104 protein-coding genes and 1 tRNA gene (1 of these 105 running past the window's edge) are annotated in these 113,391 nt (G+C 64.6%); 54 read left to right on the forward strand and 51 right to left on the reverse strand.

What is annotated here, in order from left to right; translation table 11 throughout:
- Positions 1-32: 32 nt before the first annotated feature.
- From IVA93_RS01340 to IVA93_RS01355, 4 genes are all read right to left on the reverse strand, one after another.
- On the reverse strand, positions 33-3,182 hold the full coding sequence (locus IVA93_RS01340; RefSeq protein WP_018456596.1) for an efflux RND transporter permease subunit: 3,150 nt from the start codon (positions 3,180-3,182) through the stop codon (positions 33-35).
- Positions 3,182-4,111: an RND family efflux transporter gene (locus tag IVA93_RS01345; protein WP_018456595.1), complete on the reverse strand. Its 930-nt coding sequence runs from the start codon at positions 4,109-4,111 to the stop codon at positions 3,182-3,184. Before IVA93_RS01345 ends, IVA93_RS01340 begins: the two co-directional genes overlap by 1 nt.
- Positions 4,112-4,269: 158 nt before the next feature.
- Positions 4,270-4,941 carry an OmpA family protein gene (locus IVA93_RS01350; RefSeq protein WP_026233202.1) on the reverse strand — a complete coding sequence of 224 codons (672 nt, stop codon included), beginning with the start codon at positions 4,939-4,941 and terminating at the stop codon, positions 4,270-4,272.
- A 145-nt stretch (positions 4,942-5,086) separates the two neighbouring features.
- On the reverse strand, positions 5,087-6,598 hold the full coding sequence (locus tag IVA93_RS01355; protein WP_018456593.1) for a caspase family protein: 1,512 nt from the start codon (positions 6,596-6,598) through the stop codon (positions 5,087-5,089).
- Between the two features lie 382 nt (positions 6,599-6,980).
- On the opposite strand from IVA93_RS01355, the gene IVA93_RS01360 reads away from it, so the two are divergent.
- A complete protein-coding gene (locus IVA93_RS01360) occupies positions 6,981-7,787 on the forward strand; it encodes an N-acyl homoserine lactonase family protein (protein ID WP_018456592.1) in 807 nt (268 codons plus the stop codon).
- Here the strand turns inward: IVA93_RS01360 and IVA93_RS01365 are convergent, their stop codons facing one another.
- On the reverse strand, positions 7,788-8,330 hold the full coding sequence (locus IVA93_RS01365; RefSeq protein ID WP_018456591.1) for a MarR family winged helix-turn-helix transcriptional regulator: 543 nt from the start codon (positions 8,328-8,330) through the stop codon (positions 7,788-7,790).
- A gap of 109 nt (positions 8,331-8,439) precedes the next feature.
- Here IVA93_RS01365 and IVA93_RS01370 point away from each other — a divergent pair, with 109 nt between their 5' ends.
- The 5 genes from IVA93_RS01370 to fahA all read left to right on the forward strand — a co-directional run bounded on the left by IVA93_RS01370 (position 8,440) and on the right by fahA (position 14,095).
- A complete protein-coding gene (locus IVA93_RS01370; RefSeq protein WP_018456590.1) occupies positions 8,440-10,080 on the forward strand; it encodes an FAD-dependent oxidoreductase in 1,641 nt (546 codons plus the stop codon).
- 13 nt (positions 10,081-10,093) lie between these two features.
- Positions 10,094-10,318 (forward strand): DUF2783 domain-containing protein, encoded by a 225-nt coding sequence (locus IVA93_RS01375; RefSeq protein WP_018456589.1) that lies wholly within the window; start codon positions 10,094-10,096, stop codon positions 10,316-10,318.
- Between the two features lie 25 nt (positions 10,319-10,343).
- Positions 10,344-11,306, forward strand: a complete 963-nt coding sequence (locus IVA93_RS01380; protein ID WP_018456588.1) for an MBL fold metallo-hydrolase — start codon at positions 10,344-10,346, stop codon at positions 11,304-11,306.
- Positions 11,303-12,649 carry a homogentisate 1,2-dioxygenase gene (hmgA, locus tag IVA93_RS01385; RefSeq protein ID WP_018456587.1) on the forward strand — a complete coding sequence of 449 codons (1,347 nt, stop codon included), beginning with the start codon at positions 11,303-11,305 and terminating at the stop codon, positions 12,647-12,649. The genes IVA93_RS01380 and hmgA overlap by 4 nt, the downstream gene beginning before the upstream one ends.
- A gap of 174 nt (positions 12,650-12,823) precedes the next feature.
- Entirely contained in the window at positions 12,824-14,095 is a 1,272-nt protein-coding gene (fahA, locus tag IVA93_RS01390; protein WP_026233201.1) for a fumarylacetoacetase, read from the forward strand.
- A 133-nt stretch (positions 14,096-14,228) separates the two neighbouring features.
- On the opposite strand, the gene IVA93_RS01395 is transcribed toward fahA, so the two are convergent.
- Positions 14,229-14,540 carry a DUF1272 domain-containing protein gene (locus IVA93_RS01395; RefSeq protein ID WP_018456585.1) on the reverse strand — a complete coding sequence of 104 codons (312 nt, stop codon included), beginning with the start codon at positions 14,538-14,540 and terminating at the stop codon, positions 14,229-14,231.
- 74 nt (positions 14,541-14,614) lie between these two features.
- The gene (locus IVA93_RS01400; protein ID WP_018456584.1) at positions 14,615-15,094 is read right to left on the reverse strand and encodes an Lrp/AsnC family transcriptional regulator; all 480 of its coding nucleotides are present in this window, start codon (positions 15,092-15,094) and stop codon (positions 14,615-14,617) included.
- 121 nt (positions 15,095-15,215) lie between these two features.
- Between IVA93_RS01400 and hppD the strand changes: the two genes are divergently transcribed.
- Positions 15,216-16,331: a 4-hydroxyphenylpyruvate dioxygenase gene (gene hppD, locus IVA93_RS01405; protein WP_018456583.1), complete on the forward strand. Its 1,116-nt coding sequence runs from the start codon at positions 15,216-15,218 to the stop codon at positions 16,329-16,331.
- A gap of 205 nt (positions 16,332-16,536) precedes the next feature.
- Here hppD and IVA93_RS01410 read toward each other — a convergent pair whose 3' ends face one another.
- From IVA93_RS01410 to IVA93_RS01425, 4 genes are all read right to left on the reverse strand, one after another.
- Positions 16,537-17,649 carry a CaiB/BaiF CoA transferase family protein gene (locus IVA93_RS01410; RefSeq protein WP_026233200.1) on the reverse strand — a complete coding sequence of 371 codons (1,113 nt, stop codon included), beginning with the start codon at positions 17,647-17,649 and terminating at the stop codon, positions 16,537-16,539.
- Positions 17,650-17,858: 209 nt separating this feature from the next.
- Positions 17,859-18,659: an FAD binding domain-containing protein gene (locus IVA93_RS01415; protein WP_018456581.1), complete on the reverse strand. Its 801-nt coding sequence runs from the start codon at positions 18,657-18,659 to the stop codon at positions 17,859-17,861.
- A gap of 13 nt (positions 18,660-18,672) precedes the next feature.
- The gene (locus IVA93_RS01420; RefSeq protein WP_018456580.1) at positions 18,673-21,015 is read right to left on the reverse strand and encodes a xanthine dehydrogenase family protein molybdopterin-binding subunit; all 2,343 of its coding nucleotides are present in this window, start codon (positions 21,013-21,015) and stop codon (positions 18,673-18,675) included.
- 84 nt (positions 21,016-21,099) lie between these two features.
- The gene (locus tag IVA93_RS01425) at positions 21,100-21,585 is read right to left on the reverse strand and encodes a (2Fe-2S)-binding protein (protein ID WP_026233199.1); all 486 of its coding nucleotides are present in this window, start codon (positions 21,583-21,585) and stop codon (positions 21,100-21,102) included.
- Between the two features lie 356 nt (positions 21,586-21,941).
- Between IVA93_RS01425 and IVA93_RS01430 the strand changes: the two genes are divergently transcribed.
- Both IVA93_RS01430 and IVA93_RS01435 read left to right on the forward strand, forming a co-directional pair.
- Complete coding sequence (locus IVA93_RS01430; protein ID WP_247338801.1) at positions 21,942-23,981, forward strand: methyl-accepting chemotaxis protein; 2,040 nt, start codon at positions 21,942-21,944, stop codon at positions 23,979-23,981.
- A 195-nt stretch (positions 23,982-24,176) separates the two neighbouring features.
- Complete coding sequence (locus tag IVA93_RS01435; protein ID WP_247789633.1) at positions 24,177-26,210, forward strand: methyl-accepting chemotaxis protein; 2,034 nt, start codon at positions 24,177-24,179, stop codon at positions 26,208-26,210.
- 177 nt (positions 26,211-26,387) lie between these two features.
- Here IVA93_RS01435 and IVA93_RS01440 read toward each other — a convergent pair whose 3' ends face one another.
- The gene (locus tag IVA93_RS01440) at positions 26,388-26,726 is read right to left on the reverse strand and encodes a DUF3175 domain-containing protein (RefSeq protein ID WP_018452857.1); all 339 of its coding nucleotides are present in this window, start codon (positions 26,724-26,726) and stop codon (positions 26,388-26,390) included.
- A gap of 182 nt (positions 26,727-26,908) precedes the next feature.
- Between IVA93_RS01440 and IVA93_RS01445 the strand changes: the two genes are divergently transcribed.
- The 3 genes from IVA93_RS01445 (at position 26,909) to IVA93_RS01455 (ending at position 30,923) form a co-directional block, all read left to right on the forward strand.
- Positions 26,909-28,396: an MFS transporter gene (locus IVA93_RS01445; protein ID WP_026232409.1), complete on the forward strand. Its 1,488-nt coding sequence runs from the start codon at positions 26,909-26,911 to the stop codon at positions 28,394-28,396.
- 3 nt (positions 28,397-28,399) lie between these two features.
- Positions 28,400-29,221 carry a trehalose-phosphatase gene (gene otsB, locus IVA93_RS01450; RefSeq protein WP_018452859.1) on the forward strand — a complete coding sequence of 274 codons (822 nt, stop codon included), beginning with the start codon at positions 28,400-28,402 and terminating at the stop codon, positions 29,219-29,221.
- 238 nt (positions 29,222-29,459) lie between these two features.
- Positions 29,460-30,923, forward strand: coding sequence for a trehalose-6-phosphate synthase (locus IVA93_RS01455; protein WP_018452860.1), 1,464 nt, complete (start codon positions 29,460-29,462; stop codon positions 30,921-30,923).
- A gap of 51 nt (positions 30,924-30,974) precedes the next feature.
- Here the strand turns inward: IVA93_RS01455 and IVA93_RS01460 are convergent, their stop codons facing one another.
- Entirely contained in the window at positions 30,975-31,316 is a 342-nt protein-coding gene (locus IVA93_RS01460) for a hypothetical protein (protein ID WP_018452861.1), read from the reverse strand.
- A gap of 196 nt (positions 31,317-31,512) precedes the next feature.
- On the opposite strand from IVA93_RS01460, the gene IVA93_RS01465 reads away from it, so the two are divergent.
- The 6 genes from IVA93_RS01465 to recQ all read left to right on the forward strand — a co-directional run bounded on the left by IVA93_RS01465 (position 31,513) and on the right by recQ (position 38,963).
- A tRNA-Ser gene (locus tag IVA93_RS01465) sits at positions 31,513-31,602 on the forward strand.
- A 257-nt stretch (positions 31,603-31,859) separates the two neighbouring features.
- A complete protein-coding gene (locus IVA93_RS01470) occupies positions 31,860-33,434 on the forward strand; it encodes an amidase family protein (RefSeq protein ID WP_018452862.1) in 1,575 nt (524 codons plus the stop codon).
- A 379-nt stretch (positions 33,435-33,813) separates the two neighbouring features.
- Positions 33,814-35,115: an O-acetylhomoserine aminocarboxypropyltransferase/cysteine synthase family protein gene (locus tag IVA93_RS01475; protein ID WP_085348411.1), complete on the forward strand. Its 1,302-nt coding sequence runs from the start codon at positions 33,814-33,816 to the stop codon at positions 35,113-35,115.
- A gap of 12 nt (positions 35,116-35,127) precedes the next feature.
- Entirely contained in the window at positions 35,128-36,129 is a 1,002-nt protein-coding gene (gene metA, locus IVA93_RS01480) for a homoserine O-succinyltransferase MetA (RefSeq protein ID WP_018452864.1), read from the forward strand.
- Between the two features lie 103 nt (positions 36,130-36,232).
- Positions 36,233-36,976 carry a polysaccharide deacetylase family protein gene (locus IVA93_RS01485; RefSeq protein WP_026232410.1) on the forward strand — a complete coding sequence of 248 codons (744 nt, stop codon included), beginning with the start codon at positions 36,233-36,235 and terminating at the stop codon, positions 36,974-36,976.
- A 121-nt stretch (positions 36,977-37,097) separates the two neighbouring features.
- Complete coding sequence (recQ, locus tag IVA93_RS01490) at positions 37,098-38,963, forward strand: DNA helicase RecQ (protein WP_018452866.1); 1,866 nt, start codon at positions 37,098-37,100, stop codon at positions 38,961-38,963.
- A gap of 202 nt (positions 38,964-39,165) precedes the next feature.
- Here the strand turns inward: recQ and IVA93_RS01495 are convergent, their stop codons facing one another.
- The gene (locus IVA93_RS01495) at positions 39,166-40,179 is read right to left on the reverse strand and encodes a 1-aminocyclopropane-1-carboxylate deaminase (protein WP_018452867.1); all 1,014 of its coding nucleotides are present in this window, start codon (positions 40,177-40,179) and stop codon (positions 39,166-39,168) included.
- A gap of 163 nt (positions 40,180-40,342) precedes the next feature.
- Here IVA93_RS01495 and IVA93_RS01500 point away from each other — a divergent pair, with 163 nt between their 5' ends.
- Positions 40,343-40,807, forward strand: a complete 465-nt coding sequence (locus IVA93_RS01500) for an Lrp/AsnC family transcriptional regulator (RefSeq protein ID WP_026232411.1) — start codon at positions 40,343-40,345, stop codon at positions 40,805-40,807.
- A gap of 6 nt (positions 40,808-40,813) precedes the next feature.
- Here IVA93_RS01500 and IVA93_RS01505 read toward each other — a convergent pair whose 3' ends face one another.
- Genes IVA93_RS01505 through IVA93_RS01515 form a run of 3 tightly spaced genes read right to left on the reverse strand, consistent with a single transcriptional unit; the run spans position 40,814 to position 44,578 of the window.
- Positions 40,814-42,118: a citrate-proton symporter gene (locus tag IVA93_RS01505; RefSeq protein ID WP_026232412.1), complete on the reverse strand. Its 1,305-nt coding sequence runs from the start codon at positions 42,116-42,118 to the stop codon at positions 40,814-40,816.
- A 25-nt stretch (positions 42,119-42,143) separates the two neighbouring features.
- Entirely contained in the window at positions 42,144-43,601 is a 1,458-nt protein-coding gene (locus tag IVA93_RS01510) for an NAD(P)-binding domain-containing protein (RefSeq protein WP_018452870.1), read from the reverse strand.
- Complete coding sequence (locus tag IVA93_RS01515) at positions 43,598-44,578, reverse strand: LysR family transcriptional regulator (protein ID WP_018452871.1); 981 nt, start codon at positions 44,576-44,578, stop codon at positions 43,598-43,600. Before IVA93_RS01515 ends, IVA93_RS01510 begins: the two co-directional genes overlap by 4 nt.
- An 86-nt stretch (positions 44,579-44,664) precedes the next feature.
- Between IVA93_RS01515 and IVA93_RS01520 the strand changes: the two genes are divergently transcribed.
- The 5 genes from IVA93_RS01520 (at position 44,665) to IVA93_RS01540 (ending at position 47,914) form a co-directional block, all read left to right on the forward strand.
- Complete coding sequence (locus IVA93_RS01520; RefSeq protein WP_039798756.1) at positions 44,665-45,822, forward strand: PLP-dependent cysteine synthase family protein; 1,158 nt, start codon at positions 44,665-44,667, stop codon at positions 45,820-45,822.
- Positions 45,819-46,307 (forward strand): CMD domain-containing protein, encoded by a 489-nt coding sequence (locus IVA93_RS01525; protein ID WP_018452873.1) that lies wholly within the window; start codon positions 45,819-45,821, stop codon positions 46,305-46,307. The genes IVA93_RS01520 and IVA93_RS01525 overlap by 4 nt, the downstream gene beginning before the upstream one ends.
- Positions 46,307-46,894: a peroxidase-related enzyme gene (locus IVA93_RS01530; protein WP_018452874.1), complete on the forward strand. Its 588-nt coding sequence runs from the start codon at positions 46,307-46,309 to the stop codon at positions 46,892-46,894. The genes IVA93_RS01525 and IVA93_RS01530 overlap by 1 nt, the downstream gene beginning before the upstream one ends.
- Before the next feature lie 102 nt (positions 46,895-46,996).
- Positions 46,997-47,557 (forward strand): carboxymuconolactone decarboxylase family protein, encoded by a 561-nt coding sequence (locus tag IVA93_RS01535; protein ID WP_018452875.1) that lies wholly within the window; start codon positions 46,997-46,999, stop codon positions 47,555-47,557.
- A 111-nt stretch (positions 47,558-47,668) separates the two neighbouring features.
- The gene (locus IVA93_RS01540; protein WP_018452876.1) at positions 47,669-47,914 is read left to right on the forward strand and encodes a hypothetical protein; all 246 of its coding nucleotides are present in this window, start codon (positions 47,669-47,671) and stop codon (positions 47,912-47,914) included.
- 48 nt (positions 47,915-47,962) lie between these two features.
- Here IVA93_RS01540 and IVA93_RS01545 read toward each other — a convergent pair whose 3' ends face one another.
- Positions 47,963-48,898, reverse strand: coding sequence for an alpha/beta hydrolase (locus tag IVA93_RS01545; protein ID WP_018452877.1), 936 nt, complete (start codon positions 48,896-48,898; stop codon positions 47,963-47,965).
- A gap of 117 nt (positions 48,899-49,015) precedes the next feature.
- On the opposite strand from IVA93_RS01545, the gene IVA93_RS01550 reads away from it, so the two are divergent.
- The gene (locus tag IVA93_RS01550) at positions 49,016-49,903 is read left to right on the forward strand and encodes a branched-chain amino acid aminotransferase (RefSeq protein WP_018452878.1); all 888 of its coding nucleotides are present in this window, start codon (positions 49,016-49,018) and stop codon (positions 49,901-49,903) included.
- A 69-nt stretch (positions 49,904-49,972) separates the two neighbouring features.
- Here IVA93_RS01550 and phaR read toward each other — a convergent pair whose 3' ends face one another.
- Positions 49,973-50,569: a polyhydroxyalkanoate synthesis repressor PhaR gene (gene phaR / locus IVA93_RS01555; RefSeq protein ID WP_018452879.1), complete on the reverse strand. Its 597-nt coding sequence runs from the start codon at positions 50,567-50,569 to the stop codon at positions 49,973-49,975.
- Between the two features lie 303 nt (positions 50,570-50,872).
- Between phaR and IVA93_RS01560 the strand changes: the two genes are divergently transcribed.
- From IVA93_RS01560 to yddG, 3 genes are all read left to right on the forward strand, one after another.
- Positions 50,873-52,051 (forward strand): acetyl-CoA C-acetyltransferase, encoded by a 1,179-nt coding sequence (locus IVA93_RS01560; RefSeq protein WP_247789635.1) that lies wholly within the window; start codon positions 50,873-50,875, stop codon positions 52,049-52,051.
- Between the two features lie 240 nt (positions 52,052-52,291).
- Positions 52,292-53,017: an acetoacetyl-CoA reductase gene (gene phbB / locus IVA93_RS01565; RefSeq protein WP_018452881.1), complete on the forward strand. Its 726-nt coding sequence runs from the start codon at positions 52,292-52,294 to the stop codon at positions 53,015-53,017.
- Positions 53,018-53,144: 127 nt separating this feature from the next.
- Positions 53,145-54,014, forward strand: a complete 870-nt coding sequence (yddG, locus tag IVA93_RS01570; protein ID WP_018452882.1) for an aromatic amino acid exporter YddG — start codon at positions 53,145-53,147, stop codon at positions 54,012-54,014.
- A gap of 34 nt (positions 54,015-54,048) precedes the next feature.
- On the opposite strand, the gene IVA93_RS01575 is transcribed toward yddG, so the two are convergent.
- Together IVA93_RS01575 and gloB are read right to left on the reverse strand one after the other, a co-directional pair.
- Entirely contained in the window at positions 54,049-54,471 is a 423-nt protein-coding gene (locus IVA93_RS01575) for a cupin domain-containing protein (RefSeq protein WP_018452883.1), read from the reverse strand.
- 23 nt (positions 54,472-54,494) lie between these two features.
- A complete protein-coding gene (gene gloB / locus IVA93_RS01580) occupies positions 54,495-55,262 on the reverse strand; it encodes a hydroxyacylglutathione hydrolase (protein WP_018452884.1) in 768 nt (255 codons plus the stop codon).
- 109 nt (positions 55,263-55,371) lie between these two features.
- On the opposite strand from gloB, the gene IVA93_RS01585 reads away from it, so the two are divergent.
- Positions 55,372-56,118 (forward strand): class I SAM-dependent methyltransferase, encoded by a 747-nt coding sequence (locus IVA93_RS01585; RefSeq protein ID WP_007599158.1) that lies wholly within the window; start codon positions 55,372-55,374, stop codon positions 56,116-56,118.
- 71 nt (positions 56,119-56,189) lie between these two features.
- Here IVA93_RS01585 and IVA93_RS01590 read toward each other — a convergent pair whose 3' ends face one another.
- Positions 56,190-56,984 (reverse strand): DUF4167 domain-containing protein, encoded by a 795-nt coding sequence (locus IVA93_RS01590; RefSeq protein WP_018452885.1) that lies wholly within the window; start codon positions 56,982-56,984, stop codon positions 56,190-56,192.
- 462 nt (positions 56,985-57,446) lie between these two features.
- Positions 57,447-58,343, reverse strand: coding sequence for a peptide chain release factor N(5)-glutamine methyltransferase (prmC, locus tag IVA93_RS01595; protein WP_018452886.1), 897 nt, complete (start codon positions 58,341-58,343; stop codon positions 57,447-57,449).
- Between the two features lie 89 nt (positions 58,344-58,432).
- On the opposite strand from prmC, the gene IVA93_RS01600 reads away from it, so the two are divergent.
- Positions 58,433-58,852 (forward strand): HIT family protein, encoded by a 420-nt coding sequence (locus IVA93_RS01600; RefSeq protein WP_018452887.1) that lies wholly within the window; start codon positions 58,433-58,435, stop codon positions 58,850-58,852.
- Here the strand turns inward: IVA93_RS01600 and IVA93_RS01605 are convergent.
- From IVA93_RS01605 to IVA93_RS01620, 4 genes are all read right to left on the reverse strand, one after another.
- Positions 58,849-59,547, reverse strand: coding sequence for an ABC transporter ATP-binding protein (locus IVA93_RS01605; RefSeq protein WP_018452888.1), 699 nt, complete (start codon positions 59,545-59,547; stop codon positions 58,849-58,851). The two genes, IVA93_RS01600 and IVA93_RS01605, sit on opposite strands and share 4 nt — an antisense overlap.
- Complete coding sequence (locus IVA93_RS01610; RefSeq protein WP_247789637.1) at positions 59,544-61,391, reverse strand: branched-chain amino acid ABC transporter ATP-binding protein/permease; 1,848 nt, start codon at positions 61,389-61,391, stop codon at positions 59,544-59,546. The genes IVA93_RS01605 and IVA93_RS01610 overlap by 4 nt, the downstream gene beginning before the upstream one ends.
- Before the next feature lie 11 nt (positions 61,392-61,402).
- Complete coding sequence (locus tag IVA93_RS01615; protein ID WP_018452890.1) at positions 61,403-62,278, reverse strand: branched-chain amino acid ABC transporter permease; 876 nt, start codon at positions 62,276-62,278, stop codon at positions 61,403-61,405.
- 99 nt (positions 62,279-62,377) lie between these two features.
- Positions 62,378-63,712 (reverse strand): substrate-binding protein, encoded by a 1,335-nt coding sequence (locus IVA93_RS01620; protein WP_018452891.1) that lies wholly within the window; start codon positions 63,710-63,712, stop codon positions 62,378-62,380.
- Between the two features lie 251 nt (positions 63,713-63,963).
- Here IVA93_RS01620 and IVA93_RS01625 point away from each other — a divergent pair, with 251 nt between their 5' ends.
- Complete coding sequence (locus IVA93_RS01625; RefSeq protein ID WP_018452892.1) at positions 63,964-64,578, forward strand: hypothetical protein; 615 nt, start codon at positions 63,964-63,966, stop codon at positions 64,576-64,578.
- A gap of 112 nt (positions 64,579-64,690) precedes the next feature.
- Entirely contained in the window at positions 64,691-65,161 is a 471-nt protein-coding gene (locus tag IVA93_RS01630) for a MarR family winged helix-turn-helix transcriptional regulator (protein ID WP_026232413.1), read from the forward strand.
- A gap of 33 nt (positions 65,162-65,194) precedes the next feature.
- Here the strand turns inward: IVA93_RS01630 and prfA are convergent, their stop codons facing one another.
- From prfA to IVA93_RS01645, 3 genes are all read right to left on the reverse strand, one after another.
- Positions 65,195-66,280: a peptide chain release factor 1 gene (gene prfA / locus IVA93_RS01635; RefSeq protein WP_247789639.1), complete on the reverse strand. Its 1,086-nt coding sequence runs from the start codon at positions 66,278-66,280 to the stop codon at positions 65,195-65,197.
- A 56-nt stretch (positions 66,281-66,336) separates the two neighbouring features.
- Positions 66,337-68,604 carry a phosphoenolpyruvate--protein phosphotransferase gene (gene ptsP / locus IVA93_RS01640; protein WP_026232414.1) on the reverse strand — a complete coding sequence of 756 codons (2,268 nt, stop codon included), beginning with the start codon at positions 68,602-68,604 and terminating at the stop codon, positions 66,337-66,339.
- 269 nt (positions 68,605-68,873) lie between these two features.
- On the reverse strand, positions 68,874-70,130 hold the full coding sequence (locus IVA93_RS01645) for an aspartate kinase (protein ID WP_247789641.1): 1,257 nt from the start codon (positions 70,128-70,130) through the stop codon (positions 68,874-68,876).
- A 150-nt stretch (positions 70,131-70,280) separates the two neighbouring features.
- Between IVA93_RS01645 and IVA93_RS01650 the strand changes: the two genes are divergently transcribed.
- From IVA93_RS01650 to IVA93_RS01660, 3 genes are all read left to right on the forward strand, one after another.
- Positions 70,281-70,748 (forward strand): PH domain-containing protein, encoded by a 468-nt coding sequence (locus IVA93_RS01650; RefSeq protein ID WP_018452897.1) that lies wholly within the window; start codon positions 70,281-70,283, stop codon positions 70,746-70,748.
- Between the two features lie 14 nt (positions 70,749-70,762).
- Positions 70,763-71,536, forward strand: coding sequence for a bifunctional 2-polyprenyl-6-hydroxyphenol methylase/3-demethylubiquinol 3-O-methyltransferase UbiG (gene ubiG / locus IVA93_RS01655; protein WP_018452898.1), 774 nt, complete (start codon positions 70,763-70,765; stop codon positions 71,534-71,536).
- Between the two features lie 252 nt (positions 71,537-71,788).
- Positions 71,789-72,688, forward strand: coding sequence for an EamA family transporter (locus tag IVA93_RS01660; protein WP_018452899.1), 900 nt, complete (start codon positions 71,789-71,791; stop codon positions 72,686-72,688).
- Here IVA93_RS01660 and IVA93_RS01665 read toward each other — a convergent pair.
- The 5 genes from IVA93_RS01665 to IVA93_RS01685 all read right to left on the reverse strand — a co-directional run bounded on the left by IVA93_RS01665 (position 72,685) and on the right by IVA93_RS01685 (position 75,542).
- Complete coding sequence (locus tag IVA93_RS01665) at positions 72,685-73,170, reverse strand: DUF1178 family protein (protein ID WP_018452900.1); 486 nt, start codon at positions 73,168-73,170, stop codon at positions 72,685-72,687. The two genes, IVA93_RS01660 and IVA93_RS01665, sit on opposite strands and share 4 nt — an antisense overlap.
- Positions 73,167-74,045, reverse strand: a complete 879-nt coding sequence (locus tag IVA93_RS01670) for a carbon-nitrogen hydrolase family protein (RefSeq protein WP_018452901.1) — start codon at positions 74,043-74,045, stop codon at positions 73,167-73,169. Before IVA93_RS01670 ends, IVA93_RS01665 begins: the two co-directional genes overlap by 4 nt.
- Positions 74,042-74,317 (reverse strand): glutaredoxin 3, encoded by a 276-nt coding sequence (gene grxC, locus IVA93_RS01675; protein WP_018452902.1) that lies wholly within the window; start codon positions 74,315-74,317, stop codon positions 74,042-74,044. Before grxC ends, IVA93_RS01670 begins: the two co-directional genes overlap by 4 nt.
- Positions 74,318-74,364: 47 nt before the next feature.
- On the reverse strand, positions 74,365-75,162 hold the full coding sequence (locus IVA93_RS01680) for a ComF family protein (protein ID WP_026232415.1): 798 nt from the start codon (positions 75,160-75,162) through the stop codon (positions 74,365-74,367).
- A gap of 65 nt (positions 75,163-75,227) precedes the next feature.
- Positions 75,228-75,542 (reverse strand): NIPSNAP family protein, encoded by a 315-nt coding sequence (locus IVA93_RS01685; RefSeq protein ID WP_007599187.1) that lies wholly within the window; start codon positions 75,540-75,542, stop codon positions 75,228-75,230.
- A gap of 116 nt (positions 75,543-75,658) precedes the next feature.
- On the opposite strand from IVA93_RS01685, the gene IVA93_RS01690 reads away from it, so the two are divergent.
- Entirely contained in the window at positions 75,659-76,528 is an 870-nt protein-coding gene (locus IVA93_RS01690; protein ID WP_247541834.1) for a methyltransferase domain-containing protein, read from the forward strand.
- A 158-nt stretch (positions 76,529-76,686) separates the two neighbouring features.
- Here the strand turns inward: IVA93_RS01690 and IVA93_RS01695 are convergent, their stop codons facing one another.
- The 6 genes from IVA93_RS01695 to IVA93_RS01720 form a co-directional block, all read right to left on the reverse strand.
- A complete protein-coding gene (locus IVA93_RS01695; protein WP_018452905.1) occupies positions 76,687-77,097 on the reverse strand; it encodes a (deoxy)nucleoside triphosphate pyrophosphohydrolase in 411 nt (136 codons plus the stop codon).
- Positions 77,098-77,153: 56 nt separating this feature from the next.
- On the reverse strand, positions 77,154-77,705 hold the full coding sequence (locus IVA93_RS01700; protein ID WP_018452906.1) for a TadE/TadG family type IV pilus assembly protein: 552 nt from the start codon (positions 77,703-77,705) through the stop codon (positions 77,154-77,156).
- On the reverse strand, positions 77,702-78,262 hold the full coding sequence (locus tag IVA93_RS01705) for a TadE/TadG family type IV pilus assembly protein (RefSeq protein ID WP_018452907.1): 561 nt from the start codon (positions 78,260-78,262) through the stop codon (positions 77,702-77,704). Before IVA93_RS01705 ends, IVA93_RS01700 begins: the two co-directional genes overlap by 4 nt.
- A gap of 11 nt (positions 78,263-78,273) precedes the next feature.
- Positions 78,274-79,836: a TadE/TadG family type IV pilus assembly protein gene (locus IVA93_RS01710; protein ID WP_245288362.1), complete on the reverse strand. Its 1,563-nt coding sequence runs from the start codon at positions 79,834-79,836 to the stop codon at positions 78,274-78,276.
- 296 nt (positions 79,837-80,132) lie between these two features.
- Positions 80,133-81,374, reverse strand: coding sequence for a bifunctional glutamate N-acetyltransferase/amino-acid acetyltransferase ArgJ (gene argJ / locus IVA93_RS01715; RefSeq protein ID WP_026232418.1), 1,242 nt, complete (start codon positions 81,372-81,374; stop codon positions 80,133-80,135).
- 102 nt (positions 81,375-81,476) lie between these two features.
- A complete protein-coding gene (locus IVA93_RS01720) occupies positions 81,477-82,409 on the reverse strand; it encodes a peptidylprolyl isomerase (RefSeq protein ID WP_018452911.1) in 933 nt (310 codons plus the stop codon).
- 361 nt (positions 82,410-82,770) lie between these two features.
- Here IVA93_RS01720 and secA point away from each other — a divergent pair, with 361 nt between their 5' ends.
- Entirely contained in the window at positions 82,771-85,611 is a 2,841-nt protein-coding gene (secA, locus tag IVA93_RS01725; RefSeq protein ID WP_018452912.1) for a preprotein translocase subunit SecA, read from the forward strand.
- A gap of 220 nt (positions 85,612-85,831) precedes the next feature.
- On the opposite strand, the gene IVA93_RS01730 is transcribed toward secA, so the two are convergent.
- Positions 85,832-86,266 carry a MarR family winged helix-turn-helix transcriptional regulator gene (locus IVA93_RS01730; RefSeq protein WP_007599198.1) on the reverse strand — a complete coding sequence of 145 codons (435 nt, stop codon included), beginning with the start codon at positions 86,264-86,266 and terminating at the stop codon, positions 85,832-85,834.
- Between the two features lie 178 nt (positions 86,267-86,444).
- Here IVA93_RS01730 and IVA93_RS01735 point away from each other — a divergent pair, with 178 nt between their 5' ends.
- The 7 genes from IVA93_RS01735 to IVA93_RS01765 all read left to right on the forward strand — a co-directional run bounded on the left by IVA93_RS01735 (position 86,445) and on the right by IVA93_RS01765 (position 94,030).
- Positions 86,445-87,632 (forward strand): substrate-binding domain-containing protein, encoded by a 1,188-nt coding sequence (locus IVA93_RS01735; RefSeq protein ID WP_026232419.1) that lies wholly within the window; start codon positions 86,445-86,447, stop codon positions 87,630-87,632.
- Positions 87,633-87,805: 173 nt separating this feature from the next.
- Positions 87,806-89,320: an amidase gene (locus IVA93_RS01740; RefSeq protein ID WP_026232420.1), complete on the forward strand. Its 1,515-nt coding sequence runs from the start codon at positions 87,806-87,808 to the stop codon at positions 89,318-89,320.
- Between the two features lie 108 nt (positions 89,321-89,428).
- Positions 89,429-90,286, forward strand: a complete 858-nt coding sequence (locus IVA93_RS01745) for a branched-chain amino acid ABC transporter permease (RefSeq protein WP_018452915.1) — start codon at positions 89,429-89,431, stop codon at positions 90,284-90,286.
- Positions 90,287-90,290: 4 nt separating this feature from the next.
- On the forward strand, positions 90,291-91,508 hold the full coding sequence (locus tag IVA93_RS01750) for a substrate-binding protein (protein ID WP_018452916.1): 1,218 nt from the start codon (positions 90,291-90,293) through the stop codon (positions 91,506-91,508).
- Positions 91,509-91,514: 6 nt separating this feature from the next.
- Positions 91,515-92,621, forward strand: a complete 1,107-nt coding sequence (locus IVA93_RS01755; protein WP_018452917.1) for a branched-chain amino acid ABC transporter permease — start codon at positions 91,515-91,517, stop codon at positions 92,619-92,621.
- Positions 92,608-93,342, forward strand: a complete 735-nt coding sequence (locus IVA93_RS01760; protein ID WP_018452918.1) for an ABC transporter ATP-binding protein — start codon at positions 92,608-92,610, stop codon at positions 93,340-93,342. The genes IVA93_RS01755 and IVA93_RS01760 overlap by 14 nt, the downstream gene beginning before the upstream one ends.
- Positions 93,335-94,030 carry a branched-chain amino acid ABC transporter ATP-binding protein gene (locus IVA93_RS01765; RefSeq protein WP_026232421.1) on the forward strand — a complete coding sequence of 232 codons (696 nt, stop codon included), beginning with the start codon at positions 93,335-93,337 and terminating at the stop codon, positions 94,028-94,030. Before IVA93_RS01760 ends, IVA93_RS01765 begins: the two co-directional genes overlap by 8 nt.
- A 186-nt stretch (positions 94,031-94,216) precedes the next feature.
- Here the strand turns inward: IVA93_RS01765 and IVA93_RS01770 are convergent, their stop codons facing one another.
- The 4 genes from IVA93_RS01770 to IVA93_RS01785 all read right to left on the reverse strand — a co-directional run bounded on the left by IVA93_RS01770 (position 94,217) and on the right by IVA93_RS01785 (position 98,567).
- Positions 94,217-95,764: a L,D-transpeptidase family protein gene (locus tag IVA93_RS01770; RefSeq protein ID WP_231189755.1), complete on the reverse strand. Its 1,548-nt coding sequence runs from the start codon at positions 95,762-95,764 to the stop codon at positions 94,217-94,219.
- A 412-nt stretch (positions 95,765-96,176) separates the two neighbouring features.
- Positions 96,177-97,139, reverse strand: coding sequence for an acetyl-CoA carboxylase carboxyltransferase subunit alpha (locus IVA93_RS01775; RefSeq protein WP_007599220.1), 963 nt, complete (start codon positions 97,137-97,139; stop codon positions 96,177-96,179).
- Between the two features lie 281 nt (positions 97,140-97,420).
- Positions 97,421-98,404, reverse strand: a complete 984-nt coding sequence (gene xerD, locus IVA93_RS01780; RefSeq protein WP_018452921.1) for a site-specific tyrosine recombinase XerD — start codon at positions 98,402-98,404, stop codon at positions 97,421-97,423.
- A gap of 16 nt (positions 98,405-98,420) precedes the next feature.
- Entirely contained in the window at positions 98,421-98,567 is a 147-nt protein-coding gene (locus IVA93_RS01785) for a hypothetical protein (RefSeq protein WP_035669499.1), read from the reverse strand.
- Between the two features lie 184 nt (positions 98,568-98,751).
- Here IVA93_RS01785 and IVA93_RS01790 point away from each other — a divergent pair, with 184 nt between their 5' ends.
- The 3 genes from IVA93_RS01790 to IVA93_RS01800 all read left to right on the forward strand — a co-directional run bounded on the left by IVA93_RS01790 (position 98,752) and on the right by IVA93_RS01800 (position 101,915).
- A complete protein-coding gene (locus IVA93_RS01790) occupies positions 98,752-99,375 on the forward strand; it encodes a shikimate kinase (protein WP_018452923.1) in 624 nt (207 codons plus the stop codon).
- Positions 99,372-100,520, forward strand: coding sequence for a 3-dehydroquinate synthase (gene aroB, locus IVA93_RS01795; RefSeq protein WP_018452924.1), 1,149 nt, complete (start codon positions 99,372-99,374; stop codon positions 100,518-100,520). Before IVA93_RS01790 ends, aroB begins: the two co-directional genes overlap by 4 nt.
- A gap of 90 nt (positions 100,521-100,610) precedes the next feature.
- Positions 100,611-101,915: an HlyC/CorC family transporter gene (locus tag IVA93_RS01800; RefSeq protein ID WP_018452925.1), complete on the forward strand. Its 1,305-nt coding sequence runs from the start codon at positions 100,611-100,613 to the stop codon at positions 101,913-101,915.
- Between the two features lie 142 nt (positions 101,916-102,057).
- Here the strand turns inward: IVA93_RS01800 and IVA93_RS01805 are convergent, their stop codons facing one another.
- A complete protein-coding gene (locus IVA93_RS01805) occupies positions 102,058-102,333 on the reverse strand; it encodes a BolA family protein (RefSeq protein WP_026232423.1) in 276 nt (91 codons plus the stop codon).
- A gap of 152 nt (positions 102,334-102,485) precedes the next feature.
- On the opposite strand from IVA93_RS01805, the gene IVA93_RS01810 reads away from it, so the two are divergent.
- Positions 102,486-103,121 (forward strand): J domain-containing protein, encoded by a 636-nt coding sequence (locus tag IVA93_RS01810; RefSeq protein WP_018452927.1) that lies wholly within the window; start codon positions 102,486-102,488, stop codon positions 103,119-103,121.
- A 198-nt stretch (positions 103,122-103,319) separates the two neighbouring features.
- Here the strand turns inward: IVA93_RS01810 and IVA93_RS01815 are convergent, their stop codons facing one another.
- Complete coding sequence (locus tag IVA93_RS01815; protein WP_018452928.1) at positions 103,320-104,414, reverse strand: citrate synthase/methylcitrate synthase; 1,095 nt, start codon at positions 104,412-104,414, stop codon at positions 103,320-103,322.
- Between the two features lie 75 nt (positions 104,415-104,489).
- On the opposite strand from IVA93_RS01815, the gene IVA93_RS01820 reads away from it, so the two are divergent.
- Positions 104,490-105,710, forward strand: a complete 1,221-nt coding sequence (locus tag IVA93_RS01820) for a citrate/2-methylcitrate synthase (RefSeq protein ID WP_085358851.1) — start codon at positions 104,490-104,492, stop codon at positions 105,708-105,710.
- Positions 105,711-105,758: 48 nt separating this feature from the next.
- Here IVA93_RS01820 and IVA93_RS01825 read toward each other — a convergent pair whose 3' ends face one another.
- The 3 genes from IVA93_RS01825 to IVA93_RS01835 form a co-directional block, all read right to left on the reverse strand.
- Entirely contained in the window at positions 105,759-106,088 is a 330-nt protein-coding gene (locus IVA93_RS01825; protein WP_247789947.1) for a type II toxin-antitoxin system PemK/MazF family toxin, read from the reverse strand.
- Complete coding sequence (locus IVA93_RS01830; protein ID WP_143273843.1) at positions 106,075-106,287, reverse strand: antitoxin MazE-like protein; 213 nt, start codon at positions 106,285-106,287, stop codon at positions 106,075-106,077. Before IVA93_RS01830 ends, IVA93_RS01825 begins: the two co-directional genes overlap by 14 nt.
- A gap of 105 nt (positions 106,288-106,392) precedes the next feature.
- Positions 106,393-107,052 carry a DedA family protein gene (locus IVA93_RS01835; protein ID WP_018452932.1) on the reverse strand — a complete coding sequence of 220 codons (660 nt, stop codon included), beginning with the start codon at positions 107,050-107,052 and terminating at the stop codon, positions 106,393-106,395.
- Between the two features lie 309 nt (positions 107,053-107,361).
- On the opposite strand from IVA93_RS01835, the gene cobS reads away from it, so the two are divergent.
- The 5 genes from cobS to IVA93_RS01860 all read left to right on the forward strand — a co-directional run.
- A complete protein-coding gene (gene cobS, locus IVA93_RS01840) occupies positions 107,362-108,360 on the forward strand; it encodes a cobaltochelatase subunit CobS (protein WP_018452933.1) in 999 nt (332 codons plus the stop codon).
- 163 nt (positions 108,361-108,523) lie between these two features.
- The gene (gene cobT / locus IVA93_RS01845; protein ID WP_018452934.1) at positions 108,524-110,428 is read left to right on the forward strand and encodes a cobaltochelatase subunit CobT; all 1,905 of its coding nucleotides are present in this window, start codon (positions 108,524-108,526) and stop codon (positions 110,426-110,428) included.
- The gene (locus IVA93_RS01850; RefSeq protein ID WP_018452935.1) at positions 110,425-111,486 is read left to right on the forward strand and encodes an esterase-like activity of phytase family protein; all 1,062 of its coding nucleotides are present in this window, start codon (positions 110,425-110,427) and stop codon (positions 111,484-111,486) included. The genes cobT and IVA93_RS01850 overlap by 4 nt, the downstream gene beginning before the upstream one ends.
- A gap of 119 nt (positions 111,487-111,605) precedes the next feature.
- The gene (locus IVA93_RS01855) at positions 111,606-112,718 is read left to right on the forward strand and encodes an NADH:flavin oxidoreductase/NADH oxidase (protein ID WP_018452936.1); all 1,113 of its coding nucleotides are present in this window, start codon (positions 111,606-111,608) and stop codon (positions 112,716-112,718) included.
- A 282-nt stretch (positions 112,719-113,000) separates the two neighbouring features.
- Positions 113,001-113,391: the 5' portion of a hypothetical protein gene (locus IVA93_RS01860; RefSeq protein ID WP_026232425.1), read on the forward strand. It continues 20 nt past the right edge of the window; only the first 391 of its 411 coding nucleotides appear in the window; the start codon lies at positions 113,001-113,003; its stop codon lies off the right edge, out of view.

Below are 113,391 nucleotides of genomic sequence, written 5' to 3' on the forward strand. Positions count from 1 at the left end.
AACTGCCTCGTGTGCTTGACGCTGGTGCACATCTACTCCGCCGCAGGGTGCACGATGTTCTTCGGCCGCGGCCTCGCTTCGGCCGGCGCAGCTCCGTGATGACTTGCGCCCTCCGCATCTTCGCTGTGCACGACCAGCCGCTTGGCGAAGCGCCAGATCAGGGCGCCGAGATCGTCCATCACCATGAACATCGCGGGCACGAACACCAGCGACAGGATGGTCGAGAAGATCAGGCCACCGATCACCGCGAGCGCCATCGGCGAGCGGAACTCGCCGCCCGCGCCGACCGCGAGCGCGCTGGGCATCATGCCCGCGGCCATCGCGATCGTGGTCATCACGATCGGGCGAGCGCGTTTCATGCCTGCGTCGATCATGGCTTCTTCGCGCGGTGTGCCGGCGTGAATGGATTCGATGGCGAATTCCACCAGCATGATCGCGTTCTTGGTGACGATACCCATCAGCATCAGGATGCCGATCCACACCGGTGTCGTGAGCTGCTTGCCGGTGATCAGCAGGGCCGCGATCGCGCCGCCGATCGAGAGCGGCAGCGAGAACAGAATGGTGATCGGCTGCAGGAAGGTGCCGAACAGCAGCACCAGAACGGCGTAGACCATCATCAGGCCCGCCGTGATCGCGGTGGCAAAGCCTTCGGACAGTTCGTTCAGGCTTTCGGCGTCGCCGGAGGGGGAGACCTTCACGCCCTTCGGTCGGCTCTTCATGACCGGCAGATCGTAGATCTTCTTGGTGGCGTCGCCGAGCGCGGCGGAGCCGACGAGATCGGCCGCGACGGTCGCCTGTCGCTCGCGATCGTAACGGTTGATGCTGGTCGGACCCTGGTCGAGCTTGACGTCGGCGATGACGGACAGCGGCACGCCGCCCTTCTCGCCGTGCTCGCCGAGCGGCACGCGCAACTGTTCGAGCGTCTTCAGATTGCCGCGCGCGGCATCCTCGAGCTGCACTCGGATCGGCACCAGACGGTCGCCAACGTCGAACTTGGCAAGCGCGGGGCCGACGTCGCCGATGGTGGCGACGCGGATGGTCTGCGATAGGCTTTCGGTCGAGACGCCGAGCCGTGCGGCGAGATCGGCGCGCGGTTCGACGCGCAGCTCGGGCCGCTCCAGCGTGGTTTCCGAGATCACGTTGGAGATGGTGGGAATCCGCTTCATCTGCGTCGCGAGTTCGCTGGCGACGTTGTTGACGATGTTGGCGTCTGCGCCGGTCACGACCAGCGAGATGGCGCGCAGGCCGTTCTCGTCGAGGAACCAGAAGCGGATGTCTGGAATGTTCTCCAGCTCCTGGCTGATCGAGAATTCGAGCTCGCGCTGGGTGATGTCGCGGCTGTCCTTGGGCGTGTAATTGATGATCAAGGCGGCGCGCCGGACTTCCTGGGTCCCCGGTGGAACGCGGCCGCCGTCGACGAAGATGCTCTTCACCTCGGGCCGCTTGCGCAGGCGCGCCACGATGTCTTCGGTGACTTTTTCGGTGTAGGCGAGCTGCGTGCCCGGCGGCAGCTCGAGCGCAACCAACGAGCGCGAGCTGTCCTGCGCCGGCAGGAAACCCTGCGGCAGCAGCGTAATGCTCCAGATCGAGGCGGCGAAGACGCCGAAGCCGACCAGCACCGTAATGAAATAGTGCTTCACCGACCAGGCCACGAGCCTGTGATAGGACCGCAGCACGCGGCCGGGCGGCGGCTCTTGGTGATTGCTATGTTTGAGGAAGTAGGCGGCGAGCACCGGCGTGACGAAGCGCGCCGCGAGCAGCGAGAAGAACACCTGTACCGAGACGGTGATGCCGAACTGCTTGAAGAACTGTCCGGCGATGCCCGACATGAAGCTCGCGGGCGCGAAGATTGCGATGATCGTCAGCGAGATCGCGATCACCGCGAGGCCGATCTCGTCGGCGGCTTCCAGGGCGGCACGATAGGGCGACTTGCCCATGTTCATGTGCCTGACGATGTTCTCGATCTCGACGATGGCGTCGTCGACCAGAATACCCGTCGACAGCGTGATGGCGAGGAAGCTGACGAGGTTGAGCGAGAAGCCGAGCAGGTCCATCGCCCAGAATGCCGGGAAGATCGACAACGGCAGCGAGATCGCGGCGATGATGGTGGCGCGCAGGTCGCGCAGGAACAACAGCACGATGACGACGGCGAGGATGGCGCCTTCGAACAGGGTCGAGATCGCCGCGTGGTAATTGCCATTGGTATATTCGACCGAGGTGTCGATCACCTTCAGGTCGACGTCGGGATAAGTGGCCTTGAGCGTGTCGATGCGCTTCTGCACGGCCTCGGCGACCTTCACGTCGCTGGCACCCTTGGAGCGCTTGATGCCGAGCGCGACGATCGGCTCGCCGTTGAAGCGGGCGAAGGTACGGCGGTCTGCGATGGTGTCGGTGACGGTGCCGAGATCGTCGAGCCGGACCTCGCCGCCGCCGAACAGCGGAATCATGGTGCCGGCGAGATCGCTCAGCGTCTTGGCGCCGGCGAGGGTGCGGATCGCCTGGTCGTTCTTGCCGATCTCGGCGCGGCCGCCGGCGACGTCGACATTGGTGCCGCGCAGGCTCTGGCTGACGTTGACGGCCGTCAGCCCCATCGACTGCAGGCGGTCGGGATCGAGCGAGACCAGGATCTCGCGCTCGACACCGCCGATGCGCTCGACCTGGGCGACGCCGCGCACGCCTTGCAGCGCGCGCTTGACCACGTCGTCGACGAAATAGGAGAGCTGCTCCGGCGTCTTGCCGGGCGAGATCGCGGCATAGGTGACGATCGGCAGGCCGATGACATCGACGCGCTGGATCAGCGGCTCGGTGACGTTCTGCGGCAGGTTCGAGCGCACGCGCGTCACCGCGTCCTTGACGTCGTTGAGCGCGCGGTCGGTGTTGGTTTCCAGCGCGAACTGGATTGTCGTCACCGACAGGCCGTCGGTGATCTGCGAGGTGATGTGCCTGACCCCTTCGACACCGGAGACGGCGTCTTCAACCGTCTTGGTGACCTGGGATTCGAGCTCGGCGGGTGCCGCGCCGAACTGCGATACCGCGACCGAGATCACGGGAATGTCGGCCGAGGGTAGCCGCGTCACCGCGAGCTTGGTGAAGGACACCCAGCCGAGGATCAGGAGGATGATGGAAAATACGACCGACGGCAGCGGATTGCGGATCGACCATGCCGAGATATTGAGAGCCATCAGCGTACCCGCGTGCGATCGAGTTCATCAGCGAACATGGTCTTGATCTGGTCGCCGTCATGCAGCGAAGAGCCGGCGTCGGCGACGACGATCTCGCCGACATTGAGGCCTTCCAGGATTTCCGTCGCGCTGTCCGAAGACAGCCCGACCCGTACCTTGCGCGTCTCGACAATGTTGCTCTTGACGACCTGCACGGTGAGATGGTCGATCGCGGTCTTGGGAACCGCGACGCCGCAGCTTCGCTTGGCGTCGATCGAGGCGCGGGCGAACACGCCGACTTTCAGCGAGGGATTGTTGGTGACGCTGATGCGCACGCGGCCGAGCTGGGTGGCGCGATCGATTTCGGGCGCGACTAGCCTGACCCGCCCGATCAAATCGGGCGCGTCGTCGCGGCTGATGCGCACGGTCGCGCCGGAGCTGAGCTTGGCCATGTGCACCGCGGGCACCTGCGCGTCCAGTTCGATCTCGTTGTTGACGGCGATACGGAACATCGGGCCGGCCTGCGGCGAGGCCGGCGCGCCGACGATGGTGCGGACCTCGGTGACGAGGCCCGGCGCAGAGGCCTTCAGCGAGACCGGACCTTGCGGGCCGGGCCGCGGCGGCTGGCCCGGAATCTGGGGCGGTGCGGTCAGGCGCGCCAGCTCCTGATTGTCGGTGACGAGGGTGCCTTCGGTGACGAAGAGGTCGGTGACCCTGGATCCCTCCTGGTCGGCGACGACCACGGCTTCGCGGCGCGGCACGAAGAAGCCGGTCACCCGGACCAGGTCGGAGAAGCAGGCATTGGTCGACTTGGTCACGATGACCAGCGCCTCGCTCGGCGTTTCCTTGGGCTCGGCGCGGTGCCGGTGCTCGAACAGATAATAGCCGACGCCGAGCGCGACGACGAAGATCACCGTTCCGGCTGGCTTGAGATATTGGGAGAGGTTCATTGCCGGATCGTCCTGGCCTGGCTCACGGCCATCCGCGCGCGGCCCATGGAGAGCGTTTCCCTGAAATAAAGCAGCGTCCCGCAAGGCTGCGGGACGCGCGCTGGGAGCGAGACTTTACACCACATCACGACTTGTCACTTCAAAGGATTACGTCGTGGTCACTTCGATGCGGTAGTCTTGTTTTCCATGTTGACGACCTGCACGCGACGATTGACTTCCGCCATCGGCTGGGCCGGGTCCTTCAGCTTGCTCTTGCCGTAGCCGACCGTGACGAGGTCGGTCGCGGAGATGCTGTATTTGTCGACCAAATAGCGCTTGATCGAATCCGCGCGGCGCTCCGACAGATCCTGATTATAGCTCTCGCTTCCGGCGGCGTCAGTATGGCCGGCGACCACGAAGGTCGAGCCTTTCAGGTCGGGGCTGGTCAGCGCGCGGCCGAGCGCCTGGACCGAGGCAAGCGATTTGGCGCTGATATTGGCCGAGTTGTAGTCGAACGTGATTTCCAGATCGATGTTCGGCTTGTCCTTGGCCGCCGACGCGATTTCTTCACGCTCGGTCGACGACAGCGACCGTGTCGAGCGGCCGCGCACGGACTGGATCAGCTTGGTCTCCGTGGCACTCGGTGCGGGATCGGCCTGCGGAGCGATCGAGAGGCCGCGGGTCAGCGGCTTCTTCGGCGGCGGCGCCAGCGCGCGGACGATCTCGTCCTCGGTGACGTTCTTGCTGTTGCCGTCGTCGGCTGCGAATGCCAGCGGGATCGTCAGCGACAGCGCGGCGCCGACGGTGATGATGGACAGGATTGCGGTAAGTCCCTTTGCAGCCAATCTCATAGCCAGTCCCTCCTGCGCAGCCAGCTGGTGCGGTTCGAAAATCCTGCAATAAGCCTCCCGAAAGGACGGCCTGCGGCATCCGTTCGATTAGTCTTCGCCGGGCCGTCGCGGGTTCGAGGCACATCGGCCCCGATTCAAAAAAATATCAACGCACTCCGTAGCTTGCGAATTCCTGAACAATGTTCGGGTCCATCGCCTTGGCATTGGCGATGTCGAGCGCGCCCTCTTGGGCCGAGCCGTTGCGCTGCTTGGCGATCCCGCGTCCGAACAGCGAGGAGGTCAAGCGCGGATTGATCCTCAGGGCGGCCTCGAAATCGGCGATGGCGTTCTTGACCGCCCCCGATTTCAGATTGACGAGCCCCCGGCTGTCCAGCGCGTCGACGAAGTTCGGTCGCAGCCGCAGGGCCTCGTTGCAATCCTTCAGCGCGCCCTGGAGGTCGCCGACCACGGTGCGGGTCCAGCAGCGATTGTTCAGCGCCTCGACGTCCTTCGGGTTGATCCGGAGCGTCTCGTCAAAATCCTTGATGGCCAGGCTGTAGGCGCCCTTGCTGGCATAGACCTGACCGCGCCGGTAAAGCGCGTTCACGTCATCCGGATTGGCCGCGATCTTGGCGGTCAGCCCCTTGATGGTGGGGTCCTCGGCCAGGGCGGCCGCACTCGGCCCGCTCTCCATGGTCGGAGCGGTGGCGGGATCGGCCGGAATCACAGGCGGAGGCGGCGGCGGTGCCGGCGGCAAGGCAGCCTCGACCTGCGGCTTCGGTGACGGAGCGGGCGCAGCCACCGTCTCGGCCGGTTTCGGCGGCGGAGGCGGTGAAGGTGCGGGTGGAGTCGGCGGCGGGTTGTTGGCGACGACCGGCGGCGGGGGAGGCGCAGGTGGCGGCGTGGTGGTCGGGCGCGACCCGCCGGCCCCTGGAATGAAGGAGAAATCCTCGGCCAGCGACGAGGATATCCACGGCACCTGCTCGCCCCGGGAGGCGCGGGTGACGCCCATCTTGGTGCGGTTCAGCGTCTCCTCGGCCATCAGGTCGGGGACGCGGATTTCCTTGAGGAGTTCCTGGACGAACAGGCTGTGCTCGCCGCCGGCGTCCGAGACCACCGAGGCCAGTGCCGCCGAATACATCACCAGCGTGCCGTTCGGCGCGATGACGGGCGTGAGGCCGGCCGAGAAGCTGCGGAACCGGCGCTCGAACGGGTTGCGCCTGGAGGCATCGACCAGCGCGATCTTGACGCCGGCGCCGCGGGTGTTGAGCTCGCCGAGCACGGTTTCGAGGCTGATGCCGTCGCGCCGCACGTCGGATTCGGTCCAGATCTGCGCATCGATCGGCAGCAAATAGCTCTGCCGCGCGGACTGGATGCCGAAGCCGCTGAAGAACACCAGTGCCACCGACCCCGGCTTGATCTTGCCGTAGAGCTTGTCGAAGGCGCGGCGCATGCCGTCGCCGGTCAGGTTCTCACCGATCTCGACGGAAAAGCCGTCGCGCTTGAGCTCGTCGGCGACGTCGCGCGCGTCGTTGAGCGGTTCCTTCAGGGGAGCGTCGGCGTCCGGATATTTGGCATTGCCGATGACCAGCGCAAAGCGATCGCCGGCCGCAAGTGACGGAGCGGTCGGGATGAGCGACACGAGCAAGGATAGAACGAAAAGCAGGCGAATTTTCATAATTAGCGCGATCCAGCCAAAAAGGCGCCGTTTCCAGCTTGCGCCGCGGCGACCTTAACTTACGCAATGTGCATTATCAAACCGGGGGAGGGGGGCGTCAACCGCTTGCGGATTCGGCGCTATCGCGACAATTGACCGCGACGCATGGGCATGTTGCGGGGGAATAAACGGGCGGTCATGATTGCACGCGATGCATTCTGGTTGTCATGCTGGTTGTCATTGCGGCTGCAAATTAGGGCAGCCATGGCGACAACAATGTGATTGGTCTCACATTGCGGACGGGCCTCCTTCAACCTGCGGTGTTTGACCTTTGCGGTGGACGATGGCTTGGTGCGGTCGATCGCCCCTGAAGGTGCATCCACAAAAAGAGCAAGATCAAACTATGGGAAACGCCTCCGAAATCTACGCACTGCGCTACGCGACGATGTCGCCGCGCACGCCCCACATGAACTTCCTCGCGCCCGACCCGCATGACAGCGCGGCGCAGGATCTCGACTATTTCGTCTGGCTGATCCGCGGCAACGGCCGCGACATCCTGGTCGATACCGGCTTCAATGCCGAGGAAGCGTCCGCGCGGGCGCGCAAGCTGACGCTCAATCCGGTCGACGCGCTGGAGCGCTTTGGTGTCGCGGCAGCGAGCATTCGCGACATCATCGTGACGCATCTGCATTACGACCATGCCGGCAATCTCGACCGCTTCCCGAACGCCCGCTTCCATCTCCAGGAGCGCGAGATGGCCTACGCGACGGGGCGCTGCATGTGCAACGGACTGCTGCGACATCCGTTCTCGGTCGAGCACGTCACCCAGATGGTCCGCCATGTCTATGGCGAGCGCGTCAATTTCTATTCCGGCGACGGCGAGGTCGCGCCCGGCGTCACCTTGCACCGCGTCGGCGGCCATTCCGACGGCTTGCAGGTGGTCAGAGTCGAGACCGCGCGCGGACCGGTGGTGCTGGCGTCCGATGCCGCGCATTATTACGCCAATCTCCAGCGCAGAAGCCCATTCCCGATCGTCTACAATGTCGGCGACATGGCGGTTGGCTGGGAGACCATCGAGCGCCTCGCCGGCCATCCTGACCGGTTCATTCCCGGCCATGATCCGATCGTGACGGAGATCTATCCGCGCGCCAGCGACAAGGTCGATGTCTGGGCGCTGCATTTGCCGCCGTCGCGATCATTTGCGAAGTGATCAATACGCCTGCTTGGCGTCGGCCTCTTCGCTGGTCTGGATCAAATCGAGGCTCTGTTCGATCTTGCCGAGCAGCGTCGATAGCTGTTTGCGCTCCTGCGCGGTGAGGCAGGCGAGGATCTCGTCTTCCCGCCGCAGCAATTGCGGAAACAGCTCCTCGTAGAGCGTGCGGCCTTTCCTGGTCAGTCGCAGACGGAATTCGCGGCGGTCGGCTTCGTTCTCGACGCGCTCGATCAAACCCTGATGCAGCAACATGGTCACCGCGCGGCTGATCGTGGATTTGTGCGTGCGGGTGCATTGCGCGACGTACTGCGCGCTGCAGGCATCGTTGCGGAAGCCGAGCGTCGCGATCACGCGCCAGGCGGGGATGTCGAGGCCGTGACGCTCCTGATATTCGACGGCGAGTGCGGAACTCACCTCCGCGGCGAGCCGGTTGAGGCGGAACGGCACGAACCTGAACAGGTCGAGCCGTGTTTTTGGCCGCGGTGAAGCCTCATCGGCCTCGCGTGTCTTCAGCGCGATGTCGCTGGATGTCCTCGCCAAGGAGAGCGCTCCGAATTCCAGTTGACGGCCGGCCGGCTCCGGTCCAAAATAGTTGCGCGTGAGACTATTAGCAGATCAGGCCTCTCCTGACCAGAGCCGAGGTTAGCGCATGGCGAAGGCCAATACGCATCAGGCCAAAACCCAGTTCGGCTATCGCCGCCACCCCGATCAGGATCGTCCCGGCCAGAGCTCGGCCGAGCATCCCGTGGTGATCGTGGGCGCTGGCCCGGTCGGGCTGTCGCTTGCGATCGACCTTGCCCAACGCGGCCAGCGCGTCGTTCTTCTGGATGACGCCGACCGCATCGGAGAGGGCTCCCGCGCGATCTGCTTCTCGAAACGCTCGCTGGAATATTGGGACCGGCTCGGCGTCGGCGACCGCATGGTCGACAAGGGCGTGGTCTGGAGCGTCGGCCGCATCTTCCACGGCGAGCAGCAGCTCTACCAGTTCAATCTACTGCCGGAGGACGGTCACAAGCGGCCGGCCTTCATCAATCTCCAGCAATATTACGCCGAAGCCTATCTGGTCGACCGCATCAGCGAGCTGCCCGAGATCAATCTGCGCTGGCGCAACAAGGTGACGGCGCTGGAGAGCCGCAACGCTTCCGTCGCGCTGACGATCGAGACGCCGGAGGGCGCCTATCGCCTGCACGCGCAATATGTCGTCGCCTGCGACGGCGCGCGCTCGTCGCTGCGGCGGATGGTGGGCGCCGACTTCGCCGGACAGGTGTTCGAGGACCAGTTCCTGATCGCCGATGTCAAGATGACCGCGGAATTCCCGACCGAGCGCTGGTTCTGGTTCGATCCGCCGTTTCATGCGGGACGTTCGGCGCTGCTGCACCGACAGCCCGACGATGTCTGGCGCATCGACCTTCAGCTCAATCGCTATGCCGACCCCGTCGTCGAGAAGAAGCCCGAGAACGTGCGGCCGCGGATTGCGCGCATGCTCGGCCACGACAAGTTCGAGTTCGAGTGGATCTCGCTTTACAAATTCCAGTGCCGGCGGATGGATCGCTTCGTCCATGGCCGCGTGATCTTTGCAGGCGATTCCGCGCACCAGGTCTCGCCCTTCGGCGCGCGCGGCGCCAATTCGGGACTCGAGGACGCCGAGAATCTCTCCTGGAAGCTCGACCGCGTGCTGCGCGGCGCCTCACCCGCGAGCCTGCTCGAGAGCTATCACGTCGAGCGCAGTCTGGCGGCCGACGAGAACATCCGCGAATCCACCCGCTCGACCGATTTCATGGCGCCGAACTCGCATCAGGAAGCGCGGCTGCGCAAGGCGGTGCTGTCGCTGGCCAAGGAAACGGAATTCGGCAAGCGCATGGTCAATGGCGGGCGGCTCTCGGTGCCGTGCAGCTATGACTCGCCGCTGTCATCGCCGGATGCGGATGCGTGGCGCGGTGGCCCGCTCCCGGGTTGTTCGATGCTCGATGCTCCCGTTACGACGCGCGCGGGCGAGCAAGCCTATTTGACGGATGCATTCCGCAAGGGTGGAACAGACTTCACCTTGCTGTCGTTCGGCAACGGCGCGGCGATCGATGCGCCTGTTGGTGTGAAGGACATCTGCATCGGCGGTGAGGACGGGCTCGCAGATCCGGCAGGGCTCACTGCAAAGCGCTATGATGCGGAACCAGGCTCAGCCTACCTATTAAGGCCGGACGGTTACGTTGCGGCGCGCTTCCGCCACCCCACGCGCGCTGGCGTCGCGGCAGCGCTGTCACGGGCGCAGGGCTTGAATCAAGAATTTGCTTGAATTGAGGATTCGCATGCCGCTCTCCACCAGCTCCAACTTCGCGCGACCCGACGACGCCTTTCGCGCCATTGTGGAGGCGCATCGTGGCTTCACCGACGAGCAGAGCGCGGACTTCGACGCGGCGCTGGTGCTGATCCTCGCCAACCATATCGGCGATATCGTCGTGCTGCGGGAGGCGATTCTCCTCGCCAAGCGGCGCATGATCGACGGCCAGCAGCAGCAACAGCAACAACAATAGCCCCAAAGACTTGAAGGATGAATTGATGGCGAAGAACTTCGCATCCACCGGCGACCTCTCCGAGAAGAAGATCACCTTCTCCGAGATTGGCACCGATCTCTACGCCTTCACCGCGGAGGGCGATCCGAACACCGCGATCATCGTCGGCGACGACGGCTGCCTGGTGTTCGACGCGCAATCGACGCCGGCGATGGCCAACAAGGTGATCGAGCGCGTCCGTGCCGTCACCGACAAACCGATCAAATATGTCGTGCTGTCGCATTATCACGCCGTGCGCGTGCTCGGCGCCTCCGCCTACAAGGCGCAGGGCATCGTCGCCTCGCAGGAGACCTATCGCCTCATCGAGGAGCGTGGCCAGCAGGATTGGGATTCCGAGTACGGCCGCTTCCCGCGCCTGTTTCAGGACGCATCGAGCATACCCGGCCTGACCTGGCCGACGCTGACCTTCGAAGGCGAGATGTCGATCTATCTCGGCAAGCGCGAGGTACGCCTGATGCAGCTTGGCGCCGGCCATACCTCGGGCGACATCGTCGCCTGGGTGCCGGATGCCGAGGTGATGTTCTCCGGTGACCTGATCGAATACCACTCGGCCTGCTATTGTGGCGACGCACACCTGCGCGAATGGCCGCTGACGCTGAACGAGATCCGCAACTTCAATCCCAAGGCGATCGCGCCGGGCCGCGGCGATGCGTTGAAGGGTGTCGCCACGGTGCGCGAAGCCATCGCGATGACGCGCGACTTCGTCACCTCGCTCTACGGCGCCGCCGAAATCTCGGTCGCCAAGGGCCGCACGCTGAAGGAATCGATGGCCGCGACGCGCGAGGTCATGGATCCGAAATTTTCGAGCTTCGCCATCTACGAGCACTGTCTGCCGTTCAACGTATCTCGCGCCTATGACGAGGCGTCGGGGATCGACGACCCCGTGATCTGGACCGACAAGCGCGACCAGGAGATGTGGGCCGCCCTGCAAGGAGGAGGATCATCATGAACATCAACACCTCGCCCGATCAGATCATTCGCAGCACGGCCCAGGTCACGCCGGGCTACATGTCCGGCTTCGGCAACAGTTTCGAGACCGAAGCGCTGCCGGGCGCGCTGCCGATCGGACGCAACTCGCCGCAGCGCTGTGCCTACGGCCTCTATGCCGAGCAGCTCTCCGGCTCGCCCTTCACGGCGCCGCGCGGCAGCAACGAGCGCTCATGGCTCTATCGCATTCGCCCGTCGGTGAAACACTCGGGTCGTTTCGAGAAGGTCGACGGCGGCCTGTGGCGTTCGGCACCGTGCCACGAAAACGACCTGCCGATCGCGCAATTGCGCTGGGATCCGGCGCCGATCCCGAAGGAGGACATGACCTTCCTTCAGGGCGTGCAGACCATGACCACCGCCGGTGACGTCAACACCCAGGCCGGCATGGCCGCCCACGTCTATCTCATCACCAAATCGATGGTGGACCAGCACTTCTACAATGCCGACGGCGAGCTGATGTTCGTGCTGCAGCAGGGCAATCTTCGCATCGTCACGGAGTTCGGCCGCATCGACGCCGAGCCCGGCGAGATCGTGGTGATCCCGCGCGGCGTCAAGTTCCGGGTGGAGATTCCGAGCGGACCGGCGCGTGGCTATCTCTGCGAAAACTACGGCGGCGCCTTCACGCTGCCGGAGCGCGGACCGATCGGCGCCAACTGCCTCGCCAATGCCCGCGACTTCCTGACGCCGGTCGCGCACTACGAGGACAAGGACACACCGACCGAGCTTTACGTGAAATGGGGCGGATCGTTGTTCAGGACGCAGTTGCCCCACTCGCCGATCGACGTCGTCGCCTGGCACGGCAATTATGCGCCGTATAAATATGATCTGCGCACCTTCTCGCCGGTCGGCGCGATCGGCTTCGATCATCCCGATCCCTCGATCTTCACCGTGCTGACCTCGCCGTCGGAGACCGCGGGCACGGCGAATATCGACTTCGTGATCTTCCCCGAGCGCTGGATGGTCGCCGACAACACCTTCCGCCCGCCGTGGTATCACATGAACATCATGAGCGAGTTCATGGGCCTGATCTACGGCGTGTACGACGCCAAGCCGCAAGGTTTTGTGCCGGGCGGCATGAGTTTGCACAATTGCATGCTGCCGCACGGCCCCGATCGCGATGCCTTCGAGCACGCCAGCAACGGCGAGCTGAAGCCGGTCAAGCTGACCGGCACCATGGCCTTCATGTTCGAGACCCGCTACGCGCAGCGCGTCACCGCGCACGCCGCGAATTCCGCGACGTTGCAGCATGACTACGCGGATTGCTGGAAGGGCCTCGCGAAGCGGTTCGATCCGAGCAAGCCGTAAGCTTCTTACCCTCTCCCCTTGTGGGAGAGGGTGGCTCGCCGCATAGCGGCGAGACGGGTGAGGGGTTCTATCCGCGCGTGAACCTCTCCTTCGGACTCGCGGACAGATACCCCTCATCCGGCGCTTCGCGCCACCTTCTCCCACAAGGGGAGAAGGGAAAGACCGAGCCAAGTGATGCCCCATCCCAACGACCCCAGCCTCCGCTCCTTCATCGGCGTCGATCCCGCCTCCGATTTTCCGATCCAGAACCTGCCTTATGGTGTGTTCTCGACCGCGGCCAATCCGACGCCGCGCGTCGGCGTGGCGATCGGCGACTATGTGCTCGATCTCTGGGAGCTTGAGCAGGACTCGCGGCTCGACGTGGGGCCGCTCGGCGTGTTCTCGACGCCGTCGCTCAATGCTTTCATGGCCTTGGGGCCAAAGGTCTGGACGAAGACGCGGGCGCGGATCAGCGAACTCCTGCGCGCCGATCATCCCGAGCTGCGCGACAACGAGGAGTTGCGCAAGCAGGCCTTGGTGCCGATACGCGACGCAAGATTGCATCTGCCGTTTGCGGTCTCCGGCTACACCGATTTCTATTCGTCGAAAGAACACGCCACCAATGTCGGCGTCATGTTCCGTGGCAAGGACAATGCACTGCAGCCGAATTGGCTGCATATGCCGATCGCTTACAACGGCCGTGCCTCGACTGTCGTGGTCTCCGGCACGAAGGTGAAGCGCCCGCGCGGGCAGCTCAAGCCGCCGAATGTGGAGGCGCCGAGCTTCGGACCGTGCAAGCGGCTCGATTTCGAGCTGGAGATGGGCGTGGTGGTCGGCCAGCCGTCGCCAATGGGCGGCATGCTCACGGAGCCGCAAGCCGAGGAGATGATCTTCGGCTTCGTGCTGCTCAACGACTGGAGCGCGCGCGATATCCAGCAATGGGAATATGTGCCGCTCGGGCCGTTCCTCGCCAAGGCGTTCGCGACCTCGATCAGTCCGTGGGTGGTGACGCGCGAGGCGCTGGAGCCATTCCGCCTCAACGGGCCGCAGCAGGAGCCGGTGCCGCTCGACTACCTCAAGCAGGGCAAGCCGCAGAACTACGATCTCGAACTCGACGTCTCCTTGCGCGCCGCCGGAGCCAACGCGCCCGCCGGCATCAGCCGCACCAATTTCAAATACATGTACTGGTCGTCGGTGCAGCAGCTGATGCACCACGCCTCCTCCGGCTGCGCCATGAATGTCGGCGATCTCCTCGGCAGCGGCACCATTTCCGGTCCGGAGAAGAACCAGCGCGGCAGCCTGCTGGAGATCAGCTGGAACGGCACCGAGCCGATCGAATTGCCCGGCGGCGCCAAGCGGTCGTTCCTGGAAGACGGCGACAGCCTCGTCATGCGCGGCTGGTGCCAGGGCGAAGGCTATCGCGTTGGTTTTGGCGAGGTCGAGGGGACGATTTTGCCGGCGGAGTGATTGCTGGGAAGCGATGCGACCTCTATCCACATTCTCCGTCATTGCGAGCGTAGCGAAGCAATCCAGAGTCTTTCCGCAGTGGCAGTCTGGATTGCTTCGTCGCAAGGGCTCCTCGCAATGACATGGTGAGAGTCTACCGCTTCTCCGGCGGCACCTCACGTAACCGCGCGCAATGCGTCGCGACGTCCTCCAGACTGTACTTCAGATGCACCCGCTTGTCCGACGGCGCCTGGTTGGTCGTGCACACGCCCGGTCGCCATTCCTGCGTGGGCCTGATCGGGCGCGGCGCAAAACCGCCGCCGCAGTTCGGGCAGACGTTGGAGAGTTTCGTCTCCACGCAGTCCGCACAGAACGTGCATTCATAGGAACAGATCCGCGCATCGGTTGCGTTCGGGGGCAGATCGCGGTCGCAATATTCGCAGTTCGGTCGAAGCTGGAGGGCCATGGCTCAATCTCCGCAGATTGGCCGGGATCATCGCAGATCGCGCGCGCAGCGCGAATGCCGGATTTCCCTCGATTTCAGCCGGGCTTGATTTCCTTCAGCGGCAGACGCGTGCTTTCCTTCAGCCTGTCGAGCACGATCGAGGAGCGCACATGCGCGACGCTCTGGTGCGGCATCAGCACGTCGTTGACGAGGTTGGAGAGGCCCTTGAGGTCGTGCAGCACGGCCTTGAGCACGTAGTCGGCGTCGCCTGTCAGCGAGTAGGCCTCCTGGATCTCGTCGATGCGGTTGACCAGAGTCCGAAACCGCTTGGAATTGTCCGGCGAGTGGGTCGCCAGCGTCACCTGGATGAAGGCGACCACGCCGAAGCCGAGCGCCTCGCTGGAGAGATCGGCATGATAGCCCGCAATGACCTTCTCCTCTTCCAGCCGCATCCGTCGCCGCGAGCATTGCGAGGCCGAGAGCCCGGCGAGGTCGGCGAGCTCCTGGTTGGTGAGACGGCCGTCGTCCTGGAGCGCGCCCAGGATCTTGAGGTCGAAGGCATCCACCAAAGTCATGCGCGTTTCACCCACTTCATGCACAAACTGTGCATATGTTAATCAAAAGCCGTCTCATTTGCACGCCCCTTGCGCGTCCCATGAAGGATAGTTCCTCTCAGCAGCAATTTGGGAGAACACCATGGGTCCGTTTCCGCACGATGCACCGCCGGCCACGATCAGCGCCGAGAATCCGATGGGCACCGACGGGTTCGAGTTCGTCGAATATGCGCATCCCAATCCGCAAGAGCTGCACGCCTTGTTCAAGCTGATGGGCTATGTGCCCGTCGCGCGGCACAGAACGAAGAAGATCACGGTTTATCGCCAGGGCGACATCAATTACCTCGTCAACGAGGAGCCCGGCACCCAGGGTCACGATTTCGTCGCCGCGCACGGCCCCTGTGCGCCGTCGATGGCGTTTCGCGTCGTCGATGCGAAGAAGGCCTATGACCGCGCGATTTCGCTCGGTGCCGAACCTGCCGATGCGTCCTCCGCGCAGAAGACGCTCGACGTCCCCGCGATCAAGGGCATCGGCGGCAGCCTGCTCTATTTCGCTGATCGCTATGGCGCCAAGGGATCGGCCTATGACAGCGAGTTCGAATGGCTGGGTGCGCGCGATCCGCGTCCTGCCGGCGCCGGCCTGTTCTATCTCGATCACCTCACCCACAACGTCCACCGCGGCCGCATGGACGTGTGGACGGGCTTCTACGAGAAGCTCTTCAATTTCCGCCAGATCCGCTTCTTCGACATCGAGGGCCGCGCCTCGGGCCTGTTCTCGCGCGCGCTGACCAGCCCCGACGGCAAGATCCGGATTCCGATCAACGAGGACGCCGGCGATTCCGGGCAGATCGAGGAATATCTCAATATCTATCGCGGCGAGGGCATCCAGCACATCGCCTGCGGCTGCCGCGACATCTACCGCACCATCGAGGACTTGCGCGAGGCCGGTCTGCCCTTCATGCCAGCGCCGCCCGCGACCTATTTCGAGCGGATCGACGCGCGGTTGCCGAAGCATGGCGAGGACATCGCGCGGCTGCAGAAGAACGGCATCCTGATCGACGGCGAAGGCGTGGTCGACGGCGGCCAGACCAAGGTGCTGCTGCAGATCTTCTCGGCCAACGCGATCGGCCCGATCTTCTTCGAGTTCATCCAGCGCAAGGGCGACGACGGTTTCGGCGAAGGCAATTTCAAGGCGCTGTTCGAATCGATCGAGGAGGACCAGATCCGGCGCGGGGTGCTGAAGGTGGATGCGGCGTAGGCGGCCGTTGTCTGGAACGCGGTGGCATTAAGTGCCGCCGTCGTCCTGGCGAAAGCCAGGACCAATTACCCCAGGGAGCGGTCATTGGGCGAACTGGTAACTCCGAGTCTTCGTCAAACCGCGTTGGTGGCTATGGGTCTTGGCCCCCGTGCGCAATTGCGCACTAGGCCAGGACGACCCGGAGTGTGATGCGACAGCGGAGGACTTAACGCTCCGCCTTCCAGGCTTTGGTCACCGCGCCGATCTCCGCCACTTCCGGCTCGCGCACCGCCGATGGAGTCCGCGAAAAGCGCGGCGCCGGCGCCGGCTGCTTCACGCCGTGGCGCTCGACGAAGACGTTGCGGGCGACCATGTGCGGATGCTCGGTCGCTTCCGACATGGTCAGCACCGGCGCGAAGCAGATGTCGGTGCCTTCCATAATCTTGCACCAGTCCTCGCGCGTCTTGCTCTTGAACACCGTCTTCAGTTTTTCCTTCAGCGCGGGCCAAGCCTTGCGGTCCATCTGCGCATCGAAATCGGGGTCGGTCAGGCCGGCGTGCTCGCGCAGCAGCGCGTAGAATTGCGGCTCGATCGAGCCGATCGAGACGAAATGGCCGCAGGCGCATTCGTAGACGCCGTAGAAATGTGCGCCGCCGTCGAGAAAGTTCTCGTTGCGGCCTTCGGTCCAGCGGCCGAGCGTGGTCATGTCGAAGAAGAACGACATCAGCGATGCCGCGCCGTCGCACATCGCGGCATCGACGACCTGGCCCTTGCCTGACCGCGAGGCCTCCAGCAGCGCCGCGAGCACGCCGACCACGAGATAGAGCGCGCCGCCGCCGAAATCGCCGACCAGGTTGAGCGGCGGCACCGGCGCTTCCTTCGTGCCGATCGCGGCGAGCGCGCCGGTGATGGAGATGTAGTTGATGTCGTGGCCGGCGGCATTGGCGAGCGGGCCTTGCTGGCCCCAGCCGGTCATGCGGCCGTAGACCAGCTTTGGATTGCGCGCGAGCACCACGTCAGGCCCGAGACCGAGCCGCTCCATCACGCCGGGACGGAAACCCTCGACCAGCGCGTCGGCATTCGCAAGCAGATCGAGTACCTCCGCGATCGCCGCCTGGTCCTTGAGGTCGAGCTCGACCACCTTGCGGCCGCGGCCTGCGACCGACTTCATGTTCTTCCTGGCGCCGACCCGATCGAGCGTGACGATTTCGGCGCCCATGTCGGCCAGCATCATGCAGGCAAACGGGCCCGGTCCAATGCCGGCGAATTCAACGATGCGGAAGCCCGACAGCGGGCCGGAGGTGCGGACGGAGGAGTTTTGGGCTGATTGATCGAGCACGTGTTTGTTTCCTCGGATCCAAGGCGCATATTGCCGATGGTCGGCAAGCGCCAAGGCGTTCCTCTGCGGGGCGAGTTAATTGGCCGATTAACTTTTCTCGCCTTCACGCCAGTGAGGCAAGCGGTTTTCATGTCGCGTGGCTAAAATAAAACGGCGCGCACCGAAGTGCGCGCCGTGGAAAATTGCGTCGAGGCGCTAAGGCCCGATGGTCAGCGAGCGGCAGCCACCGCGCGCTGCGCCATCACCTTGATCAGGTTGGCGCGGTACTCCGCCGTGCCGTGGATGTCGGCCAGCAGATTGCTCGCCGAAATGCTCACGCCGTCGATCGCCGACGGTGACCAGTTCGCCTTCAGCGCCGTTTCGATGGCCGGGACCCGCATCACGCCGCTTTGCGAGGCGCCGGTGGCGGCCACCCGAACCTCGCCCGACTTCGTCTGCGCGACGAACACGCCGGTCAGCGCAAAGCGAGACGCAGGATGGCGCATCTTTTCGTAGCCAGCCTTCGCCGGAACCGGGAACGACACGGCGGTGATGAGCTCGCCCTCCTCCAGCGCGGTCGTGAACATGCCCTGGAAAAAGTCATCCGCCGTAATCGACCGCCTGTTGGTCTTCACGGTGGCGCCGAGCGCGAGCAGTGCGGCGGGAAAATCCGCGGCGGGATCGTTGTTGGCGATCGAGCCGCCGATCGTGCCGCGATAGCGCACGGCGGGGTCGCCGAGCACCGAAGTGAGATAGGCAATTGCGGGAATCGCCTTCTTCACGTCGGCATTCTGCATGATGTCGAAATAGGTCGTGCCGGCCTTGATGGTCAGCACGTCGCCCGAGAGCTCGACGCCCTGCAGCTCCTTGATCTTGCCGAGGTCGATGACGTCGGACGGACTGGCGAGGCGTTGCTTCATCACCGGCAGCAGCGTCTGGCCGCCGGCGAGGAACTTGGCTTCGCTGCTCTTGGAGAACAGGCTGACGGCTTCGTCAACCGAGGACGCGCGATGATAAACGGTCTGGTACATCTTCGTTCCTCCCTTAAGCCGCGTGGATCGTGCGCCACACCCTGTCCGGGGTTGCGGGCATTTCCAGATTGTTCTTGCCGATCGCATCCGTGATCGCATTGATCACGGCCGCTGACGCCCCGATCGCACCGGCCTCACCGCAACCCTTGATGCCGAGCGGATTGCCCGGGCACAGCGTCGTGGTGTGGGAGAGGTTGAACGAGGGAACGTCGTCGGCGCGCGGCATGGCGTAGTCCATGAACGAGGCCGTGACCGGCTGCCCGTTGGCGTCGTAGATCGCGTGCTCGAGCAACGCTTGTCCGATGCCTTGCACAAGACCGCCATGGACCTGGCCCTCGACGATCATCGGGTTGATCAAACGGCCGAAATCGTCGGCCGCGACGAAGTTGACGAAGGAGGTCTTGCCGGTGCCGGGATCGACCTCGAGCTCGCAGATATATGTGCCGGCCGGGAAGGTGAAGTTGGTCGGATCGTAGAAGGCGCTTTCCTTCAGGCCCGGCTCCATCCCGTCGGGCAGATTGTGCGCGGTATAGGCCGCGAGTGCGACCATCGGGAAGGCGATCGCCTTGTCGGTGCCGGCGACCTTGAACTCGCCGTTCTCGATGACGATGTCGCCTTCCGAGGCTTCCAGCGCATGCGCGGCGATCTTCTTGGCCTTGGATTCCATCTTCTCCATGGCCTTCAGGATCGCGGTGAGGCCGACGGCGGCCGAGCGCGAGCCATAGGTGCCCATGCCGAACTGCACCTTGTCGGTGTCGCCATGGACGATCGAGACCTGACTGATGGGAACGCCGAGGCGTTCGGCTACGAGCTGGCAGAACGTGGTCTCGTGACCCTGGCCGTGGCTGTGTGATCCCGTCAGGACCTCGATGGTGCCGACCGGGTTGACGCGGACTTCGGCGGACTCCCACAGACCGACGCCGGCGCCCAGGCTGCCGACGGCCTTCGACGGCGCGATGCCGCAGGCCTCGATGTAGCAGGACACGCCGATGCCGCGCAGCTTGCCGTCGGCCTTCGCCTTGGCCTTGCGCCCGGCAAAGCCGGCATAGTCGATCGCCTTCATCGCGGCGTCGAGCGAGGCGTTAAAGTCGCCGGTGTCATAAGCCATGATCACCGGCGTCTGGTGCGGGAACTGGGTGATGAAGTTGGTCCGGCGCAGCGCGGCCGGATCGACCTTCAACTGCCGCGCCGCCGTCTCCATCAGACGTTCGATCAGATAGCTCGCCTCGGGGCGGCCGGCGCCGCGATAGGCGTCGACCGGCGTGGTGTTGGTGTAGACCCCGACCACCTCGGCATGGATCGCCGGGATGTTGTACTGGCCCGACAGCAGCGTCGCGTACAGATAGGTCGGCACCGACGACGAGAACAGCGACATGTAGGCGCCGAAATTGGCGTAAGTCTTCACCTTCAACCCGGTGATCTTGTTGTTGGCGTCGAACGCCATCTCGGCATGGGTGACGTGGTCGCGGCCATGCGCATCGGTGAGGAAGGCTTCGGTGCGGTCGCCGGTCCATTTTACGGGGCGGCCGACCTTCTTCGAGGCCCACAGCGCCACCATCTCTTCGGGATAGATGAAGATCTTGGAGCCGAAGCCGCCGCCGACGTCGGGTGCGATCACGCGCAGCTTGTGCTCGGGTGCAATGTTGTAGAACGCCGACAGCACGAGGCGGGCGACGTGCGGATTCTGCGACGTCGTGTAGAGCGTGAAATGCTCTTCCGCCGAATCGTAATCGGCAATTGCCGCGCGCGGCTCCATCGCGTTCGGCGCGAGACGGTTGTTGGTGACGTCGAGCTTCACCACGTTGGCGGCCTTGGCGAAGGCCGCATCGGTGGCGCCTTCGTCGCCGATCACCCAGTCATAAACCTGGTTGCCTGGAGCTTCGGGATGTAGCTGCGGCGCGCCGGACTTGATCGCGGCGTGGACGTCGGCGACCGCGGGCAGCTCTTCGTAGTTCACGACCACGGCTTCGGCCGCGTCGCGTGCGAGATTCTTGGTCTCGGCGATCACGACTGCGACGGCCTGACCGACGAAGCGCACCGTCTCCGGCGCCATTGCCGGCCATGCGCCCATCTTCATCGGGCTGCCGTCCTTGGAGGTGATGGCCCAGCCGCAGATCAGGTTGCCGACCTTGTCGTCGACGATTTGCTGACCGGTCAGCACAGCGACCACGCCCGGCATCTTCAGCGCCTCGGCGGGATCGATCCCCTTCACCTTGGCATGCGCGTGCGGGCTGCGGATGAAATGGGCATGGGTCATGCCCTGCAATTTGATGTCGTCGACGTAGCGGCCCTTGCCGGTAATGAAACGCTTGTCTTCCTTGCGCACGACGCTCGCGCCAATGCCTTCAACGCCCATGTCTGGTCCTCCCGACCGGAATTTGTCTTGACCGCGCTTTCCCTCGAAAGCGGCGGCGATCGTTCTTGTTTCGAGGCGGGCCGCTTACTCGGCCGCCTGCGAGACCTTCATGCGGCCTGCCGCATCCAGCACGGCTTTGACGATGTTGTGGTACCCAGTGCAGCGACAGATATTGCCTTCGAGCTCGTGGCGGACGGTGGCCTCGTCGAGCTGGCCACCATAGCGGTGCACGATGTCGATCGCCGACATGATCATGCCCGGCGTGCAATAGCCGCACTGCAGGCCGTGATTGTCGCGGAAGGCCGCCTGCATCGGGTGCAGCTCGTCGCCCTTGGCGATGCCTTCGATCGTGGTGATGCTGGCGCCGTCGGCCTGTCCTGCCAGCATGGTGCAGGATTTGATCGCCTTGCCGTCCATATGGACGACGCAGGCGCCGCACTGGCTGGTGTCGCAGCCGACATGGGTTCCGGTGAGGTTGAGGTGGTCGCGCAGCAGCTGAACCAGCAGCGTGCGGTCCTCGACGTCGACAGCAACGGCCTTGCCGTTCACCGTCAGTTTGACTGTAGACACGGTTGAAGTCCTCCCGGGATCGATTTTGATTGTTTCTAATTAGAGACAGCGACCCGGAACTTTGCAACTACGATTTTGGCCGCCCGCGTCATGGAAAAGTCATTGATCCAGAATGCCCAACATTGGTTTGGGGGGCGAGTCGGCCGGATCGGGTTGCGGCTCCGGGGCGCCAGCTGGGATGCCAGCCTCTATATCCCTATCCGGCTCGCCTTTGCAGTCCGCCTTGGCCGATAGAGCCGGAAGCTCTGCGGACGCACCGAATTTACCGCCCCTTATCGATTCTGCCTTAGTTTTGCGCAGCCAGGTCAGGGGGCGGGGCGCCACCGGATCTCGGCTGAATGAAAATGGGGGTGGGAATGTCCGGGCGTATCGCGTCGTCGTCGAAGCGCACAATAATGCCGACCCTCAGGTTCCGCGCCAAGATCATTCTGGGCTTTGCCGCGGTGCTGGTGATCTCCGCCGGCAGCATGGCCTTCTCCTATTTTGGCTTCGAGCGGGTCTCGTCCGGGGTCGGGTCCTACCGCACCAGTGTCACCGAGGCCGATCTCGCCCGTAACATCGACCGGGAGCTGCTCGCCTATCGCTCGGCCGTCAGATATTTCGTCGTCACCGGCAAGGAGGACGACGCCAAGACGGCGCTGGACGCGGAGACCGGCCTGAAGAGCGCCATCGACCAGGCGGTCAAGAGCGCCAAGAAGCCGGCGCGGCAGGAAAGTCTGGACAAGCTCGCCAAGGAGTTTTCCAACTTCTCCGCGACCTTCGCGAAAGTCCTCCAGGCCAAGCGTGACAGCGCGCTGCTGGTGCAGAACCAGCTCATGCGCAACGCCAACCTCCTGAAATACAAGCTCGACGACATCGGCAACAATGCCTCCGATTCCGAGGCGCAGGCGATCGAGTTCGGGACCAAGCAGGTCAACGCCCAATTCCAGACCGCGAGCGGGGCGGCGACCAATTTCGTGCTGACGTCCGACCAGGCGATCGCGACCAGCGCGCTGGCGCGGTTGAAATTCGTCGAGAACTCGCTCAACGCGGTCTATTCCATGGACGACAAGATCGTCGCCGGCCTGAAGGACGCCAAGGGATTGCTCGGTGCCTATCGGGAATCGCTGGAGAAACTGATCGCCAACGCCAAGATGATCGACGAGCTCGTCACCGAGATGAGCGGCTCGGCCAGCGCGATCCTTCAGGGTGCCACCACCATGAAGGCGGACCTCGTTGCCGAGCAGCAGCGGTTGGAGTCCGAATCGGAAGCGACCATCGGGAAGACCGAGCAACTGGTGCTGATGCTGGCCGTCGGCGGTACGCTGCTCGGCGCGGTCCTCGCTTTCCTGCTCGGCACCGGCATTTCGCGTCCGATGATCGCGATGTGCAAGGCGATGCGCGAGCTTGCCGCGGGCAATTTCGACGTCGTGCTGCCGGGCCTCGGCCGCAGGGACGAGATCGGCGAGATGGCCGGCGCGGTCGAAGAATTCAAGGTGCAGGCCGTGGCCAAGGCCGAGCGCGATGCCGCCGCCAACGAACTTCAGAACAGGGAGCAGGCCGCAAGCCGTCGTTCCGAGCTGATTCGTTTCGCCGATGATTTCGAGAGCGCGGTTGGTGCCATCGTCTCCAACGTCTCGGCTTCCGCCGTGCAGCTGGAATCGGCGGCCTCGACGCTGACCCGCACCGCCGAGACCACGCAGAGCCTGTCGAGCCAGGTCGCCGACGTCTCCGAGCAGGCCTCCAGCAACATGCAGTCGGTCGCGACCGCGACCGAAGAGCTCTCGGCCTCGGTCGAGGAGATCGGCCGTCAGGTCCGCGATTCCAGCCGCATTGCCGAAGCTGCCGTGGTGCAGGCAAAGGAGACCGATAATCGCATCGGCAAGCTCTCGCATGCCGCCCAGCAGATCGGCGAAGTCGTCAAGCTCATCACGGCGATCGCCGAGCAGACCAATCTTCTGGCGCTGAACGCGACCATCGAGGCGGCACGCGCCGGCGAAGCCGGCCGCGGCTTTGCAGTGGTCGCCAGCGAAGTGAAGTCGCTCGCGAGCCAGACCGCGAAGGCCACCGACGAGATCTCCTCGCACATCACGGGCATGCAAGGCGCCACGGCCGAGTCGGTTGCGGCGATCAAGGAGATCGGCGCCACCATCGGCCAGATCTCGTCGATCTCGACCTCGATTGCGAGCGCGGTGGAGCAGCAAGGCGCCGCGACGCAGGAAATCGCGCGCAGCGTCCAGACCGTCGCACAGGGCACTCAGACCGCCGCCACCGACATCGGCCAGGTCAACCGCGGCGCCGCCGAAACCGGCTCGGCCTCGGAAGAGGTGCTGCATTCGGCCAAGACGCTGTCGTCCGAAAGCACCCGTCTGCGCGCCGAGCTCGACCGCTTCATGGGGAATATCCGGGCGGCGTAAGCGCTCAGCCGTCCCGGCCCCCCGTGCGCGATTGCGCACGAGGCCAGGACGACGAGACCCTGCGTCACGTAACCGCCGGTTGCGGCGCCACAAATTTACCGCAGCTTATCCTTTGCCATTTACCGTGCTCACGCGTCAGGAAGCGGGCTGCTTCCGGGCTGCGCCTGGTTTTCCGCGAATGGAATGGGGTGGGGAATGCCCGTCAAGTCGAAGCCGACCAGATCGAAGCTGCTCACCTTGCGTTTTCGCGCAAAAATCATCCTCGGCTTCGTGGCGGTGCTCGCCATCCTCGCCGTCAGCATGGCTTTCGCGTATTTCGGCTTCGAGCGGATTCAGGCCGCCGTGGCCTCCTACCGCTCCAGCGTCGCCGAAGCGGACCTTGCGCGGACGGTCGATCGCGAGCTGATCGCTTACCAGGGCTTGGCGCGGGCCTACACGCTGACCGGCGCGGCGGATGATGAGACCGCAGCCAAAGCAGCTGAAGAGAATTTGAGGGCCGCGATCGCCAAGTCGGCGGCGGCCACCACGGGCGCAGCCCGCCGCGAGCAGGTCGGCAGGCTCGAGGCCGACTTCAAGAGCTTCACCAAGGTGTTCGGCGAGATCATCACGTTGACGCGCGAGAACGGCAAGATCGCGACCGAGGAGCTCAACAGCGTCGGCAACAAGATCCGGTTCAAGTTCGACGATCTTGCCGATACCGCGGCATTGGCGGGCCTGAACTCGGTTCAGGGTACGGCCAAGGATATCACATCGCAATATCTGGCGGTCTCCACCTCGGTCAGCGCCTTCGTCGCCAAGCCGGAGCCGAAGACCGCCGACGGCGTGACCGCCCGCATCAAATTCCTGGAGACCCTGCTGGTCTCGATCTATGCCAACGACCAGAAGATCACCGACCGCGTCACCGAGATCAGCAATCTCCTCAAGCAGTACCGCGCCTCTTTTTCAAAGCTCACCGAGAACGTGAAGGTCATCGTCAAGCTGAACGGCGAGATGACCAAGACAGCCGCGTCCATTCTCAAGCTCTCGGGTGAGCTGCGATCGGAGCTGACGGCGGATCAGCAGCGCATCGAGGTCAACGCCAATGCCACCATCGGCGAGACCGAGCGGCTGATGCTGATGATGGCGCTGGGCGGCCTTGCCGTCGGCGCTGCGCTCGCCCTGATGCTGGGCAATGGCATTTCGCGTCCGATGATCGCGATGTGCAAGGCGATGCGCGAGCTTGCCGCGGGCAATTTCGACGTCGTGCTGCCGGGCCTCGGCCGCAGGGACGAGATCGGCGAGATGGCCGGCGCGGTCGAAGAATTCAAGGTGCAGGCCGTGGCCAAGGCCGAGCGCGATGCCGCCGCCAACGAACTTCAGAACAGGGAGCAGGCCGCAAGCCGTCGTTCCGAGCTGATTCGTTTCGCCGATGATTTCGAGAGCGCGGTTGGTGCCATCGTCTCCCACGTCTCGGCTTCCGCCGTGCAGCTGGAATCGGCGGCCTCGACGCTGACCCGCACCGCCGAGACCACGCAGAGCCTGTCGAGCCAGGTCGCCGACGTCTCCGAGCAGGCCTCCAGCAACATGCAGTCGGTCGCGACCGCGACCGAAGAGCTCTCGGCCTCGGTCGAGGAGATCGGCCGTCAGGTCCGCGATTCCAGCCGCATTGCCGAAGCTGCCGTGGTGCAGGCAAAGGAGACCGATAATCGCATCGGCAAGCTCTCGCATGCCGCCCAGCAGATCGGCGAAGTCGTCAAGCTCATCACGGCGATCGCCGAGCAGACCAATCTTCTGGCGCTGAACGCGACCATCGAGGCGGCACGCGCCGGCGAAGCCGGCCGCGGCTTTGCAGTGGTCGCCAGCGAAGTGAAGTCGCTCGCGAGCCAGACCGCGAAGGCCACCGACGAGATCTCCTCGCACATCACGGGCATGCAAGGCGCCACGGCCGAGTCGGTTGCGGCGATCAAGGAGATCGGCGCCACCATCGGCCAGATCTCGTCGATCTCGACCTCGATTGCGAGCGCGGTGGAGCAGCAAGGCGCCGCGACGCAGGAAATCGCGCGCAGCGTCCAGACCGTCGCGCAGGGCACCCAGACCGCGGCCACCGACATCGGCCAGGTCAACCGCGGCGCCGCCGAAACCGGCTCGGCCTCGGAAGAGGTGCTGCATTCGGCCAAGACGCTGTCGTCCGAAAGCACCCGCCTGCGCGCCGAGCTCGACCGCTTCATGGGGAATATCCGGGCGGCGTAGCGCTCGACCTTCGCGCCACGCCTCCGCCGTCGTCCTGGACAAGCGCAGCGCCGATCCAGGACCCATTACCCAAGGCGGAGTTGCCGGGCGAACTGCCAACTCCGAGTCATCGCCAAACCGCTCCCTGGGGTAATAGGTCCTGGATCGGCGCTGCGCTTGTCCAGGACGACCTGGCGCTCACTCCCTCCCGAACGCCCGCTTCAGCTCCACCTTTGCCCGCTCCAGCCGCGTGCGCTGCGTCTGCGGCAGCGTCTTGCCGGCGCGGTTGATGTAGAACGTCAGCATCGACAGCGCCGAGCGGTAGGCGCCGGTCTTGCGACGCGCGCTGTGCTCGGCCGAGCGCTTCAACGAAGCCGCGATCTCCTTCGCACTGGTCAGCTTGAACACGCCTTGTTTGAGGTCGAGCGCGTCGCTCTCTTTCGTCACGCGCTGTGACCAGCGCTTCGGTGCGGCGCGTCTGGTGCTCTTGCGCGCCGATGTTTTGCGAGAATGTGTCGTCTTTCTGGCATGAGCCATGCGTCAACTCCTTGCGGCTCCACCGAAAACCAGCGCCGTCAGCGGTCGTTCCTGCTGGAACCCGCCCCTGCCGCAGACGTTGTCGCAGGTGGCAGGCGGAATGCCGCACCCCCTTGATCGGATCGCCCCCATCCACGCCATGTGAACCGGGGCCATGTCCATTGGTCAGATGCAACAACGCGATGGAATTGCAGCGAAGCCCAGCGCCGAACGACGGACCTGTGGTCTCCACGGTGGCCGCGGCCGATCGCATCATCGAAACCAGCATTCCTGCACGGCTTGACGCGCTGCCGTGGAGCGGATTTCACACCCGCGTCGTGCTTGCGCTCGGCATCACCTGGATTCTGGATGGCCTCGAGGTGACCTTGGCCGGCGCGCTCTCCGGCGCGCTGAAGCAAAGCCCCTCCCTGCATTTCTCCAATCTCGATCTCGGCATTGCCAATTCCGCCTATCTCGCGGGCGCGGTGCTCGGCGCGCTCGGCTTCGGCTGGCTGACCGATCGCATCGGTCGCAAGAAGCTGTTCTTCATCACGCTCGCGCTCTATCTCTCGGCGACGGCCGCGACCGCTCTGTCATGGAATGTCGCGAGCTACGCGCTGTTTCGCTTCCTCACCGGCGCCGGCATCGGCGGCGAATATACTGCGATCAATTCGACCATCCAGGAACTGGTGCCGGCGCGCTATCGCGGCTGGACCGATCTCGTCATCAACGGCAGCTTCTGGATCGGTGCCGCCATGGGCGCCGTGGCGGCCATCGTGCTGCTCGATCCCGCGGTGATCGGCCCCGATCTCGGCTGGCGCCTCGCTTATCTCATCGGCGCGGCCATCGGCCTCGTCGTGCTCTTGATGCGGATGTGGATTCCGGAGAGTCCGCGCTGGCTGATGATCCACGGCCGTCCCGACCAGGCCCACGCGATCGTCGACGAGGTCGAGCGCTCGGTGCTCGGACACGGCCAGGAGACGAGCCACGCGCGTTTCGCCAGGATCCGCCTGAAAATGCGGACTCACACGCCGATCCGCGAGGTGGTGCACACGCTGTTCTCGGTCTATCGCCAGCGCGCGATGGTCGGCCTCGTGCTGATGATCGCGCAGGCCTTCTTCTACAACGCCATCTTCTTCACCTTTGCGCTGGTGTTGACCGATTTTTACGGGATCAGCGCCGATCATGTCGGCTGGTATCTGCTTCCCTTCGCCGCCGGCAATTTCCTTGGTCCGCTGCTGCTCGGCCGCCTGTTCGATACGCTCGGCCGCCGGACCATGATCATGTTCACCTACGGCGCGTCGGGCGTGTTGCTGGCGCTGTCGGGTTATCTGTTCTCGATCGGCGCCTTGAGCGCGCAAGGGCAGACCATCGCCTGGATGGTGATCTTCTTCTTTGCCTCGCCCGCCGCGAGCGCCGCCTATCTCACCGTCAGCGAGACTTTTCCCTTGGAAGTCCGCGCGCTCGCGATCGCGGTGTTCTATGCGGTGGGCACCGGCATCGGCGGCGTGATCGGCCCCGCATTGTTCGGGGCGCTGATCGACACGGGATCACGCACGAGCGTGTTCGCAGGCTATTTGCTGGGGGCGTTCCTGATGATCGCGGCCGCGATCGTGGCGTGGCGCTATGCCATCTCGGCGGAACGCAGATCGCTCGAAGAAATCGCGCGGCCGCTTGCGTCCATGGAGTAGACTATGAAATCGGAACTGGCTGAATTGGATCTAAAGCGCACCATGGTCGACGATGAAGCGCCCGATGCGGTGCCGGTGCCCCACGCACTCGTGCCGCATCTCAATGAAACAGCGATCCTGCTCGACATCGACGGGACACTGCTCGACCTGATGCCGACGCCGCGTGAGGTGTGGGTGCCGCCAGGCCTGTCGGAAACGCTGAACCGGCTGACGGAGCGCACGTCGGGCGCGCTGGCGATGGTCAGCGGGCGTTCGCTCAACGACATCGACCTGATCTTCGCGCCCGATGTCTTTCGCGCCGTCGCCGGCCACGGCGCCGAGATGCGGCTTTCCATTGACAACGAAGCCGATGCCGTCAGCGCGCCGCCGCTGGATAAGGAGCTGAAGCGGCGGCTCGCGGCGGTGGCCAAGCTCAGTCCCGGCATTCTGCTCGAAGACAAGGGCTATTCGCTGGCGCTGCACTACCGCCTTGCGCCGCATGCGGAGAAAGCGATCTACGAAGCCGTTTCGCTGATCCGCGCCGACCTGCCCAATGCGCCGATCGAGGTGCTGCCCGGAAAGTTCGTTTGCGAGATCAAGCATTCCGGTTTTACCAAGGCGACCGGCGTGCGCGAGTTGATGAAGCACGAGCCTTTCAAGGGGCGCCGTCCGATCTTCATCGGTGATGACGTCACCGACGAAACCGTGTTCGCGATCATGCCCGACATGAATGGGCTCGCCTTTTCGGTTGGTCGCCGCGCTATGGGGGTCAACGGGCACTTCGACGCCCCGAACGATGTGCGCACGTTCCTTGCGCGGCTGCTCGACGACTCAAGGTTGGAATAAGGCACCGACATCTCGGAGCCACATATCGCGTGCGTAATTCCTCCAGCGCGTCGCTTCATGCTGCGCGCGCCACGGTTCCAAATCCGGCTTTGTGTAGCGAAATCGTCAGGTTGCCTGGAGGTAAACCGGTTCCAACGCGCACGCCCGATTTTGGTTTCAATTGGTGCAAAGGATGATCAGGAACCATATTGATGAACGGCAGTTAAATGGGGTGGAATGAAACAGGAGGGGACGACCTGTGAACTTAGTCGTCGTTTCGAATCGCGTCGCGCGCGGCAAGCCCAATGAGCCCATGACGGGCGGTCTCGCGGCGGCCTTGCTACCCGTTGTGGAACATTCGGGCGCGATCTGGGTGGGTTCCTCGGGCCGTGTGCGTGACGGTCATCAGAAGGAGCCGTTTGCCGAGATCGAAGCACTGGGTTCGGGCGCGATTGCGACGCTGGACCTGCCGGCGGCGCACTATGGCGGCTATTACGAGGGCTTTGCCAATTCGGCGCTGTGGCCGGCGCTGCACTCGCGCAGCGATCTGATCCGCGTCTCGCGCGACGACTATGTCAGCTATCGCGAGGTCAACGCCTTCATGGCGCGCGCCTTGATGCGCTTCCGGAAAGCGCAAACCGCGTTCTGGGTGCAGGATTATCATTTCCTCGCGCTCGGTGCGGAGCTGCGGGATCTCGGCGTCGACGATCCGATCGGCTTCTTCCTCCATACGCCATGGCCTGTCGCCGCGGTGATGCAGGGCGTGCCCAATCATCGTGAGCTGATCACGGCGATGCTGGCCTACGACCTGATCGGCTTCCAGACCAATGACGATTGCCAGAATTTTCTCAGCTATGTCGCGGGCGAACTCGGCCTCGCCGTCGAAGACGGCGTTGCGATCTCGCAGCATGGCCGAACACGCTGCGAGGTGTTTCCGATCGGCATCGACGCCGAGAAGTTCGCGCAATACGCGGCGAAGTCGGCGTCGCATCCGGACGTGTCGCGGCTGCGCCGCAGTCTCAACGGCGAGCGGCTCGCGATCGGCGTCGACCGGCTTGACTATTCCAAGGGCCTCGTCAACCGCATCAGCGCGTTCGATCGGCTCTGGACCGAGCATCCGCACTTTGCGCGCAGCATTTCGCTGCTACAGATCGCAAATCCCTCGCGCGGTGCCATCGAAGCCTATGGCAATTTGCAGAACGAGGTCGCGCGGCTCGTGTCCGACGTCAACGGCCGCCACGGCGAGGCCGACTGGACACCGATCCGCTATCTCAACAAGGGCTTTAGCCAGGCCGTGCTCGCGGGCCTCTATCGCACCGCGCAGATCGGCGTGGTGACCCCGCTGCACGACGGCATGAACCTTGTCGCCAAGGAATACGTCGCTGCGCAAAATCCGGCTGATCCCGGCGTGCTGGTGCTGTCGAAATTCGCCGGCGCGGCCAACGAGCTCGACGCCGCGCTGCTGGTCAATCCGCATGACATCGACGGCATGGCGCGCGCGATCGCGGTCGCGGCGGCGATGCCGCTCACCGAGCGCAAGATGCGCTGGGATGCGATGATGAAGAAGCTGCGCGGCCACACCATCCAGCAATGGTCGGCGGATTTCGTCGCTGAACTGGAGAAGTGCCGGACGGAGAAGGCTGCAGTCGCGCCGCTCGCCAACCAGCCGCCGCAAGCGCTGCGCTGGCTCAAGTCGGCGATCTCAGGCGTGCGGTTGATCTAGTCTTCTTCTCCCCCGTTCTTTACAGCGAGGGCAGGGGCGAAGACGACAGCCTCAATAGCAGTACGACACGCCCTCCAGAATCGCACACTGCCGCTTGTTCGGCGCGTTCGGATCGTCGAGCGGCACCATGCCCTTGCCCTGGCCGACGAACACGCCGGGCCCGACATGCACTGAGCTCTTGTGGCCGATGATGACGCTTTGATGCGGCGTCGCGCTCGAGCGCGTGCCGTCCGGCCAGAGGATGGCATCGCCCGAAAGCATCCCGCGCCGTCCGTCGTCACAGCTGACATCAACCCCGTGCCGGGTGCAGACCTGGGCGGCGGCCGGTCCGGCGAAGGCAGCGGCAAGGGCCCAAATCAGGCTCAGCGCGGCAATGGTGTTGCGGATGGTCATGGTGCCCCCGGACGTGTTTGACGGTCTTGAGTGAATCGTCGCGCCAAACCCGCCGCCGGTTCAGCGGGCGGCCGGTTCCAAGCGTCGCCGTGGCGCCTGATATTGTCTATAAAGTACAATATCTTACGGAAAAATCATCCGATTTCCCCGCGATCCCTTGCAAAATCACCGGCGCCCCTTCAAGAGAGTGCGCTCCGGAGAGATGGCCGAGTGGCTTAAGGCGCACGCTTGGAAAGCGTGTGTGCGGGAAACCGTACCGTGGGTTCGAATCCCACTCTCTCCGCCATCAGCCCCGTGTCCGCTCCAATTGCCGCTGTCCAAATGGCGGCGTCAAAACCCGGTCGCGATGCGGCAACCTGGCCGCAGTTTATTCCATCATTCAACCAGTACATGCGTCGTGGGAAAAGCCCCAAAGGTGCATGAGCGTCTCTCGCGCGCCTTCGGCCGCCACAACGCGTCGTGAAGTCGCGCCATGCAGAAACGCGCCTGTACACGGTGGCGTGACCTCCATAACTTCCGCGGCGCAATGTGAGGAGATGCGACGTGGCGAAGAAGACGGCGACCAGGAAGAAATCTGCTGCGAAGAAAGCAGCGAAGACCTCCAGCAAGACAAGCGCCGTTCGCAAGGGCAAGGTCGCGAAGGCTGCAACCAAGCCGGTCAAGCAGGCAGCTCCGCGCAAATCATCGGCACCACGCCGCCCAAAAGGCCCGGCCTGGCAATGGTCGGCGGTCGAGACCGCAGCCGCCATCCGCTCCAGCGCCATCTCGGCGGTCGAGACCGTCGAGGCGCATCTCGAGCGGATGCGGGCCGTCAATCCGCGACTGAACGCGGTTGTCGTCGATCTCTCTGAGGAGGCGCTGGCCGCGGCGCATGCGGCCGACAAGCGGCGCGCGAAGGGCGGCGAGCTCGGCCTTCTGCACGGCGTACCGATCACGATCAAGGAGAACGTCGACTACGAGGGCCGTCCGAACTTCAATGGCGTCCCCGCCAACAAGGACCTCATCGCGCCGTCGGATTCGCCGGTGGTGCGCAACCTGAAGAAGGCTGGCGCGATCATCATCGGCCTCACCAACACGCCGGAATTCTCCTTCCGCGGCTTCACCGACAATCCCCTGCACGGGCTGACGCTCAATCCCTGGGATCCCAATATCACCTGCGGCGGCTCCTCGGGCGGTGCGGGTTCGGCGGTCGCCGCCGGCATAGGCACCATCGCGCACGGCAACGACATCGGCGGCTCGCTGCGCTGGCCGGCGCATTGCAACGGCGTTGCGACCATCAAGCCGACGCAGGGACGTATTCCGGCCTTCAACGCAAGCGCAACCGCCGAGCGGCCGATGCTGGCGCATCTGATGTCGGCGCAGGGGCCGCTCGCCCGCCACGTCGCCGACGTCAGGCTCGCGCTGGAGGTGATGAGCCAGCGCGATCCGCGCGATCCCTGGTGGGTACCGGCGCCGCTGGTCGGGCCGAAGCCGAAGGGGCCGATCAAGGTCGCGCTCGCCAGGATTCCTGAAGACATGGACGTCGATCCGCACGTCGCGGCGGCGTTGCGTCAGGCCGCCGATCACCTGGAGCGTTCCGGCTATCGCGTCAGCGAGGTCGATGTGCCCGACATCGACGGCGTCTGGCAGACCTGGTGCGACATCATCACCAACGAGACGATGGTGATGCAGGAGGCCGGCATGCTGAAGGTGACGTCGGAAGACTTCCACAAGGCGTGGGGCGGCATGAAAGCCAAGGCCAACGTGCTCGACCTCAAGGCCTGGATGCAGGCGACCGCCGCGCGCAACGGCCACATTCGCGCCTGGCAATTGTTCTTCGAGGAGTATCCGGTGGTGCTGGCACCGACCACGGTGAAGCCGACGCCTAGCCCGCGCGAGGACACTGTCAGCCCCCAGCGCGTGCGCGAGATTTTCTGGGGCGAGATCCGCTTCATCTCCGCGATCAACGTGCTGGGCCTGCCGGGCGCCGTGGTGCCGGTGACGCTGCACGATGGCCAGCCGATCGGCGTGCAGCTCATTGCCGGGCGCTATCGCGAGGATCTCGCGCTCGATGCAGCGGCCGCGATCGAGAAGCGCGCCGGCGTGCTCGCCCATCGGCTGTGGGAACAGATGGACTGATAGGGCAGCGAAGTTGTTTCCCTCTCCCCTTGTGGGAGAGGGTGGCTCGCCGCGCAGCGGCGAGACGGGTGAGGGGTCTCTCTCCGCTAACGCAAGCTTGGCCGTATGGATAGAGACCCCTCATCCGGCGCTTCGCGCCACCTTCTCCCACAAGGGGAGAAGGGAGTGCAGCGTGTTCGCTGCCGCCAACCGCAAAACTTCATTAATCCAATTTGACTTGAATTTTAGCCAATTCCCCAACAACCGTTAGGGTTACTTCCTCGATCTCTAGACGAATTATTGTCCGCTTTACCACCCGCCTCTAACAGAGGGACGGCGGACAACGCACATGCCTCATACAGGCCAATAAGTGCGGCCCGCTCCACGCGGAGGTGGCACGATGCGCAACGAGACGATCGCTATTCACGCCGGCTACGAGCCCGAAGCCACCACGCACGCGGTTGCCGTGCCGATCTACCAGACCGCGGCCTACGCCTTCGACAGCGCCGATCACGGCGCGGCGCTCTTCAATCTCGAGACCGAAGGCTATCGCTACAGCCGCATCGCCAATCCGACCAGCGCGGTGCTGGAAAAGCGTATCGCGGAGCTCGAGGGCGGCGTCGGCGCGCTTGCGGTCGCGACCGGGCAGGCCGCGCTGCATTTCGCCTTCGTCAACGTCGCCGATCACGGCGGCAACATCGTTTCCGTGCCGCAGCTCTATGGCACCACGCATACGCTGCTCTCGCACATCCTGCCGCGGCAGGGCATCACCGGCCGCTTCGCCGAGAGCGACAAGCCCGAGGCAATCGAAAGGCTGATCGACGAGAACACCCGCGCCGTGTTCGCCGAAACCATCGGCAATCCCGCCGGCAATGTCTGCGACATCGAAGCACTGGCGAAGGTCGCCCACGCCCACGGCGTGCCGCTGATCGTCGACAATACCGTTGCAACGCCCATCCTGCTCAAGCCGTTCGATTACGGCGCCGACATCGCCGTGCATTCGCTGACCAAGTTTCTGGGCGGTCACGGCACCACGCTCGGCGGCGCCATCGTCGACTCCGGAAATTTCCCCTGGGCCAAGCACGCCGACCGCTTCCCCGGTTACAACAAGCCGGATGCCTCCTATCACGGCCTCGTCTATGCCGAGCGCTTCGGCCGCACAGCCTATATCGAGCGCGCGCGCAGCATCTATCAGCGCACCATGGGTTCGGTGCTGTCGCCGTTCAACGCCTTCCTGCTGCTCCAGGGCATCGAAACCGTCGCGCTGCGCATGGAGCGCCACTGCGAAAACGCCCGCAAGGTCGCCGAATTCCTGCGCAAGGATCCGCGCGTGGCCTGGGTCAACTACACCGGCTTCCCGGACAGTCCCTATTATCCGCTGGTGCAGAAATATCTCGACGGCAACGCCTCGTCGCTGTTCACCTTCGGCATCAAGGGCGGCATGGAAGCCGGCAAGTCCTTCTACGATGCGCTGAAGCTGATCACGCGCCTCGTCAATATCGGCGATGCCAAGTCGCTGGCCTGCCATCCGGCCTCGACCACGCACCGGCAGATGTCGGCGGAGCAGCAGCGGGTCGCCGGCGTTTTGCCGGAAACGATCCGCTTGTCGATCGGCATCGAGCATTGCCAGGACATCATCGAGGACCTCGATCAGGCACTGGAAAAGGCCTGCCCGTCCGCGCGCCTCCAGGCCGCGGAGTAGGCGGCTGCGCCGATGACGATCCTGATCGACAGGGATCAAGCTATATCGAGCCCGGCGCTGGTGCCGGGAGCGGGCGATCTGGCGCGCGAGCCCGGCGGCACCGAGCTCACGATCGGGTTGATCAACAACATGCCGGATCCGGCGCTGAAGGCGACCGAGCGGCAATTCATGAAGCTGCTGCAAGCCGCAGCAGGTCCGCGCCGCATCCGCTTTCACTGCTTCTCGCTGCCTTCGGTGAAGCGCTCGCCGGAAGCGAGATGGCATGTCGAGAGCGAATACTCGGAACTCACCGAGCTCAGACGCCACAGGTTCGACGGCCTGATCGTGACCGGCGCCGAGCCGATCGCGCCTGAGCTCGACCAGGAACCGTATTGGCGCGATCTCACCGAGCTGATCGACTGGGCCAAGGTCAACACGCGCTCGACGATCTGGTCGTGCCTCGCTGCGCATGCCGCGGTGCTGCATCTCGACCGCATCGAACGGCGGCCGCTGCCGGCCAAATGTCACGGCATTTTCGACTGCGAAGCCGTGACCAGGGATCCGCTGACGCGGGCCGCGCCCGCTCCCCTCAAGGTCTCGCATTCGCGTCTCAACGAGATCGCCGAGAGCGACCTCGTTGAGGCCGGCTACCAGGTGCTGACGCGTTCGGCAAAGGCCGGCGTCGATACCTTCGTCCGCCAATATGCCAGCCGATTCGTGTTCTTCCAGGGCCATCCGGAATATGACGCGCTGTCGCTTCAGCGTGAATATCTGCGCGACATCGGCCGTTATCTCGCGCGTGAGCGCGACAATTATCCGCATCTGCCCGTGAGCTATTTTGACGCTTCGACCGAAGAGAAGCTGGTCCGCTTCGAGAAACAGGCAAGGCACCAGCGCCACCCCGCGCTCAGCAACGAGCTGCCCGCGCTGAATTTGCGTGCCGATATTGCCGCGGGCAGCGCCGCGGCGGCATTGTTCCGGAACTGGCTGCAATATCTCGGCGCGGGGACCGACGCGTCGGTGCTTGCACGTTAGGTCGGGACGACGGCATCGACGTTAGGACTAACGAAGTGTGTAGCTTGCCTCGAGCGGCGCACGAATGCTTCAGTGACGGCGGGGCAGACAGGAAATGCGAGTCGTGTGGTCGGCACTCCAGGGACGCGTGAGCAATCGGCTGGCCCGGCACTTTCGTGCCGCGCCGCACCGTCTGCCCGCGCATGCGCCCATGGTGAGCTTCACCTTCGACGATGCCCCCGATAGCGCCGCAGGCGAGGGCGCCGAGCTTCTGGAGCAGCATGGCGGCCGCGGTACCTTCTATCTCGCGGGCAGCCTGGTCGATCGTCCCTCGGACCATTGGCACGGCCTGTCGAACGACGCGATCGTGCGGCTTCACCGGGCGGGGCACGAGATTGCGTGCCACACCTTCTCGCACCAGAGTGCGGTCAATCTCGACGAGACCGCCATGGCCCGCGAGATCGAGCGAAACCGCAGCCATTTTCGCGGCATCGATTCCTCGATCACGCTCGAAAATTTTGCTTACCCCTATGGCATCGCGTCGGTGTGGCGCAAGCCGCAGCTCGCCAAGACCTTCCGCTCGGCGCGCGGCATCCTTCCCGGCGTCAATCGCGACGTCATCGATCTCCAGTTCCTGCGGGCCTCGCCCCTGGTCGATCGCGAGATCAATACGACGGGTGTCGATGGCTATTTCGACGAGGCGGTCGAGAGCGGCGGATGGCTGATCTTCTACGGTCATGACGTCGCCAACGCGCCGAGCCCGTATGGCTGCACGCCGGACCTGATGCGCCATGCGCTGCAGGCCGCCGCGAGGCGCGACATGCCGATCGTGACGGTCGCGGAAGCGCTGCGGAGGATCGGGGCGTAAGAAAGTTTTCTTCCCACGAAGGGTGGAAGGCGGCGTCCTGCGGAGCAAACAGCCTTGCCACGCCTGCGCGGTCATGCGACTGGCCTTGTGACGAATCTCACGGCCTCACCCCGACATGCCCATGTCCTCTCCTTCCACCGCTCCGCTGCCTGCGCCGGCCCAGGGCCGCGATGCGCTGTCGGTGCTGCGTTCGGTGTTCGGCCTGCCCGGGTTCCGCGGCGCGCAGGGCGAGATCATCCGGCACGTCACCGGCGGCGGCAATTGCCTGGTGTTGATGCCGACCGGCGGCGGCAAGTCGCTGTGCTATCAATTGCCGGCGCTGCTGCGCGAAGGCTGCGGTGTCGTGGTGTCGCCCTTGATTGCGCTGATGCGCGACCAGGTCGCCGCCATGCTCGAAGCCGGGGTCAACGCGGCCGCGCTGAACTCGTCGCTGACCCCGCAGGAAGCCTCCGACATCGAGCGGCGCCTGATCGTGGGTGATCTCGACCTGCTCTATGTCGCGCCGGAACGGCTGCTGACGCCGCGCTGCCTGGCGCTGCTGGCGCGGGCGAAGGTGGCGCTGTTCGCGATCGACGAGGCGCATTGCGTCTCGCAATGGGGCCATGATTTCCGCCCCGAATATGTCGGCCTGTCGATCATCGCCGAGCGCTTTCCCGACGTGCCGCGCATCGCGCTGACCGCGACTGCCGACGAATTGACCCGCAAGGAGATCGTCGAGCGGCTTCAGCTTGCAGACAGTCCGCACTTCGTCTCCAGCTTCGATCGTCCCAACATCCGTTATGAGATCGTCGACAAGCGCAACGCGGTGTCGCAGCTCAAGGATTTCATCCGGGGGCGTCACGCAGGTGATGCGGGCGTCGTTTATTGTCTCTCCCGCAAACGGGTCGAGGAGGTCGCCGCGGCGCTCGACGACGCCGGCATTGCCGCATTGCCCTATCACGCCGGGCTCGACAGCAGCGTGCGCTCGCGCAACCAGGACCGCTTCCTCAACGAGGACGGCATCGTCATCGTCGCGACCATTGCCTTCGGCATGGGCATCGACAAGCCGGACGTGCGCTTCGTCGCGCATCTCGATCTACCCAAGAGCATCGAGGCCTATTACCAGGAGACAGGACGCGCCGGCCGCGACGGCAAGCCGTCGGCGGCCTGGATGGCCTACGGTCTCTCGGACATCGTGCAGCAGCGCCGCATGATCGACGAGTCGAGCGGCTCCGACGAATTCAAGCGGGTCTCGATTGGCAAGCTCGATGCGCTCGTTGGCCTCGCCGAAACGCCGCACTGCCGGCGCCGGCGGCTGCTCGCCTATTTCGGCGAGATCGTGATGGGCGAGGGCTGCGGCAATTGCGACAATTGCCTGACGCCGCCGAAAATGCGCGACGGCAGGGTGCTGGCGCAAAAACTGCTATCCTGTGCCTATCGCACCGGGCAGCGTTTCGGCGCGATGCACCTCATCGACGTGCTGATCGGACGCCTGACCGAGAAGGTGACGCAGTTCGGTCACGACAAGCTCACCGTTTTCGGCATCGGACGCGAGCTCAACGAGAAGCAGTGGCGTACGGTGCTGCGGCAGCTCGTGGCGATGGGACATTTGCTGAGTGACAGCGAATCGTTCGGCGCGCTGAAGCTGACGGATTCGTCGCGCGGCGTGCTGCGGGGCGAAACGGAAGTGTGGCTGCGCGAAGAGGCGCCCGGCGTCCGGATCCGTTCGAGCCGCGCCAAGTCCCGCCGCGGTGATCTGGCCCCGGCAGCCGACGCGCCGCAGGGCGATGTCGATCCTGAATTGCGCGCGCGGCTACGAGCGTGGCGCTCGGACATTGCCCGCGCACGTGGCGTGCCGGCCTACGTCGTGCTGCATGACGCCACCATCGACGGCATCGTTCGCGCATGGCCGACCACGCTGGACGAACTGCGCAATGTGCCCGGCATCGGAGACAAGAAGCTCGAGCATTACGGCGACGAGCTGCTGCAGATCGTCAGGACGCGGTAGGGCGCGGGCACACCTCCGCCGTCATCCCGGACAAGCGCAGCGAAGCGGAGCGCCGATCCGGGATCCATAGCCACGGGCCGTAGGAAAAGGCACGCTGACTGCCTCAGCGTGTTTCAACAATTGGCAGTCGGGGTAATCGGTCCTGGCTTTCGCCAGGACGACACTCGTCGGGAGGTGCGCGCCGCCTCACATCACCGACGCGCTAGCCGTTCCGGAACGCATATCCATAGCCGTTCAGCGCCGGCGCGCCGCCGAGATGGGCGTAGAGGATCTTTGCGCCCTTCTCGAAATAGCCCTTCTGCGTGAGATCGATCAGGCCCTGCATCGACTTGCCCTCGTAGACGGGGTCGGTGATCATGGCTTCGAGACGCGCGGTGAGGCGGATTGCCTCCTTGGTTTCTTCCGACGGCACGCCGTAGGCGGGATAAGCATAATCCTCGATCAGCACGACGTCGTCGGCGACGAGATCCTTGCCGAGCTCGACGAGCTTGGCCGTGTTCTGTGCGATCGAGAGCACCTGCGCCTTGGTCTGCGCCGGGGTGAAGGAGGCGTCGATGCCGATCACCTTTCGCGCGCGGCCATCGGCGGCGAAGCCGACCAGCATGCCGGCATGGGTCGAGCCGGTGACGGTGCAGACCACGATGTAGTCGAACTTGAAGCCGAGTTCGGCTTCCTGCTTGCGCACTTCCTCGGCGAAGCCGACATAGCCGAGGCCGCCGAATTTGTGCACGGAGGCGCCGGCGGGAATCGCATAGGGCTTGCCGCCCGCCGCCTTCACCTCCTCGATCGCGTCCTCCCAGCTCTTGCGGATGCCGATGTCGAAGCCGTCGTCGACCAGGCGCACGTCGGCGCCCATGATGCGCGACAGCATGATGTTGCCGACGCGGTCATAGACGGCGTCCTCGTGCGGCACCCAGGCCTCCTGCACCAGGCGGCACTTCATGCCGATCTTGGCCGCGACGGCCGCGATCATGCGGGTGTGGTTGGACTGCACGCCACCGATCGAGACCAGCGTGTCGGCGTTCGAGGCGATCGCGTCGGGGATGATGTATTCGAGCTTGCGCAGCTTGTTGCCGCCATAAGCGAGGCCGGAATTGCAGTCCTCGCGCTTGGCATAGACCTCGACATTGCCGCCGAGATGCTTTGACAGCCGCTCCAGCTTCTCGATGGGCGTCGGACCAAAGGTCAGCGGATAGCGCGCTAATTTTTCGAGCATCGTCAGGTCATCCCGATTGGCGTTAATGTCTCCAAAAATGCTAGCATCGCTCTGCAAAAAGGTGCTTTCAAATATTGCGCCTCTATTGCGGATGATCTTGCGATAATGGACGAGATGTGTGGTATTCCTTTCGGACTAGGTACTAAGAACGGAAGCTTCTTCCATGTCCGCTCGTCTTGATCGTGTCGACCTTAAGATGTTGCGATTGCTGCAAAATAACGGCCGGCTCAGCAACGCCGAGCTGGCCGAAACCGTCGCCATCAGTCCCGCCACCTGCCATCGCCGCACCCAGCGCCTGTTCGAGCACGGCTTCATCGCCGCCGTCCGCGCCATCGTCGCGCCGAAGAAGGTGGCAAAGGGTACGCTGGTGATGGTCGGGGTCGTGCTCGACCGTTCGACGCCGGAGAGCTTTGCGATCTTCGAGCAGGCGATCACCAGGCTGAAATTCGTGCTCGACTGTCACCTCGTCGCCGGCGACTTCGACTATTTCCTCAAGATCCGCGTCGGCGACATGGAGGACTTCAACCGTATCCACGGCGAGCAACTGATCGCGCTGCCCGGCGTGCGCCAGACCCGCACCTTCTTCGTGATGAAGGAAGTCGTCGACAACGCGCCGCTGGAGTTTTGAGCGGCCTCACAACGCTTGTTCGACGATGCCGTCCGCGACCTGCTCCCGGCCGGCGTCCTCCGGCCGCATCGCGATCACCGCGATCAGCCCGAGGCCGACGCCGATCATCACATAGAAGATCGGCGCCAACGGGGAGCCGGTGAGCGCGATCAGCCATGTCACGAAGAACTGGGCAAAGCCGCCGAATACCAGCACCGCGACATTGTTGACGATGGCAAGCGCGGTCGAGCGGACCCGGATCGGGAACAGCTCGACCAGCGTGGTGCAGTAGACGCCGAGGAAGAAGGCGCTGAAGCAGCCGATGACGACCTGGGCGACCAGGAGCTTTGCGATCGACGGCTCGGAGATCACCCAGCTATAGAGCGGATAGAGCGAGACGAAATAGCCGATGAGCGAGACCAGCAGCAGCGGCTTGCGCGGGTAGCGGTCGGAGATGGCGCCGGCAATGGGGACGACGATCACCATCACGATCGCCGCGATCATCTGAACCAGGAAGCTCTGCATCAGCGGCAGCTTCAGCACCTCCTTGGCGTACGTCACGGTGTAGCCGAAGGTGACGTAGAACGACACGGCGCTCGCCACCACCATGCCCATGCCGATCAGGAAATTGCGGCCGGGATTCTTCAGCGCGGCGATGAAATCCTCCTTGTGCACCGTCGCCATGCTGCGCCGGGACGCTTCGGGCTCGATGACGCTGGCGCGCATATAGAGCAGGATCGGAACGATCACGAGGCCGACGAAGAAGGGAATACGCCAGGCGCCGGCGGCAAGCTGCTCCTGCGTGAAGGTCAGCGTCAGGGCGGCGCCCAGCACTGCGCCGAGCACGTTGGCCATGAGCTGGCCGGCGATCTGCCACGAGCCATAGAAGCCGGTGCGGCCGGGAGGCGCCGCTTCGATCAGATAGGCGGTCGAGGTACCGAACTCGCCGCCGACCGAAAAGCCCTGTAACAGCCGCGCCAGCAGCACGATCAGGGGTGCCCCAATGCCGGCCGTGGCGTAGGTCGGCGTCAATGCCAACAGCGCGACCGACAGCGCCATGATGCCCATGCCGAGCGTCATCGCCGCTTTCCGCCCCTTGCGATCGCCGAAATAGCCGAGCACGAGGCCGCCGATCGGTCGCATGAAGAAGCCGGTGCCGAACAGCGCGGTCGTCAGCAGTAGCGCGTTGATCTCACTGCCCGGAATTTTCGGGTCGACCGGAAAGAACAGGTTCTTGATGACCGGTGTCATCAGCGCGAACACGGTGAAGTCGTACCACTCCATTGCGTTGCCGGCGACCGCGGCCACGATGGCTTTCCTGTTCGTCTGCATCTCTCGCTTGCCTGTCCGGTTGCGCCTATTCGGCGAGTTGATGGGTGGCGTCGGCATCCTGCCATTCGTCGCCAACGAGTTCCGGCGTTGCGAAGGCCTTGAGGTTGGCGAAATGAATCTCGCGATCCTCGACGAAGAGGCGGCGGACGATGCCGCGCGCGAGCCGGTCGGCGCCCTCGCTGATCGCGGGAATATCGCCGGAAAGCTTTCCGTGGCTCAGCGTCGCCGGATAGTTGAAACAGTGCAGCCGTGCCAGCATCGGGCAGGCGCCTGACTGCTTCTCCAGGAACTGAAAGCTGTCGCCGAGGTCGGGCGAGTTTTCCAGCTCCGCATTGTCCATGCCGTCAGGCGTCGGGAAGCGGTCGCTCCAGAAGCGGATATGCGGCGCAAACGCGGCAAGCTCGTCGCGCAACGCGAGGTCGACCTTGAAGCCGGTTCCGAAGATGATGAAGTCGGTCGCATAGCGGCCCTTCGGCGTCGTCACCATGAGATGATCCTCTTTGACGACGAGATCATCGATCGGACTTGCGAGATGGAAATGCGCCTGCGGATAGGCGGAGACGCGCAGCACGCTCTGCCGCGGCGGCGGCGTCTGCGCTTTCAGCGTGTGATCGAGGAAGCGCCATTTCCAGTCGTCCGTCAGGCCGGCAAAGCCGTGCACGACCCCTTGGCTGCCGATACCGGTGAACTTGTTGACGCGCGGGATGTCCGCGCGCCGGATGAAGAGGTCGAGGCGCGCGGCGCCCGACTCCAGCGCCATCGCCGCGTTGTCCATCGCGGATGCGCCCGCGCCGACGACGGCGACGCGCTTGCCGCGGAGCTTTTCGAAGTCGATAGGATCGGCGGAATGCGCCCAGAAGCGCCGGTCGATGCCGTCGGCGAGCGGCGGCACGTAAGCGCCGCCGAGGCCGTCGCGCCCCGTCGCCAGCACGACATGCCGGGCGAGAATGTGTCGCGACGTGCCGCTCTCGCTGATGTCGAGAGCGAACAATTCATCGGGGCGCGCGTGGATACGCGCAACCGAGACCCCGTTGCGGACCGGCAGGCCCAGCACTTTGCGGTACCATATCAAGTAATCCATCCATACCGTGCGCGGCGCGCGGTCGAGCGCCTGCCACGCCTGCTCGCCATATTGCGCTTCGTAGAAGGCGCGGAAGGTCAGCGCCGGCATGCCCATCGCGGGGCCGGTCAATTCCTTGGGCGACCGCAGCGTCCGCATCCGCGCGAACGTGACCCAGGGACCTTCCTCGCCTGCGCACGCGCGGTCGAGCACGAGCTGGTTGTCGACGCCGAGACGCTTGAGCATGGCGGAGGCGACAAGGCCGGCCATGCCGGCACCGACGATGACGACGTCGAAGACACCCTCGCCATCGACGACGCGGCGGGGCACCCATGACTTGGCGGGCAGTTCGAGCCAGGCCAGATCCTGCTTCAGGCGCGCTTCAAGTGCCCCGAGGCCCGCCGCACCAGGTGTCATCGTCATGAGGAAGCTTTCTCGAATTGACTGGTTTCGTCGCCGGCCTCGGCTAGCGCGGTGGCGCCGCTATGCAGCCTTGCGCCCGGCATCAGCGCGACCGCGGCGCGCAGTGCGCCGTTGAGTGCGGCAACCGTTGGCGTCGGCTCGCGCCCGGTCGGCGCAATCGCGGCGAACAGGAACGAAATGGACACGTCCAACGGCCGGGTGACGACGCCTTCAACCGGCAGGCTGGACGTCAGCACCGGCTCGACCACGGCGATGCCGAGCGACTGCTTGGCCATGGCAATCGCCGTCAGGGAAGCGTTGGTATCGATGACCCCAGCGGGCACGACACCTTCACGCTCCAGCGCCTCCTCCACGCGGCGGCGAAGCCGGTAGGGGTTGGCCATCGTCAGCAGCCGGACGCCACCAAGGTCCTTCAGGCGAATGACCTTCTTCTTCGCCAGCGGGTGATCCAACGCGAGGCACGCAACGCACGGCACCTCGCAGACCCACTGCACGTCGAGCCCGGGATGCTGGATCGGCAGGCTCGCAAGACCGAAATCGACCGACTGCGACAGCACCGATTGCACCACATTCTCGGCCGAGAGCGCCTGCACGTGGATCTGGCTTGGTAGCAACTCGCGTTCGAGCGCTGCGAGCGCAGCCGGGACGAAGCCGGCCGCCAGCGCCGGGATCGCCGCCAGGCTGAGCACGGGAAGCGCACCCGCGCCGATCGCGTTGGCGCGCTGGCGGATGTGCTTCAGGCCCATCAGAAGCCGCTCGACCTCGGCATGAAACAAGACGCCTTTCGGCGTCGGGCTGATGCGCGGGCCATTCCGGGTGAACAGGAGATAGCCGACGTCAGCCTCGAGATCCTGGATCTGACGCGTCGTGACCGGCTGCGAACGGCCGAGCAACCGTGCCGCACCCGTGATGCTGCCGGCCGACATCACGGCGGCAAAGGCCTCGAGAAGGCGAATGTCGATAACGTCCTGGTTCATGGTCTGGTGCCCGCATTATGCGAATATAGAATGAACAATATTTCTTGATGTGCAATAGGCATTATGAGAAGTTGAGGGTCATGTCGATGGAGCCGAACCCCTTTCGCCACCACAATCCGGCCGGACCGGCCTATCGGCGCGGCTGGGTCGATGAGGCCGTGGCGGCGATCGAGGCCGACCAGTGCCGCACCGCCGACACGCATCTGATCCGGCTGATCGTGCCGGCGCTATCAGGCATCGACATCTATCTGAAGGACGAGTCCACGCATCCGACCGGCAGCCTGAAGCACCGGCTCGCGCGCTCGCTCTTCCTCTACGCGCTCTGCAACGGCCACATCCGCGAAGGCACGCCCGTGGTGGAAGCCTCGTCGGGATCGACCGCGGTGTCGGAAGCCTATTTCGCACAGATGATCGGCGTGCCCTTCTATGCCGTGATGCCGCGCACGACATCGGCGGAGAAGATCGCCGCGATCGAGCATTATGGCGGCAACTGCCATCTGATCGATGACGGTCGTGCACTCTATGCGGAAGCGGCGGCGCTCGCCGCCCGCCTGAACGGCCACTATATGGACCAGTTCACTTTCGCCGAGCGCGCCACCGACTGGCGCGGCAACAACAACATCGCCGAATCGATCTTCACGCAATTGAAGGGCGAGACGCGTCCGTTGCCGGACTGGATCGTGATGGGGGCGGGCACCGGTGGCACCTCGGCCACGCTCGGACGCTATTTGCGCTATCGCCAGTACCCGACGCGGCTCTGCGTTGCCGATGTCGAGCATTCCGCCTTCTTCGACTGCTTCCGCTCGCAGGACCGCTCCCATGTTTGCGAGCGGCCTTCGCTGATCGAAGGCGTCGGTCGGCCCCGCTGCGAACCCTCCTTCGTGCCGGGCGTCGTCGATCGCATGATGAAGATCCCGGATGTCGCAACGATCGCAGCGATGAACGTGCTGTCGCGCCGGCTCCGCCGGCCAGTCGGCGGCTCGACCGGCACCAATTTCCTGGCGCTGTGCCGCATTGCCTCGGAGATGAGCAGCGCCGGTCAAACCGGATCGCTGGTCACGCTGATCTGCGATTCCGGCGAGCGCTACCGGCAGACCTATTATGATCCCACGTGGCTGAAAGCTCGCGGCCTTGATCCGATGCCGATCGAGGCTGCCCTGTCGGCGTTTCTCGATACGGCGCAGCCGCCGGCGCTCGCCGTCGAGGACGTCGCCAATCCACAGAGCTCGCGGAGCAATGCTTGACCACGCTGATCGAAACCATTGTCGGCGTGCCCGCGGCGTCGCGGCTCGGCCACGCTCTGAACGCCCGCACCGAGATTTTGCGCCTCAGCGAAGCGGCCCATGACGCGGTGCTGCTGCCGCGCGAGCCCGGCGGTCTGAGCCACGGCTTGCGGGCGGCACTCGCGGCGCGGATGTGCCGTCATGTCGGCGACGGGGCGCTGATCGCGCATTACGAATCCTACCTGGCGCATTCGAGCGATCTTGATTTGGCCGTGCTCACCCGGCCCGGCGGTGTGTGCGGCGATCCTCTTCACGATGCCATGGCCCGCCACGTCGATCTGCTGACGCTTTCGCCGCGCGAGGCGACGCGACAGGACATTGCGGCGCTGAAGGTGGCCGGCGTCAGCGAGGCCGATATCGTGCGGCTGTCCGAGCTTGGCGCCTTCGTGAACTACCAGCTGCGGGTCCTGGCCGGCCTCAGGCTCCTGAAAGAGGTCGAAGCCTGATGAGCGAGGTCGTCCATAGCTTCACCACCACGGTCCCGACCTGGTCGCCTTATGTCACGCCAGTCGAGCTCGCCTCGGCAACGCCCGAGCAGCTCGCGGCGATGAAGGTCACCCCCTCCAACAAGGGCGTCTCGCCTTACGTGCTGACGCTGGCGCATGACCCGGAGTCGCTCGCGGTGCGCTCGCCGCTGTTCAACCTCATTATGTATGGCAAGGACGGCCTGTCCCCGGCGGAGCGCGAGCTCGGCGCGCTGAGTGCCTCGGTCGTCAACCGCTGCATCTATTGCGCCGCCGTGCACGCCTCACGCTTCATCAATTACTCCGGGCGCAAAGAGGTCGTCGAGGAGATCTTTGCCGACGAGCGCGATGCCACGCTGGAGACGCGCCAGCAGGCATTGTTCAATTTCGCTACAAAACTCTCGACGACTCCGATCGAAGCGAGCGCAGACGATGCGCACGCACTTGGCGAGGCCGGGCTGAGCGAGCTTGAGCAGCTCGACCTGGTGCTGTCGGCCGCGATCTTCGGCTGGGCCAACCGGCTGATGCATACGCTGGGCGAGCCGCTGGTGCGGCCGGAAGCATCGTAACCGACGCCATCGGCTCGCCCCAAACCGAATGTCACGGCAACTTCACTTGCCTTGCGAGCGCCTGCGGGCGAGTTTCGCGGCTTCTTAACGAGGAGACCTGCCGTGCGCCTTCCCATTCTCGATCCGAAAGACCTGAGTGCCGAACAGAAGCCGCTCTATGACGACATGCGAGCGGGCATCAAGGACCACTTCAAGGGCTTTGTGAACATGCGCGACGACGGCGCGCTGCTCGGGCCCTGGAATCCATGGATCCGCGAGCCGCGCTTCGGCAAGCCTGTGTGGGAGCTGGTCAAGGCGATCGCGGCGAACCCGCTGCTGCCGGCTCCGGTGCGTGAGGTCGCGATCCTCGTCACCGGTTCGCATTTCCGCTCCGGCTACGAGCTCTATGCGCATGTGCTGGTTGCCGAGCAGCGCGGCCTCTCCGACGAGAAGCTCGCGACCATCGTCGCCGGACAGCGGCCGGTCGATCTCACCAAGCAGGAAGCCGTCACCTACGACGTGGCGTCCGCATTGGTCAGCGGCGGCGTGCTGCCGGAACTGACTTATCGGGCCGCGGTCAAGGAATTCGGCGAGCACGGTGCGGCCGAACTGTCCTATCTCGTCGGCGTTTACTGCATGGTGTCGGTCACGCTGAACACGTTCGACGTGCCGGTGCCGGACTGACCACACTGCCCCAGCTGCTGGACTGGACGGAAGCGTCACGGTACCCTGCCGCCGCCATGGCGATGCATTCGCCGGTCACGATCGAAGTGCAATGAAGAGGGAACGACAGCCATGGACACGTCACGCCGCATCCTGCTCGCCGGACTGGCGGGACTCGCCGTTGCGCCGACCGCCGCTGGAGCCGCGCCCTCGACCGCGGCCGATGATGTGACGGTCGCCGAAGAGCGCTTTGCGCGCATGATCGCAGCTGCGCATGCGCCCGAAATCACCTGCGCGCGACAGGCCGAGCGTTATGCGGATGCGCATTGGCCAAACTACGTCGCGGCGGCGCGTTCCGTCATCGGGGCAAGAGCGTGAGGCATTCTCTTTCCTCTCCCGTTGCGGGAGGCGGCAACACCAGGTGCTTCACGTCCCCACCGCCCGCCTGACCTGCTCACCGATCTGCGACAGCACGAGCTGCGCCTGCGGCAGAATTGCGCCCATGGCGTGGAAATTGTGGACCATGCCCTCGTGGCAGACGTGCTCGACCGTGACGCCCGCAGCGAGCAGCTTGCGGGCATAGGCATTGCCCTCGTCGCGCATCGGGTCGAACTCCGCGGTGTGAATGATGGCGGTCGGCAAGCCCGCAAGCCGTGTCGCGCGCAAGGGCGAGATGCGGGGATCGGCAGCGTCCAAGGCTTCGGGCAGATAGTCGGCGAGATCGGCTTCGATCGTGACGCGGTCGATCAGGTGGCCCTCGGCGAACGCCTCGCGCGAAGGCGAGGCCTCCTCGAAATCCAGCACCGGGCAGATCAGGCATTGCGCGACGATGGAAAGACCAGCTGTCTGCGCCGCCTCCTGACACACGATCGCAGCGAGCGTTGCACCGGCGGAATCGCCGCCGAGCACCAGACGCCCGGCGTCGATGCCGAGCGATGCGGCCTCGCGCGCCACCCATTCGGTGGCAGCAATCGCATCGTCCACGGCGGCGGGGAATTTGTGCTCTGGCGCCAGCCGGTAATCGACCGAGACGAGGCGGCAACCGGTCGCATGTGCCAACGCCGCCGCGATGCGGTCATGCGTGGCGATGCTGCCGGCAACGAGCCCGCCGCCGTGAAAGAACACGAAGCCGGGCGCGCGATCATCGGCGCCTGCGGGTGAATAGAGACGATAGGGCAGCGCGCCGCCGGGACCAGGCAGCACGCCGTCGGACGTCGGCACGTCAGGCGCATCGGCGCGCGCAAACTGCATCAGCTTTGCCAATGATTGCCGCCGTGCTTCCACGCTCGGCCGGCTCCGTGCCTGCGGCGCAGCCGCAGCCATCATGGTCAACAAGCGCTTTGCGAGCGGATCGAGCGGCATGGTGCTTCCTTTCCCCTCGCGGGAGGGTAACTCACCATTTTCCCGCAGGGAATCATTTAGAAATTGCGCCCAATAGTGGCGCTATAATGCGGCACCACGCCAAGGGAGAGGCCGGTCATGGCCGAGATCAAAAAGCCCATCGAATATTCGCCGAGCTGGACCTTCTTCGAGGGCAAATGGCACGACGGCAATGTGCCGATCATGGGCCCGCGCACGCATGCGGCCTGGCTCGGCTCGGTCGTGTTTGACGGCGCGCGGGCGTTCGAAGGCGTCGCGCCTGATCTCGACCGCCACGTCGCCCGCGCCAATCAATCCGCGATCAACTTTGGCCTGAAGCCGGTGGTCGATTCCGGAACCTGGATGACACTCGCAAACGAGGGCATCGCACGCTTCGCGCCGAATGCCGAGCTCTACGTTCGTCCGATGTACTGGGCGCGGAACGGCGCGGGCGGCGGCGTGCTGTTCGACCCCGAGACCACCGATTGGTGCCTGTGCATCTACGAGGCGCCGATGCCAAAGCCGGTCGGCAACGCGATCACGCTGTCGCCGTTCCGCAGGCCCACCGCCGAATGCGCCCCGGTTGAGGCCAAGGCCGCCTGTCTCTATCCGAACAATTCGCGCGCGCTTGCCGAGGCCGCCTCGCGCGGCTTCCAGAACGCGCTGATGCTCGACATGCTCGGCAACGTCGCGGAGTTCGGCAATTCCAACGTGTTCATGGCCAAGGACGGCGTGGTCTACACGCCGGTGCCGAACGGCACCTTCCTCAACGGCATCACCCGCCAGCGCGTCGTCAGCCTGCTTCGCGCCGACGGCGTCACCGTGGTCGAGAAGACGCTGCGTTACGCCGACTTCCTCGCCGCCGACGAGATCTTTTCGACCGGCAATTTCGCAAAAGTCGCGCCGGTGATCCGCATCGACGATCGCGAGCTGCAGCCGGGCCCGCTCTACACGCGCGCGCGCAAGCTCTATTGGGACTTTGCCCACGCAGTGAAGCTGGCGGCGTAGCTTCCCCACCTTCGCCGGTACGACGGCGGAGTTGTGGCAGCAAGGCGCGTTAGCGCGTGGCAGGAACCCCTACTCGTCCTTCTTCGACATCCGCTCGAGGCGTTCCTGCATGTCCTTCATCTGCTGGCGCAGATCGTCGATATTGCTGTCCTTTGGGGCTTCGGCGGCCGGCTCGGGCGCCGGCTCCGCGGAGCCCGCGGGGCGGGCTGCGCCGGGCGCGAAAGGCTTGAACATCGAGAAGGTCTGCTGGAACAGCTCCATGTTGCGGCGGACCTGTTCCTCCAGCGGCGCAAACGGGGTTCCCGACAGCGAGGTGGCGATCTGCTTGCGGAACTTCTCCTGCTCCTGAGTGAGCGAGGCGATGGCCTGCTCCAGATATTTCGGCACCACCATCTGCATGCTGTCGCCGTAGAAGCGGATCAGCTGGCGCAGGAAGGTGGTCGGGAGCAGGTTCTGGCCGGCCTTGTTCTCCTGCTCGAAGATGATCTGGGCAAGCACGGAGCGGGTGATGTCGTCGCCAGTCTTGGCGTCGTAAACCAGGAAATCTTCGCCATCCTTGACCATGGCGGCGAGGTCTTCCAGCGTCACGTAAGTGCTCGTCCCGGTGTTATAGAGCCGGCGGTTCGCGTATTTCTTGATCGTGGTGGGTTGGTCTGATTTCGCCATGGGCTCTCACTTGCAAGCGCGGAGAACGGGAACCTGACGGGCTATGCCGCAGGGCGGGAAGAGTACGCAACGCAACAAAATAAGCATTTTCAAAGGGGTCACGCTACCGTTTTGTGCGCCACGGTTAATCGGGCAGCAAAAACGTGCTTGCGAAAGCGCCAAGAACGCTATTTTGAATGCGCTGCGGGATGAATTCGGCCACCGGCCGATTGACATGCCTCAACGACGTTAACAGGATGCCGTCCGAGACTGGCGAGCCGTTTCCCCAGCCCCGTCTGCCCCCATTCAACCCAGGAGATGCCCATGTCAGACGATGTCGTCATCGTCAGCGCCGCCCGCACCCCGGTCGGAAGCTTCAACGGAGCGTTCGCAACCCTTCCCGCCCATGATCTCGGCGCCATTGCCATCAAGGCCGCGCTGGAGCGCGGCGGCATCGAGCCCGGCCGGGTCTCCGAAGTCATCATGGGCCAGATCCTGACCGCCGCCCAGGGCCAGAACCCGGCCCGTCAGGCTTCGATCAATGCCGGCATTCCGGTCGAGAGCCCGGCCTGGGGTGTCAACCAGCTCTGCGGCTCGGGCCTGCGCACCGTTGCGCTCGGCTATCAGGCGCTGCTCAACGGCGATTCCGAGATCGTGGTCGCCGGCGGCCAGGAATCCATGAGCATGGCTCCGCACGCCCAGTACCTGCGTGGCGGCGTCAAGATGGGTGCAGTCGAATTCATCGACACCATGATCAAGGACGGTCTGTGGGACGCCTTCAACGGCTATCACATGGGCAACACCGCCGAGAACGTCGCGCGGCAGTGGCAGATCACCCGCGCCCAGCAGGACGAGTTCGCGGTCGCCTCGCAGCAGAAGGCCGAGGCCGCGCAGAAGGCCGGTAAATTCAACGACGAAATCGTTCCCGTCACCATCAAGGGACGCAAGGGCGATGTCGTCGTCAGCGCCGACGAATATCCGCGCCATGGCGCAACGGTCGACGCGATGGCGAAGCTTCGTCCCGCCTTCGAGAAGGACGGCACGGTCACCGCGGGCTCGGCGTCCGGCATCAACGACGGCGCTGCTGCCGTGGTGCTGATGACCGCCAAGCAGGCCGCCAAGGAAGGCAAGAAGCCGCTCGCGCGCATCGTGTCCTGGGCGCAGGCGGGCGTCGATCCGAAGATCATGGGCTCGGGCTCGATCCCGGCCTCGCGTGCCGCGCTGAAGAAGGCCGGCTGGAACGTCGGCGATCTCGACCTGATCGAGGCCAACGAAGCCTTCGCTGCGCAAGCCTGTGCCGTCAACAAGGACCTCGGCTGGGATACCTCCAAGGTCAACGTCAACGGCGGCGCGATCGCGATCGGCCATCCGGTCGGTGCCTCCGGCGCCCGCGTGCTGGTGACGCTGCTCCACGAGATGCAGAAGCGCGATTCGAAGAAGGGCCTCGCCACGCTGTGCATCGGTGGCGGCATGGGTATCGCGATGTGTGTGGCGCGCGACTGAGATAGTTGACGCGTCATTTGCGCGTGCGCTGCACACGTGACTGAGTGCGTTGCACGCGATTAAAAAGGCAGCGGTTGCAAATCAAATATTCTTCGCAACCGTACAAGCCTCGACTAAAGAGAAACGCCCGGCTCGACGCCGGGCGTTTTGTTCTTGATGTCCGTCAAACGTCCCCCATAATCCGCACTTAAAAACGATCACTCAGAAACGTCCGAAGAGTCCAAGGGAAGGAAATACGATATGGCACGTGTTGCATTGGTGACGGGTGGTACGCGGGGCATCGGAGCTGCGATCAGCAAAGCGCTGAAGGCGGCCGGCTACAAGGTTGCGGCGAGTTATGCCGGCAACGACGCGGCGGCGGAGAAGTTCAAGGCCGAGACCGGCATCGCCGTCTACAAATGGGACGTCAGCAGTTTCGATGCATGCGCCGAGGGCGTGAAGAAGGTCGAGGCGGACGTCGGGCCGATCGACGTGCTCGTCAACAATGCCGGCATCACCCGCGACACCGCCTTCCACAAGATGACGCTCGAGCAGTGGAACGCCGTCATCAATACCAATCTCGGTTCGCTGTTCAACATGACGCGTCCCATCATTGAAGGCATGCGTGCGCGCAAGTTCGGCCGCATCATTTCGATCTCGTCGATCAACGGCCAAAAGGGACAGTTTGGCCAGGTCAACTATTCCGCGGCGAAGGCCGGTGACATCGGCTTCACCAAGGCACTTGCGCTCGAGAACGCCAAGGGCGGCATCACCGTCAACGCGATCTGCCCCGGCTACATCAACACCGAAATGGTGCAGGCAGTGCCAAAGGACGTCCTGGAAAAGAACGTGATCCCGCAGATCCCGGTTAACCGGCTCGGCGAACCGGAAGAGATCGCACGTGCGGTCGTGTTCCTGGCGGCGGACGAGGCCGGCTTCATGACCGGCTCGACGCTGACCATCAATGGCGGCCAATATCAGGCCTGATGGCGCCCATTCTCTTGGCGCAACGTCGCTGAGGCAAAATATGTAGCTTCAGTCGCGACAAGGCGATAGTGAGGACGAAAATGCCCGGCCTTGTGCCGGGCATAAACGTCCTCAGAGCCTTTGATCGATGACTCCCCGCACCGCAACGCTGATCGGATTGACCGCGATCCTGATGTGGTCGCTGCTGTCAGTGATGACGGTGGCGACCGGAAAGATCCCGGCATTCCAGCTGGCCGCGATGACGTTCGCGATCGGCGGGCTCGTCGGCCTGCTCACCTGGATCGGCCGCGGCGCAGCGGCCAAAAGCCTGCGTCAGCCGCTGGTCGTGTGGATCGTCGGTGTCGGCGGACTGTTCGGCTATCACGCGCTGTATTTCCTCGCGCTGCGCTTTGCGCCACCGGCTGAAGCCGGCCTGCTGAATTATCTGTGGCCGCTCCTGATCGTGCTGTTCTCGTCGTTTCTGCCGGGCGAGCGGCTTGCCGTGCATCACGTCGTTGGCGCCCTGCTCGGCCTCGTCGGCACCGTGCTGCTGTTCGCCGGTAACACCTCGGGCTTCACGCAGGGACAATTGCCGGGTTTGGCCGCGGCCTTCATCGCAGCGTTCGTGTGGGCGATCTATTCGGTGTTGTCGCGGCGACTGAAGGCGGTGCCGACCGATGCGGTCGCGGGATTCTGCCTCGCCACCGCGGTGCTCGCCGCGCTGATGCATGGACTGCTTGAAACCACGGTGTGGCCGGACACGACGCTGCAATGGCTCTCCGTCATCGCGCTCGGCATCGGTCCCGTCGGTGCTGCGTTCTACGCCTGGGACATCGGCATGAAGCGTGGCGACATCCGCGTGCTCGGCGCCGCCTCCTATGCGACGCCGCTGCTCTCGACCGGCTTCCTCATCGCCGCTGGCTTTGCCAATGCCAGCGCCAACATCACCATCGCCGCGATCCTGATCGCCGGCGGCGGCCTGATTGCGGCGAAGGACATGTTGCTGCGGAAGCGGTAGCATCATTGCCGGCGCAAGCCGAAGCGACAGGGCCTTAGGGCTCCCAGCCCTTCGGCGCGAGCTCGAACTTCGCGAACTCGAAGGCGGGCGCCACGGTGCAGCCGACCAGGGTCCACTCGCCGGTGGTCTCTGCCGTCTGCCACGCATCGGCCGGCACGATCGCCTGTGGCCGCTCGCCGTTCAACAGGTCCGTACCGAGCCGTACCTCGTGCTGGGAGCAGCCTTCGTGCGCTATCCGCAGGGTCAGCGGGCTGCCGGCGTAATAGTGCCAGCTCTCGACAGCATCGATGCGATGCCAGTGCGAACGCTCGCCGCGCGCCAGCAGAAAATAGATCAGGGTCGAGCGCGCGCGGCCGTTGGCGTCGGTGGTCTGGTCGCGAAACGTCTCTCGGTAATGCCCGCCTTCGGGATGCGGGCGGAGTTCGAGGCGCGCGATGATCTCGGCTGCGGTCGGCATCGATTCCCGTCAGGATCTGTTCTTCAAGACTTGTTCTTGCGCTCGCGCAGCTCGCCGAACACCGCGGTGGCATCCGCGCCCTTCATGTGCAGCCTGGCTGCGATCGAGGGTTCGTCGGCGCGCAGGAACACGTTTGTCCGCTTCTCGTCACCAAGCAGCGCGGGAATGGTCGGCTTGTTCTCGGCCCGCAGCCTCGCCACCTCCGCCGCGCGCGACTGCAGCGCCGCATTGTCGGGGTCGACGGTCAGCGCGAACTTGACGTTGGAGGCCGTGTATTCATGGCCGCAATAGAGCTTGAAGTCGTCGGGCAGGGCACGCAGCTTCAGAAGCGAATCCCACATCATCGGATAGGTGCCCTCGAACACGCGGCCGCAGCCGATCGAGAACAGCGTGTCGGCGGCGAACAGCGCTTTGTCGGTGTCGAACACATAGGAGATGTGGTCGAGCGTGTGGCCGGGCGTCTCCAGTACGCGCCCCAGCAAGCTGCCGACCCTGACGATTTCGGCATTGGCGACGCGCAGGTCGACGTCTGCGATCTCCGTCGTCTTGTCATGCGGCGCGACGACGCGGCAATTGTATTTCTGCTTGAGTTCGGCGACCCCGCCGACATGATCGCCATGATGATGGGTGATCAGAATGTCGGTGAGCTGCCACCCCTCGCGCTCGAGCGCCCTCACGATGGGGCCGGCCTCCGGCGCGTCGATCGACGCCGTCGCCTTGGTTTCCACATCGTGGATGAGGTAACCGAAATTGTCGTTTAAACAGGTGAAAGTACGAATTTCGGCGGCCATGTCATCTCCGATCGCGCTCAGCTCCGTCAGACAAATATGGCGTTAACGTTGCGCAGGCAATGCAATATTCCGCGCGCGGGGGCCGCCTCGTGCATGTTACATTGCGATCATGACCATTGATGTCGTCGACCTCCGCGAGTTCTACTCCCGTCGCCTCGGGATTGTGGCGCGGCAAATGATCAATCGCGGCATTCGGGAGCGCTGGCCGCGCGTCGATGGCCAGCGGGTGCTCGGCTTCGGCTATCCCACGCCCTATCTCGGGTTGTTCCGCGAGGACGCGGAGCGCTGCATCGCCTTCATGCCCTCGGCCCAGGGCGTCCTGAAATGGCCCACCGGACGGCCGGCGCTTGCCTCGCTGGTGGACGAGTTCTCGCTGCCGCTTCCCGACGCCGCGGTCGATCGCATCCTGCTGGTCCACGCACTGGAAATGTCGGACGATCCGGCCGCGCTGCTGCGCGAGGCATGGCGCGTGCTGTCGCCGTCCGGTCGCGTGATTGCGGTCATCCCGAACCGGCGCGGGGTGTGGACCCGCACCGACAGCACGCCGTTCGGTCACGGCCGGCCCTATTCGCGTTCGCAGATCACGGACCTGTTGCGCCAGACCTGGTTCACCCCGACCGCCTGGGGCGAGGCGCTGTTCATGCCGCCCTATGCCGGGGGCTGGGTGCTGAAATCCGCACAGATGTGGGAGCGGGCCGGCGCGGCGCTGTCGCTGCCCTTCGCCGGCGTGCACATCGTCGAGGCGACCAAGCAGGTCTACCGCGCGATCCCCGCCAAGCGCGAGCGGGCGCGGCTCATTCCATCACTGGCGAAGCCGGTGCTGGTACCATCCTCGACGACGGCGACGCGCGGCTAAAAACAAATCGTCCCGGACATGCCGGGACGATTCGGGTCAGGACATCTGGCGCAAGATGTCCGGCGAAAGGCTTACTCGCCGGGAGCCACTTCGTCGCTTGAGGCGGCCGGAGCGGCTTCGCGCTCGGGGCGCGGGCCATTCGGGCGGCGGCGCCGCCGCGGAAAGCGCTCGCCACCACCACCTTCGAAGCCGGCCTGGCCGGGCGCGCCACCGCTCACCTGCGGCTGCGGGCCGGTGATGAAGGAAGGCAAACGATCGACGCTGACGGCGTCGGCGACGACGGGCTGAGGCTGGTTCAGCGGTAGCGGTTGCGGCTGGGGCTGATATTGCGGCTGCGGACGATGGTCGCGTTCGCGATGCTCGCGCGGCTGCTGGTTGTCGCGCTGATAAGCATGGTTGTCGCGGGGCTGATGATCACGCGGCTGATGATCGCGCGGGCCGTCGCGGTCGCGGGTGAAGGGCGGCGGTGGCGGCTGTGGGACAAAACCCGGTTCCTGGCCGAAATTCGAGAAATTCTCGCCGTCGTCCTCGCCGTCGTCACCGCTGTTGTTGCTGATGGGCTCGTCGCCGCGCGGTTGCTGGTTCTGCCGGAACTGTTCCTGAGCCGTCGCGATCAGACGAAAATAATGCTCGGCATGCTGGTAGTAGTTCTCGGCCGCAACGGGGTCTCCGGAGGAGCGCGCGTCGCGCGCGAGCTGGAGATACTTTTCAGCAATATGCGAAGCCGTGCCGCGGATCTTGATGTCAGGTCCGTTGGACTCGTAGACCCGGGTCATCGGGTTCTGGCCGCGCCGGTTATTATTGTTGTTATTGTTATTATTATTGTTGCGGTTGCGCATCCGCTGCTTGTTCTGACCGTTTCTCATGTCCTGCCTTTAATTCCAGCCCTAAAGGTTGCACGCATTACTGATTGCCGAGAGTGACCTGATGACAGCGGTTCACATCGCTTGCGCGCAACCGCACGCAAGAGCGGATTGATCCCTGCCGATGTTCGTCGACCGTCGCGTTCAACAAAAGACGCGTTCCCCACCGCCAGCATCCATCGCCAGCGAACCCATTCATATCGCCTGCCGAAACAAGCCCTGCTTTGTTGCGTAAGTCTTCAAGCGCAATATCAGGCTTTCGTTCACGTTGCGGTCGGTAAGCAGCGCAGCTCAAATGGCCATCGCGCTCAACAGGACCTGCGGCTTGGAACCATTATCAGTAAGCTCTCGCCCGAGAGCCCGGCTTTCGCCCGTAGGTCTACGGGGCCGGCACCGATGTGTTGATAGGAAGGTAGTCGTTCCCAAGGGATATTCCAAGAGGTTTTTTGCAGCCCAATCCGGCTTTTATGGGGGCATTTTCCGGGCCGAAACCGCCCGTGGGATGCCCGCCAGATCGGCCTTGGGCGGCCTGTCCACGACCAACGCGGCAGCCGTCATCAAGGTTTCAATATTGCGGGCCTGGCCCTGTCCGGCCTCGACGATCAGTGCTCCGCCGGGAGCGAGACGTTCAGTCGCCTGCGGGATCAGGGCGCGATAGGCGTCGTAACCGTCATTGCCGCCGTCGAGCGCCAGGTGCGGATCGTGCTCGCGCACCTCGATGCTCAATTTCGGAATTTCGGCCGACGGGATATAGGGCGGATTCGACACGACGAGGTCGAACGGGCCGCGGAGCGCCGCTGCGTAGGAGCAGCCGACGAAGCTGGCGCGGTCGGCGAGGCCAAGAGCCGCGGCGTTGTCTCTGGCGGTCTTGAGCGCGGTCAGACTGAGATCGGTGCCGACGCCGACGGCGCCGGGAATTTCGTGCAGCAGCGCGAGCAGGATGGCGCCGGATCCGGTGCCGATATCGGCGATGCACGGGCGCCGTCCCGAATTCGTAAGCCCATGAAAGATCTCGAGCGCCAGTTCGACCACGGCCTCGGTATCCGGCCGCGGGACCAGCGTCGCCTCGGATAGCTGGAACGGCAGGCCCCAGAATTCCCGAGCGCCGAGAATGCGGGCGACGGGCTCATGCGCGAGCCGGCGCTGCGCATACGCTTCCAGCCGCGCAGCCTCTTCAGGCGCGAGTTGTCGGCCCGCCTGCGTCACCATCCCGGTCAGATCAAGCCTCAGCGCAGCTCCGACGAGCAGGCGCGCATCGAGGGCGGGCTGCTCGATGCCGGCCGATTGCAGCCGTGCCGCAAGCACGCGCCGCGCACTCTCGATGCTGTGTCCTGGATCGAAATCTGTCGCCAATGGAACCATCCTGCCTAGCATCGTGGATAGATCGGCTGGCTTGCTTGCGTCAATGAAAAGGAGCGCGTCAGATCGCGCCTCGCAACCAAGGAGGGTCCATGACGCCCTACGACGATCAGAACGTCTTCGCAAAGATCCTGCGTGGCGAGATCCCCTGTTTCGAGGTTTTCAGGGACGACCGTAGCCTCGCCTTCCTCGACATCATGCCGCGTTCGCCCGGGCACACGCTGGTCGTTCCCCGGGCGCCGGCACGCGGCATCCTCGACATCGCGGATGACGACCTCGCCGCGGTCGCCCGAACCGCCAAGCGGATCGCGATTGCCGCGATGAAGGCGTTCGACGCCGAGGGCATCATCCTTCAGCAGTTCAGCGAGCCGGCCAGCGGCCAGGTGGTCTTTCACCTGCACATGCACGTCATGCCGGTCAGGGCCGGAATCGAGCTGCTGCCGGCGCAGACGCGCAAGGAGGACACGGCGGTGCTCGCCGCTCACGCCAGGCGAATGATCGCCGCTCTCTAGACGCCGAGATAGCGCTGGAGCAGCTCCGGCTGGGCCTTGAGCTCCCGCGCCGGCCCTTCGTGCACGATATGTCCGTTGTTGATGATGTAGATCCGTGTCGCCAGCGCCAGCGTCGCCGCCAGGTTCTGCTCGACCAGCACGATGGTCTGGCCGGCGGCGGCGAGCTCGCGGCAGGCCTTGACCAGATCGTGGACGATGACGGGCGCGAGTCCCTCGAACGGCTCGTCCAGCAGCACGATCTTGGGATCACGCACGAGCGCCCGTGCGATCGCGAGCATCTGCTGTTCGCCCCCGGATAGCTCGGTGCCGCGGTTGTTGCGCCGCTGCTTCAGCCGCGGAAACATCTCGTAGATGCGATCGAGCGGCCAGCGTTTCGGCGCGGTGATGCCGGCGAGGACGATGTTTTCCTCCACCGACAGGCTGCCGAAAATGCGGCGTTCCTCGTGCACGAGCTGCATGCCGGCCTGCGCGATTCTGTGGCTCTTGCGCCCGGCGATATCGATGCCGTCGAATTTCACGCTGCCGCTACGCGGCGTCACGACGCCCATAAGGCTCTTCAGCGTGGTGCTCTTGCCGGCGCCGTTGCGTCCGAGCAGCGCCACCACCTCGTGACGCTCGACATGCATGGCGACGTCGAACAGGATGTGGGAGTCCCCGTAATAGCTGTTCAGGCCGTTGACCTCGATCAGGCTCATGCCGCGATCTCTCCGTGCACGCCACCGAGATAGGCTTCCTGGACGGCGGCGTTGGCCTTGATTTCCTCCGGCGTGCCGGAGACCAGCACCCGGCCTTCCTGGAGCACGGTGACGCGCTCGACCAACTCGAACAGCGAATCCATGTCGTGGTCGATGATGATCATGGTACGGCCGCGCGCGATCGACTTGAGCAGCTTGACGGTCTCGAGACGCTCTCGCGGGCTCATGCCGGCGAGCGGCTCGTCAAGCAGCAACAGGCGCGGCGACGTGGCGAGCGCAAGCCCGATTTCCAGCCTGCGCTTCTCGCCATAGGCGAGCTCGGACACGGGCGTGTCGGCACGACGGGTCAGGTTCACCAAAGCGAGCGTGTGCGCCACCTGCTCCGTCAGGCCCTTGACGCCGCCGAGCGTGCGGAACAGGTCGAGCCGGAATTTTCCGCGCAGTTCGGCAAGGGCTGCGATCGTCAGGTTCTCCCGCACCGTCAACCCGGTGAAGAGCTGGTTGACCTGGTAGCTTTTGGTCAGTCCGAGCTGGCAAACCTCGGTGACCTTCAATCCCGTGATGTCGCGGCCCTCGAACACGATCTGGCCGGAGCTCGGCGCGATCTCGCAGGTCAGCATCTTGAAAAAGGTTGATTTGCCGTCGCCGTTGGGGCCGATGATCCCGCGCAGCTCGCCCCGATTGACGCTGAAATCGATGTCGCTGTTGGCAACGAGGCCGCCATAGCGCTTGGTCAGGCCGGTGGCTTTCAGGATCGGCCCGGAATAGGCGGGGTGCTCGACCTCCTTGGCCTGCATCGGCGCCGGTGGAGGTTGCAGCCTGGCCTCGGTGTCAGCGGCGTCCTGCTCCATCTCCGCATCCGTCTGCTTTCGCTTTCCCGAGACGAGGCGGTAGAGATCGGCAAGGCCGCCGATGATGCCGCCGCGCAGGAAGCAGACCAGCAGCACGAACACGACACCCAGCACCAACTTCCAGGCTGCGCCGAGGCCCAGTGCGGACTGCAGGAAGTCCTGAAGGAACAGCCAAACGGTTGCGCCGACCAGCGGTCCGAACAGCGTGCCCCTGCCGCCGATGGCCGTCTGCATCACGAGCTGGCCCGAGGTGTCGAAGGTGAAGGCGTCGGGCGGCATGAAGGCCTGGAGCACGCCGAGCAGTCCGCCGGCGAAGCCCGCGTAAGCGGCTGCGATCACGAAGGCGGTCAGCTTGTAGCCATGGATGTTGTGGCCGACGGCCGTGGCGCGCAGCGGATTGTCGCGGATCGCACTCAGAACCGCGCCGACCGGCGAGCGCACGATCCTGAGGGCGATGACAACGCCGACGAAATAGCACAGCGCGATGAACTGATAGAGCGACCAGCCATTGGTGAAGTGGATGGAGATGAAGCCGAGATTGAAGCTCGGCGTCGGCACGCCGGGCAGGCCGTTTTCGCCGCCGGTGAAATCGGAAAGTGGATTGAATTCGACGAAGAAGAACACTTCCGCGATTGCCACGGTGATCATCGCGAAATAGATGCCGGTGCGGCGCAATGCGATCAGGCCGATCAGGTAGCCGGTCGCTGCGGCCGCGATCATGCCGATGATCAGCGCGCCCAGCACGTTGCCGAAGCCCGCGCGGGTCAGCAGGTAGGCGGCGACGAAGCCGCCGGTGCCGTAGAAGGCGGACTGGCCGAACGAGAGCAGGCCGGTGAAGCCGAACAGGATGTCGAAGCCGAGCCCGAACAGGCCCCAGACCAGGATCCTGTTCACGGTGTTCGGCGCGAACCCGAGATGAGGCAGCACGAAGGGGGCTGCGATCAAGCCGATCGCAGTCAGGGCTTCGATCAGGAAGGGGCGTTGCTTGAGCATCAGGTGATCGCTTACTCGCGGCCCTGGACGCCGAGCAGGCCATGCGGTCGTACCACGAGTACGAGCGTCATCGCCGCAAACAGCATCACATAGGCATAGCCGGGGTTGAACATGGAGGTGACGCTGATGATCTCGCCGGCGATCAGGCCGCCGAGAATTGCGCCGGGGAACGAACCGACGCCGCCGATCACCACCACCACGAAAGTCTGGACCAGGATGTCGTCACCGATGCCCGGTGTCAGCGACACCACCGGCGCGTTGACGATGCCGGCAAAGCCGGCGGCCATTGCGCCGATGCCGAAGACCACCATGAAGACGCGATAGACATTGATGCCAAGCGAATCCACCATCACCGAATCCTCGATGCCGGCGCGCACAATCATGCCCAGCCGGGTCCGGTAGAGCACGATGAACAATGCGCCGAGGGCGATCGCGACGATGCCGACGACGGCGAGGCGGTAGGTCGGATAGAACATGAAGCCGAGATTGGTGATGCCCTGGAATAGCGCCGGCGGCGGCACCAGCTGCGACTGGCTCGAGAAGATCAGGCGCACGAGCTCGACGAAACAGATGCCGAGCCCGAAGGTCACGAGCAGCTGATCCTCGTGCGGACGATGATAGAAATGACGGATGATGCCGCGTTCCATGAGAACGCCGAGCAGCATCACGAACAGGGAGCCCGCGATCACGGCAAGGGTGAACGACTCCGTGTACTGATAGGCGACGAAGCCGGCATAGCCGCCGATCATGAACATCGCGCCGTGTGCGAGGTTGAGCACGCCGAGCGTGCCGTAGATGATGGTCAGGCCGGAGCTGATCAGCGCGAGCAGGGCGCCGAGCGCGAGCCCGTTGAAAAGCTGTGAAACGAGGTTGGGCCAACTTATCATGCGACAATCGCTGTTGTGGCGCGCGATGTTGCGCGTCAGAAAAAGGCGACGCCGCGGGACCGGAGTGCAGTCCGCGGCGTCACAGGGGTTGGCGAGGTCTCAGCTGTAGTCGCCGAGATGGCAGCCGAAGGCGTCGGGCTTCTGCATCAGGCCTTCACCCGGGACGATCTCGACGACGTCGTACCAGTCTTCCTTGTTCTTCATGTCCTTCTGCTGCTTGCCCTTGACGATGATCACCGGGCGGACGCATTGGTGATCCTCCGGGCGGTAATGGACGTCGCCGACCAGGGAGGGGATCGTCTCGCCCTTCTCGTAGGTCTTGATCACGTCAGGCGGACTGAAGCTGCCGGCCTGCTCGCACATGTGCGCCCAATGCGCGAAGCTGACATAGGCGTTCTCGGCGCCCCATTCGGGCTTGTAGCCGTACTTCTTCTCGAACGCTTCGTTGAACATTTTCGCCAGCGGGAACTTGTCCTCGATGGTCCACCAATAGTCGGTGGCGGCGTAGACGCCCTGCATCAGGCCCCCGGTCTCGCGCGCGATGAAAGGCACCTGGTACGGCACGACCAGCTTCATCTTGTCGAGCACGCCAAACTGCTTGGCCTGTTGTGTCGACAGTACCGCGTCGTGGCCCCAATTGACGTTGATCAGCACGTCGGCGCCGGAGTTGGCGACGTTCAGCAGGTATGAGGAATAGTCGGGGGCGCCGAGCGGGGCGACCTGGTTGGTCACGGTGGTCCAGCCGGCGGTCGCCAGGAAGTCCTGCATCGATTTGGTAACGGTGTGGCCGTAGGTGTAGTCGGGCGTCAGATACGCCGCCTTCTTGCCCTTGCCGAACTCACGTACCATCACCGGGCCGATCGCTGCGGCCGCAGTCTGGCCGTAGAAGTTCTGGCGAAAGCCGTAGCGGACGCAATCCTTGCCGGTGGTGTCGTTCGAGCCGGAAATGCCGCATACGAAAATCACATGTTCGCGCTGGGCGAGCTTGTTCAGCGCCACCGCAACGGCGCTCGACGTGCCGCCGGTGATCATGATCGCCTTGTTCTCGCTGATGAAGCGCTGCTGCGCCTGCACTGCCTCGTTCGGCTTGGCCGCGGAATCGGCGACGCCGAACTTCAGCTCCTTGCCGAGCACGCCCTTGCTGGTCTTGGGCGAGATCTTCTTGATCAGCTCGTGGCCTTCATTGATGTGCTCGATCGCGAGCTGGTAGCCCTTGAGCTCGTCTTCACCCTGCACGGCATAGGTGCCGGTGCGCGGCACCGAGATGCCGATGAAGGCGGTGGAGCCCGAGACCCCTGCGGGGTAGGAGCCGATCGCCGGCTTGTCCTCGGCAAACGCCGGCATCCCCGGCAGAACCGCGCCACCGATGAGGCCCGCGGTGGTCTGAAGCAGGCCACGGCGCGAAAGGCCGCGGCGGATGAGATTGTCAGTCATGATCGTTTCCTCCTAACGTCGTTCTTGTTTGCAGGCAAAGCACGACCTGTCCGACGGCAGCCGGCCTCGAAGGCCTGTCCGCGCCGGGCACGTCACATCCGCGTGTAGCTCTTGGGCGCAAGCATTGCTTGTGAACGCCTTCTGTCAATTTCGTCTTTGGTCGAACGCCGAAAATTATCTCGTGAAAACATATCGCATCACGATATATATTAGCCTTTGTGAGTACGAGGCTGGCGGGTTCGGCGAGAGAAATGGCGCGGCAGACGACAGTGGCGGGTACCCGAAAGCGACGGTCGTGGCCGCAAGGTGCGGAGCGGCAGGAGGCGGCGTGGCCGGAAGAGGTGAGCGGGCAGCGGGCGACACCGCAGTCCGGCGATGCCTCGCGCATGCCCGATCCGCGCAACTGGCCGGCCGGCCGGCGCGGGCCCGCCGTCGGCCCCGTTCAGGCGAAGCGCGCGCCCGGTCCGATGCAGAAGCTGAGCGTGCGCGCCCAGAACGTCCTCAAGGAACTCGCGGTCGAGCTCACTGCCGAGCAACCGCCGAAGGGGAATTGGTCGCCCTCGCGCGAATTGCTGCTTGCGCTGACGGCCGAACGCCTCGCGACCGCGCGCAATTGCGGTCCTCACACGATGAGGGAAATCATCGACTGGGCGCAGGGCTGTGGCGTGACGATCAAGCCGGTGATCCCGCCCGGCGGCTCGCTGTCGCAGATGTGGGCCGAGTTGATTAGCAATGCATCCGCGGGTGCCTTGACCAGCGCCGAGATTGCCGGCGCGCTGCAGCGCTCGATCCGGCGAAAGAGCGTCCGTATCCCGATCGCGTTCCAGGTCATCCTGGTGAAGATCCTGCTGTCCAGCTTCGAATAGGTGGCGATATTTGTGTGTCCGGGGCGCCGGTCGGTTGGTTCGGCTTGGCCTTCCTTGCTAGTCTCGGTGAGGCCGCCCGTTGCACCGGCTGGCTCGACGTCGCAGGCAGGGAATGGCCCCATCGAAGCGGAAGACGACACGCCCGGCGCGTGCTGTGCCCACAAAGGGTGGCGCGATGCGCGAGGCCGACTACGGGGCGCTTGCGCAGTTTCGCTATCAGCTCCGAACCTTCCTGGCCTTCAGCGAAGCCGCGGCCCAGAGCGCCGGCTTGACGCCGCAGCAGCACCAGGCGCTGCTGGCGATCAAAGGATTGGCCGCCCCTGACGGCGCCAGCGTCGGCGACATCGCGCGCTTCCTGCTGATCCGGCACCACACCGCGGTGGAGCTGGTGGATCGCATGGCGAAACTGAAGCTGATTGGCCGGGAAGCCGACCCGGATGATGCGCGGCGCGTCCTGGTCAAGCTGACAGCGAAGGGCGAGCGGAAGCTGCGATCCCTCTCGCGCATCCATCTGGACGAGCTCAGCGCCGCCGCGCCCGGTTTGGGCAAGATCCTGCGAGCGTTTCGAGCCAAGAGACGCTGAGGACACGCTGAAGAAAGCGCGAAGCCGCGAGCTCTACGCCGCCGCGCCCTGAGCGGCGAGCTGCGCGGCCTGGTGCTCGGTGGTCAGTGCGTCGGTCAGTTCACCCAGCGCTCCGCCCGCCATCACCTGCGGCAGCTTATAGAGCGTCAAATTGATGCGGTGATCGGTGACGCGTCCTTGCGGGAAATTATAAGTGCGGATGCGCTCGCTGCGGTCGCCGGAGCCGACCTTCTCCTTGCGCTCGGCCGAGCGCGCCGCGTCGAGGCGTTGCTGCTCGGCGTCGTAGATGCGCGAGCGCAGGATGTTCATGGCGGAAGCGCGATTCTTGTGCTGCGAGCGGCTATCCTGCATCATCACCACGATGCCGGTCGGGATGTGGGTGATGCGGATCGCTGATTCGGTCTTGTTGACGTGCTGGCCGCCGGCGCCTCCGGCGCGCATCGTCTCGATACGCAAATCATCGTTCCGGATCTCGAGGTCGACCTCCTCCACCTCGGGCATCACGGCGACGGTGGCGGCAGATGTGTGGATGCGCCCCTGCGTCTCGGTGTCCGGCACGCGCTGCACCCGGTGCACGCCGGACTCGAACTTCAGCTTCGAGAACGCGCCGCGGCCCTGCACCTCGGCGATGATTTCCTTGTAGCCGCCGACGCTGCCTTCGCTGGCCGAGATCACCTCGACCTTCCAGCCCTGCAGGGCCGCGAAGCGCTCGTACATCCGGAACAGGTCGCCGGCAAACAGCGAAGCCTCGTCGCCGCCGGTGCCGGCGCGGATTTCCAGCACCACGTTGCGATCGTCCATGGCGTCCTTCGGCAGCAGCGCGACGCGGATCTTCTGGACCAACTCCTCGATCTTCGGCGTCAGCTCGCCGCGCTCGGCTTCCGCCATGGCGCGCATCTCGGCATCGGTCGCGGGATCGGCGATCAGCGCCTCGGTGTCGGCGAGCTCCTTGAGGGCCGAACGATAGGTCTTGACCGCTTCGATCAATGGCGTGAGCTCGGCGAGCTCACGCGTGATCTGCACATAGCGTTCGGAGGCGAGCTGACCGAGCGATTCGGCCTCGAGTGAGGCGTGATGCGCGAGCAGGACGTCCAGTTTGGCTTCGGGGAGTGACGACATCGGTTCGGTCTCAAATGCGGAAAAGGGCGAGGCGGCAGGAGGGGGCGACAGGCCCGCTACAAGGCCAGGCCTTCGGCCTCGGCAAATTCCGTCAGCTTCTGCCGGATCGAGACGCTGCCGGCGGGCGCGTCCAGCAACGGCCCGAGCATCGCCTCGGCCTTCTTGGCGTCGAGATCGAGCACCATGGCCTTGACCGGGCCGAGCGCGGTGGCCGAGAGCGACAGCGAGCGATAGCCCATCCCGATCAGCGCCAGCGCGCCGATCGGTTTCGACGCCATCTCGCCGCAGAGCGACAGCGATTTGTTCGCGGCTTGCGTCTTGCGTGCGATGTCGCGAAGCGCGCGCAGGATCGGCGCCGACATGGTGTCGAAGCGCTCCGAGACTTTCGCGTTGCCGCGGTCGACCGCGAACAGGAACTGGAACAGATCGTTGGAGCCGACCGAGATGAAGTCGACCTTCTTCAGGAGCTCGTCGAGCTGATAAAGCAGCGCCGGCACCTCGACCATGGTGCCGATGTCGATCCGCTCCGGCAGCGTGTGGCCGTGCTGGCGCAGATAGGTCAGTTCGCGTTCGACCAGCGCCTTCGCAGAATCGAATTCACCCACCTCCGAGATCATCGGGAACATGATGCGCAGCGCGCGGCCGCCGCCGGCGCGCAGCAGTGCGCGGATCTGGCCGCGCAACAGGCCGGGACGATCGAGCCCGAGCCGGATCGCGCGCCATCCGAGCGCGGGGTTCTCCTCGATTACCGCCTCCATATAAGGCAGCGCCTTGTCGCCGCCGATGTCGAGGGTGCGGAAGGTGACGGGCTTGGTGCCGGCGGCATCCAGCACGGTGCGATAGAGCGCGAGCTGGTCGCTGGTGCGCGGCAGGCTCTGGCCGACCATGAATTGCAGCTCGGTGCGGAACAGGCCGATGCCGGCGCTGCCGGTGTCTTCGATGTGCGGCAAGTCGATCGCGAGACCCGCATTGATCATCAGCTCGACCTTCTGGCCGTCCTTGGTGACGCAGGGCCGGTCGCGCAGCGCCAGATACTGCGCCTGGCGGCGGGCCCGGAAGCGCACGCGCTCGGCGAAGGCCGCTTCGACCTCCTGCGATGGGCGCACATAGATCATGCCGGAGGTGCCGTCGACGATGACGGCGTCGCCGGGATCGGCGATACCAGGCGCGTTCGGGACTTCGCCGACCGCGGGAATGCCGAGCGCGCGCGCCACGATCGAGACGTGGGAATTGGCGGTGCCTTCCTCCAATATGATGCCGCGCAGGCGCTTGCGGTCATAGTCGAGCAGCGCCGCCGGGCCCATCGCGCGCGCGATGACGATGGCGTTGTCGGGCAATTGTTCGCGTGACGGCGCGTGATCCTGGCCGACCAGCTGTCGCATCAGGCGATAGCCGAGATCCTCGAGATCATGCAGCCGGTCGCGCAAATAGGGATCTGTCGAGCGCAGCATGCGCGCGCGGGTGTCGGATTGCACACGCTCGACGGCGGCTTCCGCCGTGAGGCCGGTGGCGACCGCCTCGTGCAGCTTGTGCGACCAGCCCTGGTCGTTGGCGAACATGCGGTAGGCTTCCAGCACCTCGCGATGCTCGCCGCCCTCGGCGACGTCGCCGCGCTCCAGCATGCGGTCGAGATCGGCGCGCAGCTTGGCGAGCGCGGTGTCGAGCCGCTTGATCTCCTTTGGCAGGTCCTCGGCGATGTAGTCCTTGATAACCACGCGCGGCTCGTGCAGCACGACATGGCCGAGTGCGATGCCTTCCGACAGGATGGCGCCGACCTTCTGCGCCGAATGGCGCGCCGCGGGCTCATGGCCTGGCTGGGCCAGCGCAGACAGCTCGCCGGAGGCGATCAGCTCCGCCAGCACCATCGCGGTGGTCTGAAGCGCCTCGAGCTCCTCCTCGACATAGTTGCGCTTGGCGCGATTCTGCACCACCAGCACGCCGAGCGTGTTGCCGGCGCGCAGGATCGGCACGCCGAGGAAGGAGTGGTAAATCTCTTCGCCGGTCTCCGGGCGGAACGAGAAGGCCGGATGGCTTTGCGCATCGCTTAGGTTGAGAGGCGTTGCCTCGCTCGCGACCAGGCCGACCAGGCCCTCATGGGCGCTGAGCACGGTGTGGTGCACCGCCTCGCGGTTGAGGCCTTCGGTGGCATAGAGCTCGAGCGTGTTGTCGACGCGCAGCACATAGACCGAGCACACCTCGGCCACCATGTTGGCGGCGATCAGCACCACGATCTTGTCCAGCCGCTCCTGGGCCGAGACCTGCTCCGCCATGGTTTCGCGGAGCCGTCTCAACAAGACGCGGGGACCTCCCGACGCGCTCCGCATGAACCGTCAATCTCCTCCGTCTGCCGGGGCCGAAAGGACCCGCGGCGGCTCGCCCAGAAATCCAGAAAAACAACAAATTTGCTCGTCCGGCGCCAGCCCCGGCGGTTGCCTGGGCCGAATCAGCACCGCCTCAACTGGGGCACAGTTTCTGGCAGCCCACCCAGTTCGCCGTATAGCGAATTGGGGCTTGTTTTGCCAAGCAAAACGCCTGCCAAACGCGAAAGTGTGGACACCTTCGCGTTTGCTGCGACCGCTAAGAGAAAATTAGCCTAAGCCTGATCGAGACCGTAGAGCGTGTGCAGGGTGCGCACCGCAAGCTCGGTATAGGCGGTGTCGATTAGAACCGAGAATTTGATCTCGGAGGTTGTAATGGCCCGGATGTTGATATTCCGTCCTGCGAGGGCCGAGAACGCCTGGGCGGCAACGCCGGCATGGCTGCGCATGCCGCTGCCGATCACCGAGATCTTGGCGACATCGGTAGCCGTGTCGAGCCGGGCATAATTGATCTGGCTCTTGGCCGCGGTAATCGTCTCCTTGGCCCTGGTGTAGTCGGCGGCCGGGACCGTGAAGGTGAGGTCGGTGGTCTTCCCGTCCTCGGAGACGTTCTGCACGATCATGTCGACGTTGATGTTGGCATTGGCGAGCGGGCCGAAGATCGACGCCGCCACGCCGGGCTTGTCCTCGATCTGGCGTACCGAGATCTGGGCCTCGTCCTTCGAAAAGGCGATGCCGGTGACGATGTGGCTTTCCATGATCTCCTCCTCGCTGCAGATCAGCGTGCCGGGCGGCTGGTTGGCATGCGGGTCGATATCCTCGGGCTTGTCGAAGCTCGAGCGGACGAAAATTGGCATGTTGTGGACCATGCCGAGTTCCACCGAGCGGACCTGGAGCACCTTGGCGCCCTGGGAGGCCAGCTCCAGCATGTCTTCAAATGCGATCTTGTCGAGCCGGCGCGCCTTCGGCACGATTCGCGGATCGGTGGTGTAGACACCGTCGACGTCGGTGTAGATGTCGCAGCGGTCCGCCTTCACGGCGGCGGCGATCGCCACGGCCGAGGTATCGGAGCCGCCGCGGCCGAGCGTGGTGATGCGGTTGGTCTCGGGGTTGATGCCCTGGAAGCCGGCGATCACGGCGACTTCCTTGCGCTCCCTGAAGCGCTTGATGATCTCGCTGCCGTCGATGCCCTCGATCCGGGCCGAAGCATGGGCGTCGCTGGTCGTGATCGGGATCTGCCAGCCCTGCCAGGAGCGGGCCTGGATACCCATGCCCTGAAGCACGATGGCAAACAGGCCGGACGTCACCTGTTCGCCCGAGGCGACCACGGCGTCGTATTCGCGCGCGTCGTGCATCGGCGAGGCCTCGGTGCACCAGGCCACCAGCTCGTTGGTTTTACCGGACATCGCCGAGACGACCACGGCCACTTCATGGCCGGCGTCGACCTCACGCTTCACATGGCGTGCGACGTTGCGGATACGTTCGATGTTGGCGACGGACGTGCCGCCGAATTTCATCACGAGGCGGCTCATGACGACGCGTGCATTCCTTCATAAGGATCAGTATGGTGGCCCGCACTGGACGGGCCTCGCGGACACCGACCGCGCGTATACATAGCGGCGGGGCCGGGGGCAAGCGGGTTCCTGCGGGGCAGGGTGCGGGGTAGTGGGTTAACCGAGATCATGGCGCGCTATATCGACGAGATCCTGCAGCCTGGCGAGAAGGTGCTGTATTCGACCAATGCGCACTGGATCTTCTATTTTCCGGCGATCCTGGCCTGGATCGTGGCGCTGGTCCTGTTCGTCCTGTCCCGGCAAACCACCGTCGAGGGGCTCGTCATGCTCTGTCTGGTTGCGGCCGGCCTGGTCGCTCTGGCGGCGCTGTACTGGACTGTGAAGGGCTGGTTCCATCGCTTTACCACCGAGACCGACGTGACCAATTTGCGGGTCGTGCACAAGACCGGCTTCATCAAGCGCCGCACCTTCGAGATGGCGCTGGACAAGGTCGAGAGCGTCGATGTCGATCAGACCATTCTTGGACGAATTCTCAACTACGGCGACGTGACGATTCGCGGCGTCGGCGAGGGGATCGAGACGATCAAGACCATCGCCTCGCCGCTCGCCTTCCGTAGTTCGATCACCACGCGGTAGGACCGCGCGTAACCATGAGCATGCAGCAAGATACTTCCGTAACCGCAAGCACCTCGCCGGGCTCGACCGTCGATGCCGCCGAGATCGCGAAATTCTCAAAGCTCTCGGTCGAGTGGTGGGATCCCAACGGCAAGATGGCACCGCTGCACCGGATCAACCCGCTGCGGCTCGGGTATATCCGCGATGCCGCCTGCCGCAAGTTCGAGCGCAACGCGCGCAGCCTCAACTGCCTCGGCGGTCTGCGCGTGCTCGACATCGGCTGTGGCGCCGGCCTGCTCTGCGAGCCGTTGTCGCGCCTGGGTGCGCAGGTCATCGGCGTCGATCCGTCGGTCAGCAACATCGCGGCCGCCAAGCTGCATGCCGACAAGGCGCACCTCGCGATCGACTATCGCTGCACCACGGTTGAGGAGATCGACCCGCGCGAGCGCTTCGACATCGTTCTGGCGATGGAGGTGGTCGAGCACGTCGTCGACGTCGGCGTTTTCCTGAAGCGCTGCGCCGCGATGCTGAAGCCGAACGGCCTGATGGTGGTCTCGACGCTGAACAGGAACTGGAAGAGCTTTGCGCTTGCCATCGTCGGCGCTGAATATGTCCTGCGCTGGCTGCCGCGCGGCACCCACGAGTGGAACAAGTTCGTCACCCCCGACGAGCTGACGAAATACCTGCTCGACAACCGCCTGGTCATCACCGAGCAGACCGGCGTCGTCTACAGCCCCTTCGCCGACAAATGGACCCTCTCGTCAGACATGGACGTGAACTACATGGTGGTGGCGGAAGGCATGGTGTGAGGCGTTGCCGCTTCCAAACATTCGGCGTCGTCCTGGCGAAAGCCAGGGTTTAGTTAGGCGAAAACTGATAATTACGAGTCTTCGCCAAACCACTCCCTGGGGTAATGGGTCCTGGATCTGCGCTTCGCTTGTCCAGGACGACACCGAATTCGTCAGGCAAGCATCGCACCGATGACATCCGCGTGATTGACCTGCTTGAGCGCGAGCGGCACGTTGACTCAACGTCCTCTCGCTCCCAGCGCAGTCCCACCCATGTTGACCATCGCCAGCCTCTGGATTCCCTTCACCGTCATTGCCGCGCTCGGCCAGGTCGCGCGCAATGCGATGCAGCGGTCGCTGACGAAGCCGCTGGGGACCTGGGGCGCAACCAATATCCGCTTCCTGTTCGGCTTTCCGTTCTCGCTGCTTTTCCTGGCGGTGGTGCTGGTCGCCACCGGCGATCATCTCGATATGCCGCCCGGTGTGTTCTGGCCGTGGCTCCTGCTCGGCGCGCTCAGCCAGATCGTCGCGACCGGCCTGATGCTGCTCGCCATGAACGACCGCTCCTTCGTGGTGACGACGGCCTATTTGAAAACCGAGGCGATCCAGACCGCCATCTTCGGCTTCGTCTTCCTCGGCGATCATCTGACATGGCTGAAGGTGCTTGCGATCGTGATCGCGACAATCGGCGTCGTCATCACCGCGCTGCGGCCCGGCGGCGAGAAGAGCTTTGCCGAATTGAAGCCGACCATCACCGGCCTCGTCGCGGCCGCGGCCTTCGCGCTCTCTGCGGTCGGCTTCCGCGGCGCCATCATCAACGTGCCTGATGTCTCGTTCGTGACTGCGGCATCGTTCACGCTGGTGCTCGGCCTGTTCGTGCAGACGCTGATCCTGACGGTCTATCTGCTCTGGCGGGCGCCAAAAGTGCTTCAGTCGATCCTGAGGCTTTGGAAGCCATCGCTGCTCGCCGGCTTCATGGGCGCCTTCGCCTCGCAGTTCTGGTTCCTGGCGTTCGCGCTGACGGCCGCCGCCAATGTCCGCACCCTCGCTTTGATCGAGGTGCTGTTCGCGCAAGGCGTGGCGTACTATTCGTTCAAGCAGCCGATCGCGCCGCGCGAGATTATTGGCATCGTGCTGATCGTGGTCGGCGTGGCGGTGTTGGTGGGAGTCTAATTCCGATCTTCCGGCAGCGTCGGCAGCGGCGACACCTCGATGCCTTCGTCGATCAGCGACTTGGCCTCGTCGGGCGAGGCCTCGCCATAGATCGGACGGTGCTCCTTGTCGCCGTAATGCATCGCGCGGGCTTCGGTGGCGAATCGCTCGCCGACATTGTCGGCGTTCTTCACGATGTGATCGCGCAGCTCTTTGAGCTTGGCGCGCAGCTCGCGCTCCTGCGCCATCAGCAGCGAGGTCGGTGCGGATTGCGCAGCTTCGGGCGCGGTCATCGTGGCGGTGGGCTCAGGCGGGGGCGTGGCGCGTCCGCGGCCCTTCTTGCCGACGATGCGCGGCGCCATGATCGCCTTGTCGACCTTGGCCGAGCCGCAAATCGGACAGGTCACGAGCTTGCGCTTCACCTGCTGGTCGTACGCGGCCGAGCTCTGGAACCAACTCTCGAAGTCGTGGCTCCGGTCGCAGCGGAGCGCGTAGCGGATCATGCCGATCCCCGCACCAGGTGCAGATGATCCGGCCCCGCCTTGGGGTCGGCGACGCCGAAGCGGCGGCCGTGCTGGAGTGAGGGTATCGCGCGGCGCGCGGTCTCGACCTTGGCCGGATCGATTTTTGCCATGATGATGCCGGGCTCGACATCGCCTTCGGCGAGGATCTCGCCCCAGGGATCGATGATCAGCGAATGGCCATAAGTCTCGCGCTTGTTCTCGTGCAGGCCTGCCTGTGCCGCGGCGAAGATGAAGCAACCGGTCTCGATCGCGCGCGCACGCAACAGCACGTGCCAATGCGCCTCGCCGGTCTTGCGGGTAAAGGCCGAGGGCACCGTGATGAAGTACGCGCCGCTTTCGGCCAGCGCGCGGTAGAGCGCGGGGAAGCGCACGTCATAACAGATCGTCAGGCCGACGCGGCCCCAGGGCAGGTCGGAGATCACGGCCGTCTCGCCCGGCTGGTAATTGGCGGATTCGCGATAGCTCTCGCCGTCAGGCAGCTCGATATCGAACATGTGGATCTTGTCGTAGCTCGCGAGCACATTGCCCTCGGGCCCGATCAGGAACGAGCGGTTGACCGCTTTCTCGTCCGAAAAGCGCAGCGCCAGCGAGCCGACATGGATGTGGATCTTCAGTTCCGCCGCGAGCGCCCGGTACGCCCTCAGCGAGCTGTCGTCGTCTTGGCTCTGGAGGTGCTCGAACAGGGCCTTGCGGTTGAGCTGCATCATGTTGCTGACTTCGGGCGTCTGCACGTAGTCGGCGCCATTGGCTACAGCCTGGCGGATCAGCCTGGTGGCCTGCGCGAGGCTGGGCTCGGGCATCAGGCCGGTGCGCATCTGCACCATAGCCGCCGTGAAGGTCCTGTTGTCGCTCATGACTCCGCCTTGACGCTTTCGAGCATGCCGTCGAGCTTGCCTTCGCGATCGAGCGCGTAGAGCTCGTCGCAGCCCCCGACATGGGCTCCGCCGATCCAGATCTGAGGGAAGGTCGAGCCCTCGCCGGCGCGATCGTACATCTCCTGGCGCCAGGACGGGTTCTTGGCGATATCGAACTCCGTGAACGTCGCCTTCTTGCGGGTCAGCAGCGACTTGGCGGCGGAACAATAGCCGCAGCCCGGCCTCGTGTAGATCTCGACAGCAGCGGTCATCTTGTCTGGCGCTCTCATGTCATGAATTCATTGAATTATATGGGACTTCACCGGCTCTCGACAACCCGGGCAAACACCAGCACGTCCACTTGCGCCGCTTTGGCCCGGAGCAGGGCCCGCGCACACGCATCCAGCGTCGCGCCCGACGTCAGGACGTCGTCGATGAGGACAATGCGCCGACCCTGGACGTCCGCCTGGCGGTCGGGGGATACCTGGAATGCGCCCTGCACATTGGTGGCGCGCTGGGCCCGCGACAGGCCGATCTGCTGCTCGGTCGCGCGTACCCGGCGCAGCACCTCAGCCTTCACTTTCACTCCGCTCTGCCGCTCGATGATCCGCGCCAGCGCCCCGGACTGGTTGTAACGGCGGCGCCAGGCCCTTCGCCAATGCAGGGGAACGGGCACCAGCATGTCAGCCTCGGCGAGCAGTTCGCCGCCCGCGCGCGCCATCCAGCGGCCCATGGCGGGCGCCAAATCCGTGCGATCCTGGTATTTCAGCGCATGCACCAGGGTGCGCGCGACGTCGTCATAACGCACCGCGGCGCGCGCCCGCTGGTAGGCCGGCGGGCTCGCGATCGCCTCCATCGACAGCATGTCGGGCCCGGGATCGTACACAAAAGGAATGCCGAGCCGCGGGCAGTAGGGCCGTTCGATGAACGACAGCCGCGCCCAGCACGCCGCGCACACGCCCTCGCCGTCGACCGGCTCGCGGCAGGACACGCACAGCGTCGGCAGCGCGATGTCGAGTGCAAGCCTTGGCAGATGCGCCATCACACCTCGGCAGGCCTGAAGCGCGCCGCGCAAATGGCTGGAAATGGAGCGTGGTGGTGATGCCTCGGCGTCCATTGGGCAAGGCTAGCGCCGTCCTGCGCCACGCTCAAGTCAATGGGCTGTTCTCGTCCGCGCCCGGCCTACGGCTCTTTCGGCAGCACGGGCCGGAAGAACGATCGCTCATAACGGCGAAAGCAGCGCGTTTGCCTTGCGAACTCGATCGCTTTCTGGACGTCCGGATCTTCGGCGCTGTCCTTCCGATATTGTTCGTACGCCGCGAAGCTCGGGAAGCTGAACATCGCGAGGGCGACGTCGCTGGCGCCTTCCGATGGCAGGAAGTACCCGTGGTGGATGCCGCCGAATCTTGGCACTAGTTCCAGCCACATCCTGCCATAGGCTTCGAATTCGGCGAGCTTGTCCGGGGGGATCTCGTATCGCAGATAACAGGTGATCATCGTTTGACGCTCCGGCGCCGCGGGCCTGGTGCGGATTGCTAGTTTGGAACACGGGGGCCGGTGTCGGCTCCATGAGGCAAGGCTAGCGCCGCGCGCAGTGGATTGCCAGAACCAGCATGATCGGCGTAACCAGCGGCATGGCTCAAGACCCACAAACCCCGCCCGCTTTGTTCGATCGTGCTTTGCTGCGCGCGCGACAGCGCCGCGCGCAGGCGCAAGGTGCCGCGAGCTTCCTGCTGGATCGGGTCGCCGAGGACATCTCCGACCGGCTTGCCGCGGTAATGCGGGAGTTTCACACGGCGGCCGATCTCTGGACGCCCGGCGAGGGTCTCGCGGTGCTGCGCGCGCGACTGCCCTCGATCGAGCGCATTGAGCTCGATGCGTCGGGTGCGGAGAAGCTACCCTTTGCACCGGAGAGCCTCGATCTCGTGGTCTCGGCGCTGGCGCTGCAATTCGCCAACGATCTGCCGGGTGTGCTCGCGCAGATCCGTCGCGCGCTGAGGCCGGACGGGCTGCTGCTGGCGGCGATGATCGGCGGCGACAGCCTGACCGAGCTGCGCCAGGCCTTTGCCGCCGCCGAGGCCGAATGCGAGGGCGGCGTATCGCCGCGAGTCGCACCGTTCGCCGATCTGCGCGACGTTGGCGCGCTGTTGCAGCGGGCGGGGTTTGCGCTGCCGGTCACCGATGTCGACCGCGTCGTGGTGCGCTACGCCAACGCGTTCGCGCTGATGCAGGATATCAGGCGCATGGGCGCCGCCAATGTGCTGATCGAGCGGCGACGCACGCCCAGCCGGCGATCGACGCTGCTGCGGATGGCTGAAATCTACGCGGAACGCTTTGCCGACGCCGACGGCCGCATCCGTGCGACATTCGACATCATCTGGCTTTGCGGCTGGGCGCCGCATGCGAGCCAGCAGCAGCCGCTCAAGCCTGGATCAGCGAAGGCGAGCCTGGCGGAAGCGGTGAAGAAGGCCGGAGGGACGTAAGCTCTTTCCGCCGTCATGGCCGGCATGCCGTCCGAGGGACGGCGTCGCTTCCGCTCGCCTATGTCCCGGCCATCCACGCCTCTCGGTTCAGCACGAAGATCGTGGATGCCCGGGACAAGCCCGGGCATGACGCCGAGAGTGTGGTGCCCGCTTCGAATTCACATCAACAAATCAATCAAATGCGGGATCAGCGGAATGTCCGCGGGCGGCATGGGATAGTCGCGCAGCTTGTTGGCGCGAACCCAGGCCAGGGCCTGGCCTTCGCGCGGCGTGACCTGTCCCTCCCAGCGCCGGCAAATGAAGAGCGGCATCAGGAGGTGGAAGGTCTCGTAGCCGTAGCTCGCGAACGTCAGCGGCGCCAGACAGGGTTCGGCGACGGTGATGCCGAGCTCCTCGTGGAGTTCGCGGATCAGGCTCTGTTCCGGCCGCTCGCTGGGCTCGCACTTGCCGCCGGGAAATTCCCAAAGGCCGGCCAGCGTCTTGCCCTCGGGGCGCTGCGCGATCAGGACGCGCTTGTCGGCGTCGACCAGCGCGCAAGCCACCACGAGCGTCAGTTTGAGATCAGCCATGCCGCTTTCATTAGCCGCAATCGCCGTGCGGTTCTACCGGCTCGGCCGGCGATATTTCAGCTGCATGGATACTGTACGGCGGAGGAAACGCGTGGAAACAGGTAATAGTTCTCGCCGATCGGGATAGTCCCGGTGATCGCATAGCCAAGGTTGGGCGTGTATTGATACGTCACCTCGCCGAGTATCAACGATGTGTTGGAAGGTGAGGGCGTGCCGAGGGCCGCTGGCAAAATCACCTGCTGAGCTACTGGCCGCGCGGTGCCGTTGAGTGCTTTGCTCCAGGTCACCGTCGCTTTGCCGCTGGCGTCCGTGGATACTTCCGACACGACTACCGTCGTATTCGCTGAGGCATAGGGAGCGATCGTCACCGCCGATGCTCCAAGCATGGTGCTTAGCGATGCATCGGTGACGCACGCGTTTCGTGACACCAGGTCCGCGACCGTGTGGGCGGTTTCGCTGACCTTGACGCTGATGGCGAGCCCGTTCCCGAGTTCGACGCCGCCCACATAGAGCAGCAGCATGAACGGCACCACAATCGCGAATTCCACCGCGGCCACCGCGCGCGTGTCGGCCCACAAGTTTCGCACGTAATGAAGCATCCGGCTCATGAGTTGACAAAGGCCTCGTTCATGAAAGCCGTGGATGACATGATCAGGCGTTTGCCATTCGACTGGTTCGCCAGATTGAAGCCGAGCGGACCTAGGAAAACCGGCCATTGATACATCACCCGCACGACAACGATGTCGCCCTGATTGCCGGGGTTGAATTTCCAGACGTTCGTCACGTTGCCGCTGCCGTCAAACGTCAGGGCTGGCGCGCCAGTGTTCGCCGAAGACCATGATCCGGCTACTTGGACGTCGATCATCATCTTGCTGCAGTCGAACAAGATCACAACGTTGGAGCAGACTGCAGTGGCAAACTGGGCTTGGGTCATGCTCGCGGCCTGCGCCTGCCCCGTCAGGATCGCCCGGCTCGATTGGTTCACCACTTGCTCCAGGAGCTGCTGGGCAAAGAAAACAAGGAAGGTCTGGATGATTCCGAGCAACAAAGCGATGAATGCCGGACCGATCAGCGCGAACTCGACCGCGGTTGCGCCGTTCCGGTCGGCAAGGAACGCGCGCCAGCGGCGGCGTTTGGTTGTGGGCACGGCGTGCGCGGCGGTCATGACTGCTTTCTCTACTGGGTCAGGCGCGGATCGGACGCGACCTTCAGGAACAGGCTCTGGAGCGCGGACGTAATGTCGTCGTCGGTCGCCACCTTTTTGTACAAATCGGGCGACGAGGCGCAGGCTTGCAGATTTGTCTCGATCTGGCTGGTCGAGCCGGTGGACGTGCTGTTGAAGGGGTAGATCCATGAATCGTACCAGCCGTTGGATGTATGTAGCGCCGAGTCGTCGTATTCGGTGTAGATCACCGCGATACGGATCTTCCTGTTCTTGATGGTGGTGCAGATCGCGGGGTCGAGCGGTTGCTGGCAGCGCTTACCAGTGAGTTTCTTATTGCAGGAGTTCGTGTACGGGTCGGTCGTGATGTTCACGTCCTCAAGGCCGTCGGTAACGAGGAAGACGACTTCCTGTGGCGTATCGTTGGCGACATTGGTGCCGTTCCCCGGAGTCGGCATGATCTTGTTGAGAGCGCTTAATCCGCCCGCAATGCTGGTGTCGGCGTCGCTATTATTGTTCGACGATGTCAGCCAGTTGTTCTTGTAGACCGGCAGGACCTGAATGTTGTCGGCCTTGCTCTGGATGGTCGCTACCGTGTAGCTGGTCGTTGTGGCAGGCGTCGTGGGAGTTCGCACCACCCCAGGTTTTCCGGAAGGTGCGAAGACCGCCGAACTGCTGCCGCTTGTCGGAGAATTGTTTAGAGCAGTATCGAAGGTATAGATCGCAACCCCATACGTATTTCTGTTGATGCTCGATATCTGATAGGCCGTATTCATCAGCGATTTGACCGCTTGCGTTACCCGATCGATCCGTAACGTGAGGCCAAGATTGCGAGCAAGTTGGTAGTTATCAATCCCGCCTGGATTGCCCAGATTGTCCGCGGCAGGATTAGTCTGGTGGCATGCGAATCCGCATCCTTTCGTCCCGGTCGATGAATCGACCTGCTTTTGCGTGTTCGCGATCAGCGTTTTGATGTCGCTCGAGGTCGCGCCGATCGCCATGGAAGGCGAGGCGTCCAGCAAGAGATAGAAATCGATGTTGGGCGCGCCCTGGTTGCGTGTCGCTGCCTGGCCTGCGAACGGCCAACTCACCTGCTTGAGCACGCTCGGGAAGGCGTTGTTTGCGGCCGCAGTGTAGCAAACCTGGACGTTGCGAACGACTTGGTTGTTTGAGTTGACAGGGTCAGCAAAGACAGAGTCCAGGCCGGGGCAGGGAGCGTAGGTACAGTAGCCCGTTGTGGAGTCGGGTTTGCTGCAATTGACGGTGACCGTGAGAGTTGGCGGTGCGGCCAGGTTGTTGTTGCTGACCAGGCCATTCGCGGTGATGTTGAAAACGTTCTTCGCTGTGGTTTGGGCGACCTGCGGGCTCTTCTGCATCATCGTCGAGGTGACGGCGGCGACGGCGGCAGCATCGACGGCAGAGTCGAGATCAACCTTCATGTGCTGCGTATGCGTATAGTCCAGCGCCATCCCGAGCAGAAAGATTGTCGGAACCATCACAATTGCAAACATCACGGCGACGTTGGCCTTGCGATTTCTGGCAAAACGATACAACCAAGCCCGAAGCATGATCTTCATCCTAATCGCCGTGGGTCCCGGCAGAGGCAATTTCTCTGGCCGATCGGGGATCGAGGACCGGGAGCGCAACCGGGCGGCCTCTGACGACCTCTCGGCAGAGCGGAACTTTGAAGATGGGCTGTTAAGTAAAGCTTACGCCGATGTCGCGAACATGGGTGGCCGAAAATCCGACGCTGCCGGATCGAGCGGCATCATTAACGAAAGCTAAAGGCAGCCAGGAAATTGAAGCGAGCTCCTCGCCCGGCTGCATGCTGGACCTCGTTCTCCGGTGGAGAACCAAGAGAGGGACATCAGATTCACGACCTGTAATCCCCGTTGATCGCGACATACTCCTTGGTGAGGTCGCAGGTCAGTACGCGGTCGCGGCCCTTGCCGAGGCCGAGCGAGACCTTGATCGCGATCTCCGGCGCCTTCATCGCTTCCGACACCTGCGCCTCGTCATAGGACGGATCTCGCGCGCCGCTCCTGGCGACGCGGATGCCGTTGAAGGAGATCGAGAGCTTGTCGCGGTCAGCCGGCTCGCCGGCCTTGCCGACCGCCATCACCACGCGGCCCCAATTGGCGTCCTCGCCGGCGATTGCGGTCTTCACCAGCGGCGAGTTCGCGATCGACATCGCGATCTTGCGCGCCGAGGCCTTGGTCTTGGCGCCCTCGACGGTGATCTCGACCAGCTTGCGCGCGCCTTCGCCGTCGCGGGCCACTTGCTCGGAAAGATTGGCGAGCACCTGGTTGAAGGCCTTGACGAAGGCTTTCAGGCGCGGGTCGGTGGCGCGACTGATCTTCGGCGCGCCGTGTTCCGCAGCAGCACCGGTGGCAAAGGCCAGCAGCGTGTCCGAGGTCGAGGTGTCGCCGTCGATCGTGACCGCGTTGAAGGTGTCCTCGACGCCGCTTTTGAGCAGCGCCTGCAGCGCGGCAGGCGCGATCGGTGCGTCGGTGAAGATGAAGGACAGCATCGTCGCCATATCGGGCGCGATCATGCCGGCACCCTTGGCCATGCCGTTGATGGTGACCTTGGCTTTGCCGAGCTTCACGGTCGCGGTCGCGACCTTCGGGAAGGTGTCGGTGGTCATGATCGCCTTGGCGGCGGCGAGATAATCGCCGGCCTCGGCGGTTTCCGCGAGCCTCCCGAGCACGCCGTCGAACTTGGTCGCATCCAGCGGCTCGCCGATCACGCCGGTCGAGGCCAGGAAGATCTCACCCTCGGTGCATCCGACGGCCTTGGCCGCGATCTTCGCGGTCAGTGCCGTGGAGCTGCGGCCGGTCTTGCCGGTGAAGGCATTGGCGTTGCCGGAATTGACCACCAACGCGCGGGCCTTGCCGCCTTTCAGTTTGGCGCGGCACCATTCCACCGGCGCGGAGGGACATTTCGACTTGGTGAAGACGCCTGCGACCGCGGTGCCCTTGTCCATCACCGCCAGCAGCACGTCGGTGCGGTTCTTGTAGCGAATGCCGGCTTCGGCCGTCGCGAGACGGACCCCCGCGATCACGGGCATGTCGGGAACGTGTTTCGGGGCGAGGGGGGAAACGGAGGAGGACATCGGGGCGCCTTGGTGGGATCTGGACATGCAGATGCCCGGCGCGGGGGCCGGGCATCACAAAGGCTTAGATACTCTTCACGTCACCGAAGTGACAGCGAATTCTTACTTCTTCGCCGGGGGCGCCATCTTGCTGTCGGACGGCTTGGCGTCAGCCGGCTTGGCCGCATCGGCCGGCTTGGCGTCCTTTGCCGCATCCGCCGGCTGGTCCAGCCGCTCGACCTTGGCTTCCGCGCGCAGCTTGGCGACGTAATCGGCCTGGGCCTTGCGGGTGACATACTGCTCGATCTGCGCCTTGACCTGCTCGAAGTCCGGCGCCTTGCGGCTGCGCTTTTCCTCGACCTTGATGACGTGCCAGCCGAACTGCGACTTCACGGGGTCGGAGATCTTGCCCGGCTCGAGCGCGAAGGCGACCGCCGAGAATTCCGGCACCATCTGCTCCTTGGTGAAGAAGCCGAGGTCGCCGCCGTCGGCCGAGCCCGGATCCTTGGACTTCTTCTTGGCGAGTTCGGCGAAATCGGCGCCCTTGTCGAGTTCGGCCTTCACCGCCTTGGCCTCGTCCTCGGTCTCGACCAGGATGTGGCGGGCGTGCACTTCCTGCTCGCCGGTGATCTGCTTGGAGGCCTCCTCATAGACCTTCTTCATGGCATCCGGGGTGGTGGCGGCCTTGCCCTCGCCGGCGAGCAGGCTGTCCATCAGCAGGCGGTTGCGGGCGAACGCGAGCCGCTTCTTGAACTCCTCGCCCTCGGCGAGCTTCTTGTCCTCGGCGGCCTTGCCGACGATCTTCATGTCGATCAGGAAGGACAGGACGTTCTCGTCCTTGGTCGCCGGGTCCATCTGGGCGAGGCTCGGCCCGAGTTCCTCTTCGGCCATGGCGACGTCGCTCTTCTTGATTTCCGCGCCATTGACCTTCGCCAGCACCGGATCGTCGGCAGCCCGGCCGGGACCCGCGATCAGCGCCAGCGCAAGGCAGCCCACGAGGGCGGTGGCGAGGCCGAAGCGCAGGCCGGTTCTGGTTACCGGGAACGAGGTGGTCATGGAAAATCCTTTTGTTGAAGCAGGGGGCTGCTCGAGCGGGGCGGACACTCGCCCAATTCAGGGGGCCTTGGCAACGCGAAAAGTCTGTCAAAATGATGAATTAGCCGCAATGCACCCGCCGTTGACAAGGCCCTGACCGGGCCATATCTCTGCCCGGTCGCGTCCATGCGATGGCGTTTATTTTGCTGCGTTTTTGGCCGTTGAACCCAGACTTGCCCAACTCCCACCCATATGGCGGATGGACCCCCCGCAGACGGGGCTCTGGCGCCCAGCAGGCGTCACGGTGAGTTGATAGGCAGGCGGGTGACAACCTCTTGGCTGCAACGCGAACGCGGTTGAATCGCGAACACAGGAACTAAGCATGATCGGCGCGCTCGCCCGCAAGTTTTTCGGCTCCGCCAACGACCGGCGGGTGAAGGGATATCAGTCCCGCGTCAACGCGATCAACGCGCTGGAGCCCGAGGTCTCGAAACTCTCCGACGAGGCCCTCAAGGCCCGCACCGTCGAGTTCAGGAAGCAGCTCGCCGAGGGCAAGACCCTTGACGACCTGCTGGTCCCCGCTTTCGCCACGGTCCGTGAAGCCGCCAAGCGGACGCTCGGCCAGCGCCATTTCGATGTCCAGCTGATCGGCGGCATGGTGCTGCACGAGGGCGACATCGCCGAGATGAAGACCGGCGAAGGCAAGACCCTGGTCGCAACGCTCGCGGTCTACCTCAACGCGCTCGCCGGCAAGGGCGTCCACGTCGTCACGGTCAACGACTACCTCGCCCGCCGCGACTCCGCCTGGATGGGCCAGATCTACGGCTTCCTCGGCCTGACCACCGGCGTGATCGTGCACGGCCTCGACGATTCCGAGCGCAAGACGGCCTATGCCTGCGACATCACCTACGGCACCAACAACGAATACGGCTTCGACTATCTGCGCGACAACATGAAGTACCGGCTCGAGGACATGGTCCAGCGGCCGCACTTCTACGCGATCGTCGACGAAGTCGACTCCATCCTGATCGACGAAGCGCGCACGCCGCTGATCATCTCCGGCCCGCTCGACGACCGCTCCGACTTCTACAACACCATCGACGGCTTCCTGCCCAAGCTCGACAAGTCCGACTACGACGTCGACGAGAAGCAGCGCACGGTGACGCTGACCGAAGCCGGCATGGAGAAGATCGAGACGCTGCTGCGCGATGCCGGCCAGCTCAAGGGTGAATCGCTCTACGACGTCGAGAACGTTTCCGTCGTGCACCACATCAATCAGGCGCTGCGCGCCCACACGCTGTTCACGCGCGACAAGGACTACATCGTCCGCGACGACGAGGTCGTCATCATCGACGAGTTCACCGGTCGCATGATGCAGGGCCGCCGCTATTCGGAAGGCCTGCATCAGGCCCTGGAAGCCAAGGAGCACGTGCAGGTCCAGCCGGAAAACCAGACGCTGGCCTCGATCACCTTCCAGAACTATTTCCGGATGTACGAAAAGCTCGCGGGCATGACCGGCACGGCGCTGACCGAAGCCGACGAATTGTTCGACATCTACAAGCTCGAGGTCGTGGAGATCCCGACCAATTTGCCGGTCGCCCGTCTCGACGAAGACGACGAGGTCTATCGCACCCAGAACGAGAAATACGCCGCGATTCTGGCCGAGATCGAGCGCGCCAATGCGCGGCTGCAGCCGGTGCTGGTCGGCACCGCCTCGATCGAAAAATCGGAAGTGATCGCCGAATATCTCAAGAAGCACGGCTATCGGCAGATCGATTTCGGTAACGAAAATTCGATGCAGAAGCTGTACGCGGCGGCCCGCGCCGGCAAACCGGCAAAGCTGTTCGCGGTGCTCAACGCGCGCTTCCACGAGCAGGAAGCCTACATCGTCGCGGAAGCCGGCGTCCCCGGCGCGATCACGATCGCGACCAACATGGCCGGCCGCGGCACCGACATCAAGCTCGGCGGCTCGCTGGAAATGCGCATCCAGCAGGAGGCCGCTTCGATCGAGGACGAAGCCGAGAAGGCCTTGAAGATCGAGCAGATCAAGGCCGACATCGAGCACTTCCGCGACATCGTGCTGAAGGCCGAGGAAGAGGTCGAGATCGAGCCCGCGAAGGGTTCGAAGCCCGCCAAGACCGTGAAGAAGCCCGGCGGCCTCTACATCATGGGCTCCGAGCGCCACGAATCCCGCCGCATCGACAACCAGCTCCGCGGCCGCTCCGGCCGTCAGGGCGATCCCGGCCGCTCGAAATTCTTCCTGTCGCTGGAAGACGATCTGATGCGCATCTTCGGCTCGGATCGCCTCGACAGCATGTTGCAGCGTCTCGGCCTGCAGGAGGGCGAGGCCATCATCCATCCCTGGATCAACAAGGCGCTCGAAAAGGCGCAGCAGAAGGTCGAGGCGCGCAACTTCGATATCCGCAAGAATTTGCTCAAGTTCGACAACGTCCAGAACGACCAGCGCAAGGTGATCTTCGACCAGCGCGTCGACCTGATGAAGGACGACAGCGTCGCCGAGACCGTCGCCGACATGCGCCACGCCTTCATCGACGACCTCGTCTCCAAGCACGTGCCCGAGCATGCCTATGCCGAGCAGTGGGACGTCGCGGGCCTGAAGGAAGAGCTCAAGCGCGTGCTCGATCTCGACCTGCCGGTCGAGGACTGGGCCAAGGAAGAGGGCATCGCCGACGAGGAGCTGCTCACGCGCATCGAGACCCGCGCCGACGAGCACATGGCCGCAAAGGTCGCGCAATGGGGTCCCGACGTGATGCGTTACGTCGAGAAGACCATCCTGCTGCAGACGCTCGACCATCTCTGGCGCGAGCATCTGATCATGCTCGACCATCTGCGCCAGGTCATCGGCCTGCGCGGCTACGGCCAGCGCGATCCGCTGCAGGAGTACAAGACCGAGGCGTTCAACCTCTTCCAGGAGATGAGCGCGCATCTGCGCGAGGCCGTCACGGCGCAGCTGATGCGGGTCGAGATCGTGCCGCCGGAGCAGGAAGCCCCGGTGCTGCCGCCGATGGAAGCGCACAAGTTCGACCCGAACACCGGCGAGGACGAAATGGCGCTCGCGAGCGTCACGCTCGGAGCGCAGGCCACCGACGCGGCGTTGCGCGATCCCAAGAACCCGGCAAGCTGGGGCAAGATCGGCCGCAACGAGGATTGCCCCTGCGGCTCAGGCAAGAAGTACAAGCACTGCCACGGGCGGTACGCTTAGCGATCAGGTGTGAGGTGCGACGTCGGCGCCTCACATTCCACTGTCGTCGCCCGGTTTAGCCGGGCGACCCAGTACGCCACGGCTTCTCGGTTCAATCACGTCAGTCTCTGGAATACTGGATCGCCCGATTAAATCGGGCGATGACATCGAGTATGGGGCGCGCGGCTCCATCTCCTTCGCCGGGACGACCGTGTGGAGAGAGCTTGCTAAACACGCCAGCTCAATTCGAGCTGTCGATCAAGCTCTCCAGCAGCCGCTTCAATTCGCTCGTCGATTTGTCGCCGTAGCTCTCGAGGATGTGCTCTTCCTGGTCGACCGCGAGCGAGTTGAGCTTCTTGCTCAGCACCTTGCCGCGATCGGAGATGAACATCAGGACCTTGCGGCGGTCGTTCGGGTCCTGCACGCGGTAGACCAGCGTGTCCGAGACCATGCGATCGATCATCTTGGTCAGCGTCGGATGGTTGAGCAGCACGGCATCCGCGAGCTCTCCCATCGAATGGCCGTTGCCATCCGACAGGACTTTCAGAATGCGCCACTGCTCGACGGGCACGCCTTCCTTGCTCAACCGCAGTTCGAGCTGCCGGTTGATCTCCCGGTTGGCTTGCGCGAGCAGGTACGCGAGGTGTTCGGTGATCGGGGTGTTCGGTTTTGCCACGGCTAAGACTTTGTCTTGACCCAAATGAGTGAATGTCTTGCAATCGATGCTGCATCTATATGCACTTCAATTCTTGAATATTCAATATTTTCAAAATAGGATATTGCCCAACAATAGGGCGGGTGCCGCGGCCGCCTGCTGAATGAGCTTTCAAGTCTGGTATCAGACAGGAGTTGGCGTGCGCGCGACGGTAAACTTCCCGGCTCACGGCGGTCCGGCGTTACCGCCGTCCTTGCTGTTCAGGAATCTGTCGCCCGCGGCAGCGGATTTCGACCTGTCGCCGGCTGATGCGCATTTCATGAAGCGCCGCGGCGCACACAACAAGCTCCGCATCGGGGGCTTCATTTGCTGCACCGGCTCGCCCGGTGTCTGGGGCCCGTGCGCGACAAGCAGCGCGCAGCTCGCGGTCGCCGAGATCAACAGGCGCGGCGGCATTCTCGGGCGCGAGATCGAGCTTTCGATCTACGATGCCGGCGGGCCGCTCGACGGGATTCTGAGCCGCGCCGAGCAGGCGATCGCTTCCGATGAGATCGACCTCATCGTGGGACTGCATACCAGCGCGGTGCGTGTGGCGCTGCGCAAGGTCACGACCCGCCACCGTATCCCCTACATCTATACGCCCGTCTACGAGGGCGGCGAGCAGACGCCGGGTGTCATGGCGATCGGCGAGACGCCGCGCTGGCAGAGCCGCCCCTCCATCCACTGGCTTGCCGACGTCAAGAAGGCGGCGCGCTGGTACCTGATCGGCAGCGATTATGTCTGGCCCTGGCAGTCGCACCGCGCGGTGAAGCGCTACATCAAGGAGGCCGGCGGCCATGTCGTCGGCGAAGAGTTCGTTCCCCTCGGCGAAGACAACCACGAGCCGCATCTGGAGCGCATCCGTGCCGCGAGGCCTGACGTCGTCCTGATCTCGTTGATCGGCACCGACAGCATCACGTTCAATCGCGCGTTCGGCGAATGCGGCCTCGGCGCCACGACGCTGCGGCTGGCCGGGGCGATGGACGAGACCGTGCTGCTCGGAATCGGCGCCGACAACAGCGAAAATCTGTTCTGTGCCTCCGGCTATTTCCCGGGCATCGGATCGCGGGCCAACGACGACTTCCAGAGCCGCTATCGCGCGATGTTCGGACCGAACGGCCCCCCGATCGGCTCGCTCGGTCAATCCAGCTATGAGGGACTGCGCTTCCTTGAGGCCGTGGCAAACAAGGCGGGCACGTTGGCGATGGGGCCCATGCTCGCGGCCGGCCGCAACATCGTCTATGGCGGCGCGCGCGGCCCCGTCACCGTCAGGAACGGTCATACCCGGATGCAAATGTATCTCGCCGGCGCGGATGGCCTCGATTTCAAGCTGATCAAACCGATCTGACGCCGGCGCCCCATCTGCAAACGCCCGAATCCAAAATAATACTTGAAAAGGAAAATATTTCCGTCTGTAATATCAAGGTAGAGCCGATGGGCGCGCCCGCACACGCGCGCCAATGAGGCTCCAATGCCAGGGATTCCAATTCCAGGGATCAAGAAGCCTTTGAGGAGAGCGCCGTGACAGTTGTCCTTCCCACGCCAGCCCAATTGCGCAGTGTCGCCGACCAGTGCGGCCTTTCGCTGACCGACGACGATGTCGCCTCGTTCCGCGGTCTGATGCAGGGCTCGATCGAGGCCTACAATCTCGTCGGAGCCATGCCGGACGAGGTGCCGGAGGTCAAATATCCGCGCACGCCGGGCTATCGGCCCTCGCCGGAAGAGAACCCGCGCAACGCCTGGTATCGCAAGTCGACCGTGAAGGGGGCGGCGAGTGGCAAGCTCAAGGGCAAGACGGTCGCCCTGAAAGACAACATCATGCTCGCCGGTGTTCCCATGATGAACGGCTCGGCGACGCTCGAAGGCTACGTGCCCGATTTCGACGCCACCATCGTCACCCGCATGCTCGATGCGGGCGCCGAGATCGCCGGAAAAGTCCATTGCGAATCCTTCTGCATGTCCGGCGGCAGCCACACCAATGCGGTCGGCGCCGTCCACAATCCGCACAAGATGGGCTATTCGGCCGGCGGCTCGTCGTCAGGCAGCGGCGTCGTCGTCGCGCTCGGCGAAGTCGACATGGCGATCGGCGGCGACCAGGGCGGTTCGATCCGCATGCCGTCCTCGTTCTGCGGCACCTATGGCATGAAGCCGACCTGGGGCCTCGTGCCCTACACCGGCATCATGCCGATCGAGGTGTTCGTCGACCACACCGGCCCGATGACGGCGACCGTCGCCGACAACGCGCTGCTGCTGGAGGTGCTGGCCGGCGACGACGGCTACGACCCCCGCATCAAGGCGCCCAAGGTCGAGGAGTACACCAAGGCGCTCGGCCAGGGCGTCAAGGGCATGAGGATCGGCATCCTCAAGGAAGGCTTTGAGCAGGCGACGGCCGAAGCCGCCGTGAACGAGAGCGTGCGCGAGGCCGCAAAGCGATTCAAGGATTTGGGCGCCACGGTCGAGACCGTTTCGATCCCGATGCATCTCATGGGTCCCGCGATCTGGACGCCGATCGGCACCGAGGGCATGACCCAGACCATGATGTATGGCGACGGCTATGGTCTGTCCCGCTCCGATCTCTACTCGACCACGCTGATGGACTTCCATCGCGGCTGGCGGCGGCAGGCGGATTCTCTGTCCGAGACCACAAAGCTGTTCCTGCTGCTCGGCACCTACATCAACAACACCTTCGGTCCGCGCTATTACGGCAAGGCTCTCAACATCTCCCGACGCCTGACCGCGGCTTACGACAAGGCCTTCAAAGACTACGATTTGCTGCTGCTGCCGACGACGCCGATGAAGGCGACGAAGCTGCCGGAGCCCACGGCCAGCCGCGAAGACTATGTCGCGCGTGCGCTGGAGATGATCTCCAACACCGCGCCGTTCGACATCACCCATCATCCGGCGATGTCGCTGCCCTGCGGCATGGTCGACGGCCTGCCCGTCGGCCTGATGCTGGTCGGCCGCATGTTCGAGGAATCCACCATCTACCGCGCCGCCCACGCCTTCGAGCAGATCGGCGACTGGAAGAAGATGTGAGCGAGGGACTCATGCAGACGGACGTAACAGGGAAGCGTTTTCGGACGCGTCAAGACATCAAGCCGGAGCCCCGTTCCGATTCCTTCGGAACCGGAAAGGCTCCGGCGCATGGCTAACGCGTTCGTCGCGGCGTTCGAGATCCTGAGCTTTGGTGCGATCATCGTCCTGATCGTGCTGGGGCTCGGGATCATCGCCAGCATGATGGGCATCTTCAACTTCGCGCAGGGCGAGTTCGTCCTGCTCGGGGCCTACATCACCTATCTTGCCTACGCCAATGGCCTGCCGATCTGGGCCGGCATGGTCGCCGCACCATTCATTGTCGGCGCGCTCGGCTTCGTGCTGGAGGCGCTGATCATCCGACGCTTCTACGCAGCCCCCATCGTCGCCATGCTCGGCACCTATGCGCTCGGCCTGATCATCCGCGAATCCGTGCGCGGCTTGATCGGCGGCTTCTATCTCACCGTGCCGGAGCCGATCGGCGGCTCGATCGATATCGGTGCCATGCACATCTCGGCCTGGCGCTTCACCATCATCATCATCACGGCGCTGGTGATGGGCGGCTGCTATCTGCTGCTGGCGCGCACCAGCTTCGGCCTGCGCGTGCGCGCTACCCTGGAAAATCCTTCGCTGGCCCGCGCCTCCGGAATCTCCACGCCGCTGATCTACGGCGCCACCTTTGCGTTCGGCGCGGCGCTTGCTGGCCTTGCCGGCGCACTGATCGTGCCGGTGTTCAGCCTGTTCGCCGATCTCGGCCTGCGCTTCCTGATCCAGGGCTTTGTCGCGGTCATGGTCGGCGGCGTCGGCTCCTTCATCGGGCCGGTCGCGGGCGCCGGCGTCATCGGCACGCTCAGCGCCGCGCTGCCCTGGGTGATGGCGCCCGTCGTGGCCGATGTCCTCGTCTTCGTTCTCGCCATCGTCTTCATCAAATTCCGGCCGCAGGGCCTCATTGCTGGAAAAGGGGTTTAGTCACATGTCCGATCGTTCTCAGCTCTCCCGTCGCCGGTTCCTTTCGAATCTCGCCTTTGCCTCCGGTGCAGTCGCAACCGGCGTCGGCAGTTGGGTGATCCCGGCGCCCTGGGCCAATGCGGCCGAAGCCCCGATCAAGGTCGGCATCGCCACCGACCTCACCGGGCCGATTGCCTACGCCGGCAATGCCGACGCCAACGTCGCCAAGATGGTGATCAAGGAGATCAACGCCGGCGGCGGTCTGCTCGGCCGCCCGCTCGAGCTCTTTGTCGAGGACACCGCCTCGAACGAATCCGTCGCGGTCGGCAACGTCCGCAAGCTGATCCAGCGCGACAAGGTCGACATGGTATTGGGCGGCATCACCTCGTCGATGCGCAACGCCATCAAGGACCCGATCGTCGCGCGCGGCAAGACGCTCTACATCTATCCGCAGCTCTACGAAGGCAAGGAGTGCACGCCTTATCTGTTCTGTACCGGGCCGACGCCGGCGCAGCAGTGTGACGAGTTCATTCCCTGGCTGATCAAGAACGGCGGCAAGAAGTTCGCGCTGCCGAGCGCCAACTATGTCTGGCCGCACACACTCAACGTCTACGCCCGCAAGGTGATCGAGGCCAACGGCGGCGAGGTCGTGTTCGAGGAATACTATCCGCTTGACCAGGTCGACTTCTCCTCGACCGTCAACCGCATCATCTCCAACAAAGTCGACGTCGTCTTCAACACCGTCATCCCGCCCGGCGTCGGTCCGTTCTTCAAGCAGCTCTACGAGGCCGGCTTTCTCAAGAATGGCGGACGGCTGGCCTGCGTCTACTATGACGAGAACACGCTCAACATCAATCAGGCGGCCGAGATCGAGGGTCTCGCCAGCTGTCTCGATTATTTCAAGGTGCTCACCAAGGAGAACCCGTTCGACGCAAAAATCCAGGCGGCCTACGAGAAGGATTTCCCGGGCAACTTCCTGTTCGCTGCCGGCAGCGCCGCCACCGGCACCTATCGCGGCCTGAAACTGTGGGAAGCCGCCGTCAAGGAAGCCGGCAAGGTCGATCGCGACTCGGTCGCCGCTGCGCTCGATCATGCCAAGATCGCCGAAGGTCCCGGCGGACCTGCCGAGATGGTGCCGGGCAAGCGCCACTGCAAGATGAAGATGTACACCGCTGTCGCCAAAGGCGGGAACTACGAGATCGTCGGACGCAGCGACGGACTCGTCGATCCCAAGGAATGCTAGAGTCGAATGCCGAAAGCGATGGGCGCAGCGAAGCAGGCAGTCCCCGCCGAGATCGGCGGGGAGCAGAACGTTGCCATGGTTGAACACGGATCAGCAGGGCAAGCCGGTTCGGTGCGGAAAATCCTGCCGATCGTGGAGGGCGTCGTGCTCGTCGTGGCGCTGCTCGCCCCGCTGGTGCTGCAGGACTACCTCACGGTGTTCGCGACGCGCGTGATCATCCTCGCGCTGTTCGCACTGTCATTCGACCTGGTGTGGGGCTATGCCGGCATCATGAGCTTCGGCCAGGCGCTGTTTTTCGGCTCGGCCGGCTATGGCGTGGCGCTGCTCGCGCGCGATCTCAACATTACCAACATCTTCCTGGTGCTGCCCGCGGGCACCATGATCGGGCTCACCTTTGCGCTACTGCTGGGCGGCTTCCTGCTGCTTGGACGGCATCCCTCCAGCGTGATCTTCGTCTCGCTGGGCACGCTGACCGGATCCTACGCCGCCGATCGGCTTGCGCGCGGCTGGTACTATCTCGGTGGCCAGAACGGCATCCCCTCGATCTCCTCGATGACGCTCGGCAGTTACGAGTTCTCGGAAGGGCCGCCGTTCTATTATCTCGTGCTTGGCCTGCTCGTCGTGGTCTATCTCCTCTGCCGCTTTCTGGTGCGCTCGCAGTTCGGGTTGGCGCTCGCGGGATTGCGCGAGAACGAGCAGCGCATCGCCTTTTTCGGCTACAAGGCGCAGCATCTGAAGGCGATCATTTTTGCGATCGGAGGCGCAGTGGCCGGCCTCGCCGGCAGCCTCTATGCCTTCCACGAAGGTTTCGTCTGGCCCAACATGGTCGGCGTCGTGGTCTCGACGCAAGTGGTGCTCTATGTGCTGTTCGGCGGCTCCGGCACGCTGATCGGCGCCGTCATCGGTGCCGTCATCGTTGAGGGCGTCAGCTTCTGGCTCTCGGACAATTACCGCGAGGTCTGGCCGATCATCCTTGGCGTGCTGCTCCTGCTGGTGATTCTGTTCCGGCCGCTCGGCCTGATCAGCTTCGTGCTCGGCGAGCGCGAGCGGGTCGGCAGCTTTGGTGGCAAATCCAGGAAGACCGGGAAGGAGAAGCGCGATGCCGCTCCTTGAAGCCAGCGGCGTCAAGAAGATCTTCGGGAAGCTCACCGCGCTCGACGGCGCCGCGCTGACCGTCGGCGAGAACGAGTTTCACGGCCTGATCGGCCCGAACGGCTCCGGCAAGAGCACGCTGATGAAGTGCATCGCCGGCGCCGAGGTGCCGACACAGGGCAAGGTCTCCTTCGTCAACGCCGATATCACCGCGTTCACGCCGACCGAGCGTGCCCGCGCCGGTATGAGCTTGAAATTTCAGATCACATCCGTGCTGCCGACGCTGACGCTCTACGACAACATTCTGCTCGCGCTGCAGGCGCAATCCTCGCTGTTCGATCTCGTGTTCTCGCGCACGCGCGGGCTCTTGCACGATCAGGTCATGACCATGCTGACGCAATTTCGCCTCGCCAACCGCGCTTTCGACGCGGCGGCGGCGCTGTCGCACGGCCAGCAGCAATGGCTGGAGATCGCGATGGCGCTGGCCTGCAAGCCGAAGCTTCTGCTGCTGGACGAGCCGACCGGCGGCATGAGCCTGGAGGAGCGCCGCGTCACCGGTGAATTGCTGCAGCCGATCAAAAAGCATTGCTCGCTGGTCATCGTCGAGCACGATCTCGATTTCATCCGCGACATCTGCGATCGTCTCACCGTGCTCGACCAGGGCAAGGTGCTGGCGTCCGGCACGGTGTCGGAGATCCAGGCCAACAAGGCCGTCCAGGAGATTTATTTGCGCCGTGCCTGAATTTTTGGACATCAAGCATCTCGACGCCGGCTATGGTCGCAGCCAGGTCCTGTTCGACGTCAACCTCGGCATTCCCTGGCGCGGCGGTGTCGCCGTGCTGGGCCGCAACGGCGCCGGCAAGACCACGCTGATGAAGACCATCGTCGGCGAACTGCCGGCGTGGAAGGGCGAGGTCGCCTTCGATGGCCGCGACATCAGCCGCCGCGCGACCCAGGAGCGGGTGCGCGCCGGCATCGGCTACGTGCCGCAGGAGCATTCGGTGTTCGCGCGCCTGTCGGTGCGCGACAATCTCGCGGTCGGGTCGCTCGCGAGCAGGAAAGCCGACGCGGTCGAGCACGTGCTGACCATCTTCCCAAAGCTCGGCCAGCGCCTCGACCAGCCCGCCGGCACGCTTTCCGGCGGCGAGCGCAAGATGCTCGCCATCGGCCGCGCCATGCTGGGCGATCCAAAACTTCTTCTGCTCGACGAGCCGACCGAAGGCGTCTGGATCGGCGTAATCGAGGAGATCACCGAGCGCCTGATCGAGCTTGCGAAAACCATCGCCGTCATCATCGTCGAGCAGCACCTCGACCTCGCGCTCCGCGTCGCCGATTACGCCTACGTGCTGGACCGCGGCCGCGTCGCGCTGCAAGGCGAAGCGGGCGAGGTGAGGGGCAATCCGGAGCTGCTGCGGTATCTGGCGCCGTAGGGCGCGCGTGAAGCGCGTCGCTCTCACACCGAACTCGGCTGTCATGCCCCGCGAAGGCGGGGCATCCAGTACGCCGCAGCTTCTCGATCGATAAGGGGTGCCTCTGGAATACTGGATTCCCCGCCTTCGCGGGGAATGACGGCGTCAGGCTGGGATGGATCGAAGAGATTAAGCGGAGCGCCCGCTTTACTTCACCGCCCCAAACCGGCTGTCGAACGAGTTCGATTGCACCACCGGCGCGGCGCCCATGATCTGGGTCGCTTCACCCGCGCCATCCGACACCGACGGCTTCAGCGTCGGGCGGGTTGCGGCGAGGCGGGTGTCGGGCTTCGCAGCTTCGGCGGGTTTGGCAGCGGCAACAGCCGGCTTCGGTGCATCCTTCGCTGCGTCCTTGGACGTGTCGCGGCCCGGTACGAACCGGGTCACCGCGGCCTTCAGCCGGGACGCTGCGGTGGGCGGCGTCGTGGTCGTCGTTGCAGCCGGAGCGACGGATGCCGTGGCCTGCGGCGGCGGCGTGGTCGCCGTGGCGTCGGCATTGCCCACACCCATCTTGCGGCCGAGATTGGAGAAGAAGCCGGATTTCTCGGGCGGAGCTGCGGTGGCGACGCGGGCGCTGGCGGCGGGCGCGCTGACGGCGACGACCGGCTCTTCCTGCGGCGAGGGCGCGGCTGCATCGAGATTCGGCTTCGGCGGATTGACGTGTCCAGGGATGGTGCCCGGCGCCTTCGCCATCGCCAACATCTGGAGCGTGGTGCCTTCGGCGCCCTCCGACAGGCCGGTCGAGCCTTCCGGAATCTTCGCGGCAAAGATCTTGTTCATGCCGCCGTCGATGCCGGTGTTCATGCGCGCAACGGGCGTGCCGCGCGAAACCAGCTTGTTGTACTCCGCCTGGTCGCGCGCATCCTTCTCGCGCACGGCGCTGGCGATCTCCTCGGGGATCACATAGGCCGGGCACTTAGCGGACGCGTCGAACACCGGATCGCGCTTGGCGTCGGGCGGCTTCGCCGCGTCGAACACGTACTTCTTCTCGCAGAAATCGACCTTCGGCTCCTGCCGCGTCACCTCGAAATGATCATAGCCTTCCTTGATCATCTTCCAGAACGGCATGTTCGGATTGTTCCGGTGCTTGGCCATGTTCACCGGCGTCATCTTGAACGGATAGGCCTGCAACTGGAACGCCTTCTGGCCGCCGAAGAAGGACTCGCGCCCGAGCGAATAGATCTCGGCGATCTGCTCGTCCGTCATCGCGTAGCAGCCGCGCGACGAACAATCGCCATGCACCATCAGCTGCGACCCGCTGCGGCCCAAAGCCTTGTCGAACGCGTTCGGATAGCCCGTGTTGAACGACAAATAGTACGCCGATTGCGGATTCATCTGGCCCGGATTGATCGAGTAGAATCCTTCCGGCGCCTGACGATCGCCTTCGCGCACCTTCGGGCCGAGATCGCCCGACCAGCGACAGATCGGATAGGTCTTGAGCAGCGCGAACTGGCCGTTGCGGGTCTGCTTCCAGACCTCGAGCTCGGCCTCCTGCTTGAACAGGCGCACCAGGATCGGTGATTGCAGATCCATGTTCTTCTCGACCATCGCGGCGAGAAGCTTTGGCGGCACCGGCTGGTTGGCCTTGGCATTGGTCGCAAGCGAAACCTGGTCGGTGTCGCAGCCGGCCAGCACGAAGCTGGCGGCAAGCGCCACCGAAACCAGAAACGCGCGAGCAAGCGAACGAGAAATCAAGATGGACCCCACACCGTCCAAGGCATCGCGCGCAAACCCCAATCTTGAAGCATGATCCGACCGGAGACCGGGACCCGTCGCGACGGGCTTTTTCGCAATCACGCTCCAGCGCTTATGCCCTGAAGCCATTGATTAAAATTCTAACCTCTGGGTCATGTGGTCGCAACCCGCACGGGGATCACGAGCCCGTTGGCCCAAAGGCGTGGTCAACGAAGACTTAAACTGGGCTGAAACTTGGGCCTTTCGGCCAAACCAGCACTGAGATCGCTGATTTGGGCAAAAAAAGGGTTAACGCGGGGTTACCGGGGGCCTCCGGGACGGTTTGGCCGGCCTCAAATTCAGCGTCGTCTCGGCGAAAGCCAGGACGACGGCGGAGGGGGACGCGTCCAACGGGCCCCAAAGCCCGCCCGAATCAGCCCAGTTTCCGGCCAATATCGAGGAATTTCTGCCGCCGATGCTTGCGGATGGCGTCCCCGTCCAGACCCCGGAGTTCGTCAAAGGCCTTGGCAATGGCGTCGCCCGTGGTGGCGATCATGGCGGCGGGGTCGCGATGGGCGCCGCCGACCGGCTCCTTCAGGATGCTGTCGATCACGCCGAAGCGGAGCATGTCCTGGGCCGTGATCTTCATGTTGTTGGCGGCTTCCTGCGCCTTGGAGCCGTCGCGCCAGAGGATCGAGGACGCCGCCTCGGGCGAGATCACGCTGTAGATCGCGTGCTCCAGCATCAGGACCTTGTTGGCGGTGGTGATGGCGATGGCGCCGCCCGACATGCCCTCGCCGGTGATGATGGCGACGTTCGGCACGGTCAGCGCCATGCAGGCATCAGTCGAACGCGCGATCGCCTCGGCCTGGCCGCGCTCTTCCGCGCCGATGCCGGGATAGGCGCCGGCGGAATCGGCGAGCGACAGCACCGGCAGGCCGAACCGCTCCGCCATCTCCATCAGCCGCACGCATTTGCGATAGCCCTCGGGCCGCGCCATGCCGAAATTATGCTTGATGCGGCTCTCGGTGGAATCGCCCTTTTCCTGGCCCATCACGCAGATGGCCTCGCCGCGGAAGCGGCCGAAGCCGGCCACCAGCGCCTCGTCCTCGCCGAACTTGCGATCGCCGGCGAGCGGGGTGAACTCGGTGATCAGGCCCTTGATGAAGTCGTTGAAATGCGGCCGCTGCGGATGCCGCGCGACCAGCGTTTTCTGCCACGGCGTCAGGTTCAGATAGAGGTCGGCCATCGCCTGCGCCGCCTTGTCCTCGATCCGCCCGATCTCCTCGGCGATGTCGCTGCCGGAGGCCGCAAGCGTCCGCAATTCATCGAGCTTGGAATCGAGCTCGGCGACGGGCTTTTCGAAATCGAGATAGCTGCGCATCTGGTCTGGCATCAACTCAATATAGGGAGGACGGGGCGAGGCGGCGAAGCGGATTCGATGTCGCGGAAAGAAGTGTAGGTTCGTCAATGAGTTGGCTTGTGTGCTCGCAACGAGCGCAGGCCAAATCATCGTGAGGCCCCGGCTCTTTCTGCGGAGATGTGGCCGAAGTCAAGGCGGTTTCATCGTTCCAGTACCGTAGCCCGGATGAGCGAAGCGATATCCGGGGCAGGTCGCCCGATCGTCAATCCCGGATGTCGCTTCGCTCATCCGGGCTACTGCAGCTACGGCAGCAACTATTTCTCCGCCAGCGGGTGCAGGTCGCGGACCAGGCTCTTCAGCCGCTCCTCGACCACGTGGGTGTAGATCTGGGTCGTCGAGATGTCGGTGTGGCCGAGCAGCGTCTGCACGATGCGCAAATCGGCCCCGTTGTGCAGCAGGTGGCTGGCGAAGGCGTGGCGCAGCACGTGGGGGGAGACCAGCCGGGCCTGCAGGCCCGAAGCGACCGCGAGCTCCTTCAAGTCGCGGGCAAAATGCTGCCGCGTCAGATGCCCGCTCTCGCCGAACGAGGGGAACAACCATTTGGAGGCCGCCACGCGGTTCTTCTTGTCGGTCTTGTTGTTGTCCTTGGCCGCCTCCGTCGCCGCGAGATAATCGGCCATCGCCTGGCGCGAGGCCTCGTTGAGCGGCACCAGCCGTTCCTTGTTGCCCTTGCCGCGCACCACGATCATGCGGGCGTCGCGCTTCGCGGCCGTACGTGGCAGCGCCACCAGTTCGGAGACGCGCAGGCCGGTGGCGTAGAGCACCTCGAGCAGACAATAGAGTCTCAGGGCGCGCAGCCGTTTCGAGAGCGAAGCATCCTCCGCCTCGCTCAATTCCTTGGCGCGGCGGAGCATGCGGTCGACATCGGCAATCGACAGCACCTTCGGCAGGCCGCGGCCACGCTTCGGCCCGGACAGGATCGCCGCGGGATCGTCGGTTCTGATGCGTTCGTTCAGGAGGAAGCGATAGAGATGCCGCATCGCCGATAGCCGTCGCGCGACGCTGGTGGACTTGAAGCCGCGCGTGTCGAGATCGGCGAGATAGTCGCGCAGCGTCTGTGTTTCCGCGTCCGCGAATGCATGGCCGACGCGGCCGAGAAACTCGGAGAAGTCGGTGAGGTCGCGGCGATAGGCGTCGAGCGTATTGGGGCCGGCGCCCTGTTCCGCCGCGAGCATGTCGAGGAACAGGCCGGTGAGTTTTGTGTCTGAGGACTTGTTATCGGAAGATCTGGCACGCATGCCCGCAGCCTAGCTGCTATTTCTTGAGAAACTTATCCGGCGGGATCGTCACCGTCATTTCCCGCGGCTTGGGATTGACGAAGTTCGCCAGCGCGAAGACCACGCCATAGACGATGCCGGCGATCACGGCGACGACCGTCAGGAAGCGGAACAGGCTGGGCATCGGCAGGATCTCGGAGAGGGTCTCGGTCAGGGGCTTGGCGGGCAAATTAACCAATGAAATCATCCAACACGTTCGCCGTTTCGTGGCAAGAGTCCTCTGGCGAGGGCCCCTGCGGGGTCGTATAGGTGGCCAAAGGATGCCGCCATTGGCGGCAGATCGAGCGAGACCCATTCGAGCGAGACAAATGCCCGACGCCGCGTTGCCGATCCAAGCCTCGCCCGAGGCCGACATCCTGTCGGCGCTGGGGACGCGCTCGATCGTGCTCGTCGGCATGATGGGGGTGGGCAAATCCACCATCGGCCGCCGCATGGCTCTCCGGCTCAAGCTGCCCTTCGTCGATGCCGACACCGAGATCGAGGCGGCGGCCGGCATGACCATACCGGAAATCTTCGAGCGTCATGGCGAGCCGCATTTCCGCGACGGCGAGGCCCGCGTGATCGCGCGTCTGCTTGACGGCGGTCCCATCGTGCTGGCGACCGGCGGCGGCGCCTTCATGCGCGAGGAGACGCGGGCCCGCATCGCCGCGAAGGCGATCTCGATCTGGCTCAAGGCCGATCATGACGTCATCATGCGCCGTGTGCGCCGGCGCGCCGACCGTCCGCTGCTCCAGACCGCCGATCCCGAAGGAACCGTGACGCGCCTGCTCACCGAGCGCGAGCCGGTCTACGGCCATGCCGACCTCACCATCGCCTCGCGCGACGTGCCGCACGACAAGATCGTTGAGGAGACCATCGAGACGCTGCGCGCGCATCTTTGCGGCGAACGGGCGTCCCCGCCACCAGCCGACGTCGCGAGTGCCGCACGATGACCGCGCCTTTGAAACATTCAGATCCCGTCAATGTCGAGGTCGCGCTGGGGAATCGCGCCTATGACATCGTCATCGGCCGCGGCGTGCTGGCCTCGCTCGGCGAACGCGTCGCGCGCCTGCGCCCCGGCGTGCGCACCGCGATCGTGACGGATCGCGCCGTCGCGAAATACTGGCTCGAACCCGCCGAGGCGTCCCTCGCAGCCAGCGGCGTTCCGACATCGCGCATCGTCGTCGAGGAAGGCGAGATCTCCAAGACCTATGCCGGGCTCGAAAAGGTCAGCGAAGCCCTGATCGCCGCCAAGATCGAGCGCAACGATCTCGTCATCGCGCTCGGCGGCGGCGTGGTCGGCGATCTCGCCGGCTTTGCGGCGGCGATCCTGCGTCGCGGCGTCGACTTCGTGCAGGTGCCGACCTCGCTGCTGGCGCAGGTCGATTCCTCCGTCGGCGGCAAGACCGGCATCAACTCGCCGCAGGGCAAGAATCTGCTCGGCGCCTTCCACCAGCCGGTGCTTGTGATCGCCGACACCGCCGTGCTCGACACGTTGTCGCCGCGGCAGTTTCGCGCCGGCTATGCCGAGGTCGCCAAATACGGCGTGCTCGGCGACGAGGCCTTCTTCGCCTGGCTCGAGAACAACCATTCCGACATCTCCAAAGGCGGTTCGGCGCGCGAGCATGCGATCGCGACCTCCTGCCGCGCCAAGGCCGGCGTCGTCTCGCGCGACGAGCGCGAGACCGGCGAGCGTGCGCTGCTCAATCTCGGCCACACGTTCGGCCATGCACTAGAAGCCGCGACCGGCTTCTCCGACCGCCTGTTTCACGGCGAGGGCGTTTCGATCGGCATGACGCTGGCGGCGCAGTTTTCGGCGAAGCTCGGCATGATCGGCGAAGCCGATGCGATGCGAGTCGAGCGTCACCTCATTGACGCCGGCTTGCCGACGCGCTTGCAGGACATCGCGGGCTTCGCGCAGGAGGGGCTTGCCGATGCCGACGCGCTGATGACGCTGATGGCGCAGGACAAGAAGGTCGAGCGCGGCAGGCTCACCTTCATCCTGCTGGAGGCCGTGGGGCGGGCCGTCGCCGTGAAGAACGTCGAGCCGGCTCCGGTGCGCGACTTCCTGAAGGACAAGCTCGCGCAAAAGGCATGACGCGAGGCTGAACGGCGCTACAGCGTTTTCGCGCGAAGTGGGTACCGGTTCGCGTAAGTAACGCGTCAAAACAAGAAACCAGAGTGGTTCATGGATTGGCTCGGATTCACCATCGTCATTCTCTGCCTGCTGGTCTCCGGCTTCTTCGCCGCGAGCGAGACCGCACTGACGGGCGCCTCGCGCGCCAGCATGCTGCGGCTCTCCAAGCAGGGTAATCGCGACGCCGACGTGGTTTCGCAGCTGCTCGACATGCGCGAGCGCCTGATCGGCGCCCTGCTGCTCGGCAACAACATCGCCAATATCAGTGCATCCGCCCTGGCCACCAGCATTTTCACGGCCTGGTTCGGCGACGTCGGCGTGCTCTATGCCACCGGCTTGATGACCGCACTGGTCGTGATCTTCGCCGAGGTGCTGCCCAAGACCATCGCGATCAACGCGCCCGACCGTATGGCGCTCGCGGTCGCGCGCCCGATGCGGCTGACGATGTACGTGCTGGGGCCGCTGCTGCGGATCGTGGAAGTCATCGTGCGGCTGTTGATGCGCCTGTTTGGCCTTGCCGGCGAGCACCAGGCGATCCTGTCGCCGACCGAGCGCCTCCGCGGCGCGGTCGACCTGCTGCATCATGAAGGCAAGTTTGAGAAGCACGACCGCGACATGCTCGGCGGGCTGCTCGATCTGCGCGAGCTCCAGGTCTCCGACGTCATGATCCATCGCACCGAGATGACGATGATCAACGCCGACCTGCCGCCGGAGGATCTGGTGCGCGAGGTGCTGGCGGCCGAATACACCCGCATCCCGCTGTGGCGCGAGAAACCGGAAAACATCATCGGCGTGCTCCACGCCAAGGATCTGCTGCGCGCGATCCGCGCGTCCGACGGCGACACCTCGCGCATCGACGTCTCGACCATCGCGCTGCCGCCCTGGTTCGTGCCGGAAATGCGGCCCGTCTCCGAGCAGCTCAAGGCGTTCCGCCGCCGCAAGACTCATTTCGCCCTGGTCGTCGACGAGTACGGCGAAGTTGAAGGCCTCGTGACGCTGGAAGACATTCTGGAAGAGATCGTCGGCGACATCTCCGACGAGCATGACGTCGTGGTCGCGGGCGTGCGCGCCCAGCCGGACGGCTCGGTCGTCGTCGACGGCTCGGTCCCGATCCGCGATCTCAACCGCGCCATGGACTGGCACCTGCCCGACGAAGAGGCAACGACGGTCGCCGGCCTCGTCATTCACGAGGCGCGCTCGATCCCCGACCGCGGCCAGAGTTTCACCTTTCACGGCTTCCGCTTCCGCGTCCTCCGCCGCGAACGCAACCGCATCACCGCGCTCCGTATTTCACCGGTGCCGCGCGAGACGGAAATGGAGGAAGCCAAGCGGCGGCGGGCGGGGACGTCGTTTTGAAGCGGTAGCTGTCATCGTCCGCCTTGTGCGCGCTTGCGCACTGGGGCGGACGATCCAGTAAGCCGCAGCGGCTCGATTCTAGCCGCGCCGCCTCGGAGTACTGGATGCCCGCCTTTGCGGGCATGACAGCCGCATCGGCGAGCTAGCTGCCGCCTTCTCCCGGCGCTTGCGCGTGGATCGCCAGCGCGTGCACGCTGCCGGAGAGTTCCGCGGCCAGCGCCGAATTTATCATGCGGTGGCGATCGACCCGGCTCTTCCCTTTGAAGGCGGAAGACACAATATAAACCCGAAAGTGCGTCTCGCCGCTCGGCCGATGGCCGGCGTGGCCCTCATGCAAATGTGACTCGTCGACGACTTGCAGGCTTTCCGGCGTGAAAGCTTCCTGCAACTTGTTGCTGATAGTGTCTCTGATGGCCATCTGGGTCATTACGGTGCGAGATCGCTCTCCGTATTGGATAGGCCGCCTCTAGCGGCCGTTCAAGGACGCCTCAGCATAGTTTCGGCTATGCTTTTCAGCTAATTGCAATGTCAAGACTTGAAGGTTTTTGCATTGCGTAGTCAAAGTCAGCCATGCCGATCGATTCATCAAAGTTCTTCGACTCCATCCGGATCAAGCCGAAAGGCAAGCAGCCGGAGGTGAAGCCGCGCGACGCCGTGGTCAATTGCGAATGGACCGGGTGTCAGAACAAGGGCGCGCATCGTGCGCCCAAGGGTCGCGACAATCAGCGTGAGTACTGGCACTTCTGCCTGAACCACGTGCGCGAGTACAACCAGAACTACAATTTTTTCTCCGGCATGAATGCCGACGCTGTCGCGCGCTATCAGAAAGATGCGCTGACCGGTCATCGTCCGACCTGGAAGATGGGCGCCAATGGCGGCGTCAAGAAGGGCGCCGAGGCCGAGATCGACGGCGCCTTCGATCCGTTCAGCATGTTCCAGGAGCTGAACGGCCGCACCGGCTGGCGCGCCGGCCCGCAGGCCGCGCCCAAGGCCGAGACGCGCAAGATCATGAACGCCGAGCGCAAGGCGCTTCAGGTGATGGGCCTCGCCCCCGAGTCCACGCTCGCCGACGTCAAGTCCAAGTACAAGGCGCTGGTGAAGCAGCACCACCCCGATGCCAACGGTGGCGACCGCTCCACCGAGGATCGCCTGATCGAAATCATCAAGGCGTATAATTATCTGAAGACCGTGGTGCGCGAGGCGTAGGCTTCGCGCGCGCTTTCTTCCCTTCTCCCCTTGCGGGAGAAGGTGGCGCGAAGCGCCGGATGAGGGGTTTCTCTCGGCGAATTCAACTGCAAGATATGAGGGTGTCGAGACAACCCCTCACCCGTCTCGCCGCTTTGCGGCGAGCCACCCTCTCCCGCAAGGGGAGAGGGGAAGCACGCGCTCCGGGCTACGCATTCCCTACGCCTTCGGCATCGCGCCCACATATGACGAGCTCGGCCGGATCAGCCGCCCGGTCCGCTGCTGCTCCCGCGCATGCGCCGTCCAGCCGGCTGCGCGCGCCACGGCGAAGATCGGCGTGAAGGCCTGCCTCGGAATCGCCAGCGCATCGAGCAGGATCGCGGTGAAGAACTCCACATTGGTCTCCAGCGGCCGGTCCGGATTCTTCTTGCGCAAGGCTGCGCGGATATAGGCCTCGACCTCGCCGGCAAACGGCAGGTCGGCGCCGTCCGAGGCCAGCGCCTCGATCGCGGTCTTGAGCACGTCGGCGCGGGGATCGCGCACGCGATAGACGCGGTGGCCGAAGCCCATCATTCGCTCGCCGCGGGCGAGTGCCGCGTCCACCCAGGGCTGGATGCGCTCGCGCGAGCCGATCGCGTCGAGCATTTCCAGCACCGGCTCCGGCGCGCCGCCATGCAGCGGACCCGTCAGCGCGCAATAGCCGGCGGTGACGGCGGCAAACAGATCTGCGTGCGTTGAGGCCACCACGCGCGCGGTGAAGGTCGAGGCGTTCATGCCGTGGTCGCTGGCGGTCACGAGATAGGCGTCCAGCGCCCTGACCTCGCGTGGTTCGGGCGCGCGCCCGTGCAGCATGCGAAGCGTATCGGCAGCCTGGCTCACGTTCGGATCGGGCGCCACGGGATCGAGACCCCTAGCCCGGCGGACGAGCGCGCCCGCAATCACCGGGAATGCGCCGACGATCGTCGCCTCATGGGCGAGCCCGTGCTCGGCGCGAACTCCCGCGACCGCCGCGCGAAATCCGTCGATGATGCCCATGCCGCGCGTTGCCGGCAGCAGCTCATCCAGCCGCGCGAAGGCGCGCTCGCGTGCGGCGCCCAGGCTCGCGCGCACATCGGCTTCGCTCAGCGTGGTCGTGCTGGCGCCGTTCCAGAGCCGGGCGGTGACGCCCTCAAAGCTCGACTGGCTCGCCAGTCGGCCAACATGCTCGCCGGCGATGATCAACTCGCCGCGCTCGCCGTCGACATGGCTCAGCACGGTTTCGGCCGCGGGAACGCCGTCCAGCCCGATCTGGCTCTTGGTGAGGTGGATGTTCATGGCCCAAATCTCCTTTGCACCAGCCAAAGATCAGGCCTCTCGACAGATTGATCAATCTTGATTACATTAATCAATATGAAAAATTCGGAAGGTCTCTACCTCTCCGCCCGGGAAGCCGCCGCCGAGCTCGCGATCTCGCCGGCCACGCTCTACGCCTATGTCAGCCGCGGCCTGGTCCGCTCCGAGCCGACGCCCGACTCGCGCAAGAACCGCTATCGCGCCGAGGACGTCCGGGCGCTGAAGGAGCGTCGGGTGCCGTCGCCGGAGCCGCGCGGCCTGCGCAGCTTCGATGCCGATCTGCCGGTCATGGACACGGAGATCTCCACCATCACCGAGGAGGGCGCGATCTATCGCGGCGTCAATTGCGTCGATCTCGCGGAGAACGACACGCTGGAGCACACGGCGACGCTTCTGTGGGACGTCTCCGGCGTCGATCCCTTTGCGCCGGACAATTTTCCCGCGGTGTCCGATGAGATGCGCCTGATCGCGCAGGCCGCGCGGCGCGCCGCGCCGATCGATCGCGCCATTGCCGTGCTGGCGCTCGCATCGAGCGCCGATCCCCGCGCCTTCACCCGCGCGCATGATGGACGTGCGATGGTCGGTGCGCGCATCGTCCGGCTCCTGGTCGCGACCATGCTCAATACGGAGCCGTCCGCCGAGCCGCTGCACCAGCAGATCGCCAGTGCCTGGGCTCCCGACAACAAGCACGCGGCCGATCTCATACGCCGCGCGCTGGTTCTGCTCGCCGAGCATGAGTTGAACGCGTCCACCTTCACCGCGCGTTGCGCAGCCTCGACCGGTCTTAATCTTTATGATTCCGTCATCGCCGGCCTCGCCGCGCTGAAGGGACCGAAGCACGGCGGTGCCGGCGTGCTCGCCTCGCAGCTCGTCAAGGCACTGGTCGATCGTGACGTCGAGCCAATGGTCCGGGAGCGTGTCGCGCTCGGCGAACGCTTTGCCGGCTTCGGTCACGGCGTCTACAAGCGGGGCGATCGGCGCGCGCAATCGCTGCTCAACGCGCTCTCTCGCGCAGGCGCACCGCGCAAATTCACCAAGGAGGTGCCCGAGCGGATCGCGGAGGCGACCGGCGAACTCGTCAATATCGACTACGCGCTCGCGGTGCTCGTGCACGCGCTGCGCCTGCCTGGCGGCAGCGAGCTCGCCCTGTTCGCGATGGCCCGCAGCGTCGGCTGGATCGCACATGCGAGCGAGCAGTTGCAGTTCGGCAAGCTGATCAGGCCCCGGGCGAGGTATGTCGGGCCGGCACCGGGGCGGAGGGGAGGCGCTGCTAGCTAGGATCGCTGCTGCGGTCGTCCTGGCGGAAGCCCGTGCTCGGGTACCTGATCAATCCGCAAGCCCTAACACGAACGCCAAAGCAATCCCAATCCGCGCCATATCCTGGCTGCCGAGGCGCCCGATCTTCTGTCCGATCCGTTCGCGTCTCACGGTGATCGGCTTGTCGGCCATCGCCTGCGATCTCAGTCGTAATCCATTTTCGCGGGTTGGCTCGATAGTCACCCGAAAATCCGGGGCGTGCACCAGTTCGGAAGTCAACTGGCAGATCACGACGGAGGCATGAGTTTCAGGGAAAGCGTCGCTCTGCACGATGACCGCCGGGCGGGGTTTGCCATAGTCGCCCGTTGCAGCGACGGTCACGACGTCACCGCGTTGCATCTGCATCAAACTCGGAGACCGACTCGATCCACTGCAGCGCGTTGCGCTCGCGATCGGGGTCGAGGCTGGCAACTTGCTTCGCCACCCGTCGTCGAACTGACCGCGAGCGAGCATCAGCTACGACGAGGCGCAGTTCGCGCAAGCCCCGCAGCCGCCTCCGCTGGCGCATCATTTTCATTCTTTCAGCGGGTGCAGTCATTGGAAACGATCCCATGTAACGCGTTACAATGTAACGCGTTACGGCTTGGAGGCAAGGGCCGCCACGTTGCGAAGTCCCCAAACCGCAGTGCGCCGCTCGACGCTATCACCCTCGCGGCTTCGCCACCGCCACGCCGCCGCCGTTCCGGCGGCGATAGATCCAAACCGCCAGGCCTACGACGATTGCCACGCCGACCACGGTCAAAATCCACATATGCTTATACGGATGCCCATGGTGCGGCAGCCCGGCATATTCGTGCAGGGCCGACACCGCCAAAACGCCCGGCAGCACATGCGCCGGCGCCCAGACCAGGATCGCCGGGATGTTGATGGCGTAGAAGCGGGCCGGGGGCATGCCGAGCGCGCCCGCCGTGACCGGGACGAAGGCACGGATCGGCGGCACGAAGCGGGCGAAGAACACCGCCCAGGTGCCGAAGCGGTGGAAGAAATTCTCGCTCTGTTCGACCACACGCGGATAATTGGTCAGCGGCCAGGTGTTGAGGATCTCCCGTTGTTGCCGGTGTCCGATCCAGTAGGCCGAACCATCGCCGAGCACTGCGCCGAGCGCCGCCGCCAGCAACACCCATTGCAGCTTGAGCTCGCCGCCCGGGACCAGGGCGCTCAGCGCCAGGATGATCGTCGAGCCGGGGATGACCGACCCCACCACCGGAACCGCCTCGAGCAGGGCCGCCAGAAACAGGGTCAGATAGGCCAGCCACGCATGGGCCGAGACGAATGAAATGAGGGGATCGAGAAAGGACGTCACATCGTCTCTGCGGTGGGATTGGGCCTTGGGGTTCGGACCCTATATTCAGACCCTACATAAGTAATGAGCGGCGGTAAAAGTGCCACCCGCGTCGGCAGGACGGTGCCTTCGGCACGAAATTCAGGCGTGATTCGCAGGGCAGCCTTCCAAAAATCGCGTTCCTTGCCTATCTAAATGAAAAGACAACGGAACTTTGATCGGGGGGCGGGCTTCTGCCCGCCCGTTGTCTCTGATAGGTTCGCAACAGCACCCAGCCGCAGCCAACGTGCAATAACTGGTCTCGGGATCGCCCGGGACCTCGGAGGATTGATGACGACCGCCGCGATGTCCAAAGTTGAGGAAGTTTCCGGTTTGCCCGACATGAAGGTGTCGGTGCGCCAGGTGTTCGGGATCGACAGCGATCTCGAAGTCCCCGCCTATTCCGAAGTCGATCCTCACGTCCCCGAAGTCGATTCCGATTACCGCTTCGACCGCGCCACCACGCTCGCCATTCTCGCCGGCTTCGCCCACAACCGCCGCGTCATGGTCACGGGCTATCACGGCACCGGCAAATCCACCCATATCGAGCAGGTCGCTGCGCGACTGAACTGGCCCTGCGTGCGCGTCAACCTCGACAGCCACATCAGCCGTATCGACCTCGTCGGCAAGGACTCGATCGTGGTCCGCGACGGCAAGCAGGTCACCGAATTCCGCGACGGCATCCTGCCCTGGGCGCTCCAGCATAACGTCGCGCTGGTGTTCGACGAATACGACGCCGGCCGCCCGGACGTGATGTTCGTGATCCAGCGCGTGCTGGAAGTCTCCGGCCGGCTGACGCTGCTCGACCAGAACAAGGTGATCAAGCCGCATCCGGCATTCCGCATGTTCTCGACCGCCAACACCGTCGGCCTCGGCGACACCTCGGGCCTCTATCACGGCACCCAGCAGATCAACCAGGGTCAGATGGACCGCTGGTCGATCGTCACCACGTTGAACTATCTCAGCCATGACGAGGAAGTGGAGATCGTGCTGGCCAAGGCCAAGCACTATCGCACCACGGAGGGCCGCGACATCGTCAACAAGATGGTTCGCCTCGCCGACCTCACCCGCAACGCCTTCGCCAATGGCGATCTGTCGACGGTGATGAGCCCGCGCACGGTGATCACCTGGGCGGAGAACGCCGACATCTTCAGCGACATCGGCTTTGCGTTCCGGGTCACCTTCCTCAACAAATGCGACGAGCTCGAACGTCCCCTCGTCGCCGAGTTCTACCAGCGCTGCTTCAACGCGGAGCTGCCGGAATCGTCGGTGAACGTGGCGCTCAGCTGATCGCTCTCGGTGTGTCGTCCCGGCCGAGTGCGCAATTGCGCACGGGGGCCGGGACCCATACCGCGAGGTCTCTCTGTGAAGCGACGCTGCTAATTTCTCCTGACGCAATGATTGCCGGCGGTTATGGGTCCCGGCCTTCGCGGGGACGACGGGTAAGGGCGAGATGAGCACCACCTCCAACTCCAAATTCCGCAACACCAAGGAAGCCCCGACCGAGCCGTTCAAGCGCTCGGTGGCCTCCTGCCTGAAGGCGATCGCCAAGGCGCCCGAGCTCGACGTCAGCTTCGCCGCCGAGCGTCCCGGGCTCGCGCCGGGCAAGGCGCGGCTGCCCGAGCCCGCGCGAAAGATGACCAGGCGTGATGCCGCCATCGTGCGCGGCCACGCCGATTCCATCGCGCTCAAGCTCGCCTGTCACGATCCGAAGGTGCATCGCAAGCTGATGCCGGGCAATCCGCAGGCGCGCGGCGTGTTCGAGGCGGTGGAGCAGGCCCGTGTCGAGGCGATCGGCGCGCGGCGCATGGCGGGCGTTGCGAAAAACCTCACCGCGATGCTCGACGACCATTTCCATCGCGGCAAGTTCGACGAGATCACCGATCGCGCCGACGCGCCGCTCGCCGACGCGCTGGCAATGCTGGTGCGCGAGCGCCTGACCGGCATGGCGCCGCCGACGGCCGCCAAGAAGATGGTCGATCTCTGGCGCCCTATTCTCGAAGACAAGATCGGCAGGCGGCTCGACCGGCTCGATACCGTGGTCGAGGACCAGACCAGGTTCGGCGATGCCGTGCATGATCTGCTGACGGCGCTCGAGATCGGCGACGAGCGCAGCGCCGACAGCGAAGACAATGACGAGAACGACGAGAACCAGGACGGCGACAACGATCAGTCCGGCGCCGAGGGCTCGCCCGATTCCGACGCCGCGCAGGAGATGAGCGCCGATCAGGCCCAGGCGTCGAGCGAGGAGATGAGCGAGAGCGCGATGGAAAGCGCGCAGGCCTCGACCTCCGACACCTTCGACGACGGCGAGCTCGGCGACGACGAGACGCCGGGCGAGGCGACGCGGCCGAATTCGCACGGCAAGAACGAGCCGCGCGGGCCGGAATATCACGCCTTCGCGCCGAAGTTCGACGAGGTCATCGCCGCCGAAGACCTCTGCGACCATGACGAGCTGGAGCGGCTGCGCGCCTATCTCGACAAGCAGCTCGCGCATCTGCAGGGCATCGTCGCCCGTCTCGCCAACCGGCTGCAGAGGCGCTTGATGGCGCAGCAGAACCGCGCCTGGGAATTCGATCTCGAAGAGGGCATTCTCGACCCCGCGCGGCTGTCGCGCGTGGTGACCGATCCCTATCACCCGCTGTCCTTCATGCACGAGAAGGAGGCGACGTTCCGCGATACCGTGGTGACGCTGCTGCTCGACAATTCCGGCTCGATGCGCGGGCGGCCGATCACGGTCGCGGCGACTTGCGCCGACATCCTCGCCCGCACGCTGGAGCGTTGCGGCGTCAAGGTCGAGATTCTCGGCTTCACCACGCGCGCCTGGAAGGGCGGGCAATCGCGCGAGGCGTGGCTTGCCGCCGGCAAGCCGGCCAGCCCCGGCCGCCTCAACGATCTCCGCCACATCATCTACAAGTCGGCGGACGCCCCCTGGCGTCGTGCGCGGAAAAACCTCGGCCTGATGATGCGCGAAGGGCTGTTGAAGGAGAACATCGACGGCGAGGCGCTCGACTGGGCGCACAAGCGCCTGCTCGGCCGGCCCGAACAGCGCAAGATCCTGATGATGATCTCGGACGGCGCGCCGGTCGACGATTCCACGCTGTCGGTCAATCCCGGCAACTATCTCGAGCGGCACCTGCGCCACATCATCGAGGAGATCGAGACCCGCTCGCCGGTCGAGCTGATCGCGATCGGCATCGGCCATGACGTGACGCGCTATTATCGCCGCGCGGTGACGATCGTGGACGCCGAAGAGCTCGGCGGCGCCATCACCGAAAAACTCGCCGAACTGTTCAGCGAGACCAACACCGCGCCCACGCAGCCGGCCAACCGCCCGCGACGCAAACTGCATTCGTGAGCAACCATCGGTCCCGCCGCAGCTTTATCGGCCACGCGGCGGCGGGATTTTCCACTCTCGCACTGTCTCGCCTGGCGCAGGCACAGCCGGCGCCGAAGCCGGCGCTGATCGAGCACGCCGTCGCCGCGCCCGTTGGCATCGAGGTCAACGCGCGGCCGATCCCGAATTTCGAGCCGCGCGACCGCGCGCGCACGCGGTTCGGTTCGCTGGACTATCGCGGCGGCCTGGTGCTGACCTCGCCGCATCGCGGCTTCGGCGGCCTGTCCGGCTTCCGCTTTCTCGACAGCAAAGGCGAGCGCTTCCTCGCGATCTCCGACCAGGGCACCTGGTTCACCGGTCGCATCCGTTATTCCGGGCGGATCATGACCGGCCTCGGCGACGTCGAGGCCGCGCCGGTGCTCAATGCGGAGGGGCGGCCGATCACGGAGAAGCGGCTGTGGTACGACACCGAGTCGCTCGCGCGTGACGGCGACCTCGTCTATGTCGGGCTCGAGCGCGTCAACCAGATCATGCGGTTCGATTTTGCGAAGGGCGGCACACGCGCGCGCGGCGAGGTGCTGCCGACCCCGCCGGCGGTGCGCAAACTGCCCTACAACAAGGGGCTCGAGGCGCTGGTGTTCGTTCCAAAGGGGCAGCCGCTCGCGGGCACCTTGATCGCGCTGTCGGAGGGCGGCTTCGATGCCGACGGCAATCTGATCGGATTTTTGCTCGGCGGCCCCACACCCGGCCAGTTCAGCATTCGCCGCACCGACCAGCAGCTCATCAGCGACGCGGTGCTGCTGCCCTCGGGCGATCTCCTGATCCTCGAACGCAAATTCTCCTGGTTCACCGGCGTCGATATCCGCATCCGCGCGATCCCCCTGAAATCGATCGCGCCGGGCGCATTGGTCGACGGCCCCGTGCTGTTCAAGGCCGATCTCGGCCACGAGATCGACAACATGGAAGGCATCGACGCCCACGTCACGGCTGACGGCGAGACCGTGCTGACATTGGTGTCGGACGACAATTTCTCGATGCTCCAGCGCACCCTGCTGCTGCAGTTCGCGCTGGTGGAGTAGGGCGGCGCGGCCGCAATGCATCCCCCGCGAGCCGCCATGCCCCCCGCGCGGCTGGCAATCGGCGCATCGCCCACTACACTCTCTCCATCTCCCTGCCCCCCATCCCGGAACTCCCCCGCATGAGCGCCCTGTTTTCCCCGATCAAGCTGCGCGGCCTGACTTTGAAGAACCGCATCGTGGTGTCGCCGATGTGCCAATATTCGGCCGAGGACGGCGTCCCCACCGACTGGCACTTCACCCACATCAACAATCTCAGCCTGTCCGGCGCCGCGATGTTCTGCATCGAGGCGACCCATGTCGAGGCGATCGGCCGCATCACGCCGGGCTGCCTCGGGCTCTACAGCGATGCCGCCGAGGCCGCGCTGAAGCAGATCCTCACCTCGGTGCGGAAACATTCCTCGACCGCCGTCGCAATGCAGCTCGCGCATGCCGGCCGCAAAGCCAGCAGCGCGCGGCCCTGGGACGGCGGCCAGCTGATTCCGCAGGACGCGGGCGGCTGGCAGACCGTGGCGCCGTCGGCGCTGCCGCACAAGGAGGGCGAGGCCGCGCCGCTGGCGCTCGATGCCGCCGGCCTCAAGCGCATCCGCGAGGCCTTCGTCGATGCCGCCAAGCGCGCCGATCGCATCGGCATTGACGCGGTCGAGCTGCACGGCGCGCACGGCTATCTCCTGCATCAATTCCTGTCGCCGATCTCGAACAGGCGCACCGACGAATATGGCGGCTCGCTCGAGAACCGCATGCGCTTCCCGCTGGAGGTCTACGACGCGGTCCGCGCCGTATTCCCGCACGACAAGCCGGTCGGCATGCGGGTGTCGTCGACCGACTGGGTCGAGGGCGGCTGGGACCTGGCGCAGACCATCGCATTCGCAAACGCGCTGAAGGCGCGCGGCGTCGACTGGATCGATGCCTCCTCCGGCGGCGTCTCGCCGCTGCAGAAGATCGCACTCGGCCCCGGCTATCAGGTGCAGTTTGCAGAGGCCATCAAGCGCGAGACCGGTTTGCCCACCATCGCCGTCGGCCTGATCACCGAGCCGAAGCAGGCCGAAGAGATCGTCGCATCCGGCAAGGCCGACATGGTCGCGCTCGCCCGCGGCTTGCTCTACGACCCGCGCTGGGCCTGGCACGCCGCAGCCGAACTCGGCGGCGAGGTCGAAGCCCCGCCGCAATACTGGCGCTCGCAGCCCTCGACCCAGAAGGCGCTGTTCGGCAAGACCACGTTCGGGGCGCGGTGAGAGAGGCGAGTCTGGCGCGAGGACCGCGCCGCAAACTCGTCATTGCGAGGAGCCCTTGCGACGAAGCAATCCAGGCTGTGTCCGCGGAAAGATCCTGGATTGCTTCGCTGCGCTCGCCATGAGGATGGGGAGGCAGCCATGCGACACACGCCAAGGTCGTTGCTCCGCGTACCTTTTGGTCCCGTGCCGTTCCGCCTCACGCATCCGTAAACCCTCTCAGCTTCCACCCCACCCAAATCTGGCCTAACCTCGCGTGCGTCCAACGCCTCGCGGAGGCCCGCCATGCGATTTCGTGTTCGAAAAGCTGCCCACGTCATCGAGCGCGTGGGCCTTGCGATGGCGGGCGCGGCGTGCGGGCTGTTTGTCGGCGCTTATGTGGGATCGGCGATCCCCGCGCTCACCACCGAGGGGTTCCTGCTGCTGATGATGGTGCTGGGCTTCGTCGGCTTCTATCTCGGCATCGACACGCCGCAATTGCCGTTCGACGAGGCCCACGGCGACATCGACGCCGCGGAACTGTTGAGCGCCGCCGGCACGCTCTGCGCCACGCTCACCGCGCTCGCCTCCGTCGCCATCATCGTGCTCCGCCTCGATCCGCACATCGCCTGGAGCTGGTTCGCCTTGTTCGGCTGGATCGCCGGCGTCGCGATGCAGATCGTCGCGGGCGCAAAGG

Source organism: Bradyrhizobium sp. 155, from assembly GCF_023101105.1.
Lineage (GTDB): Bacteria > Pseudomonadota > Alphaproteobacteria > Rhizobiales > Xanthobacteraceae > Bradyrhizobium > Bradyrhizobium canariense_D.

Bases quoted from the DNA above. Each gene is read 5' to 3' on its own strand.
- IVA93_RS01340 (WP_018456596.1), bottom strand. From the start codon at position 3,182: ATGGCTCTCAATATCTCGGCATGGTCGATCCGCAATCCGCTGCCGTCG.
- IVA93_RS01345 (WP_018456595.1), bottom strand. From the start codon at position 4,111: ATGAACCTCTCCCAATATCTCAAGCCAGCCGGAACGGTGATCTTCGTC.
- IVA93_RS01350 (WP_026233202.1), bottom strand. From the start codon at position 4,941: ATGAGATTGGCTGCAAAGGGACTTACCGCAATCCTGTCCATCATCACC.
- IVA93_RS01355 (WP_018456593.1), bottom strand. From the start codon at position 6,598: ATGAAAATTCGCCTGCTTTTCGTTCTATCCTTGCTCGTGTCGCTCATC.
- IVA93_RS01360 (WP_018456592.1), top strand. From the start codon at position 6,981: ATGGGAAACGCCTCCGAAATCTACGCACTGCGCTACGCGACGATGTCG.
- IVA93_RS01370 (WP_018456590.1), top strand. From the start codon at position 8,440: ATGGCGAAGGCCAATACGCATCAGGCCAAAACCCAGTTCGGCTATCGC.
- IVA93_RS01375 (WP_018456589.1), top strand. From the start codon at position 10,094: ATGCCGCTCTCCACCAGCTCCAACTTCGCGCGACCCGACGACGCCTTT.
- IVA93_RS01380 (WP_018456588.1), top strand. From the start codon at position 10,344: ATGGCGAAGAACTTCGCATCCACCGGCGACCTCTCCGAGAAGAAGATC.
- hmgA (WP_018456587.1), top strand. From the start codon at position 11,303: ATGAACATCAACACCTCGCCCGATCAGATCATTCGCAGCACGGCCCAG.
- fahA (WP_026233201.1), top strand. From the start codon at position 12,824: ATGCCCCATCCCAACGACCCCAGCCTCCGCTCCTTCATCGGCGTCGAT.
- IVA93_RS01395 (WP_018456585.1), bottom strand. From the start codon at position 14,540: ATGGCCCTCCAGCTTCGACCGAACTGCGAATATTGCGACCGCGATCTG.
- IVA93_RS01400 (WP_018456584.1), bottom strand. From the start codon at position 15,094: ATGACTTTGGTGGATGCCTTCGACCTCAAGATCCTGGGCGCGCTCCAG.
- hppD (WP_018456583.1), top strand. From the start codon at position 15,216: ATGGGTCCGTTTCCGCACGATGCACCGCCGGCCACGATCAGCGCCGAG.
- IVA93_RS01415 (WP_018456581.1), bottom strand. From the start codon at position 18,659: ATGTACCAGACCGTTTATCATCGCGCGTCCTCGGTTGACGAAGCCGTC.
- IVA93_RS01420 (WP_018456580.1), bottom strand. From the start codon at position 21,015: ATGGGCGTTGAAGGCATTGGCGCGAGCGTCGTGCGCAAGGAAGACAAG.
- IVA93_RS01430 (WP_247338801.1), top strand. From the start codon at position 21,942: ATGTCCGGGCGTATCGCGTCGTCGTCGAAGCGCACAATAATGCCGACC.
- IVA93_RS01435 (WP_247789633.1), top strand. From the start codon at position 24,177: ATGCCCGTCAAGTCGAAGCCGACCAGATCGAAGCTGCTCACCTTGCGT.
- IVA93_RS01440 (WP_018452857.1), bottom strand. From the start codon at position 26,726: ATGGCTCATGCCAGAAAGACGACACATTCTCGCAAAACATCGGCGCGC.
- IVA93_RS01445 (WP_026232409.1), top strand. From the start codon at position 26,909: ATGGAATTGCAGCGAAGCCCAGCGCCGAACGACGGACCTGTGGTCTCC.
- otsB (WP_018452859.1), top strand. From the start codon at position 28,400: ATGAAATCGGAACTGGCTGAATTGGATCTAAAGCGCACCATGGTCGAC.
- IVA93_RS01460 (WP_018452861.1), bottom strand. From the start codon at position 31,316: ATGACCATCCGCAACACCATTGCCGCGCTGAGCCTGATTTGGGCCCTT.
- IVA93_RS01475 (WP_085348411.1), top strand. From the start codon at position 33,814: ATGCGCAACGAGACGATCGCTATTCACGCCGGCTACGAGCCCGAAGCC.
- metA (WP_018452864.1), top strand. From the start codon at position 35,128: ATGACGATCCTGATCGACAGGGATCAAGCTATATCGAGCCCGGCGCTG.
- recQ (WP_018452866.1), top strand. From the start codon at position 37,098: ATGTCCTCTCCTTCCACCGCTCCGCTGCCTGCGCCGGCCCAGGGCCGC.
- IVA93_RS01495 (WP_018452867.1), bottom strand. From the start codon at position 40,179: ATGCTCGAAAAATTAGCGCGCTATCCGCTGACCTTTGGTCCGACGCCC.
- IVA93_RS01500 (WP_026232411.1), top strand. From the start codon at position 40,343: ATGTCCGCTCGTCTTGATCGTGTCGACCTTAAGATGTTGCGATTGCTG.
- IVA93_RS01505 (WP_026232412.1), bottom strand. From the start codon at position 42,118: ATGCAGACGAACAGGAAAGCCATCGTGGCCGCGGTCGCCGGCAACGCA.
- IVA93_RS01510 (WP_018452870.1), bottom strand. From the start codon at position 43,601: ATGACGATGACACCTGGTGCGGCGGGCCTCGGGGCACTTGAAGCGCGC.
- IVA93_RS01515 (WP_018452871.1), bottom strand. From the start codon at position 44,578: ATGAACCAGGACGTTATCGACATTCGCCTTCTCGAGGCCTTTGCCGCC.
- IVA93_RS01520 (WP_039798756.1), top strand. From the start codon at position 44,665: ATGGAGCCGAACCCCTTTCGCCACCACAATCCGGCCGGACCGGCCTAT.
- IVA93_RS01530 (WP_018452874.1), top strand. From the start codon at position 46,307: ATGAGCGAGGTCGTCCATAGCTTCACCACCACGGTCCCGACCTGGTCG.
- IVA93_RS01540 (WP_018452876.1), top strand. From the start codon at position 47,669: ATGGACACGTCACGCCGCATCCTGCTCGCCGGACTGGCGGGACTCGCC.
- IVA93_RS01545 (WP_018452877.1), bottom strand. From the start codon at position 48,898: ATGCCGCTCGATCCGCTCGCAAAGCGCTTGTTGACCATGATGGCTGCG.
- IVA93_RS01550 (WP_018452878.1), top strand. From the start codon at position 49,016: ATGGCCGAGATCAAAAAGCCCATCGAATATTCGCCGAGCTGGACCTTC.
- phaR (WP_018452879.1), bottom strand. From the start codon at position 50,569: ATGGCGAAATCAGACCAACCCACCACGATCAAGAAATACGCGAACCGC.
- IVA93_RS01560 (WP_247789635.1), top strand. From the start codon at position 50,873: ATGTCAGACGATGTCGTCATCGTCAGCGCCGCCCGCACCCCGGTCGGA.
- phbB (WP_018452881.1), top strand. From the start codon at position 52,292: ATGGCACGTGTTGCATTGGTGACGGGTGGTACGCGGGGCATCGGAGCT.
- yddG (WP_018452882.1), top strand. From the start codon at position 53,145: ATGACTCCCCGCACCGCAACGCTGATCGGATTGACCGCGATCCTGATG.
- IVA93_RS01575 (WP_018452883.1), bottom strand. From the start codon at position 54,471: ATGCCGACCGCAGCCGAGATCATCGCGCGCCTCGAACTCCGCCCGCAT.
- gloB (WP_018452884.1), bottom strand. From the start codon at position 55,262: ATGGCCGCCGAAATTCGTACTTTCACCTGTTTAAACGACAATTTCGGT.
- IVA93_RS01585 (WP_007599158.1), top strand. From the start codon at position 55,372: ATGACCATTGATGTCGTCGACCTCCGCGAGTTCTACTCCCGTCGCCTC.
- IVA93_RS01590 (WP_018452885.1), bottom strand. From the start codon at position 56,984: ATGAGAAACGGTCAGAACAAGCAGCGGATGCGCAACCGCAACAATAAT.
- prmC (WP_018452886.1), bottom strand. From the start codon at position 58,343: ATGGTTCCATTGGCGACAGATTTCGATCCAGGACACAGCATCGAGAGT.
- IVA93_RS01600 (WP_018452887.1), top strand. From the start codon at position 58,433: ATGACGCCCTACGACGATCAGAACGTCTTCGCAAAGATCCTGCGTGGC.
- IVA93_RS01605 (WP_018452888.1), bottom strand. From the start codon at position 59,547: ATGAGCCTGATCGAGGTCAACGGCCTGAACAGCTATTACGGGGACTCC.
- IVA93_RS01610 (WP_247789637.1), bottom strand. From the start codon at position 61,391: ATGCTCAAGCAACGCCCCTTCCTGATCGAAGCCCTGACTGCGATCGGC.
- IVA93_RS01615 (WP_018452890.1), bottom strand. From the start codon at position 62,278: ATGATAAGTTGGCCCAACCTCGTTTCACAGCTTTTCAACGGGCTCGCG.
- IVA93_RS01620 (WP_018452891.1), bottom strand. From the start codon at position 63,712: ATGACTGACAATCTCATCCGCCGCGGCCTTTCGCGCCGTGGCCTGCTT.
- IVA93_RS01625 (WP_018452892.1), top strand. From the start codon at position 63,964: ATGGCGCGGCAGACGACAGTGGCGGGTACCCGAAAGCGACGGTCGTGG.
- IVA93_RS01630 (WP_026232413.1), top strand. From the start codon at position 64,691: ATGGCCCCATCGAAGCGGAAGACGACACGCCCGGCGCGTGCTGTGCCC.
- prfA (WP_247789639.1), bottom strand. From the start codon at position 66,280: ATGTCGTCACTCCCCGAAGCCAAACTGGACGTCCTGCTCGCGCATCAC.
- ptsP (WP_026232414.1), bottom strand. From the start codon at position 68,604: ATGCGGAGCGCGTCGGGAGGTCCCCGCGTCTTGTTGAGACGGCTCCGC.
- IVA93_RS01645 (WP_247789641.1), bottom strand. From the start codon at position 70,130: ATGAGCCGCCTCGTGATGAAATTCGGCGGCACGTCCGTCGCCAACATC.
- IVA93_RS01650 (WP_018452897.1), top strand. From the start codon at position 70,281: ATGGCGCGCTATATCGACGAGATCCTGCAGCCTGGCGAGAAGGTGCTG.
- ubiG (WP_018452898.1), top strand. From the start codon at position 70,763: ATGAGCATGCAGCAAGATACTTCCGTAACCGCAAGCACCTCGCCGGGC.
- IVA93_RS01660 (WP_018452899.1), top strand. From the start codon at position 71,789: ATGTTGACCATCGCCAGCCTCTGGATTCCCTTCACCGTCATTGCCGCG.
- IVA93_RS01665 (WP_018452900.1), bottom strand. From the start codon at position 73,170: ATGATCCGCTACGCGCTCCGCTGCGACCGGAGCCACGACTTCGAGAGT.
- IVA93_RS01670 (WP_018452901.1), bottom strand. From the start codon at position 74,045: ATGAGCGACAACAGGACCTTCACGGCGGCTATGGTGCAGATGCGCACC.
- grxC (WP_018452902.1), bottom strand. From the start codon at position 74,317: ATGACCGCTGCTGTCGAGATCTACACGAGGCCGGGCTGCGGCTATTGT.
- IVA93_RS01680 (WP_026232415.1), bottom strand. From the start codon at position 75,162: ATGGACGCCGAGGCATCACCACCACGCTCCATTTCCAGCCATTTGCGC.
- IVA93_RS01685 (WP_007599187.1), bottom strand. From the start codon at position 75,542: ATGATCACCTGTTATCTGCGATACGAGATCCCCCCGGACAAGCTCGCC.
- IVA93_RS01690 (WP_247541834.1), top strand. From the start codon at position 75,659: ATGATCGGCGTAACCAGCGGCATGGCTCAAGACCCACAAACCCCGCCC.
- IVA93_RS01695 (WP_018452905.1), bottom strand. From the start codon at position 77,097: ATGGCTGATCTCAAACTGACGCTCGTGGTGGCTTGCGCGCTGGTCGAC.
- IVA93_RS01700 (WP_018452906.1), bottom strand. From the start codon at position 77,705: ATGAGCCGGATGCTTCATTACGTGCGAAACTTGTGGGCCGACACGCGC.
- IVA93_RS01705 (WP_018452907.1), bottom strand. From the start codon at position 78,262: ATGACCGCCGCGCACGCCGTGCCCACAACCAAACGCCGCCGCTGGCGC.
- IVA93_RS01710 (WP_245288362.1), bottom strand. From the start codon at position 79,836: ATGAAGATCATGCTTCGGGCTTGGTTGTATCGTTTTGCCAGAAATCGC.
- argJ (WP_026232418.1), bottom strand. From the start codon at position 81,374: ATGTCCTCCTCCGTTTCCCCCCTCGCCCCGAAACACGTTCCCGACATG.
- IVA93_RS01720 (WP_018452911.1), bottom strand. From the start codon at position 82,409: ATGACCACCTCGTTCCCGGTAACCAGAACCGGCCTGCGCTTCGGCCTC.
- secA (WP_018452912.1), top strand. From the start codon at position 82,771: ATGATCGGCGCGCTCGCCCGCAAGTTTTTCGGCTCCGCCAACGACCGG.
- IVA93_RS01745 (WP_018452915.1), top strand. From the start codon at position 89,429: ATGGCTAACGCGTTCGTCGCGGCGTTCGAGATCCTGAGCTTTGGTGCG.
- IVA93_RS01750 (WP_018452916.1), top strand. From the start codon at position 90,291: ATGTCCGATCGTTCTCAGCTCTCCCGTCGCCGGTTCCTTTCGAATCTC.
- IVA93_RS01755 (WP_018452917.1), top strand. From the start codon at position 91,515: ATGCCGAAAGCGATGGGCGCAGCGAAGCAGGCAGTCCCCGCCGAGATC.
- IVA93_RS01760 (WP_018452918.1), top strand. From the start codon at position 92,608: ATGCCGCTCCTTGAAGCCAGCGGCGTCAAGAAGATCTTCGGGAAGCTC.
- IVA93_RS01775 (WP_007599220.1), bottom strand. From the start codon at position 97,139: ATGCCAGACCAGATGCGCAGCTATCTCGATTTCGAAAAGCCCGTCGCC.
- xerD (WP_018452921.1), bottom strand. From the start codon at position 98,404: ATGCGTGCCAGATCTTCCGATAACAAGTCCTCAGACACAAAACTCACC.
- IVA93_RS01785 (WP_035669499.1), bottom strand. From the start codon at position 98,567: ATGCCCAGCCTGTTCCGCTTCCTGACGGTCGTCGCCGTGATCGCCGGC.
- IVA93_RS01790 (WP_018452923.1), top strand. From the start codon at position 98,752: ATGCCCGACGCCGCGTTGCCGATCCAAGCCTCGCCCGAGGCCGACATC.
- aroB (WP_018452924.1), top strand. From the start codon at position 99,372: ATGACCGCGCCTTTGAAACATTCAGATCCCGTCAATGTCGAGGTCGCG.
- IVA93_RS01800 (WP_018452925.1), top strand. From the start codon at position 100,611: ATGGATTGGCTCGGATTCACCATCGTCATTCTCTGCCTGCTGGTCTCC.
- IVA93_RS01805 (WP_026232423.1), bottom strand. From the start codon at position 102,333: ATGGCCATCAGAGACACTATCAGCAACAAGTTGCAGGAAGCTTTCACG.
- IVA93_RS01810 (WP_018452927.1), top strand. From the start codon at position 102,486: ATGCCGATCGATTCATCAAAGTTCTTCGACTCCATCCGGATCAAGCCG.
- IVA93_RS01815 (WP_018452928.1), bottom strand. From the start codon at position 104,414: ATGAACATCCACCTCACCAAGAGCCAGATCGGGCTGGACGGCGTTCCC.
- IVA93_RS01820 (WP_085358851.1), top strand. From the start codon at position 104,490: ATGAAAAATTCGGAAGGTCTCTACCTCTCCGCCCGGGAAGCCGCCGCC.
- IVA93_RS01825 (WP_247789947.1), bottom strand. From the start codon at position 106,088: ATGCAACGCGGTGACGTCGTGACCGTCGCTGCAACGGGCGACTATGGC.
- IVA93_RS01830 (WP_143273843.1), bottom strand. From the start codon at position 106,287: ATGACTGCACCCGCTGAAAGAATGAAAATGATGCGCCAGCGGAGGCGG.
- cobS (WP_018452933.1), top strand. From the start codon at position 107,362: ATGACGACCGCCGCGATGTCCAAAGTTGAGGAAGTTTCCGGTTTGCCC.
- cobT (WP_018452934.1), top strand. From the start codon at position 108,524: ATGAGCACCACCTCCAACTCCAAATTCCGCAACACCAAGGAAGCCCCG.
- IVA93_RS01855 (WP_018452936.1), top strand. From the start codon at position 111,606: ATGAGCGCCCTGTTTTCCCCGATCAAGCTGCGCGGCCTGACTTTGAAG.